The sequence below is a fragment of the uncultured Agrobacterium sp. genome, assembly GCA_913777615.1.
Classification (GTDB): Bacteria; Pseudomonadota; Alphaproteobacteria; order Rhizobiales; family Rhizobiaceae; genus Agrobacterium.
In genome coordinates this window covers 173,015-287,702 of record CAJYTK010000004.1, presented here as the reverse complement: position 1 = coordinate 287,702, position 114,688 = coordinate 173,015, and the positions used below count along the sequence as shown (strand labels likewise).

The window sequence follows — 114,688 nt, the reverse complement described above, 5'->3', positions numbered from 1 at the left end:
TTGCCGTCGGCATCTTTGCCGGGCTTCTGGTGCTTGCGGCCATCGCTGCGACCATGATCAATGCGGAGACGCGTGAGGTTAGCCTGTCGTAAAACTCGTGAGCACATCGACCAGCCTGAGCGGGTGTTCTCGCTCAGGCGTAATTCCTCAGACCAGTGATTTCTTCAGATAGGTCATGGCGTAATCCGGCCCGAAATCTCCAATCGCGCCAAAAATCTCGTACCCGCATTTCTGATAGAGCGTCAACGCGTCCGGGCTCATCGTGTCGATGTAAGCGCCGGTGCAGCCGCGTTTGCGGGCTTCATCCTCGGCCATGCCAAGAAGCTTGGGGCCGAGGCCCTGGCCGCGCAACTCTTGCGGAATGAAGAGGAGGGCGGTGTAGAGCCAACCGCGTGCGGTGTGGCCGGAGAGACCACCGATGACGGCGCCATCATTGTCTTTCAGCGCGATGACCAGTTCTTTCCATTCGGCGGGGCCGAAGCGCTGGAGGTTGTAGCCTTTCAGGGCGGCGAGGATGGCGGCCTTGGCGCTGTCGTCTGTGCCATCGGCCAGTTCGATGTCGTAGTGCATCTTATCTGCCTTCGCGCCACCAGAGAGCGGAGAAGGCGAGCAGCAGGGCGCCGAGACCAGCAAAGCCGGCAAACAGCGGCAAGCTGTTGACGCCTTTGAGCACCGTCTCGTCCGTCATGCGGATCAGCATGCGATCATTATCGGCAACGCGAACCTCACCGCGCACGGGGAGAATATCCGGCAGGACGACGCGATTGGCAACATCGACCACGCGGTGGACACTGCCACGCGTCGCATCGGCCAACGGTTTCAGCGAATCCGTTGTGGAGATCATTGCCTTGAATTCCGGTGCGTCCACAGCGCCGACATGGACAAGCGTGGTAAAGTCGCCATTGGAGACTTCGTAGAGGCCTGTCTCATTCATCCGGCGCTCGATCTTGTAGAGACCCGGATCCGTCTGGGTGAAGTCCATCGTCTCGGTCTTGCCGGATGGGAACTTCACTGTCGCTTCGCCAGGATTGTCGCCGATCGTCTGGCGGGTAATTTCCAGCATGCGGCCATTGGCGCGCGCGGTCAGCGCCTCTTCCTCAAGCTCCGGCTCCTTCATAAGCCAGTGGGCGATGCGGCGATAGAGCGCCACATGCGGACCGCCGCCTTCGAAGCCGCGCGCCCAGAGCCAGCCCTGGTCCGAAAGCAGCATGGCAACGCGGCCTTCACCCTGGCGGTTCAGCACCAGAAGCGGATCTTGGCCGCTACCCAGCATCACCGTCTGACCCTGCGGCTGTTCGACGCCGACGGTGCGGAACCAGCGGCCCCAATGGGGCGGCTCATCGCCTGAGCCTTCCAGACCGCGCGTCACTGGGTGCTTCTTTCCGGCGTCCGAGAGGCGCGGATAGAAGGCCCCTTGATTCACCTGACCGGTTGGCTGGGCAGGCAGAACCGATTCAAGCGGCGTCAGCGCAATCGAATCCTGACCGGCATGTTCGGGACCGGCAGCAATCAGCAACGCACCGCCCTTTTCAACATATTGGGCGATGTAATCATAATAGAGGATCGGCAGCACGCCGCGATGCTGGTAGCGGTCGAAGATGATCAGATCGAAATCGTTGATCTTCTCGACGAAGAGCTCACGCGTCGGAAAGGCAATCAGCGACAGCTCGTTGATCGGCGTGCCATCCTGCTTTTCCGGTGGGCGCAGAATGGTGAAGTGGACCAGATCGACGGAGGTGTCGGACTTCAACAGGTTGCGCCAGGCACGTTCACCGGCATGCGGTTCGCCGGAAACAAGAAGCACGCGCAGGTTCTGGCGGATGCCTTCGATAACGTGGACGGCACGGTTATTGGTGGTGGTGACTTCGCCCGGCAGTTCGGCGACCGAGAACTCCATCACATTGTTGCCGCCGCGTGGCACCTTGAAGCTGAAGGGGATCGGACGACCGGGTACTACCTGAAGGTTGCCGATCTCCTCGCCATTCATCTTGATGGTGACGTTTGCCGTCCCACTTTGCGTGCGGCCTTCGTCGAAGACGCGGAGCGTCAGCTGCTGCTCCTCATTGACGATGCCGAAGCGGGGAGCGCGAACGACCTCGATGCGGCGGTCGAACTCATCGGCGCGACCGGTGATCAAGCCATGGATAGGCGCCTTGAAGCCGAGCGTCTGCTCGATATCCGGGGTTGCGTTGGGGATGTCGTGGATCTGGCCGTCACTGAGGAAAATCGCGCCGCCGACGCGCGAGGGCGAGACATCCGATACGGAGGCCGAGAGGGCAGAAAAAAGATTTGTGGCGGGCGAATCGCTGTTCTCGTCATTGCGAACCTCGACAATGCGCGGCTCGATGCGGGGAAAGCGGGCAAGACGCTCCTTGAGATTGGCGAGCGCCTCGTCGGTTTGCGCGGTGCGCTGCTGAACATCCTGACTTTGCGAGCGGTCGACGATCACAGGCACGATGGTGGAGAGCGGTTCGCGCTCCTCGTTGGTGAGCAGCGGATTGGCGATGGCGAGTAGCAGTGCTGCAAGCGCCAGCCCACGCAGCCACGCGCCGCGCACGCCGCGCAACAGGCCGGCGATCGCGAGAACGAGTGCCGCGCCGGCCAGAATGGCGATAACGGTCCAGGGCAGGAAGGGGGCGAAGGTGAGCGTCATGCGTTACTGCCCCAGTCTTTGGAGAATATCGGGGACATGCACCTGATCGGCTTTATAGTTTCCGGTCAGCATATACATCATGATGTTGACGCCGGACCGGAAGGCATGTTCGCGCTGCATTTCATCCGGCGGAACGGTGGGCAGGACCGGCGCGCCATTGTCGTCTACCGCCCATGCGCCGGCAAAATCGTTGCCGGTGATGATGATCGGGGAAACTCCATCGCCTGAAGAGGAAATGCCCGATGTGGTCTTTGCCGCATCCTGGCGCGATTCAACCCAGAGCGGACTGCCGGTGTAGCGACCGGGGAAATTTTTCAGCAGATAGAAGGAACGGGTGAGGACGTGATCCTGCGGCACGGGCTCCAGTGGCGGGATATCGACATTGGCAAGGATTTCCTGAAGCCGCTGCCCGTTGGCGCTGGTGCCGCTATTCAAAGATGAAAATTGGTCGCGGGTGTCGAAAAGCACGGTGCCACCGGCGCGCATGTAGGCGTCGATGCGCGAGATCGCCGCTGTGGACGGCATTGGCGCATTGGCGGAAATCGGCCAGTAGATGATCGGGTAGAAGGACAGCTCGTCCTTGGAGATATCGAGGCCGACCGGCGTGCCCGGTTCGAGCGTGGTGCGCCATGTCAGGAACTCGCTGAGCCCCTGCAGGCCCTGTTGCGAGATGCGGTCCACCTCGTCCTCGCCGGTTTTCACATAGGCAAGATGCGTCGTGTCGAGATGGTTGAGGATTTCTTCGTCGCCTGGCTTCGCATCGTTTGCATGTACGGATTTCGGATGAAGCATGGCGAACACGCCGACTGCGGCAATCAGAATGGCGGCAGTGGCTGAGCGGGAGCGCGAAACACGAGAGAAACCGCCGCTCATGAAAAGGATGATGAGGCTATCGGCAAAGAGCATGAGGAGAGCCGCGATGAAGAGGGCAGGGCGAAGCGATGTCGCCGCTTCCCCGACAAGGCCTTCGGTCGCAACAGCCGTTCCGGCAAGCGATGTGTCGATCGGGCGAAGCGTGGCGCCGGGGGGCAAAAGGTTGAGGGCGACGAAGCCGGTCTCCGTGCCGTAAAGGCCGGGCGGGTTGTCGAAGCTGGCGCGTGGCGTCTGGCCGGGGCGCGCTTCCAGCGGGCGAGCCGAGCCGATATCGGGCGAGAGCGAGCCGGTCGCGGTCAAAACGCGATAGGGCGGAAGTGCTGCGGCCGGCGCATTTGCAGACGCCGACGAGCCGCCGACCTGCGACTGCTGAACGATCCGGCGCAGCATTTCGACGAAGTGGCCGGAGATCGGCAGGTCCGACCAGCTCGCTTCGGCACTGACATGGAAGAGCACGATGCGACCGGCATCGACCGTGCGTGTGGTGACCAGCGGCGTGCCATCGGCAAGGCTTGCCCAAGTACGCTCGGCAAGATCAGGCGTCGGTTCGGCCAGCACCTGGCGCTTGATGTGGACGCCGTCTGCGCGCGGCATCCCGGCAAAGGGACCGAAATTGGGGAAATCTGCGAGCGGCTGCGGTTCAGCCCAGGACAGAGCGCCGCCGAGAGCGCGTTCGCCCTGGCGCAAGGTCACCGGCACCAGCGGATCTTCAGCGGGTGCTGCGGCAAGGCGTGGACCGGCAAATCGGATCAGCGTGCCGCCCCGCGAAAGCCAGCGTTCCAGCGGCGCATAGGTTTCCTGCGGCAGACGACCGATATCGGCCATGACGATGACGGATGGATTGCTTTGCAGCAGCTCGGGAATAGCGACGGCGAGATCCGGCTGCTGTTGCGGCACAAGATCGACATAGGGCTGCAGGGCGCGGCTGATGTAATAGAGCGGCTGGAGAAGCGGCTGGAAATCATTGCCGGTCTCACCGGCAAGAAGCGCCACTCGGCGGCGGCGGAAACCGTCATCCAGCAGGTGGACCGAACCCGCGGTGGAGAGCCGGTCGATGGAGAGGCGGGCAAAATCGTTGCGCAGTTCGAAGGGTGCGTTGAGCTTGGCGGTGGTTTCGGCGGCGCCGGGGGCAAAGCTTGCGCCGTCGCTTGCCAGAATGCGGCCTTGGGCATCCTGGGCATTGATCGTGTAATTGGCCGGGCCGTTAGTATTGAGGCGCGACAGCGAAACACTCATGGTTTCGGCGCCATTTTCCGCACCGGTAATGGCTGCCACCTGCTGGCCATCGCCTTCGATCACACGAAATTCGGAGGCTTGCAGGCTGGCAAGGCTGCTGAGTGCTGCACGGTCTTCCGGCGTTGCGACGCCATCGGTGATGAAGGCGAGCGTTCCGGGCGTCGTGCCGTTCATCGCCTCGATCACGGCTTCAGCCGCGCGGACGCGATCCGGCACCAGCGGCTGCGGCTTGGCGGCGGCAAGTTTTTCCAGTGCGGCTGCCGTCGTGCCAGGCTCGGCATCATGTTCGCGGTCTGCGGTGAACGTCAGCGAGACCGGGCGCTCGGCCCGCTCGGCATCGCCGATCAGCGCTTCGGCGGTTCTGACCCGGCGGTCCCAATCCGGCGCCGAGGCCCAGCCATTATCGACGACCAGCACCAGCGGGCCGCTTCCGGCGAGCGTGTTGTCGCGCGGATTGATGACGGGATCGGCAAGCGCAAGAATAACGGCGGCGGCCAGCAGCATGCGCAGCAGCGTCAGCCACCACGGGCTTTTCGACGGTGTTTCCTCGCGCTTCAGCACCGTTGCAAGGATACGAAGCGGCGGAAAGACTTCCGCCTTGGGGCGGGGGGGCGTCAGCCGGAGGAGCCACCAGATGGCGGGCAGCGCCAGCAGGCCGAAGAGTATGTAGGGGCTGGTAAAGACGAAGGGCAGCGCGCTCATGTGCGGCCACCGTTGCGCCCGCCTGCGGGAGAGCCGGAGAGATACATATGCATGGCGACCAATGCTTCGGAGGCCAGATGGTCGGTGCGGTGGAAGACGAAGTTCCAGCCGAGCCTGCGCAGCGACGAGGACAGCGCTTCGCGGCGGGCAAGATAGGCCCGGGTGTAATCCTCACGAATGGTTTCGGCGCGCCCCGAGGTCAGTTTCTCGCCGGTCTCCGGATCGGAAAACTCCGTGCGTCCGCTATAGGGGAAGACCTCTTCCGCTGGATCGGCAATTTCCACCACATGACCGCCAAGCCCGCGGCGTGCGAGCGGCGAGAGCCTCTCCATGATGGTCGTCGCGTCATCGAGAAAATCGCCGATCAGCACGATGTCGCTCGCGCCACGGATCATGCTCGTGTCGGGAAGACCAGTGGTGGCCGGTGCGTGCATGATCGCATTGGCCAATCGTTCGGCGGCGTTGCGGGCAGAGACCGGTTCCATGATGCCAGGACAACCAATGCGCTCACCGGAACGGGCCAGAATCTCCGCCAGCGCCAGCAGCAGAACCAGCGCGCGGCTTTCCTTCGAGACGGTGCCGAGCGTCGACTTGTACATCATCGAGGGCGAGAGGTCCGCCCAGAGCCAGATCGTATGGGCGGCTTCCCATTCTCGGTCGCGCACATAGGTATGATCGTCGCGGGCGGAGCGCCGCCAATCGATGCGCGACAGGCTTTCGCCATCGGCATAGGGGCGGAACTGCCAGAAGTTTTCGCCGATGCCGCGCTTGCGGCGGCCGTGCCAGCCGGCGGTCACGGTGTTGGCGATACGCCTTGCTTCTACCATGCAATCCGGCACCAGAGCGGCGCGCTGGCGCGCGCGGGCCAGCACTTCGCTGCCCGATGTCTGCTCTACGATCTGGCCGATGGATGCCACATGCGCTCCTGTCTGTTTCTAAAGACCGTCGTCTTTGGTGACGGTTTAGTTCTTCGCCTGCTCGACAAGTCCCGCAATGACGTCCCGCACCGACATACCTTCGGCACGCGCTGCAAAGGTCAGCGCCATGCGGTGTTCCAGCACGGGTTCTGCCAGCGCATAGATATCATCGAGCGAGGGCGCCAGACGACCTTCGTAAAGCGCACGTGCACGCGCCGTCAGCATCAGCGACTGACCGGCACGCGGTCCTGGACCCCATGCCACATTCTTGTCGGTCAGCTTGTTTCCCTGACCGGGGCGTGCGGAGCGGACGAGGCTGAGGATCGCATCCACCACCTTGTCGCTGACCGGCATCTGACGGATCAGCGTCTGGATTTCGATCAGCCGCTCGGACTCGATCATCCGGCGCGCTTCGGCAGATGCCGTTCCGGTGGTGTCGAGAAGGATCTGGCGTTCGGCGGCAAGCTCCGGATAATCGACATCCACCTGCAGCAGGAAGCGGTCGAGCTGCGCTTCGGGCAGGGGATAGGTGCCTTCCTGTTCCAGCGGGTTCTGGGTTGCGAGCACATGGAAAGGTTTGGGCAGGTCGTAACGCTGGCCGGCCACGGTGATGTGATATTCCTGCATGGATTGCAGAAGCGCCGATTGGGTGCGGGGGCTTGCGCGGTTGATTTCATCCGCCATCAGAAGCTGGCCGAAGATCGGACCCTTGATGAAGCGGAAGGAGCGGCGGCCGCTCTCATCCTGATCCATGACTTCGGAGCCGAGAATATCGGACGGCATCAAATCCGGGGTAAACTGGATGCGGTTGGCATCGAGCCCAAGGACGGTGCCGAGCGTGGTGACGAGCTTGGTTTTGGCCAGACCCGGCACGCCGACAAGCAGCGCATGGCCGCCGGACAGGATGGCAAGGAGCGTGTTCTGCACCACCTTCTCCTGACCGAAGATGACCTTGGAGACTTCGCCGCGAATGGCAGCGATATCGGCCAATGCCTTTTCGGCAGCGGCGACGATCGTCTTCTCGTCGAGGGTTTCGGTGGTGTTCATCACGCCCATATGGCTCTCCTCAAAACCCCGCCGCAGCGGTTCTTAAACGTCAACCTTCCTATTGGAATACAGGAGGGATTTGGCGCTGCCTATAGCTTATTGCCACGCTTACCGCTGACAAGCATCCTTTAAATGACTATCTCGTTACCCATGTTCCTTTATTGCATAATTGGCAAAGCAGGGCTCGAATATGGCAGATGACAGGATTAATGCGGCACCGGATGCGGCAGGGCTTGCGGCATTGATTTCCCGCGCCAGAGAGCAGGCGGGCGACAAGCCCCGCGGACCGGCTCCGGTAGAGAAATGGAACCCGCCTTTCTGCGGCGATCTCGATATGGAAATCCGCGCTGACGGAACATGGTTCTATATGGGCACGCCGATCGGCAGAGCGCCGCTGGTGCGGCTGTTTTCCACGGTTTTGCGCAAGGACGAGGATGGCAAGACCTATCTCGTCACGCCTGTGGAGAAGGTTGGCATTCGTGTTGCCGATGCGCCCTTCATTGCCGTCGAGATGAGCGTGAGCGGAAGGGACGGTGACCCACTTTTGACCTTCCGTACAAATGTTGGTGATGTGGTAGAGGCGGGGCGCAATCATCCGCTGCGCTTCACCACGGGCGGCGATAATGACGAACTCAAACCCTACCTTCTCGTGCGCGGGCGGCTGGAGGCCTTGGTGTCTCGCGCAGTGATGTATGATCTGGTCGAGCTCGGCGAGGTGATCGAGGTCGATGGCAGAGAGATGTTCTCCGTGCGCTCGGGCGGAGAGGTGTTTCCGATCATGCCTGCCGATGAGCTGGAAGCGCTTGCCCGATGAATGCCGACCTGATGACCTATTCCGCCGCCGATTTCCGGCGGCGTGTTCTTGAAGATGGCGAAGGCGTTGCCGAGCGCGAGGGCCGTGACCTCGGTGACCATCATTTGAACCCCGGCATCCGACTTTCCGGCGATGGCATCCGGCTGAAGAACGCGGCTGTGCTGGTTCCAGTCATCGATGACCGCGACGAGGCTCGGGTGATCTTTACCCAGCGGACCAAGACGTTGCGCAATCATTCCGGCCAGATTTCCTTCCCCGGTGGCGGGATCGATGCGCAAGATCGCTCGCCGGAAGAGGCGGCGTTGCGGGAGACGGAAGAGGAGATCGGCGTCTCGCGCCAATTCATCGAGACCGTCGGACGCATGCCGGACTATATTTCCGGCACCGGGTTTCGCATCAAGCCTGTGCTGGCGGTCGTCAAACGCGGTTTTACCCTGACGCCCAACCCGGACGAGGTGGATGAGGTGTTCGAGGTGCCGCTGTCTTTCCTGATGAACCCTGCCAACCACAACCGGGGCAGCCGGATGTTTCAGGGGAGAGAGCGCTTTTTCTACGAAATGCCCTATGGCGAGCGCTACATTTGGGGCATTACGGCGGGGATCGTGCGCAGCATTTACGAGAGGTTTTATTCATGAGCGGCATTGCCGGGCAGAGCTGGTTTTCCAAACCCGGCCTTCAGCGGATTTTTTCGCTTCTGAACGCCGATGGGGGCGAAGTGCGCGTGGTGGGTGGTGCCGTTCGCAATGCGCTGATGGGGATGCCGGTCGGCGACATCGATATGGCAACGACGCTACCTCCGCAGGATGTGGTGGAGCGGGCGAAAGAGGCCGGCATCAAGGCGGTGCCGACGGGTATCGACCATGGCACGGTGACGCTGGTAGTGGATGGCGAGGGCTATGAGGTGACCACGCTTCGCCGCGATGTGACGACCGACGGACGTCATGCGGAAGTGGCTTTCGGAACAGACTGGAAAGAAGACGCCGAACGCCGCGACCTGACGATCAATGCGCTTTACGCGGATGCTTCCGGCGAGGTCATCGACCTGATCGGTGGACTTGCCGATATCGAAACCAAGACCGTTCGTTTTATTGGCGATGCGGCAACGCGCATCGCCGAAGATCACCTGCGCATCCTGCGCTTCTTCCGCTTCTTTGCCTATTACGGCTCTGGCCGTCCGGATGCGGATGGCTTGAGGGCAAGCGCACGCGCCAAGGACAAGCTCTCGACACTCTCTGCCGAGCGGGTGTGGAGCGAAATGAAGAAGTTGCTTTCCGCTGACGATCCGTCGAGAGCCCTGCTCTGGATGCGGCAAGCCGGTGTGCTTGCGCAAATTCTGCCGGAAACGGAGAAATGGGGCATCGACGCGATCCATGGTCTGGTCGCGTCCGAGCAGGCGCTTGGCTGGAAGCCCGACCCTATGCTGCGGCTCGCATCCATCATCCCGCCCGATGCGGAACGTGTTGCCGCTCTTGCCAGCCGCTTGCGCATGTCCAAGAACGAGGCGGCGCGTCTCGATCAATGGGCGAAAGCGCCAGCCGTCGATCCGTCGCTCGCCGAGACTGCGCTTGATCGTCTGCTCTATCGGCAGGGTATCGAGGGCGTCAAGGCAAGGCTGAAGCTTGCCCTCGCCTCCGCAAGGGCGGATGTGTTTGGCGCAGACGCATCGATGCAGAAGATCGCCCGCCTTTCCATGCTGCTGACGCGCGCCGAGAAGTTCAGCAAGCCCGCGTTTCCGTTAAGCGGCGCTGATGCCTTGGCCGCAGGCCTTCCCGCCGGTCCGCAAGTGGGCGAGATTTTAGGTGAGCTTGAAGCAACGTGGATTGATGGAAATTTCGCGCTGGATCGCGAGGCCTTGCTGTCTCGTCTGACCCGCAAACTGCAGGATCGTCCGTAATCCGTGTCACCCCGGATCGCGTCCGGGGTGAGCGGTAAAATAGCACTGGAATCAGGCCTCGACGTTGTTCTCGTCGCGGATGCGGGCCTTGATATTTTCGACCATGGTTTCGCGAATGATCGTTTCACCATGGGCTTGACGCATGTGCTCGACACTGCGGCGGACAACCTCGGCGTCTTCATCGGCACGGGTGTGCCACTCGCAGCCGGGCACCAATGTTCCACATTCGAAAAGTCTCATAACAGCCTCCCTATATGGATTAATGGCCAGGGCCGCAGTTGCAGCCGGCCACACCATCCAAACGGTTGCGGAGGGGTTATGTTCCTGGATTGAAGTTACGCCCCGCCGTTTGCGAGGCGTGAAGAGTGCCGTGTTGCTCAGCCCTGTTCGGGAAGCGCCCAGCAGGCGAAGACTGAGGACGTGGCAACGGCAGGGCCAGCCGGTTCGGCTACCTTGTCGTCGTTGGCGGCGTTTTCATTGGCCAGCTTGCGCTTTACCTGCTCGACATAGAAAGACAACGGCAGTTCGCGATCCCCCGTCTCGCGCATTTCCGCCGCCAGTCGCTCTATCAGTTGTGATGTAGGAATAATGCGCGGCTGTGTGCCGTTTACCGTAGAAATGGGCATGCTGTTCGAAGTCATCATCACGATATCTCCTCCAGTCCATCTAGGACTCACAGAGTAGCACTGCGCTGAATTTGCGGTAGGGCCAATTTTTCAAAAATCGGCCTTTTACGCGAAAGAGCATCAAAAACTTCGTGATCGTTCGAACGTTTCAAGGCCAGCGCACCACGGGTGGAAGAGACGACAAGATCGACTCTACATTGCCGCCGGTCTTCAGGCCAAAAATCGTGCCGCGGTCGTAGAGCAGATTGAACTCGACATAGCGGCCGCGACGGATGAGTTGCTCGTCGCGATCCTCTTCCGTCCACGGATGGTTGAAGTTGCCGCGCACGATCTTGGGGTAGGCGAGGTTGAAGGCGCGTCCGACATCCTGGACGAAAGCAAAATTGGCGTTCCAGCCGCCCTTGTCTTCCTCCGGGTGCAGCCAGTCGAAAAAGATGCCGCCGATACCGCGCGGCTCGTTGCGATGCTTGAGGAAGAAGTATTCGTCGCACCATTGCTTGTAGCGCGGATAGTCCGCGACCGCGTGGCGGTTGCAGGTGATCTCGAAGACGCGGTGAAAGAGTTGGGTATCCTGATCGTCCTGGGTGCGGCGGCGGTTCAGCACCGGTGTCAGATCGGCGCCGCCGCCGAACCAGTGGCTGGTCGTGACCACCATGCGCGTGTTCATATGCACCGCAGGCACATTCGGATTGACCGGGTGGGCAATCAGCGAAATGCCGGATGCCCAGAAGCGCGGGTCCTCGTCGGCGCCCGGTATCTGCTTGCGAAATTCCTCGGAAAATTCGCCATGGACGGTTGAGGTGTGGACGCCGACCTTTTCGAAAACCCGACCTTCCATCATCGACATGATGCCGCCGCCGCCTTCACCCTCATCGCGCAGCCATTTTTTCTGGACGAAGCGTCCCGGAGGCTGGTCGGAGAGTGGACCCTGAAGCTCATCCTCGATCGTCTCGAAGGAGGCAACGATCGTGTCTCGCAGGCTCTCGAACCAGGCTTTGGCGATCGCCTTCTTGTCCTCGATGTCGTCCGGCAGGCCCTTTGGCAAAACGGGGCGTTCCATATCCGGTCTCCTTCATGCGATTCGATTTTTGTTCTGACGGTTTAGATCATTTCCATCAGAAGTGTGTAGCGGTTTTGCGCGCACAAATGCCTTCCAACAAAAGGTGATCGCCATGTGTTGCCGATGCGATTTCGACTCGCCAAGCGGGCAGACGCACATTATCTTTCGAGCATAAGAGGTATTGGCATGACGAAATTTACCGGACCGCCACCGCTCGAAGGCCTGAAACGCAGGATCGCCGCTCACCGCCGCGACCGCGATGGAGGCGTGCTCAAAAATCAGAAAAGCGGCATGTTCGTGCGCCAGACCTTTTGCATGACGCGGGCCGAGGCCCGCGCCAAGGCGAAAGAATGGTTCGAGGAATTTCCAAAGGCCGCTTATTGGACCGAAGTGGAAAGCTGGCGGCAGCTGGAAGGCGACCAGATCGAGTTCACCATGCGGCGTTTGCCCTCGGCGGATTAAGGGGCGGGCGCTGTTTTGCCGGGACGGTCCAGACCCACTTCCATCATTTTCGGGCTCCAAAAAGATCGATCCTCGGGTCAAGCCCGACGATGACGGCGATGGGTTGAGCAGATAGCAGAGCGCGCCAACAACCTCGCTGCTAGGCTCTCACGCCCGCGTCTCCGCAGTGCGAAGGCGGCTCTCTCCCAGAATGCCGCTCTCGTCCAGAATGGGATGTGCCACGGAGACGATGTGAGCATTGATGCGCTTCAGGTCTCGCAGCATGTCGAGATGCAGCGAGCTGGTCTGGAGGCTTTCCATCAAGCCGTCGCGCAGGCGTTCGAGGTGACGGCCTGACGAGCGCTTTTCAAGGCGACGAATGTCGATCTTGATTTCCATCAGGCGCCTTGCAAGCGCGAAATCGCCGGTAACGAAGACGCTCTGCGCAGCGCGCAGGTTTTCGATGGTCATGTCGAAGAGCGTCTTCAACTCGTCATAGCCTTCATCTGAGAATTTGAAGCCGTTGAGGATTTTCTTGCGGATCTGCTCGCACAGACCTTTCTCGATGATGTCGCCCATGTGCTCGAGATTGATGGCGTAGTCGATGACGGTGATCGAGCGGCGGGCATCGTTCTCATCCAGTCCTTTGCGGCCAAGCTGCGAGAGATAGATCTTCACCTCCTGCTGCAGCTGGTCCACCTTCTTTTCAAGGGCTGCGATTTCGGTAAGCGGCGCCAGATCATTGTGCTTGAACGCGTTTTCGGCGCGGATCAGCATGCGCTCGATCGTATCGCCGATAACCAGAACTTCGCGCGTGGCATTGGCGAGCGCGACGACCGGTGTGTCGAGCGCATCCTTGTCGAGAAAGCGTGGGCCATCATCGCTTTGCACATCGCTCGGTACGACCTTAGCCATCAGGTCGGAGACGAAGCCGGAGAGCGGCCACGCGACGATGGTCAGCAAAATGTTGAAAATCAGATGCGCATCGACCGGCAGCATGCTTTCCGACAGAGGAAGTCGCTGCAACGCTATCGCACCATAGGAGGCAAGCGGCATGGCGATGGCGCAGCCGATGGCGCGGATGACCAGATTGCCGAGTGTGATCCGCCGTGCCGCAGCAGGACCGCTCATTGTCGCGATCACCGGCGGGATCGCGCCGCCGAGATTTGCGCCAAGGACGAGAACGATGATGAGGCCGGTCGAAAGAATTCCAGCCGAGGCAAGCGACAGGATCAGTACGACCATGGCGAGGCTGGAGGAGGAAAAGAAGGCCATGGCTGCCGAGAGGAGCAGCGCCACTGGCCATGCATCGTCCAGCAGACCGATAAAGGCGCCGAGTGCGGGTGATGCGCGCATCGGCTCGGTGGCATTGCTCAATAGATGCAGTGACAACAGCATCAGTCCGACACCGACCAGCGCCGTGCCGCCGCCCTGGCGTGCGTTGGAGCTACCCTTGCGCAGCACGATGCCGGAGACAATGAGAAGCGGAGATAGCCAGGCCACGCCGGTCGCGAAAATCCAGGCGGTAACGGCGGTGCCGACATTGGCGCCGAGGAGAACGATCTGCGCCATGCGCGGGCGGATCAGATCACGCTCGGCAAAAGAGGCAACGGTGAGTGCCGTGGCGGTCGAACTCTGCAGCGCGATGGTGGCGAAAAAGCCGGAAACGAATGAGCGGGGGCCATTTCTGGTGCTTGTTGCCAGGATGGTTCTGAGCTTGACGCCAAAGGCGCGTGTGACGCCATCCTTGACCTGCGTCAGACCGAAGAGGAGCAGCGCCACCGCTCCAAGCAGATTGACGATAACGATGGTGGATTCCATGAACGGCCACTCCTTTACGTCTTTCGGTCATGATCGAAGAATAGCCTTGTGCGAGGATCTCCTCGGCATGAGGGTCATGCGGGGCGAGAAGACATCGAGCGGGAAATCTTTCGTTGGCTAACCAACATAGGGGCGAAAAGTTCAGCGGTACAGAGCTTTCTGAAACAATCTTTTCAGAAACGCCGAAAAGTTATGGCCAGAATGTTTGACGAAGAACTTCCCCGGCGATCATCGAGACCGAGACGGCGACATTGATGGAGCGCTGACCTTCCACCATAGGGATCAGAACGCGCTCGTCAGCCTTGTCATGGACATGGTCGGGCACGCCGGCGCTTTCGCGACCGAAGAGCAGGATGTCGTCCGGTCGGTAGTCGATCTTCGTGTAGGGTAGCGCAGCCTTCGTTGAGGCCAGCACAAGACGCCTGCCGGTTGCGGCGCGCCACTCCTCGAACCGTTCCCAGTTGACGTGGCGGGTGAGGGCCGCTGCAGCGATGTAATCCATTCCCGCCCGCTTCAGGTTGCGGTCGGAAATATCGAAGCCTGCCGGTTCGATGATGTCGACGCCAAGGCCGAGACAGGCCGCCAGCCGCAGGATCGTGCCGGTGTTACCTGGAATATCGGGCTGGTAAAGAGCGATCCTGATGTCCGGCATGATGGTGTTCCTATGATGGATGAGGGGTCGGCGTTAGCATGGACCAATCGTTATGAACAGCCATGGGCCATTGTGCCTGTCACCCAAGCGCCACAACCCAGCTCTTGAGCGACACAATCTTTCGGTTGTGGTCGTTTCCATCTGGTCAATGTTTAGTTTTTAAGCTACAAGGCCTCATCTTCAACACCAGCCATAGGAGGTTCAGATGCATCAGTACAATCGATATCGCCTCCCGGCCTTTGTGATGCCGCTTCAGGCCTAGGTGTGTCTCTGCGGGTTTCCCGCACTTTTCCGATTTAAAATTTCGTCATGTGGCTGTTACGGCCACGTTCCATGTGTTTTCCCGTTCTGGCTTTGGCGCTTCACGTCCATTGCGCATGTTCTTTCGGGGTATTCTATTCGGAGCTTAGCCTCATGTTTGGCTGGTTTGAAAAACGACTTGATCCATTCCCTTCGTCCACGCCGTCGACACCGCCGAAGACGCTGATCGCCTTCATGTGGCATTACGTGAAGCCGGCATGGCCTTGGCTGCTTTTGCTTGGCCTGATGTCTATGGGCATCGCGATTGCCGAGGCTATGCTGTACAAGTTTCTTGGAAGCATCGTCGATTGGCTGTCCACCGCCAACCGCGAGACCTTCTTCGCGGATGAGGGCTGGCATCTCGTCGGTATGGGAGCGCTGGTTTTGATCGCGCTTCCATTGATGGGTTCGATCCACACCATGACCATGCACCAGACGCTGGCCGGTAATTTCGGCATGATCGCGCGTTGGCGGATGCATCGCTATCTGCTGCGCCATTCCATGACCTTCTTCGCCAATGAGTTCGCGGGACGCGTGTCGACCAAGGTCATGCAGACGGCGCTTGCCATCCGCGAAGTGGCGCTGAAGATCATCGACGTTTTCGTCTATGCGATCAGCTTCGTCATCTCGATGCTGTTCATGGTAGCGGCTGCCGACTGGCGGTTGGTGATCCCGCTACTGATCTGGCTCGGGCTTTATCTGTGCATCCTGACCTATTTTGTGCCGAAGCTCGGTCGATTGGCGCAGGAGCAGGCCGATGCGCGTTCAATGATGACGGGTCGCATCGTTGACAGCTACACAAACATCTCCACCATCAAGCTGTTCTCGCATGCGGGGCGCGAGGAGGTCTATGCGCGTGAGGGCATGGACGTCTTCCTCGGAACCGTTCACCGCCAGATGCGCAAGATTTCCGGCTTCAACATGCTGATCGACATCAACAATGCGATCGTGATGTTCTCGACGGCGGGGCTTGGCCTGTATTTTTGGATGCAGGGCTCAGTTACTGCGGGTTCGGTAGCAATTGCCATTAGCCTTGCCATGCGCGTTAACGGCATGTCGCAGTGGATCATGTGGGAAGTTACCGCGCTATTTGAGAACATCGGCACGGTTTATGATGGCATGTCGATGATGACCAAGCCGCATGACATTGTTGATGCTGCCAATGCGCCGACGCTGACCGCGCATAAGGGGGCGATCCTGTTCGACGATATCCGTTTCCACTACGGAAAGAACAAGGGTGTCATCGATGGGCTGACGCTGGACATCAAGGCGGGCGAAAAGGTCGGTCTCGTTGGGCGCTCGGGTGCAGGCAAGACGACACTGATGAACCTCTTGTTGCGCTTCTACGATCTGGAGGGCGGCAGGATCACCATAGACGGGCAGGATATTTCCAAGGTGTCACAGGACAGTCTTCGCAGCCTGATCGGCGTGGTGACGCAGGATACCTCGCTTCTGCACCGCACCATTCGCGACAACATCGCCTATGGTCATCCCGGTGCAAGCGATGAAGAGATCATCGCTGCCGCCAAGCGCGCCAATGCCTGGGACTTCATCGAAACGCTGGTGGATATGCATGGCCGCCAGGGTCTCGATGCCCAGGTCGGCGAACGCGGTGTCAAGCTCTCCGGTGGTCAGCGTCAGCGTATCGCGATTGCGCGTGTGTTCCTGAAGAATGCGCCAATCCTGATCCTCGATGAGGCGACCTCGGCGCTGGACTCAGAAGTCGAACAGGCGATCCAGGAAAACCTGTTCGCGCTGATGGAAGGCAAGACGGTGATTGCGATCGCCCACCGGCTCTCGACGCTGACCGAGATGGACCGGCTGATCATCCTCGACAAGGGCAAGATTGTTGAGGCGGGCACGCATTCCGAACTGGTGGCCCATGGCGGCATCTATGCCGATCTGTGGCAGCGCCAGTCAGGCGGCTTCATCGCGGACGAGGAGCCGGCGATGAAAGAGGCAGGGGAATAAGAAGCGTTTATAACCGTTTCCCGATGTAATAAGTATTACGAAGTATATGGCTCGCGCTCGAAGGATCGCGGGCCATTTTTTAAGGAATCCCTCCCTGAATTGGCATTCATCAATTACTTCTTGTTTAATAATGTTCTTTATTATTGCGTGCGTATGTTTCGCAGAGGCTGTGCGGCCTAATATCGGGGGATATCGTGCGTTTATTCAATATGAAAATCAAAGTGCTGTTGCCCGTTCTTTTCTGCGTACTGATTGTCGTGGGGGCAATACAGGGCGGGTTGGCCATCTATTCCATGCGCGTGATGGAGAGAGAGGGTTCGGGACTTGCAAACCGTATGGAGCGTACGCTTCTCATCAGCGACATGGACCGCAGTTTTGGCGACGTCCGTCGCCAATATGCCCTTCTTCTCAGTGCGCGGACGCCCGAAGAGGTCAATGCTATGTCGGCGTCCATCCAGGCTGCAATCGCGACAAGGCAAAAGGCGTTCGACGCCTATGGCTCCACGGTCGTGGTTCCGGAAATGAAGCGCATCTTCGGCGAGCTTTCGAAGGCTGTCGGCGATTACGAGCGCACCGGCGGTGACGTTGCTAATCTTCTTGCTGCTTCCAAATTGAACGAAGCGGTCGCACTGCGCACAGAGAAAATGTACCCTGCCGCGGACATGTCCACCAAGAGCATCGACGCTTTGATTGCTGCCAACAAGGTGCTGGCGAGACAGTCGTACCAGACACTGGGAGACACGTCCGATATGGCGATGAAAACCACGATTGCCGCGGTCATAGCGGTGGTCATTATCGCCATCGGTGCGGCATTCCTGTCGTTGTTCCGTATCGCCCGGCCAGTCACTGACATAACGAATGCGATGAAAGCGCTTGCCGCTGGCGATACGGCCCGTGAAATACCGCATGGTTCGCGTGCGGACGAGATCGGCGACATGTCGACTGCCGTTTCGGTGTTCAGAACAAATGCACTGGAGCGCGAGCGGCTTGAAAAGGAAGCCGATGCCAATCGCCACCTGAGCGAGCAAGAACGCCGAGCCCGTGAGGAACAGAAGGCGCAGGAAGCCGCTGCCGTAAAGTTTGCGGTTGACGGCTTGGCAGACGGACTGACGCATCTTTCCAATGGCGACATGACATTCCGGCTTGAGACACCATTCGTCGGCCAATTGGACGGCGTTCGCGTCAACTTCAATCAATCCGTCGAGAAACTGCAGGCAGCGCTTCGCTCAGTCGGTGAAAATGCCCGGATGATCGATGCAGGTGCCAAGGAGATCCGCTCCGCCACGGACGATTTTGCAAGACGAACCGAACAGCAGGCGGCGTCGGTCGAGGAAACTGCCGCAGCGCTGGAACAGGTGACGACGGCGGTGAAGGACTCGGCTGTAAAGGCGAGCGAGGCTGGCGAACTGGTTGCCAAAACCCGTGCCGGTGCCGAGCGTTCGGGTCAAATCGTGCGCAAAGCCGTCAACGCCATGACGGAAATTCAAAATTCGTCGAACGAGATCAGCAATATTATCGGCGTGATCGATGATATCGCCTTCCAGACCAATCTTCTGGCCCTGAACGCCGGTGTGGAAGCTGCACGGGCTGGTGAGGCCGGCAAGGGCTTTGCCGTTGTCGCGCAGGAGGTTCGCGAGCTTGCCCAACGCTCGGCGAGTGCTGCCAAGGAAATCAAGGCTCTGATCACCAAGTCCGGTGTGCAGGTGCGCGACGGTGTGGATCTGGTGGGCGAGACCGGCCAAGCGCTTGAGACCATCGTTGCCGAAGTACAGGAGATCAACCGAAACGTGGCGGCGGTCGTCGGATCAGCTAAAGAACAGTCTACCGGCCTTTCCGAGATCAACTCTGCCGTCAACCAGATGGATCAGGGCACGCAGCAGAATGCCTCAATGGTCGAGCAATCGAGCGCCGCCTCCTACGGTCTTGCATCGCAGGCTGCGTCGCTCATGGAGCTTCTGTCACAGTTCAAGCTCGACGATGGATCGGCAACGCGCATCGTAGCGCAGCCCGCGCAGGCGCCTCGTCAACCGGGCCAAACTTCTCCGGCACGAGCGCTCGGCCAGCGGCTTGCCTCGGCCTTTTCGGGCAGGAGTTCGGCAGCAGCAGCTGCAGCACCAGACAACTGGACCGAGTTTTGACCTGAGCGCTACCTCGCACGGGCAGCATATCGTAAAGCTTCGTGCCATTGCGAAATCGATTTCGATCTTTCATACCGATGTCTTGGGCGGGAACATCTCCCGTCCTTTTTCATTGAAGCGCCGTATGTCCCGTATCGCGCTTCTCATGCAGACGTGTTCCGAGATGATGTGGCCCGCATTACCAAAATATAATTGACGCTGTTCTTTGCCCCTCTCAAGAATCCGCCTATACAATCAATATGATCATCACAAAAGTTTTCCGCTACTTCGAGAACTGGATCGAACCCTTCGCCCGCAAGGACGATCTGAGGCCGCCGGAAGACACGTTCGGTTTCATCTGGTTCTATCTCAGGCAAGCCAAAGCGCCGTTCTTCGCCATGCTGGTGCTTGGCGGTTTGACCGCGGCAATCGAGGCAGCACTCTTCTGGTTTGTCGGGCGGCTTGTGGATATTCTGTCCACCGTCAAACCCGCTGACGGATGGTCCGGTCTGCTCTCCAGCCACGGCTACGAACTGATCGGAATGCTGTTTTTGATCGCCGTCGTGCGCTTTGTCGTCACCATGCTGACGGCGCTCGTCGATCAGCAGATCATCACGCCGGGCTTTTATAATCTGGTGCGCTGGCAATCCTACATGCATGTGGCGCGGCAATCGCTGAGCTTCTTTCAGAACGATTTCTCCGGTCGTATCGTTACCAAGGTGTGGTCCGGCGGGCAGGCGGCCGGCGATCTTGTGACGTCGCTGATGGAAAGCGTGTGGTTCGTCGGCATTTATTCCGTGTCGATGCTCTTCCTGATCGGCGGGCTGGACTGGCGACTTGGTCTTGTCGTCGTGGTGTGGGTGGGAGTATTTTCCATGCTCGCACGCTACTTCGTGCCGCGCATCCGCTATCATTCGAAGCAAACTGCGGAAGCCGCTTCGATGCTGAATGGACGCATGGTGGATGCCTATGGCAACATCCAGACGCTACGCCTGTTCGGTCGGGACGACGCCAATGACCGCTACATGCGGCAGGGCTTCGACATCTTTCAGCGCACGACCATGACCTTCACCCGCTTCATTACCGGGGTGAGGGCATCGATGGCGCTGCTCTCCGGCATCATGATCACCTCTATGGCTGCACTTTGCATCGATCTTTGGCTGTCCGGCAAGATCAGTTCTGGCGCGGTGGCCTTCACGCTCGCGCTCGTCTTGCGGCTCAACTTCCTGCTCGGACGGTTGATGACGCAGTTCAACGGAATCATGCGCAATTTTGGAACCGTGCAGAACGCCGCCGAGCTGATTTCGAAACCGATCGGTCTCGTCGATGCCACCGATGCGAAGCCGTTGAAGGTGACAGTGCCGAGCATCCATTTCGATAATGTCAGCTTCTACTATGGCCGTGGCAAAGGGGTGATCGACCACCTCAATCTCACGATTGCGCCAGGTGAGAAGGTCGGCATCGTTGGTCGATCAGGTGCCGGCAAATCGACCCTCGTCAACCTCCTCTTGCGCTTCTATGACGTGGAGCAGGGACGCATTCTGATCGATGGACAGGATATCGCCCATGTGACGCAGGAAACCCTTCGCGCCCATATCGGCATGGTCACGCAGGACACATCTCTTCTCCACCGCTCCATTCGCGACAATATCATGTTTGGTCGCATGGATGCGACGGAGGAAGAGGTGCTGCAGGCCGCCCGACGCGCCGAGGCGGACGAATTCATTGCGCGTCTGGAGGATCAGCGTGGGCGCAGCGGCTTCGACGCGCATGTCGGTGAACGCGGCGTGAAGCTCTCCGGCGGCCAGCGGCAGCGTATCGCGATTGCGCGCGTCATGCTGAAAGACGCGCCGATCCTCATTCTGGACGAGGCGACGTCCGCGCTCGATTCTGAAGTGGAAGCGGCGATCCAGACCAACCTCGACGAGTTGATGAAGGGCAAGACCGTACTGGCGATCGCGCATCGTCTCTCAACGATCGCGGCACTGGACAGGCTGGTGGTAATGGATGCCGGGCGGATCGTGGAGCAGGGGACCCATAGCGAACTGGTGGCAAGTGGCGGGCTTTATGCGGAGCTCTGGGCTCGCCAGTCCGGTGGGTTTCTGGATGCTGAAGGAGAATAAGATCTTGAGCCCTGTCCGGGCGTCCGAGACGTGTCGGTTAGATGCGGCTCCGCTGCGTCATGACTTCCATTCTCATTTCAAGCTCTGCCACTATCTTATGAGCAAAAAAAGGGCGGTCGCTCGAAGCGCCCGCCCTGCTGCTCTGTTTTGAAGATGTTAGAATTCTTCCCACTCTTTTGCTGCCGCATTGGACGCTGTGGCCCTCCCGCCGCCAAAGGCACTGGCGAGACGGCTGCCGAGTGCGCGGGCAGCGGAGGCGATGGGGCGATGTTCCGTTGCTGAGGCGGCGACCGGACGTGCTGCTTCGGAAAACTGGGTGTTCTCGATCCGAAACTGCGATATCAGCCGGTTCAGCTCATCTGCCTCGCTTGCGAGCGAATGGCTTGCGGCGGTCTGTTCTTCCACCATTGCAGCATTCTTCTGCGTTGCCTGATCGATGTTGTTCACCGCTTCGCTGACTTCTTTCAGGGCCGTCGACTGTTCGCGTGACGACAAGACGATCGCTGTGACGTTCCGATCGATTTCCTGAACTTGGTTGATGATCTGAAGCAGGGAATTTCCGGTCTCACCAACAAGTTCCACACCCAATGTCACCTGGGTTCCAGACTTGGTAATCAGCGCCTTGATCTCTTTGGCGGCATTGGCAGAGCGCTGCGCCAGTTCGCGCACTTCCTGGGCAACGACGGCAAAGCCCTTGCCTGCTTCGCCAGCACGTGCGGCTTCCACACCTGCGTTCAACGCAAGAAGGTTCGTCTGGAAGGCGATTTCATCGATGACGCCGATAATGTTGGAAATTTCTCTAGACGAGGCCTCGATGCCGGACATCGCGTCCACGGCACGTTGGACGACTGCTCCCGACTTCTCCGCACCGAGCCTTGTCTGCTCGACGAGCACGCCTGCGTCTTCGGCGCGTTTGGTGGCATCACGCAGTGTCGTGGAAATTTCCTCGAAGGCTGCCGCGGTTTCCTCGACAGAGGCCGCCTGCTGTTCCGTACGTTTGGCCAGATCGTCGGAGGCCGATCGAATTTCCGACGAACCGGCGCGGATCGCATTGGCGTTATCGCCAACCGAGCGCAGCGCGGCCTGGAGTTTCATCACTGCGGCGTTGAAATCATGGCGTAGTTGATCGAGGGAGCCTGCGAAAGCGGTATCGATCCTGTGGGTCATGTCACCTTCCGCGAGCTTGTTCAGGCCTTCGGCCAGCGCTTCGACGGCTGCACGCGTCTGACGCTCGCGCTCGGCAGCTTCTTCGGCGCGCTCGCGACGTTCTGCTTCACTTATTGCGCGGTCACGTTCGGCCTCGGCCTCCAGGCGGGTCTTGGCGAGGGTCGCATCGCGCAGCACAGCCAGCGAACGGGCCATCTCGCCGATTTCATCCTTGTGAACTGATTGAGAGAGATCGACATCCGTTTTGCCGCGAGCGATTTCGCTGGTGGCTACGATGACTTTGTCCAGGCGTTTGCGCATGCGCGTTGCCAGCAACCAACCTACGACAACCATTAGCCCGGCGGCAGTCGCGATGATGATGATGGAGGTTATAGCAAGCGATGTGACCTCGGCAAAGACGACAGCTTTCGGAACGCTGACGACGGTAAACCATGTGGCACCTTCAGCAAGTGGAACCGGGACAGCGACCGAGAGATAGGGCGTACCATCCTTGTCGGCGATCTCCAGCGGCTTTTCCGGATTGGCGATCAAAGCCTGCCACGCCTGAGCATCCAGACCGGAATCCTTCAGCGCCTTGCCCAACGTAGCCTTGTCTGGGTGGCTGACTATATTGCCCTTCTGGCTCAGCAGTGCGACATAACCCGCTCCCAAAGGTTTTAACTTAGCCATCTCGCTGGCCAGGGCGTCGAGCGCGCTATCGACGCCAACGACGCCAGCAAACTTGCCGTCAATCATCACCGGCGTCATGAAGGAGGTCATGTTGACCACCTTGTCACCGACCTTGTAGTCGTAAGGTTCGGTGAGCATGTCCTTGCCGTTCGATTTCGGCACCAGATAGTAGTCGCCATCGCCGGGCTTTTCGTAATCGACCAGCGGCATGAGCGTGACCTTACCATCGACGCGCGCGACATAGGGAATGAAGCGACCTGTCGCATCGTGGCCCGGCTTGTTTACGTAATCTACGTCCTTGCCGTCGAACGCATTGGGCTCCCACCCCGTGCTGAGGCCGAATGCAGTATTGTCCGAAAGGAGACGTTCCATGAATGCCGTCATGCCATCGCGGCTCGGCGTGCCGCTACGCTTCATTGCGTAAAGCGAGGACCGCATGTTCCAGGCAAGCGTCTTGATGCTGGCAAAATGGGTCTGCACTTTTTCGGCGCTGGAATGGGCATTGGCAACCATTTCCGAAACTGAACGCTCCTCGACCGTGCGATACGACATCCAAAGCAGAATGCTTGCCGTTGCTACGGTGGTTGCAACCCCGGTGGCGACAATAGCAAACATATTTCGGGCAATTGCAGTTTTTGGAACCAGCACAGAACTCTCCCGGGATGGGTAAACAATTTCTACGTTCGTCTAAGCTGAACACATAGGCACACGACGATATTACAGAGTATTTATTACTTATAATTTTTAAAAAAATAATTAATTGTATTGCGTATTGTTAAACGCAGGGTCGTCGTGCTTTATTTTAGTGGGACGAGATTAGGAATTCACTTTCCTTGTTTGGGACGAAAAGTAAGACGGACGTTGCCTGGATTTGTGCCTGTTTTTCGAACGTGCGGGCGGGGCAGAAAAAGTGAACTGTGCCGATTCCCGGATAAGTAAATTTCAGGAAATAATTAAATTTCGCTCGATATACTTTGAGTGTCGATGATTTTCGAATAGGGTGAGGTGTCAGTCGCCGTCGACTGTCTTGGCAGCAATCATGAAGTCGGCAATCAGCCCGTAATGGTTCGAGCCGAAATTGTCTGGCAGACGCTTGACGCTCATCAGCGTCGCTGGCTTGCGAGCGAAGATATGATCGATGGCGATGCCGAAGCGTCCGGCGCGGATCGGCCATGTTGCCGGTTCCCACGGCGCTTTCTCGAGGCGCGTTTGCGCCATGAACTCCCGCATATCGGGGACGATGCTGGCGGAGTTGAAATCACCACCGAGAATGAGTGGTCCCTCTATCTGGCCCAGTATGTCTGAAAGCTTGCTCAGTTCTTCGCTATGATATTTGTCGAAATACGGTTTTGTCAGATGAACCTGCGCAAGCGTCAGCGTTACGCCCTCAAGGTCGATATGGGCAAGGCCTGCCCGTTCCTGGCTGACGTAGCTGAGGCTGCCGATCTTGCCATCGATGAGCGGTCTCTTCGATAGCATCAGAAGATCGCAGTCGCTGACAGCGATGCCGCAACCCAGACGATAGGGATAGGTCTGGGAAAGCCGGGGGAGGACGTTCCGCAGGGCCGCTGCTTCCATGACGTAGACCACGTCCGCCTGCGAGGCGACGATGGCATCGGCAATTGATTCGGCGCTTCTGCGGTTTTCTCTCAGCACATTGAAGGACAACAGCCGGAACGGCTTGGCCGATGACGAATAAATCCCGTCTGTGGAGAAATCCTGTTGCATGATGACGCCATGCGCCGTGAGAACCAGTGACCAAGCCAGAAGGGCGACAAACAGGCGCGAGCGCAATGCCCAAAGGCAGATTGCCGAGGCAAACGACGCCAGAAGCGCTATATGAAGCTGGAAGCTGGTGACGAAAGCGAGCAGCCAGAAATCATAGATATATCTGAAGCTTATGGAAAAAAGCGCCGCAATGATCGCAGTCGAGGCGATGCAGGTGAGCCGTGCTTTCACGCGTAAATTCCCGTCTCTTCGCTCTCCCGCATGTCGATTAGCATGGGCCACTCAAACACACAATGTTGCAGGATCGACAGTCGGCCGAGAAAAACGGACGAAAAAATGTCGGGCGGGGCAAAATTGCGGCAGCTTTATGTGCTTTCCTCTTGCCAAGGTCGGGCATATTTTGCGATCACACATATCAAGCGCGATTTTGTCTTCGCGCAAGCATGGCCGAGACCCTGGGGATGGAGTTTGTCTTGGATCAAATCGGAGCGGGAGGACTCATGCGATTTTCAACGAAATTAGCGCAGAGGATGGTGTAGCGGTGAGCGAGCACGTAAATGACCATGACGCCTCGGGTGAACCCACCCGTCGCGATTTTCTATATCTTGTAACGGGTATGGCTGGTGCCGTCGGCGCCGCCGCCGTCGCATGGCCTTTCATCGACCAGATGCGCCCGGATGCCTCCACGCTCGCTCTCGCGTCCATCGAGGTCAATGTTGCCAGCGTCGAACCCGGCATGTCTCTGACCGTGAAGTGGCGCGGAAAGCCGATCTTCATTCGCAACCGCACGGAAAAGGAAATCCAGGAAGCCAACGCCGTGGAACTGGCGCAGCTGAAGGACCCGGTTGCCCGTAACGCCAACCTTGCACCCGATGCACAGGCTACCGACGTCGATCGTTCGGCCGGACAGGGCAAGGAAAACTGGATCGTCATGATCGGTTCCTGTACCCATCTCGGCTGCGTTCCGCTCGGTCAGGCGGGCGATTTCGGCGGGTGGTTCTGTCCCTGCCATGGCTCGCACTACGATACGGCGGGCCGCATTCGCAAAGGTCCGGCGCCGGAAAACCTGCATATTCCGACCTTCGCATTCACATCCGATACCGTGATCAGAATCGGATAAGGGGACAGATGAAATGAGTGGTCATTCCAGTTACCAGCCATCGACCGGCATCGAAAGATGGGTCGATTCCCGCCTCCCGCTACCGCGTATGATCTATGACAGCTTCGTGGCCTATCCGGTTCCGCGCAATCTGAACTACGCTTACACCTTCGGTGCCATGCTTGCCGTCATGCTGATCGTGCAGATCCTGACGGGCGTGGTGCTTGCCATGCATTATGCTGCCGAAACGACGGTCGCCTTTACCTCCGTCGAGAAGATCATGCGCGACGTGAACCATGGCTGGCTGCTGCGCTACATGCATGCCAATGGCGCGTCCTTCTTCTTCATCGCGGTCTATCTGCATATTGCCCGTGGTCTCTATTACGGTTCCTACAAAGCGCCGCGCGAAATCCTCTGGATCCTCGGCTGCGTCATCTTCCTTCTGATGATGGCGACCGGCTTCATGGGCTACGTTCTGCCTTGGGGTCAGATGTCCTTCTGGGGCGCGACCGTCATCACCGGCTTCTTCACCGCCTTCCCGCTGGTCGGCGAGTGGATCCAGCAGTTTCTGCTCGGTGGCTTTGCCGTTGATCAGCCGACGCTGAACCGCTTCTTCGCGCTTCACTACCTGCTGCCCTTCATGATTGCCGGTGTCGTTATCCTGCACATCTGGGCGCTGCATGTGACCGGCCAGACCAACCCGACGGGTGTCGAAGTCAAGAGCAAGACGGACACGGTTCCGTTTACGCCGTATGCAACGCTGAAAGATGCGCTTGGCGTATCGATCTTCCTGATCGCCTATGCCTGGTTCGTCTTCTACATGCCGAACTTCCTCGGCCACCCAGACAACTACATCATGGCGGACTCGTTGAAGACGCCGGCTCACATCGTGCCGGAATGGTACTTCCTGCCATTCTACGCCATGTTGCGTGCCATCACCTTCAATATCGGTCCGATCGATTCCAAGCTCGGCGGCGTTCTGGTGATGTTCGGCGCGATCGTCGTGCTGTTCTTCCTGCCATGGCTCGATACCTCCAAGGTTCGCTCTGCGGTCTATCGTCCCTGGTACAAGCTGTTCTTCTGGATCTTCGTTGCCAATTCCATCATGCTCGGCTGGCTCGGCTCGCGCCCGGCGGAAGGCCTCTACGTGACGATGTCGCAGCTGGGAACGCTCTACTACTTCGGTTTCTTCCTCATCATCATGCCACTTCTCGGCCTGTTCGAGACGCCAAGGCGCATTCCGAATTCGATCACCGAGGCTGTTCTTGAAAAGAACGCCAAGGCGGCAAACGGCACGCCTGCCGGCGTGAAGATCTGAGTGCGGGAGAAAATGATGACAATGAAGAAGCTTGTAACGGGCATCGCGCTCATTGCCGCTCTCGGTGGATTTACCGCAGCATCGGCAGCAGAGGAAGGCCACGATGATCTGGCCTCGAAGACGACCCATGCAATTGCGGGCGGGCATTTCCCGATCCTCAAACCGCATGAGGAAAAATGGTCTTTCGCCGGCCCTTTTGGTAAATATGACAAGGGCCAGCTCCAGCGTGGCCTGAAGATCTACAAGGAAGTCTGTTCCGCGTGCCACTCGATGAATCTGGTCAGCTTTCGAACGTTGACCGGCCTGGGCTATTCGGAAGATCAGGTGAAGGCCTTCGCGGCGGAATATGAAGTTCAGGACGGTCCGAATGCGGATGGTGAGATGTTCACCCGCAAGGCCGTTCCATCCGACCACTTCCCATCGCCCTATCCGAACAAGGAAGCGGCTGCTGCCTCCAATGGTGGTGCCGCACCACCGGACATGTCTCTGCTTGCCAAGGCACGCGGCGTGGAGCGTGGCTTCCCGCAGTTCATCATCGACATGATCCCGGTTATCGGCGGTTATCAGGAAGGCGGCCCGGATTATATCCACGCCTTGCTGACGGGGTATCAGGAGCCGCCAGCCGGCATCAAGAACCCGGATGGATCGGATTACAAGGTGCCGGAAGGCACGCACTTCAATCCTTACTTCGCCAGCGCGACGTCGTTGAAGATGGCCCAGCCTATCAGCAACGATCAGGTAACCTATGATGACGGCACGCCACAAACTCTGGAGCAATACTCCAGAGACATCTCCGCATTCTTGATGTGGGCTGCCGAGCCGCACCTGGAAGAGCGCAAGCGCACCGGCTTCATGGTCATCGTGTTCCTGCTCATCTTCACGGCGCTGCTCTATCTCACGAAAAAGGCGGTCTATTCGCGAAAAGAGCACTGATAGTTTTGAGTTCCTGCGTTTTACGGCCCCCACGGTCTTCCGTGGGGGCTTTTCTATGCAATAGCGGAAGGGCTTGATGACGTGAATTTTGAACGATGGCTGTCCGTGTCGTGCCGCCCACGTTGAGGCGAGGGGCCGATGAGGCGCTTCCAGCTCTCTGTCGTTCCTTGCTCTCTCAGTTACTCATTCAAAGACGTCTGCGCGGCGGTCACCGGGATTTAACGTGCGGACTAACACCAGTCCTTTTTCGTTGGTTCACGGACATCAACTTGATAAGGTGCCGCCAACTTCCAACCCGATACTTCAACTGGACATGCCATGACGACTATTGCCTCGGAGCTTGCTGCCGCCATTCGCTCCATCAACGACTATCCCAAGCCTGGGATCGTGTTCCGTGACATCACGACCCTGCTCGGCAATCCTCGGGCATTTCGCCGTGCCGTCGACGAGCTCGTGCAGCCCTATGCGGGCACCAAGGTTGACAAGATCGCTGGTATTGAAGCCCGTGGCTTCATTCTCGGCGGCGCGATGGCCCATCAGCTTTCCACCGGCTTCGTACCGATCCGTAAAAAGGGAAAGCTGCCGCACACGACGGTGCGCGTGGCCTATAGTCTCGAATATGGCGTCGACGAGATGGAGATGCATGTCGATGCAGTCCAACCGGGTGAGAAGGTCATTCTGGTGGACGATCTGATTGCAACCGGAGGAACGGCGGAAGGTGCCGTCAAGCTGCTTCGCCAGATGGGTGCAGAAATCGTTTCCGCCTGCTTTGTCATCGACCTTCCCGATCTTGGCGGGCGCAAGAAGCTGGAAGACCTTGGCGTCGAAGTCCGCACGCTCGTGGAGTTCGCAGGGCATTAATCATGTCATCGGGCGGACAGGCTCGTTGTCTGAAAAAAACCGAGAGGGTGTTCATTCTCTCAATGCGCATGTCGCGCCTGCCAACGTGCTGCGCGACATGATCTGGAGCCGAAAACTTATTCGAATTCCAGCACCTTGCTTTCGAAAGTCACCACCAGTTCTCCACGTTGATTGACGCCTTCATTGAGCGTCGTGTTCAACAACAGGCCGGGACGTGATGCCAGTGGACGGGCGGCTAGGAGTGTGGCGAAATAGGTGATGTCGTCGCCAGCATAGACCGGATGCAGCCATTTGAGCTTGGTGAGGCCGGGCGAGGGGCCAAGTTTCGGTGGCTCGATTCCTTCGCTCGTCAATCGCTTCACTTCCTTCGTCCAGTAGCTGAGGAAGCACTTCATCCATGACGCACTGGTCTGCCAACCGGACGCACACAGGCCCTCGAAGACGGAGTTTTTGGCGCCTTCTTCGCTTAGGTGAAATGGCTGAGGATCGAACTTCTCGGCATAACGGATAATCGATTCCGCTGAGAAATGGATCGTCCCCAGCTCCAGTTTCTCACCGACAGGGTATAGCTCGATGAACTTCATGGCGTTGCCTCCACCGATGTCGCCAGCATGGCGTTCAATTCGACGATGCAGACGGTGTCGCCATGTTGATTTTGCAGTTCGTGGCGAAGTTTGACAACGCCGCGCCCGGGCCTGGACTTTGACACGCGACGCTCAACCACCGTAGATGTGCCGCTCAGCGTGTCTCCCGCCAGAACAGGCTTCTTCCATTCGACGAAATCCACGCCCAATCCCGCCTGGGAGCTTGAATGGCCGATGTAGCTATCCACAGTCATGCGCATCAGCATGCCGCATGTGTGCCAACCTGACGCGGCAAGGCCGCCCAGAATGCTGGCCTTGCCAGCCTCTTCGGAGAGATGCATCGGCTGCGGATCGAATTCCAATGCGAATTCAACGATCTCTTCCGCCGTTACCTTCTTTGGTCCAAGCGGAAAACTGCGCCCGGGGGCAAAATCTTCAAAACTGTATTTCACGAGCTTACTCCTCCGTCCCGTGACGTTGAACTCAAGCTAACGCCAATATTCCCTTTACGTAAAGGTCAGATTAGCTTCGGCATGATAGAACTGACGAACGATACCCGCAGGATGCCTCGCTGAGAGTCGAGGCATGATTGTTTCGTCGGACAGGGCCCACATGGGAAGGCGAGCAGATTTGCTTTTTGAAGAGACGGTGCAGTCATGTCGGCACCGTCCAAATACTGCCGGCATGCAGCTGCCGTACTAAAAACCGATCAGGTGTTGAAGCGGAAGTGGATGACATCGCCATCCTGAACGACATATTCCTTGCCTTCATCGCGGCCCTTGCCGGCTTCCTTGGCGCCCACTTCACCCTTGTAGGCGACGTAGTCGTCGTAGCCGATCGTGAAGGCGCGAATGAAGCCACGTTCGAAATCCGTATGGATGACGCCCGCTGCCTGCGGTGCCTTGGTGCCGCGAACGATGGTCCAGGCGCGGCATTCCTTCGGGCCTACCGTGAAGTAGGTGATCAGATCAAGCAGATGGTACCCGGCGCGGATCAGGCGGTCGAGACCAGCCTCTTCCAGGCCGAGCGCCGACAGGAACTCCTTGGATTCTTCTTCTGGAAGCTGGGCAACTTCAGATTCGATCGCAGCCGAGATGATGACGCATTCGGCACCCTGCGCCTTTGCCATTTCGGCAACAGCTTTGGTGTGCTCGTTTCCATCCACGGCATCGGCTTCCGCCACGTTGCAAACGTAGAGAACCGGATGCGATGTGAGGAGGTTCAGGCCCTTGAGGACTTCGATCTCGTCTGCTGCCAGCGTCTTTAGAAGAAGACGGGCAGGCTTGCCTTCATTGAGGAGCTTGATGACGGCTTCCATGACAGGCAGCTGTGCCAGCGATTCCTTGTCCTTCGAGGTTGCCCGCTTGCGCGTTTGCTCGACGCGGCGCTCGAGGCTCTCCAGGTCGGCCAGCATCAGTTCCGTTTCGATGGTCTCGGCGTCGCCGACCGGATTGATGCGGCCTTCGACGTGGGTGATGTCGTCATCTTCGAAGCAACGCAGCACGTGAACGACAGCGTCCACCTCACGAATATTGGCAAGGAACTTGTTGCCGAGACCTTCACCCTTGGATGCGCCGCGAACCAGACCGGCGATATCGACAAACGAGATGCGTGTCGGGATGATTTCTTTCGAACCGGCGATATCGGCCAGAACGCGCATGCGCGCGTCCGGCACCGCGACTTCACCGGTATTCGGCTCGATGGTGCAGAAGGGATAGTTGGCTGCCTGTGCTGCTGCCGTTTTCGTCAGCGCGTTGAAGAGTGTGGACTTGCCGACATTCGGCAGGCCGACGATACCGCATTTGAAGCCCATGGCTTGAACCTGTCTTTAACTTTTGAAAATTCGATTGCCAGCCTTTTGCGGAAACGGCGGGACAAGGTCAAGCCTTGTTGCCGCAAAGGACGAGAATTCCGCCCTTTGCCCGTTATGCCGCGGGCTGACCAAGGCCAAACCAGCTGGAGATGAGCGCCCACCCGCCATAGACGATGGCGAGTGTTGCAAGCAGCGACACCACCGCCATCAGGAGGCCGCCAAGCAACGCCAGCTCGTCGCGTTGAGCGATTGCCAACGCGATGATCAGAACGGTAATGCCAGGCAGCATATTGCCGAACGGAATGGGCAGAGCGATGATTACGGCCATCAGGAAGATCACGATGCCGAGCAGCGTCTGCCCTGCAAATCTTGCCAGCACATGACCGCGTGGCTTCAGCAGGCGCTCCAGTTTTTCCAATCGGGGCGCTGCTTTTTCCGCCGTCAGTTCGATGATGGAGCGCGAGACAGCGAGACGGCCGAGGACACTCGGCAGCACAAGTCTTCGCGCCCGAAAGATGATCTGCAACGACAGTATGGCAAGCGCTGTCCCGAAAATCATTCCTGCCGGAATGCCCGGGGTCGGTATGATAGCGGGAATGGCAAAGACCAGGAGCACGAAGGCGATCGCCTTGTCGCCCAGGCGGTCAAGCAGATCATCGAGCGAGACGCGCTCGGGAAGCCCATGGGGCAGATGCTTGAGGGCTGCTGCCATGCTTTTATGAGGCGCTTCCTTATCCATGGATCGCCACGTCGTAGAAAAAGAGGGTGGATTGGTCGTTATGCGTCATGGGAATGAAATGGGGACGGCGCTTGTCGTTTCAAGTCACCGCGCGCCGACGTTGAGCCTCTATTGACGCGCTCGAAAGCCTCAATCCTTATTGCCGAACATCCTTTTGAGCATCTCTGCCATAGGCCCGGTTTCCGGCAGCTTTTTCGGCTGCGCATGATTGCGGGCCTGATGGATGTGCGACTGGCCCGCCGGTTTCGCCGTCTTTGCAGGCTTGTCAGCGTCTGACTTGGCGCCTGTTGCGAGCGCAAGCTTGTTCATCAACTGAGAGTCTTCACCCTTCACCAGCATGGCGGCATTATCGGCGATCGCGTCGAGCAGCGGCTCGAGCCACGCCTTGTCCGCCTTGGCAAAATCGCCAAGGACATGACCGTGAACACGGTCCTTGTCACCCGGGTGGCCGATGCCGAGGCGCAGGCGCCGATAGTCCTTGCCGCAATGGGCATCGAGTGATTTCAGGCCATTATGGCCACCATGGCCGCCGCCGATCTTCACGCGGGCGCGACCGGCGGGCAGGTCAAGCTCATCATGGATAGCAATAACGTCGGAGGGCTTCAGTTTGTAGAAGCGCATCGCTTCGCCAACGGCTTCGCCCGAGAGGTTCATGAATGTCAGCGGTTTCATCAGCAGGATTTTTTCACCCGCGATCTCACCCTCTGAGATTTCGGCCTTGAACTTTTTCGACCATGGTGTGAACGACGCCAGGCGTTGCAGGGCGTCGACGGCCATGAAGCCGATATTATGGCGGTTGCCGGCATACTGGCTGCCTGGGTTGCCGAGACCGGCTATGATGATCATGGACGCATTCCGTTTCAGTCAAGTGTTGTCTTCTCACCAACGCGAAACGCAGCCAGTGTCAACTTTTTTGTGCAGGAAACGAAAGCGGTCCGCTTACTCGCTGATGACCAGACCGTACTTCTCATAGATGCGCCGCTGGGTGCCGTCGGCAATCAGATCATCCAGCACTTTCTGCATTCTTTCGATGAGACTGTCCGGCACGCTTTTGTTGCAGGCCATGCCAAGCCTTTGTTTGCTAAAGGTGATGACCTCTGTGAGTTCATGCTGAGGAAGATTTTTAAGGGCGCTTTCAGACATGGGCATCATGTCGATCCGGCCAGCGATCAGTTTTGAAAGCGTGTTGTTGAAGTCCGCGCTGACATCGATGCGCGGAAAATTCATCGAGCGCAGCAGCGCTTCCGTATAGTCGTTTCGCTGGGTTCCGATCGTATAGGCCTTTGCATCCTGCAGTGTCGCGATCTTCAAGACGTGGTCTTTGCGTGCGACCAGAACGTTGCGATCGGTGTGGATAGGCGACACCCATTTGAAGCGGTTTTCACGCTCTGCGGTGCGGGCCGCAGCGAACACGCAATGCATCGGCGCGGTTTCGGCCAGCTTCATTGCGCGTGCCCAGGGCATGACGGTCGCTTCATATTGCGTGCCGGTTCGCTCCAGAATGATCTTCAGTTGATCCCAGTAGACACCGCTTGGCTGACCGTTTGCATCGCGCACATTGTACGGCGGATAATACTCCGTCGACAGGATCAATTTTTCCGCCTTGGCAGATGTTGCCGCCAGCAGGCAGGCTGACAATCCGGCCCACAGAAGACAAAGTCGTAACATTGCTCCCCCCCTCACGCAGCGTTTATGTCGCGGACCTCAGTCTCTTGCTCATCTCTCCGAACGTCCGGTATTTTTCTGCGAGGACATCTATAGCGCTCGGTCTGGAAAACAGATAGCCCTGACCACAGTCTACGCCAATCTCCTGCAGCATCTTCATCTGCTCTTCGGTTTCCACCCCTTCGGCAATTACCAGGCAGTTCATCTTGTGCGAAATCGCGCTGATACCTTCGACCAGCATGCGGCTCTTCTTGCTGATATCCTGCGCGTCATCGCTGATGGAGCGCGTGAAAGACTGATCGATCTTGACGATGTCGACAGGGAAGCGGTTGAGGTAGCTCAGGGACGAGTATCCGGTGCCGAAGTCATCCAGCGCAATGCGGCACCCAAGCTGACCCAGCGCGTTGAGGACTGCGCGGACCTGCGGGTCGTCGTGCATCAGAACCGCTTCGGTGATTTCCAGGACAAGCCTTGTTGGAATAACGCCGTAACGGTGCAGCAAGCCGGCAATACGAGTGGGTAGCCCGGTTTCAAATTGTTGCGCGGAGAAATTGACGGCGACATAGGCGTTTTCGAGTCCTGGAACTTCAGAGAGTTCGGCAAGGTTCCTGATCGACTGTTCAAGAATTATATTGCCGAGACGCTTGATGCTACCATTGTCCTCAGCGGCGCGAATGATCGGGCCGGGTGGAAGAAGACCCTTTTGCGGATGATGAAGCCGCATCAAGGCCTCGAAGCCACATGTCGCGCCTGTCGTCAGGTTGAGGATGGGTTGGAAGTGGGCTTCGAGCAAGTTTTCCTCGATGGCTTGCTCGATCTCCCGTTCGATCTCCGCCCGCTGGCGCGTCTCGTTCATGATCGCGGCATCGAAAACCTGCGCACCATTCTTGCCGGCCCGCTTCCTGGTATACATGGCAAGGTCGGAGCGCTGCAAAAGTTCGGAGGCGCTGCTGGCATGCTCGGGATACATGGCGACACCGATGCTGGCACTCAGACGAATGCCTTGGCCGTTGACCATGAAGGGTTCATTGAACATGGCGCCGATCTTGTCGCAAAGCTTCAAGGCGCGCTCTTCTGCGTCGCTACCGGTCAGCAGAAGAGCGAACTCGTCGCCGCCGAGCCTTGAAGCCGAATCCTGGGGATGGAGGACGCTTTTCAAACGCTCGACAAATTGTTTGAGAACACTATCTCCCGCCGCATGGCCGAAATTGTCGTTGATGTTCTTGAAACGATCCAGGTCGATGAAGAGGCAGGCAAGCTCGGTCTCGGTCGCATCGACGGTCAGAATTTTCTGATCCAACATTGCCTCGAAGCCCTGACGGTTCAGCAGTCCGGTGAGATGATCGGAAATCGCCTGCAAGCCGTTGCGCTGTTCTGACTGGCGAAGTTCGGTGACATTCGTCATGACACACAAGATATCCGCGCTGGCCTCTTCGATGCTGGTTTCCAATGTTTTCTCGGAAATCAGCACATCCATCGACCGCCCGTCGGCGCAGATGAAGCGGACAGTGAGTTCGGCGGCGCCGGAATCATCCGCTTGGCCGGAAGCGCGGTTTTGATGGCGTTGGCGAAAGCTTTCGCGATCATCGGGATGGAGAAACGCCTCGAAGCAGCAACCAGACGCTTCCTCACGGCTGTAGCCGGTCGCCTTCACCCAGTAATCGGAGACTGCTGCGATGCGGTTGTTCGGATCGAGTGAGAACAGCATGGCAGGCGTGCGGTTGTAGATTTCCGCTGTGCGCCGATGCGCCCGCTTGATTTCGTGTTCCTCGCGGTCAAGCTGAGTTTGCATCTCGTTGAAGCTTTGGGCGAGCCGCCCCATTTCATCGCTTGATTGCCAATCGACATGATGGCGGGAGCCCAGTCGGCGCGTCGCCTCGATCGCAGCCGTAAGGCGCATGAGCGGGCGCATGACCATCATCCGGTTACCGATGATTGCCGCGGCGAAAACAGCCAATATCGCCAGAACGAAGATCGACAGAAAGGAAAGCGCGATCCCGTTCAAAGACGAGAACAGACTGATATTGTGAAAGAAGACCTTTATGGTGCCGACCTTCGTTTCTCCGTCCAGGTTCTTGTAGAAAATATCCCGGCTCATGGAGGAGATTTTGCCGGTGCGGGGGGTGCTGGATGTCTGGGTGACATCCAACTGGCCGAAGCTATCCTTGACGCGGACCATATAGATTGCCGGATCTGTGATCAGATTTCCGGTGATCTGGTTGATACTGTCGTCGTCCAGGTCCCAGAGTGGACGCCCCAGCGCCTGTGCATTGGCCACGATGAGAATTTCGAGTCGGTCTGCCTGGCTGGATGTCGCCTCGCTATAGGAGAGAGACAACAGAAGCGTAAAAAGCGGTGTGACAATGGCCAGCAAGACGCCGGACACGATTGCTAGAAAGCGCCTTTCCACCGAATGGGTCATCTACCCTCTCTACGACTCCACAGAGCGCCTTTAATCCCGCTTCAAGCTCGGGCGATACATTGCGCCGAGATAGCCGCGACTGCGCGATCACATTCACCTATCTTCCAAGGTTGGTTCCAATAGCGGTTCTAAAGCCAAAGATTTTAGGTATCCTTTCACAGGATGCTTAATCGTTTGTTGAATTCAGCGCGCACGGCTAGGCCTGCAATCGATCTGGCGGTCACGCGCCGCGCGGCAAAGCGCGCATAAAAAAGCCCCGCATCTTTCGATACGGGGCTCTTTTTCGAAACGACCCGAGAGGTTTTATTCGGACTTGTCTTCGTCTTCCGCAGCGTCTGCGGCTTCTGCTTCATCAGCAGCGGCGTCGTCTTCAACAAGGTCGACAACCGGCGGAACGATCGTTGCAACGGTGAAGTCGCGATCGGTGATCGTCGGGGTAACGGCCTTCGGCAGCTTGATCTGCGAGATATGAACGCTGTCACCGATCTTCAGACCTTCGAGGTCGACGGTGATCGCATCCGGAATCTGGTTCGCAGGAACGTTGGCTTCGATCGTGTGGCGAACGATGTTCAGAACGCCGCCGGTCTTGATCTCGGACTTGTCTTCATTGATGAAGTGAACCGGGATTTCGACAGTGACGTTCGAGTTTGCCGAAACGCGCAGGAAGTCCACGTGCATCGTGAAGTCACGAACCGGGTCCAGCTGGTAGTCCTTCGGCAGAACCTTGTACTTCTTGCCGTCGACGTCGATCGTTGCGATCGTCGTCATGAAGCCGCCGCCGTGGATGCGCTTGGTGATTTCGTTGGTCGAAATCGCGATAGAAATCGGGGCCTGCTTGTCACCATAGATGACAGCGGGAATCAAACCGTTGCGGCGAAGTTCACGAGAGGACCCCTTACCAACTCGTTCGCGCGCCTCGGCCTTGAGCTCATAAGTTTCTTTGCTCATGGCATTTCCTTTTCGAGGTTATATGGAGAGTTCAAACAGGCAAAGCCTGACGAGAACTGGGGCGGCGCCTGCGCCAACCCGACCGCGTTGCCTCCAAGGGTGTCTACACGGATGCGCGCGCTATAGTATAAAGTTGCCGCAAAGGCAAGGCCGTGTTCGCGTGCGACCCCATCACGCGCATGTGGCTGCGTCGCCACCGTCCGGTGCTCCCGCATGCGACTATTTTACTGTTGAAAGACTGCTTCAACCGGCGCACCATAAGGAACGCTTTGGGAGGAGCCTATGTCGAACGACGCCGCACATGCCACTCATGTCTATGAGAGCGCCAATCATTCATCCGCTGCCGCAAGTTCTCCTATCGTCGCGTCATGGCGGCGGTGCATGACCATGCATCATCTGGCACCGGAGGAAAACCGCAAGCCGATCCTTCTCTCGGAAGCGGAGTTTCGCAAGGCTCGCGACGAGGCATTCGACCTTCTGGCCGAGAGTGCGGATGAGATCGATCGAATCTTTTCGACCGTCGGAAGGGCAGGGTGCTGCCTGCTTCTGACCGATGCCAAGGGTGTGGCGTTGGAACGACGGGGGGCCGCTGGCGATGACGAGGATTTCCGCAAGGCGGGGCTTTGGTCGGGCGCGCTGTGGAGCGAGGCCAGTGTTGGCACCAACGGTATCGGCACAGCGCTTGCCGATGAGCGGCCTGCAGTGGTCTATCGCGACCAGCACTTCTTCAGCTCCAACATCAACCTGTCCTGTACGACAGCACCGATCCGCGATCACCGTGGGCAGGTTACGGGCGCACTCGATATCTCCACCTGCCGCGACGATATCAACGAACTGACTTTTTCGATGGTGACGCAGACCGTGCGCGATGCGGCACAGCGCATCGAGGGCAATCTTTTCCGGCGCGCCTTTCCGGGTGCGCGCATCTTGATGGTGCCTTCCGCCCATTCCACCATGCTTTCGCTGCTTGCCGTCGATCAGGACGATATTATTCTGGGCGCTACCCGTGCGGCCAGGCTTGCGCTTCGGCTAGACGATGCGCGGATTGCACAAGGGATTGCGGCGTCCGACGCTCTCAAGGAAGAGCGGCATGACAAAGGAAGCGATCTCATGGAGGCCGAGCGCGCCGCACTCCGGCGCGTTCTGGCGCGTACCAACGGCAACGTCACGCAAGCCTCTGAACTGCTCGGCATCAGCCGCGCCACTCTGCACCGAAAGATGAAGAAACTCGCGGTCCACTGAAGCGGGCAAACCGCGCCGGATTGGCGCGGGCGTTGTCGCAGATGTGACACACTGTGCAGTGCGGAACGCGATCTGACCCCTTTGATTTGCCCCATTGTCGGCACAACCTCTCTTCACGCGATCGCACATCGATCGTTGTTCATCAGGGAGGATGAAAACATGAACATCCAAGTTCAGCACAAAGCGGGTGAGACACCGTTCAAACTGAAATACGGCAACTATGTCGGCGGCAAATGGGTGGAGCCGAAGTCCGGGCGCTATATGGACAACATCTCCCCCGTTACCGGCCAGAAGATTTGCGAAGTGCCGCGATCCGATGCAAGCGACATTGAAGCCGCACTCGATGCCGCGCATAAGGCGCGTGCCGCCTGGGGTCGCACCAGCGTGACGGAGCGCTCCAACATTCTCTTGAAGATTGCCCAGCGGATCGAAGACAATCTCGATCTTATCGCCCGGGCGGAAACCTGGGATAACGGCAAGCCGCTGCGCGAGACCACCAATGCCGATATTCCGCTGACCATTGATCACTTCCGTTATTTCGCAGGGTGTATCCGTGCCCAGGAAGGCTCGATCGGCCAGATCGACAACGACACGGTCGCCTATCATTTTCATGAGCCGCTTGGAGTCGTCGGCCAGATCATTCCATGGAACTTCCCAATCCTAATGGCGGCCTGGAAGCTTGCGCCAGCGCTTGCCGCCGGCAACTGCGTGGTGCTGAAGCCTGCAGAGCAGACGCCCGCCTCGATCCTGCTCGTCATGGAATTGATCGAAGACCTGCTGCCGCCGGGCGTGGTCAATATCGTCAACGGCCTTGGCACGGAAGCCGGCAAGCCGCTGGCGCAGAGCAACCGCATCGCCAAGATCGCCTTCACTGGCTCGACGTCTGTCGGCAAGGAGATCATGCGTTATGCGGCAGACAACGTCACCAACATCACGCTGGAACTTGGCGGCAAGTCGCCGAACGTATTCTTTGCCGATGTGATGAATGAGGATGACGCCTTCCTCGACAAGGCGCTCGAAGGCTTTGCCATGTTCGCGCTGAACCAGGGCGAGGTCTGCACATGCCCATCCCGCGCGCTTGTGCATGAATCGATCTATGACCGCTTCATGGAAAAGGCGCTGAAGCGCGTACAAGCAATCAGCCAGGACGATCCGCTGAACGCTTCCACCATGATCGGCGCGCAGGCGTCTCAGGAACAGTTCGACAAGATCATGGGCTACCTGGAAATCGGCAAGAAGGAAGGCGCGAAAGTGTTGACCGGCGGCGACAAGAAATCGCTCTCCGGCAATCTCAAGGACGGCTTCTACATTCAGCCGACCATTTTTGAAGGCAATAACAAGATGCGGGTCTTCCAGGAGGAAATCTTCGGTCCCGTCGTTTCCGTCACCACCTTCAAGACAGTGGAAGAAGCCATCGAAATCGCCAACGACACGGTTTATGGTCTTGGTGCCGGTGTCTGGAGCCGCGATACCAACCTTGCCTATCGCGCAGGTCGCGGTATCGAAGCTGGACGCGTTTGGACGAATTGCTACCACGCCTATCCGGCAGGGGCGGCTTTCGGTGGCTACAAGCAGTCGGGCATCGGTCGCGAAACCCACAAGATGATGCTCGATCATTATCAGCAGACCAAGAACCTGCTTGTGTCCTACAGCCCCAACAAGCTTGGCTTCTTCTGACAATATTGGACCTCGGCGCCGCAGGCAGTCTGCCGGTGGCGAGGTCCACTGAGGTTCAGGCAAAGCTTCGGGCGAGCGCAGATGCGGTTTGTATCGAAGCGGTCTGAATTGACGTAAAGGTGTCATCAAACAGGCGCATATCCTCCTCGTTATTTTTGCGTGGATCGATATGCGCCATTTATTTTTTTATCTTTTTCACGTCGCTCGCACCGCCCATGGGTGCCGCTCATGAGCGGGATTGCCGGAGAATTTCGTGGCGGTGAACGCTTCGGCAGGCTGGAGACGGAAAGTTCGCGCTGGATCGCGATTTGTCTCCTTTCAGTCCTCGGCATCACAGTGTTTCGCATTGTCTGTCTCGCCTTCAACAGGACAGATCTCTTCGTCGACGAGGCGCAGTACTGGCTGTGGAGCCGGGAAATGGCTTTTGGAGCTTACTCCAAGCCGCCCTTGATTGGCTGGGTCATTCGTCTCACCACCTGGATCTCTGGCGGGGAGGGGACGTTTGAGGTTCGTCTTGCGGCACCCATCCTGCATGCGCTGACGGCTGCTGCAATGCTCCATCTCGGACGCATGCTCTATGATGTGCGGATCGGGGCGCTGGCTGCAATCGTCTATATCACGCTGCCCGGCGTGTCGCTGTCCAGTCTCTTGATTTCCACCGACACGCCGATGTTGCTCTTCATCGTGCTATCGATGATCCTGTGGCGCAGGCTTGCCACGGAGAAAGACTATGCGGGGTCTTATGCTCTTTTGCTGGCCGTGGGACTGGGGCTGACGGTCGGGCTCGGTTTTCTCTCCAAATATGCCATGGCGTTTCTGTTCCCGTTCGTCCCGCTTGCCGCCTATCTGGACAAGGGCTGGCGGATACGGTGGTCGCATGCCTTGCTGGTAGGGCTTGTTGCCTTGGTCGTCGTTTCGCCAAATCTTTGGTGGAACTACGCGCATGACTTCGCGACCGCCCGTCACACGGTATCGATCGCGCATTGGAATGCCGCAAGCCTCAATTTCGGCTCGGCGCTTGGCTTCTTCGGTGCTCAAGCCGGTGTCGTCGGACCCTTCGTCTTCATCGCAATGCTGATGGCCTTGGGTGACATGAGACATCCGACAACGCGTTCGCTTTCTGCCTTGAGCATTCCGCTTCTCCTGTTGATGACGGCGCAAGCTTTGATCTCGCGCGCGCTCGCCAACTGGGCGGTCGGGGCTTATGCGGCAGGTATTCTGCTGGCGACACCGTGGCTTGCGGCGAGACCGCGTTGGATGCGGGCATCGCTCATTTTGAACACCACTGTTGCTGTCATCCTGCCCCTTCTCACCATCTTCGGTACCGAGTTGCGACTCCCCAATGGCGATCTTGCCTTGAAGCGCTATCTGGGGCGCTCAGCTGTGGTTTCGACAGCCATTGCCGACGCGGAAAAAATGCACGCCAATATTCTTGTCGCCGCCGACCGCTCCTTTCTGGCGGAAATGTTCTATGAGTTGAGAGACGATCGGCGCATCGCGCCACGCGCCTGGAACGAGGCGCCGCAGCTGCCTTCCAGCCATTATGCGCTGCTTTATCCGTTGCAACCTGGCGAGGAGGCGAACGCACTTCTGCTGTCACGCGCCGATTCTTTGCCGTCCTGCATCAAGGATGAGAAGCCCCAGAGCCATTGGGTGGCTTCGGCCGGCTTCATGGAAAGAGCCATCGTCGGCCTCTGGAGAATACCGTCTTCATGTTTTGAAGGGACAAATCATGGATCATGATATCGTTCATATGCGGCTTACCATCTGGCTTACTGTCTTGACGCTGCTCGCTGTCATAATCTTTGCAGTCTTCCCCTTTATCGATCTTGAGGTCTCGGCGTTCTTTTTCAATGGACAACGGGGTGATTGGATGGGCCTTGGCCCAGACTTCAGTTTCTGGAGAGATGTGCTGCGTCATGGTGGAGAAATCTTCGCCGTCGTCGCCTTTCTAATTTTTCTCGGTAATGTCCTGATCGGTTCGAAGCAGCAGACCGGGTGGCGGGTCTGGGCCTTCATCTGGGGAAACACGCTGGTGTGTGCAGGATTGCTGGTGAACGGCGTCCTGAAGACCTGGCTGGGGCGTGCTAGGCCCGATGGTGTCGCAGAGTTCGGCGGCTTCCAGGCATTTACGCCAGCCTTCCAACTCAGCAATCAGTGCTTCAAGAACTGTTCTTTTTCGTCTGGAGAGACCGCGCTGATCGCAAGCGTCCTTCTTCCGGTCTGTGTGTTGCTGTGGCCGCATCTGTCGCGAAGAGGCAAATTCGCCTGTGGCGTCGTAGCCGCGTTTTTAATGATTGTGACGGCTACAATGCGCATGGCGGCGGGACGGCATTTTTTGAGCGACACGACAATGTCGATCCTTTTTGCCGCGCTGACCACGCTTATCCTCTACCGACTTCTGGCAATTGGGCAGTGCAGATCCGTGTTCGCTGCCGGTCCGGTTTCATCGGACGTCCGGGTTATTCTCCGCCGATCGAGCGTTCGCTGTCTTCAGTTGCTGAGAGCGACCCTGCGCAAAGTGGTGGAGGTAGGGAGAGCCCTTTCGGCGCGGACCGCGAAGGAGAGGGCAGGGTTTATCTCTAGACGGACACAGATTGCCGCGGAGTAATCATAGGCGCGTTGCGAATTCCAGATGCTGATGACACGGCTGCGTCTTGGAGCATGCCGTGATCTTTCAGATTCGCTCGTGCGCTTTAGTCGAAGAGACCAGAAACGGACTGTTCCAGAGCCGTGCGGTTGATCGCTTCGCCAAGCAGTGTCGCTGTGGTGATGACACGGATATTATGCGCGGACTGGACTGCGGTGGTGGGCTGGATGCTGTCGGTGATGACGAGTTCACGCAGCTTGGATGAGGAAACACGCGCGACGGCACCGCCAGAAAGGACGCCGTGGGTGATATAGGCGGTAACGCTGGTTGCGCCGTTCTTGAGAAGCGCTTCGGCGGCGTTGCAGAGCGTTCCACCGGAATCGACAATGTCGTCGATCAGGATGCAGTCCTTACCCGAAACGTCGCCGATAACGTTCATGACCTCGGATTCGCCCGGGCGATCACGGCGTTTGTCGACGATGGCGAGCAGACAGTCGAGACGCTTGGCAAGCGCACGGGCGCGGACCACGCCGCCGACGTCCGGTGAAACCACCATGACGTTATTGGTGTCGTAATGTTCCTTGACATCGCGTGCGAGAATAGGTGCCGCGAAGAGATTGTCCGTCGGGATATCGAAGAAGCCCTGGATCTGACCGGCGTGAAGATCGAGCGTTAGAACGCGATCGGCGCCGGCTTCGGTAATCAGATTGGAAACGAGCTTGGCGGAGATTGGTGTTCTTGGGCCAGCCTTGCGGTCTTGGCGGGCGTAGCCGAAATAGGGGAGAACGGCGGTGATGCGCTTTGCCGAAGAACGACGCATGGCGTCGATCATGATCAGCAGTTCCATCAGGTGGTCATTAGCCGGAAAGGATGTGGATTGGACGACGAATACATCTTCACCACGGACATTTTCACTGATTTCTACGAAAATTTCCTGGTCCGCAAACCGTTTTACTGTGGCATTTCCCAGGGGAACATTGAGATACTTGCAGATCGCTTCGGCCAGATGCCGGTTCGAATTGCCTGCGAAAACCTTCATGGGTGCCGCCTGTTTTCCATGCCATCGCTTGAGCCCGGACGTTTTAGTCTGTTCCGCGGCCAGTGCGTCGTTCAACGGGAAGGAATACCCGGCCCAGAAGGGCGCCGGACATGCCGTTTTGCCATGGGCGCCTTAATAGCGCTGTTGCCCGTGAATGCAATAGCCGGAACTGCGTTACCCATGATTTTCGTGAAAACTTTATGACTCACGTGTTTCGCAGACCTTATTCAATCGATTGGATCGGCGGCGGGACTTTTCCCATCGTATGGATTGTATTTATCCACGCGCTGTCTGTCGCCATGCCTGGTAATCATCCAGCGTTCTGGCCGCAATCTTTTGCATGACGCTATCGGTGACTGCCGACCATGGATCGCCGCCTCGTGATGGCACCGTTTCCTGGCCCTGGAGGCGATGGAGGCGTGCGCCATTGGTATCGAGGATGTCCCAGACATAGACAATGGTGACCTTGCCGCCATCCGCAAAAGCGGAGAGGTAGCCCTTTAGGATGTTGTTTGCCGACGTGTCGGCGGAGGGAAGGATCGTCAGGCCTTTGGAACGTGCCTCCGCGCCCAGCTGCCGAGAAAGCGGCGTGACAGCCTGTACCGGTGCCCCGATGATCGGCAGGAAGCGGATGCTGCCGGAACCGGAAGGCGCGAGCGCGGCCGTCTGCTGCCGGGCCTCTGCCGGCACCGGCTGTCCTGGCTGGCGCGCAACGGCTTGGCCATACTGAACGCCGCCGCTCATTGCCTGAGCTTGCGCCTGCAAGGTGTTTTGCGGCGCGTAGGCCGGCACCTGTGGAGCGACGCCGGAGCCGGTGCGATCGGCTGCTGCTGCCATCTGGTCGAGATCGCCCTGGGTGACCGGGGTGGATGGCGTTTGACTATGTCCGACATTGACCTGCGGCGTCAACGCATCGCTGGTGTTGCATGCGCAAAGAGCGACGGCGAGACCTGGAATCGCGAGCAGCGCGCCAAGCCTTTTCATTTCCTGCATCTCTTCATCATCATTACGCCCTCCCCAGGACCCTTGTGATTTAAGTGGCGTTTGAGCCCGGAGTCAAATCAGGCGGTCAACATGTCGAGCCCGTGGCGTGACAATGACTGGGGTGCGCCTTCCGTGGTCACATAGGTCTGGCCGAGCGTCATGGCGACGCCTGCGTCGCTGTCCATGATGATCATGTGGACGAAGAGCGTCATGTTCGGCAGGATTTCCTGCGTGTTGCCGGCGTAGAACATCTGATGCTCCATCCAGGAGGGAGAGAAGCGTGCGCCAAGGGAGTAACCGCAGGCATTCAGGCGATGGCGGGTGAGGCCGCGCTCGTCCATGATTTTCGCGTGAACGTCAAAGACATCGCCAAATGTGTTGCCGGGGCGAAGCACGTCTTCGATGGCGCGAATGTTTTCCGCGCAGGCATTGTAGAGCTCCTTATGACGGAACTCCGGTTCGCCGATCACCACGGTTCGCATCATCGCGGCGTGATAGTGGGCGCTCGCGCCTGCCCATTCGAGCGTGATCTGGTCCTTGGTATCGAGCTTGCGACGTCCAGACTTGTAGCGGCACAACAGCGCGTCCGGGCCGGAGCCAATGATGAACTCGTTGGCGGGATAATCGCCGCCGCCGGAAAACACAGCACCTTGCATGGCGGCGAGAATATCGGCCTCATCCGCGCCCGGCTTGATCAGGGCGATTGCGGCATCGAGTGCGTCATCGGCAAGCTCACCGGCGCGCTTTGCATAGGCAATCTCGGCGGGGCTTTTGACGAGGCGAAGCGTGCTGACAAGATAGGAGGCATCGACGATCTGGCAGAAGCTTGCAAGCTGGTTATCCAAAAGGCGCGAAACTCGACCGGTCATCCCATGGGTGTCGAACTCGATGCCGACGCGGCAGCCGAGCAGATCCATTTCGCTCATGAGGTTCTTCAGATCGAGCGTCGGATCGGCATTCAGGCGATCCACCCAGATGTAGATGTTTTCGATATTGGACGTGTGGCGTGCCTGGCGCAAATCGGCCGAACGGGTCAGCAGCGCCACGGAGCCGTCCGCCTTGACGATCAGCGTTTGGAAGAAGCAGTAGCCGAAGGTGTCGTAGCCGGTCAGCCAGTACATGCTTTCCTGAGCAAAGAGCAGTACGGCATCCAGCTTTTCCTCGGCCATCTTCTCGATCAGCCGGGCACGACGCGCCTCGAATTCGGCGGGTTCGAAGTGTAGAGCCATCTTAAGTCTCCAAAATTGCTATTGCTGAGATCTGCCGCCCGTAATCCGGTTCGGACAGATGCGTAGTTCTGCGAAAGGAAAAGAAGCGCTTGTCGTCCGGATAGGTGCAGAGATGGAGGTTTTCGGCCTGCACTCCCGCCTTGGTCAGGCGATCCATCGTAAGCTGCTTCAGATCGAAATGGGCATGACCATTGTTTTGCGATGGCGCAAGGTATCGCTCATAGGCGGCGTCGAGCGTCTTGAGGTTCTGGACGCGCTCCGGTCCGACCTCGTAATTTTCCTGCGCAATCGAAGGGCCGAGGGCGGCGGTAATGTTTTCGCGGCGAGCGCCGAGGGCGACCATGCTGTCGATTGTGTTTTCCAGTACGCCATGGACTGCCCCCTTCCAGCCTGCATGGGCTGCGCCGACGACGCCGGCCTGGCTATCGGCAAAGAGAATCGGACCGCAATCTGCGCTCAATACGCCAAGGATAATGCCGGGCGTTGCCGTCACCATGGCATCGGCTTGCGGTCTTGCGCCGTCATAGGTTTTGTCGATGACGACCACATTGGGCGAGTGAATCTGGTGGACGGTTGCGAGTCGCTCGACAGGAAAGCCGAACCACTGCGCCACGCGACGACGGTTTTCCAAAACCGCCTCGCGATCGTCTTGCGAGCCGAGGCCGACGTTCAGTCCGCGGTAGATGCCTGTCGATACACCGCCTTCACGGGTGAAGAAACCATGGCGTATGCCGTTTCTGGATGCGGCCTGAAGCAGGTCGCTTTGAACGGGAAGCGGCAGCGTGTCGTCCTGCATGGGGTGTTCAATCCTTTGCGGTGTCGCCGATTTTTTGAGGGATGATTCTGAGCGAGTGTTTCCGATGAGCGCATCTCAAACGATGCCGTCCGGCAGATTTGTTTCTGCTTCGAATGAGGACAATGGTGGCCCAAGCCACCTGTCTCTGTCAATCCAGTGGACGAAAGGGGAGCAGATGGACAGCTGGGCTCGACACGGCCAATACCTTGAAGAGCTCTCCCATCTTGCCAGCGCCTTCGCCTGCCAGACGGTTGATGGCTTCCGCGATATCCAGCGTCTGGTCGGGCGTTGCCGCCGCCGCCAAAGCCTGGCCCCGCTCTCGTAGCCCAAGCCCGTAGAGAAAGTCGCCCTGGTGCAGACAGCCATTGATATGAACGCCGCTGGCGGTGGCCGTCTTCGTCAGGCTTTCGAAATCCACATGGCTTGTGAGGTCGGCTTCGCCAGGATTGGCCAGAACGGGATCGTATTCATGCATTCTCAGTGCCTGCATTGTGTCGCCATAGCCAGACACCATATGGCCATAGTCGATGATCAGCGCCGTGCCGCCGTGGAGTTTCAGCCTCTCGCACAGCGCCGCCATGACTGCTTCCCTGGCAGGGGAATATTCGAAGATGGTGCCAAGCGCCTGCCTTTCCGGCTTTGGCGGCAGGAGATCTGGATCGATGCTGGCGATGCCGGCGGTGAAGATGAGCTCGTCATCCTCGCTGAGGCTCACGACGCGTTCTCTGAAGCCTTGGGGCGTCTTGACGAATTGACGGATGGGAATCGCATCGAAAAGCTCGTTGGCGGCAATCAGCAGGAAGCCCGGAGGCACATCGTCAAAACTTTCGTGCCAATTGATCTTTCCCCCATGCGTGGCAAGCGTCTTCTGCTGCGTCTCGGTGAGACGCGGGCTGGTTTCGATCAGATGCACGCTCATGGCGTCGTATAAAGGCGTGGCAATGCGCTGGATGACACGCAGCATGTCCGCCATCATCGTGCCGCGACCGGGGCCGATTTCGACAAGCCTGACATTGGCAGGCAGGCCGTGGCGCTGCCAGGCATGGACCATGAAGACGCCGAGCATTTCGCCAAAAAGCTGGCTGACTTCCGGCGCGGTAACGAAATCGCCGGTGCGGCCGAAGGGTTGGCGCGTCTTGTAATAGCCATGCTCGGGATCTGCGAGGCAGAGCGAGAAATAATCGGTGACGCTCAAGGGGCCGTTGAGGCGAATGAGAGACTTGATTCGACGGGCAAGGGGCGTTGGCATGGCACTTATCCGTTCTGCCGGGCGCTGGCAGCGTAACGCGCACGAAGGATGGCCCAGACGCCAAGCGCGAACATGGGCGCGGAGAGAACCATTCCCATGGTCAACCAGTTCCCCGCGAGATACCCGATTTGCGCGTCGGGTTCTCGGAAAAACTCCACGAAGATTCGTGACAGGGCGTAGCCCGCAACGAAGGTGCCGGTCACGGTGCCGGGCGCCTTCAGCGCTCTGAACGCCCAGATCATGACCGAGAGTACAAGCAGAAGCACGATGCCTTCCAGTCCCGCTTCGTAAAGCTGGCTTGGATGACGGGCAAAGGGCCCACCTGTCGGGAACACGACGGCCCACGGAACATCCGTCAGGCGGCCCCATAATTCGCCGTTGATAAAATTTGCGATGCGCCCGAAGAACAGGCCGACGGGTGCCACGGCCGCGATGATGTCGAACATGCTCCAGACCGGAATGCCGTTTTTACGGGCAAAGAGGATCATTGCGATCGTCGTGCCCAGGAGGCCACCATGGAAGGACATGCCGCCATTCCAGATCTCTAAGGCGCGCACCGGGTTCGCCATGACGGCTGGGAGGTCGTAAAAGAGCACATAGCCGATACGTCCGCCCAGCACGATGCCGGCTGCGGCCCAGATGATGAAGTCATCCAGGTGAACCGGTGTCACTGGAGACTTGTCGCCCGGCCACAGGCGGTCCGTCATGCTCAGCTTTCGGGCATATGACCAGCCGAGCAGAATGCCCATGACATAGGCTATGCCATACCAGTGAATCGATATCGGGCCTATGGAGAAGGCGATCGGATCGATGTTGGGAAACGGCATGATCGACAGCGGCGCCAGTGGTGAAAACAAATTGCGTATTCCGTTCTCTGGTTGTCATCGAAAACGCCAGCGTTTTCAGAAGGCAGGCTGCATGATCGTCAGCTTTCCCGCCGGGCGAAAATGGCGATTGAAAGAGAAGCGGTCAAGGCGATTCTTTGACGCTTTTATGACTGTCAAAAGTAAGGTTACCGCGCCTGACGATCCCGTTTTTGCTTGCAACGGACCGAGTGAGTGCCTACCTGAAATGTCAGAACCGGATCGAGCATCAAGTCTCTCCGGATGAAGACGAGGACACCGCGCCATGAGCACAACCGGAACCAACCGCATTTTCGATGAATTCGCGAAGCTGATGACCGATGCCGCAGGTGCGGCTCAGGGCGTCCGAAAGGAAGTGGAGCAGGCCTTCCACGCGCAGGCGGATCGCTGGCTGAACAGCCTCGATGTCGTCAAGCGCGAAGAGTTCGATGCCGTTCGCGAGATGGCCATCAAGGCGCTTGATGAGAACGACGCGTTGCGCGCCAGGATAGAGGCTCTGGAAGCCAAGCTCTCGGGGAATGCCTCCTAATAGTGATGCAGCCGTTTTAAATTGGTCGATTTTGTTCAAGGCCGCGCTCTCAAAAGGAGCGCGGCCTTTCATTTTGTCCGCTTCGAAGCAGGCACCCTCGCGAGTGCGGATTCGTACCCAAAGAGCAAGCATTTTCATCAGCATTTTTTTGCCCTCTGTGGACACTTGCAAAAAACGCAATTGGCAGAGTCGGTTATGACTCCCGCCTGACATTCCGCCACAAGAGATATCCACGGTTGTCCCCGGAAAATGGACTGGCGGGGGGTGGCGACGGGACTCGCTCGTTATAGACTGATTTTAAATGATGATTCGAAACGAACTCGGTAAGCTCCAGACAGGTTCACTGCGTTAATCTGGCGGCGTCGGGCAATCGTCCTAAACTGATGTACCGGCATTTGTATGTGCGTTTTTGTGCTTTCGCGTGCGAAACAAAACATTCATTTCCGGCTGAAAAGGTGCCGTATGAGCCTAATAGAATTCGAAGTTGAACGTTTCTCCAATCCGGTCGATATGATCGAGTTTGTGGCGGCCGCCAACGATTGGTCTTTCGAGCGCTCGGGCGAGGACGAAATTGCGATGACGGTGGAAGGCCGTTGGGCCGACTATCACGTTTCGTTTTCCTGGATGGAGCAGTTCGAGGCGCTGCATCTGGCCTGCGCTTTCGACATCAGGGTCCCCGATCATCGCGTCAACGAAGTGATCCGGCTGCTGTCGCATGTCAACGGTCAGACGCTGATGGGCCATTTCGATCTATGGCGTCAGGAAGACGTGATCATCTTCCGCCAGTCGCTGCTTCTGGCGGGCGGCGCCGAGCCAACCAATCAGCAGGTCGAAGTTCTGCTGTCGAGCGCGCTCGAAGCCTGCGAACAGTATTATCAGGCGTTCCAATTCGTCGTCTGGTCCGGCATGGAAGCCAAGGCCGCCATGGATGCGGCCCTCTTCGAGACGGTAGGCGAGGCCTGATACACATGCTGTCATTCGGTTCTGGTCCGCTCGTTCTCGTTGGCGCCGGCAATATGGGCGGCGCCATGCTTTCCGGCTGGTTGAAGAAAGGTGTATCCGGTTCATCGATCATCGTCGTCGATCCGCGCCCTTCGGATGCCATGTCCTCAAAGCTCGCGGAGGCTGGCGCGCGCCATTGTGAAAGCGCTCCCGAAGGCGTGACTGCCGGCATCCTGTTTCTGGCGGTCAAACCGCAGTTGATGGATACGGTGCTGCCTTCGTTGAAACCGCTTGTCGGCCAAGAGACGATTGTCGTTTCCGTCGCTGCCGGCAAGACGTTATCCTATATCCAAAGCCATCTGGGTCAGGCTGCTTGCGTTCGCGCCATGCCCAACACACCCGCCATGGTGGGACGTGGGGTTACCGGCGCCTACGCCAATGAACGCGTTTCCGCCGACCAGCGTCAGGCCGTGGAAGAGCTTCTCAAGGTCAGCGGTCCGGTGGAATGGGTTCCGACCGAGGGCGATATCGATGCCGTCACTGCCGTATCCGGCAGCGGACCCGCTTATGTTTTCTATCTCGTGGAATGCATGGCGGAGGCAGGTCGCAAAGCCGGTCTGCAGGCGGACCTCGCCATGCGTCTCGCGCGAGAAACCGTCGCGGGGGCTGGTGAACTTCTCTACCAGTCCCCCGACGATGCGTCCAAACTGCGCCAGAATGTGACGTCTCCGGGTGGTACGACGGCGGCTGCACTCTCCGTATTGATGGCGCAGGATGGTATGCAGCCCTTGTTCGACAAGGCGATCGCGGCGGCGAAGACGCGCGCGCAGGAACTGGCAAACTGAGGACGCACGAGAATGAGCGCTGAAATCAGCTATGCGGATTTTGAAAAGGTCGACATTCGCGTCGGTACCATCATCGAGACGGAAGCCTTTCCCGAAGCGCGCAAGCCTGCTTTTAAACTGAAGATCGATTTTGGTCCGGAAATCGGCATCAAGAAATCATCGGCGCAGATCACCGTCCATTATACGCTGGAGAGCCTGATCGGCAGACAGGTGCTTGCCGTCGTCAACTTTCCGCCGCGCCAGATCGGGCCTTTCCGCTCCGAAGTCCTGACGCTCGGTTTTGCCGATGGCAATGGCGATATCGTTCTGGCGGCTGTGGAGCAGGGCGTCCCCAACGGCGAGAAGATGTGCTGACCGATTTCAGCCTTTAGTACAGCATTTACAACTCAGGCCGGGATTTTCACAATCACCCGCAAGCCCCCGAGGGGGCTGTCGTCCAGCATCACATCGCCACCATGGCTTCTGACAATGTCTCGGACAATCGATAGGCCGAGACCGGTGCCGGAGGCGTTCAGGTTACGCGCCTCGTCCAGGCGGAAGAAGGGCTTGAAGACATCCTCGCGTGATTCCAGCGGAACGCCCGGTCCATCGTCATCAAAGAAGAGGCTGATGGAGCGCGGTGCGCGTCGCAGCTCGATGGAGAGTGTCGAGGCATAGCGTTGCGCATTGGCGGCAAGATTGCCGACCACGCGGGAGAAGGCCGTAGGGCGGACGGTAATCTGCGAAACCCCATTGAGCTCAAACCGCATCGTCTTGCCGACCATCTCGAAATCGCTTTGCAATTTTCTCAGAAGCGGTTCGAGTTCCAGCGCTCCAACGTCTTCCTCCGCGTCGTCACGAGCAAAGGCGAGATAGGCTTCCAGCATCGACTGCATGTCGTCGACGTCCTTATCCAGCCCTTCAAGATCGGGATTGTCTCCAGCGAGCGCCAGTTGAAGCTTGAAGCGGGTAAGGATAGTGCGCAGGTCGTGGCTCACGCCATTCAGCATGGCCGTACGTTGTTCCATTTGTCGTTCGATCCGCTCGCGCATGAGGATGAAGGCAAGACCGGCGCGTCTTACTTCATCGGCGCCTTTGGGCGAATATGCCGTGATCTTCTGTCCGCGGCCGAAACTTTCGGCGGCTTTGGCAAGCGCCAGGATCGGCCTGATCTGGCCGCGCAGGAAAAGGATCGAGATGCCGAGCAGAACGAGAGACGCGCCGACCATCCAGACGAGGAAGATATGCGTGTTGGACGCGTAGGTCTGATTTCGCCGTGTGAAGATGCGCAGCGTCTTGTCGTTCAATTGAATCCGGATTTCGACCAGCGATCCGTTGCCATAAGTGTCGATCCAGAAGGGCCTGCCGATCTGTGCGGTGATCTGGTCTGCCAGAATGGAATCGAGAATAGAGAAGAAGGGTTGCGGGCGCGCGGGCGGCAGTTCTGTTTTCTGTTCGATATAGACGCTGAGATCGAGCTTCTCGCGTGCGATGTTGATGACGCGCTGATAATCGTCCTGCTCAGGATCTGTCTCGATCAGTTCGATGATTGCGGCGATATCGCGCGTGACGGCGGCGGACAGGCGCTCTGTCACCAGCTGCCAGTGTCGCTCCATGAAGACCGCGGCAACCACGGCCTGCAATAGGACCATCGGCAAAATGATGATCAGCAGCGAGCGGGTGTAAAGCCCGGTGGGAAGCCAGTGCCGCAGCCATCGCACGAAGAAGCGCCACCCTCGGGCAGGGGCGCTGTTGCGGGCCAAACTCATGAAATCGAGGCTTGCCATAGATTACCTGTCCATCCGGCTCTGATCCGGGCACGCCAGAAAAGCGTGCTTCAATCCACGCTCAGACGGTAGCCGATGCCGCGTACCGTCTGCAAATAGACGGGATTGGCGGGATCGTCTTCGATCTTGCGCCGCAGACGGTTGATCTGAACGTCGATGGTGCGCTCGCCGACATCGGCATCGGCATCCACGAGCTCGTGCCGTGGGATGGTGTCACCGGCGCGCAGCGCGAACAGCATCATGATATCCATTTCGCGATCCGTCAGGCGGATGATCTCTGCGCCGCGCCGAAGTTCCTTCTTGTGGAGCGAGAAATTGAAGGGCCCGAAAATGATCTGGTCGATTTTTGGCGTATCCGGCGAGGTATTGCGGCGCAGGATATTGTTGATGCGCAGCACGAGTTCGCGTGGATCGAAGGGTTTGGCAAGGTAGTCGTCAGCACCGGCTTCCAGGCCAGCGATTCTCGAATCCGCCTCGGAGCGTGCCGTGAGAAGAATGACCGGCACGGTCTTGTTTTCATTGAGAGACTTTGTCAGCGACAAGCCGTTTTCTCCGGGCATCATCACGTCGAGGATCAGGAGATCGAACTGGATGCCCTGCATCTTGCGCCGCGCTTCCGCCGCGTCTGCAGCGGCGGTGATACGGTAACCCTTGTCGCTGAGGAAGCGCTGGAGAAGATCGCGGATACGCGCGTCGTCATCCACGATGAGGATATGAGAAGCGTCGTCATCCGCTGGCGTTCTGGTGGCGGCTGTGGCCATTTTCATTCGGCTCCCATTGTTTCGACGTCGCGCATTCTGGCGAGAAACTGCAGAACGCATGCCCTGGCTTCGGAGGGCATGCCTTCGAGGGCGCGAGCGATACGGCGCGATTGAGGATCGCTCAAGGCGAGCGCCAGTTCACGACCGGTGAGCGTTGGATAAAGTCTGCGCTGACGCCGGTCTTCAGGTCCCGCCATCTGGCGGATGTAGCCATCATCGATCAGCTGCTTGAGCACTCGTGCCAGGCTCTGCTTCGTGATCTGCAACGTATCGAGAAGATCGGCGACTGTCATGCCGGGATTTCGGCAAACAAAATAGACGACGCGATGGTGAGCTCGACCATAACCCAGCTTTTCAAGAATTGCGTCAGGGTCTGAAACGAAGTCTCGATAGGCGAAGAAGAAGGCCTCAATCGTGTCAAAGTCGATCTTGGCGTCATCGACATGGGGCAGGGCCGGGCTCGGTTTGGCGGCAGCCTTTTTCAGCGATTGGGCAGGCACTGGTCTTCCTTCATAGTATCGCGCTTGGCCACCATTAGCACGAGATCTGCCCAAATAGTGTGCCGCCGGGCAATCTCCCGATCATTTTCTGTTGCGTTCGATAATATGCCGCAGGCTGAACATCAACGCCAATATCTGCGCCGGTCCTCAACGCAGCAAAAGAGCGCGGACTAAGCCGCGCTCTCAGGTACTCGGTTACGCAGATACTCTACGCAAACTTACTCGTACACATACACAACGCGGCGCGTGCTCGGCTCCACCAGAACGCGGCGATCGTTCACACGCACGTAGCTGTATTCATAGTCCGGGATCGACACCAATTCAGCGCTGGCTGGAATGGTGGCGCCAATCGCGACGTCGCCATCGATGCGAACGACCTGTGCCGGGTGCTGATCGATATAAGTGATCACCTGCTCCGGCGGATTGACTTCACCGACGCGTCCGAGGTTGGGGTCGCCAGGGTTCGGCTCTTCCTGCTGAACGCTTGCTGTCTTTTCATAGGTAACCACCGGCACTTCGATATCGGCGCGGCGTTCGCGCAGGATCACGGGGGCACCTTCGTACATGACGTTCAGGTAATCGGCATTTGCCCAACCGCGCACGCCGTTTACTTCGATACGGCACCAGGCGCTGCCTTCCATGCATCCGTCAAGAACCGCATTGCTGCCGCGTGTGGCAAGTCCGACTTCCGGGTAATCTTCACCAGGGCCGGATCGCACCGAAATATCAGATGCCGTGGTCGCAACCATGGCCGCATTGGCATAGCCGGCGATCAAAGCGAAAGCGCCGCCAGCAATCATCAGTTTCAGCTTCTTGTCCATATGTCTCTCTCCTTTGAAGACTGGGGCAAGAACGCAGCTTTCTGTTTTCCGTTCCCGAATTTGTGAACAGTTTGTTTGAGGAAACACTACTGCGTACTAGATAAGTTATTGAAATTAAATAATTTACTACATTGTCGACAATTCTTCGCAGATGATGTTTCCTGACGATCGATTGTGCAGTCGCGTCGGGCTCTTTATAGGTGGGCCAGTTTTTTGAAGTGAAGGAAGGTCATCATGGGTAAGTTGCAGGCAGGGGTCATTCCGGTGACGGCGTTTCAGCAGAACTGCACCATTCTCTTCGATGAGGACACAAGGGAAGGTGTTGTCGTCGATCCAGGCGGGGATGTCGACGTCATCGTTCAGACTGTTGCCGAAAACGGCATCACGTTAAAGGAGATATGGCTGACCCACGGTCATCTTGATCATGCCGGTGGTGCCAAAGAATTGAAGGAGTGTCTTTCGCTCTCCATTATCGGCCCGCATGAGGACGACCTTCCGCTTCTGGAGCGGATCGAGACCCAAGCGCAGAAATATGGTATTGCGGGATTACAGAACGTGCTTCCGGACCGTTGGCTGAAGGATGGTGATGTTGTTTCCTTTGGCGATCACCGCTTCGAAGTCTATCATTGCCCGGGCCATGCCCCCGGCCACGTCATCTATTACAATCGTGCCCAAGGCTTTGCCCATGTGGGCGACGTGCTCTTCAATGGCTCCGTCGGAAGAACGGATCTTCCCGGAGGCAATCACGAGCAGTTACTGGCATCTATTCGTGACAAGGTGCTTCCGCTCGGCGACGAGGTAGGGTTCATTTGCGGCCATGGCCCCGGTGGACGATTTGGCGAGGAGCGTCGCACGAACCCGTATCTCCAGGGCCTCGGACCCATTGGTGCTGCGCCTCAAGCTCCAGTTGGGATTGATCAGAAAACAGATTGAGAAAGTGGGCGAGGGCGTCCCGTTCATAGACAGCCCTCTTAAGAGCAGCCATGAAAAAACCCGGCATTCCTGCCGGGCTTCAACTAGAAGAGAAAGTCGTATGGCTCAACCAGCAATCTGAAGATTGACTGCCTTTGGCCCCTTGCCGCGACGATCCGGTTCCGTGTCGAAGCTCACTTTCTGATTTTCTGAAAGACCGGACAGGCCGGAAGCCTGTACAGCGGAGATATGAACAAAGATATCAGCGCCACCATTGTCTGGCTTGATGAAGCCGAAGCCTTTGTCGGTATTGAAGAATTTAACGGTGCCAGTCTCGGCCATGCATCAGGTCCTTTTCGCTCTGCCCGTGTTCAGCTCCAGGCAGCATTACAGTTTTGCCCGTCAGGGCGTACGGCAGGCAGCTCTTGATGATTGAGAGATTGGACCTTCGCTGTGGAAGTCTTGACGTTCTGATCAACGTTTTGTTGTTCCCACCGCTCGAAGTATTGTCTCCGATGCATCTGTTTATAGGTCGTCCCATGCTCGCAAATTGCCTGAACCGCGATAGAGTGATGTGTTTATTTAAAATTGGCAAGCAAAAGTTTTTAAGCGGCAACCACGATTAATCATGGGCGTTTGACGCGTATTACGCGTGTCGCGGAAATTTTTCTCGCAGCGGCGCTGTTGGGAAAACAAAACCATCGTTAGCGATGGGAATTTTCGGCAATTTTCGCGCATAGGGCATGAGTGGAAAGCGGCCTTTAGCCTGCTTTACCAAGTTTTTGGTGGCGTCTTTTCGTAAGCTCCGGCACCAACTCTACCAGCAAAATCGCGGCAAAAATGATGGCGCAGCCGATATAACCGGCAGCCGGTATGATCTCTCCAAGAAAGAGCGACGCGAAGAGCGCGCCGAACAGGGCTTCGGAGGAAAGAAAGATCGCCGCCTGTGGTGCTGTCGTGTAACGCTGGCCGATGACCTGGAGAACGAATGCAAGGCCCGACGAGACAAGGCCAACATAAAGGATCTCACGGAGCGACGCAGCAACTGCCTGAGCGTTAATCGGCTCGTAGGCCGCGCCGATCACCATGCTCAGAATGGCGCAGACGGAAAACTGGACACAGGAAAGGGCAAGCGGCCGGTTGCTGGCCATGACGGCACGGCCCGCAAGCGTGATCTGCACAGCCCAGAAGAACGCGCAGGTAATGCTGAGAAAATCGCCTGTCGTCAGGCTGCTGAAGGCGCCGCCGGAGAGCAGAAAGATGCCGACCAGCATCATCGTGGCACCCGGCCAGACCACCCAGTGCGGATAACGCCGATAGATCAGAACGGCGATGGCCGGGACGAAGATGACATAGAGGGCCGTCAGAAAACTGGAATTGGTGACGGAGGTGGTAAGCAGTCCCACCTGCTGGGTTGTGGCACCCATGAAGAGGGCGAGCCCGACAAGGCCGAAGGCGCGGTATTCCGCCTTGCTAGGCCTTGCTCCCATGCGGCGCGTTTCCATGAGTGCGAAGGGCAGGACCGCAAGCGCTGCAATGGCAAAGCGCAAGCCCACGAACCAGAAGGGGCCGATGGATGCCATGGCCGTGGACTGCGCAACAAAACCACCGCCCCAGATTGCGGCAGCGAGAAGCAATACGAGGTTTGCCTGAATACGCGTCATTCTTCACCATCAAGGAAGCAGCGCAGCGGCTGCTTCATCGTCTTTTCAAAAGGCGATCCGGTCCGCTTGGTGATCGACTGCCAGAGGCTATCGGAACGTCCGGCGGTGTTGCATGAAGCAGCAGATCTTGACCCTGAAGATGGCGAAGACATCCCTGTGTGTCGCAAAAGGTGCCTCGGGCCGCCATTTCATCGGTGCTCTATCAGCAAGGGCATGGTTCGGCAAGGGACGGTCAGGGGAAGTCAGTCACGGTTTCGGCGCAGGCGGCCTTCGCGAATACTGCTGAGCGTCAAGAGCACACCGCCAACCGCCATTGTGCCGAAGCCGAGCACCACAAGGCCGGTAACGAAGATGCGATCCGATGCTTTGGAAATCGGTGCGCTGGCGATGGCAGATGTCGTCATGGGGTCGACCGCTTGCGAAGCGTGGGAGGACGTTGCAAGGCCGGCTGCCATGGTGAGGATGACCATGATGGCGGCAAGCGCCATCCACAGAGAGAAAAGCATCCTCTGCACCTTCAGCCGATCTGCCGAATTCCGGTCATTCATAAGCATCATCGTCGTCCTTGTCTCGTTTGCCCGCATGCCGAAAAGAGGCTTGGAAGTGGACTGCTTGGAGACAGAATTTCGTCAGTCCGGCGTATTTATTGTGGCGATAAAAAGGCGCGAATTAACGAGAAGTTAAGGCCGCTATAATTGCCGATTTTTTCGGCGATTGCCTCGTTTTGAGATAGATGATGGGCGCTTTGCCGAGAGAGGCCGTTCGAGGACGAAGGCGGCTTCATCTTAATCGGGACAATCGGTCATTCTGCACTAAAGTAAATGCGATCCATCGCATCTTTTGATGGGTTTTGACCTTGAAAGACTGTGTGTCTTTCGACATACCACTTGCCGCAGATAGCGACATTCCGCCGCAACTTCTGTCGATGTCAACTTCAATAGGACCGATAAAAATGGCCTTCCTTGCCGACATTCTCTCCCGCGTAAAGCCATCCGCCACCATCGCCGTTTCGCAGAAAGCTCGCGAATTGCAGGCACAGGGTCGCGATGTGATTGGCCTTGGCGCCGGCGAGCCGGATTTCGATACGCCCGACAATATCAAGGAAGCAGCCATTGCCGCTATTAAAGCAGGCAAGACGAAATACACGCCCGTTTCCGGTATTCCTGAACTGCGAAAGGCGATTGCCGAGAAGTTCAAGCGCGAAAACGGTCTGGACTACAAGCCCGAGCAGACAATTGTCGGCACGGGTGGAAAGCAGATTCTTTTCAACGCATTCATGGCAACCCTTAACCCTGGCGACGAAGTCGTTATTCCGGCACCTTACTGGGTAAGCTATCCGGAGATGGTGGCGATCTGCGGCGGTACGCCTGTTTTCGTCAACACCACGCTGGAAGACAACTTCAAGCTCAAGCCGGAAGCACTTGAAAAGGCGATCACGCCGAAGACCAAGTGGTTCATCTTCAATTCGCCGTCCAACCCATCGGGCGCCGCTTACAGCCACGACGAGCTGAAGGCGCTGACTGATGTGCTGGTCAAGCACCCGCATGTCTGGGTTTTGACCGACGACATGTATGAGCACCTGACCTATGGCGACTTCAAGTTCGTGACGCCTGTGGAAGTTGAGCCCTCGCTCTACGACCGCACGCTGACCATGAACGGCGTTTCCAAGGCCTATGCGATGACCGGCTGGCGTATCGGTTATGCGGCAGGTCCGCTACAACTGATCAAGGCGATGGACATGATCCAGGGTCAGCAGACATCTGGCGCGACCTCGATTGCGCAATGGGCGGCTGTCGAAGCGCTGAACGGTAGCCAGGACTTCATTCCAGCAAACAAGAAGATCTTCGAAGGCCGCCGTGACCTCGTTGTCTCCATGCTGAACCAGGCCAAGGGCATCACTTGCCCGGTTCCGGAAGGCGCGTTCTACGTCTATCCTTCTTGCGCCGGTCTGATCGGCAAGACGGCGCCTTCGGGCAAGGTCATCGAAACGGATGAGGATTTCGTCACCGAGCTTCTGGAAACGGAAGGTGTGGCCGTCGTTCACGGCTCCGCCTTCGGCCTCGGCCCGAACTTCCGCATTTCCTACGCCACGTCGGAAAAGCTTCTGGAAGAGGCCTGCAACCGCATCCAGCGTTTTTGCGCCAATTGCCGCTAATGCTTGATACAATCGAATGAAATGGACCCGGCAGCGATGCCGGGTTTTTTTATGCCTGTTGTTCCAGCAGAGCTATGCCCCTTATCAGGAGGAGTTCTGATGCCTGTTTGAAACATACGGCGGGATCATCTGCGCTGTCTCAGCGACGACAGTTACCAGCGATGGTAAACCGTGGTTCTCCTAGTCAATCCCGCGATGCTCGCCGGTATCGATCTCAGCATTGAAGCACATACGCCGCTTGACAACGCCACGATCTTCAATGAATGTACCGATCGGTAAAGTAATTACTGATCGGTACAATAGACCCAGTTGATCGAGGAGATCACCATGTCACGTCCTCCACTTCCCCCATTCACCCGCGAGACCGCTATTGAAAAAGTTCGCCTGGCCGAAGACGGCTGGAACACCAGAGATGCGGCGAAAGTCGCTCTTGCCTATACGCTCGACACCCGCTGGCGCAACCGCGTCGAATTTGCACGCAATCGCGATGAAGCTCAGGCATTTCTGACGCGCAAGTGGAACAAGGAGCACGAGTACCGCCTCATAAAGGAGCTATGGGCTTTCACCGAAAACCGCATCGCGGTACGGTATGCGTATGAATACCGCGACGATGCTGGTCACTGGTACCGCGCCTATGGCAACGAGAACTGGGAATTCGCAGAGGACGGCCTGATGGCGCACAGACACGCGAGCATCAATGAGATGCCGATTGCTGAAAGCGATCGCCTGTTCCATTGGCCGCTTGGCCGTCGGCCGGATGATCATGCCAGCCTTAGCGATCTGGGCCTCTGATCATGGCCCGTATGGTCAGCGAAAGAGCCGATGCCATAGGTCCCTTGGCCGAGGTGTTTCGCGAGTATGGTTATGAAGGCGCAAGCCTTGCCCTCATCGGCAAGGCGACCGGTCTCGGCAAGGGCAGCCTTTACCACTTCTTTCCAAACGGGAAGGAGGAGATGGTGGGGGCTGTGCTCGACGACATCAGCCAATGGTTCGAGAATGCCATTTATGCGCCACTACGTAACGAACCCGACGCCAATGGCGCCATCCGTGCCATGCTTGCCTCGACGGACCAATATTTCAGGACCGGCAGGCGCGTTTGCCTCGTCGGTGCCTTGGCGGTGGGCAATACGAGAGACCGTTTTGCACAAGCCATCCGAGGTTACTTTACGGGCTGGGTGGACGCGTTGCAGTCGGCGCTTATCCGGCAGGGCCGTGACCGCGATCAGTCGCGCATGCTCGCGGAGGAGACCGTCCTTGCCATTCAAGGCGCGATCGTTCTTTCTCGTGGACTGGACGATCCGGCTGTTTTCCAACGGGCGATCGACCAACTTCACGACCGGCTGGCGATGGACAGCTCTGCCTCTGCCCCAGAATGAAGGTTGGGCCGAAAGGATTTCGACCAATACGGCAATGCGGTAGTCTTCAGTGGCGCTGACATACAACGCTACTCGGGACTTCAGGACAGCAACTGGTCGATCTCGTCCCAACCATAAGCGACATTGTCAGAGCGCCATATCGGTCCGGGATCGCGGAACTCTCCAATCTTTTTGGCGCGAAGCGCCTCATAGAAGCCCGCCGCCCGCTCATTGCCTTTGACGACGCTGAGTGCGACCGATCGATATCCGGCCGCTTCCGCATGTGCGGCCAGGTCTTTCAGAATGCGCGTGCCAATACCTTGCCCCTGGTCGTCCGGCATGACGTAGAGGTTCTTAATCTCCGCCCGTGATCCGAAGATTGGATCGGACGGTCGGCCTACCGCGCCGATGCCAACGACTTGGCTGCCGATCTCAGCGATCGCTACATGCTGGTGCGGATCATCATCGGCGAGTTTAGCCGTCCAGTAACGCAGCCGGTGGTTCGCATCGAGAGCCTCAAACGCTGAAGGAGGGGCAAGAGCCCGCATGGTTTCTCTCCATACGTGGGTATGAACGCGGGCGATTTGCGCTACGTCACTTGATTGCGCAGGCCTGATCTGAAGCAACCCACGCCCTCACAAACCGAGAAACAGCAGCATGATGAAGGTAGCGAAGAGGATGAGGTGCGTCATACCCTCGATGGCATTGGTCTCCCCATCGTTGAGATTGATGGCGGCAACGATGAGTGTGATGAAGACCATCACCGTCTGCACCGGCGTCATCGCCATGATGAAGGGTTGACCGGAATAGAGCGCAATCGCCTCCATGACCGGAACGGTCAGAATGACCGTCGAGAGTGACGCGCCCATGGCGATGTTGACGACGGGTTGCATGCGGTTGCGCAAGGCAGCGCGCATGGCGGTGAGGATTTCCGGTGCCGCTGAAATGGTTGCGACGACGACGGCCATCAGGCCTTCTGGAGCGCCGCTTCCTTCCAGCCCGTGCGTGAGGAATGCGGCCATGAATTCCGCCAATAGACCGATCAGCACGACGCCGACGAGAATGGCACCGATCGAATAGCCTGCCGAGCCGTCCTCTTCCTCATGCCCGTGCGCTTCGCCTTCCGGGGCCGCCTTCTTGCGGTCTGCACGCGGATAGCTGTAGCTGAAGAAGTAGCTGTGCGGGCCAACCTGCATTTTCAGGAAGAGACCGTAGAGCGCAATCATCGCGCAGATGGTGAAGGCGGAGTAGAGGTGCCACTTCGCTTCCGGTACGAATTCCGGGACGATCATCGAGATGCCCATCGCCGTCAGGATCATCACCCCGTAGGTGCGCCCGGAATCGTCGTTATAGGGCTGCTCTCCATGGCGCAGACCGCCCAGCAATGCAGCAAGCCCGAGGATGCCGTTGATATCGATCATCACGGCGGAATAGATCGTGTCGCGCACCAGGGTAGGGGAACTTGACTCGCTCATGATGATGGCGAGGATCAGCACCTCGACCGCGACCGCAGACAGGGTCAGGATCATCGTTCCGTAAGGGTCCCCGACCTTGGCAGCAAGGATTTCGGCGTGGTGGGCAACGCGCATGGAAACCCCGACGATGACGGCAATCAGCGCTGCAGCCACGACGAAGGACATCACCTTGCCTCCCTCAAGCACGCTGTGCTCTGCGAGATAAGCGATAATGGCTACTGGAACTGCAAGAAGCAGCATGCGCTCCTGCTTGACAGCGGTGGCGATGGACATGTTCCCCTCCAGATCCTGGACCGAGCGATATGCATTTGAGAGGTCAAGAAACGCGATTTGCACTCTTGGCCGTTTGGTAGGATAGTGGATCGCGAGGACATGGTACCGAAACCGCGATCTCGGCCCAGAAATGCCCACTTGCGGTGTTGGTTGTCAATCTTCCCTAAAGAATAACAGGAGGATATCAGCGTGACCAAGGTGTGTTATGAAATCGTGGAGCATGATGGCGGTTGGGCGTATCGAATGAATGGTGCCTATTCCGAAGCCTTCCCCACCCATTCAGATGCGGTGCAAGCCGCCAAGATCGCTGCCGCCGAACAGCAGGTCGGGGGCGAAGATGAGGAAATCAGCTATCAGGATGAGCGCGGTCGATGGCATGAAGAATTCAGCCAGGGCGGTGACAGGCCGGAAGCGGAGGTTGTCGACACCTATGTTGAGCGACAGGCCCGCAATCCAAGCTGATTTTTGTCGCAGGCGTTAGCGCTTGGATGATGGCGCTTCGGGGTCGGTCGTTCTCAGGTGCGCTTTCAGGCCCTCCACCAGAGCGCTGAATACCGCTCGGCAGCGTGGTGAGGTCCTAAGATTTTCGTGCATGGCGACCCAGGCGTGGAGTGCGACTTCGAGTTCCGGCAGGACGTGTTTGAGCGTTTGATCGCGTTTGGCCAACCCAATCTGGCACATGCCGATACCGGCGCCAGCGCGAACCAGGGCGAGCTGCGCAAGATTGCTATCGGCGCGAATGGCGAAAGGAATTTGATCGGCATCGGGGATTGCCGGATTTTCCTTCTTCATGTTTTGGAGGATCGCCCTGATGAAGGGCGTCTTGCGATCAAACCCGATCAGCCGGTGCGCATCCAGATCTTCTTTCTTTGTCGGCGTTCCCATCGTCTGCAGGTAGCCGTTCGTTGCGTGAAAGCCGATCCGAAAATTTCCGACATAGCGCATCACGATAGCGTCTTGCACCGGCTCCGTCATGCGAATAGCGATATCCGCCTCGCGCCGCAGCAAATCTTCGATCGTGTCGGATAGCGAAAGCTCGATTTCGAGTTTCGGATATGTATCTTGCAGCGCGGCGATGATGGGCGGCAGCACCTCGACCCCGATCACATCCGAGGCGCTGATGCGCACGGCACCTTCGATCTTTCCGACTTCCCCTGAGGCGGCGCGCACCAGTGCCGCGGCAGTGGCCGACAGATTTTCCGCATACGGCTTCAAGGCCATCGCCGCATCGGTCGGAACGAGGCCGTGCGGCGAGCGAATGAAAAGCTGGTAGCCGATGGCTTCTTCAAGAGCACCGATATGGCGACCGACAGTTGGCTGCGTGATGCCGAGCTCTCTCGCCGCCGCAGACAGAGACCCGTCTCGCAACACGCTTAAAAATGTGCGGTAGTAGTCCCAACTGATTTCGCGATCAATGATCATAATTTCTGTATGGCCGATAAACGTGTTTAGCGAATTCTGTATAGCGAGTTTTTGCTCAATGCTCCAGTTCAAGCACGATTGCTTGAAGCGAACTGGAGTTTATTATGATCGATGTCAAAGAAACTGCGCAGCGAACAGCATTGGTTCTGGGTGCCCGTGGCGGCATAGGAGGGCATGTCACTGAGGCGTTGCTCGGACGCGGGTGGAACGTACGCGGGCTCGTCAGGGACCGAACGTCAACGTCTCAGCACCCTTTAATGGAGTGGCGTGTCGGTGACGCGATGGTGGCTCAGGACGTGTTGCAGGCTGCGCAAGGCGTTTCGCTGATCGTTCACGCGGTCAACCCGCCCGGCTATCGAAACTGGGAGACGCTCGTTCTGCCCATGCTCGACAATAGCATCAACGCAGCGGTAAGTGTCGGTGCGCGCATATTGCTGCCGGGCACCGTTTATAATTTCGGCCCTGATGCCTTCCCCTTGCTGACGGAGAAAAGCCCGCAACGGCCGATGACGCGCAAGGGGAAGATCCGTGTGGAGATGGAAAATCGGTTGCGCGCCGCTTCAACAAGGGGCGTGCCGGTCTTGATTGTCCGCGCAGGAGATTTCTTTGGGCCGCGGGCGCGCAACAACTGGTTTGGCCAAGGGCTTGTTCAGCCTGGAAAGCCTGTGCGCAGCATTTCCAATCCTGGAAGTCCCGGCGCCGGCCACCAATGGGCGTATCTTCCAGATGTGGCGGAAACCATGATGCGCCTGCTTGAGCGTACCAATGCTTTGCCGACCTTTGCCGCCTTTCACAAGGAGGGCTTCTGGGATCCGGATGGGCGCCACTTGCCCGCGGCAATCGAACGGGTGGTTGGACGCGACGTTAAAACGACGCGCGTTCCATGGTGGTTGTTCCGGCTATGCTCACCATTCGTCCCGCTGTTTAAAGAACTCTTGGAGATGCGTTATCTCTGGCAACGGGAGGTCAGAATGGGCAACGAGACGCTGGCGGATTTTCTAGGAGAGGAGCCTCGCACGCCACTCGACGAAGCGGTCTTTGCCACGCTTATGGACCTGGGCTGCCTTGGCTTGCCACACAACCCGCATGGGGAGATCGTCTCGGTCAACGAACGCCGCGCAGCCGTCTAAGATGCGCGGCGTCCAATTCTTGATCAGGCCAGGGCCGGATAGTCGGTGTAACCTTCAGCGCCGCCGCCATAGAAGGTCTGCTGGTTCGGTTCGTTCAGAGGCGCATCGTCCTTCAAGCGCTGAACCAGATCCGGATTGGCAATGAAGGCTTTGCCGAATGCAATAGCGTCTGCCTTGCCGCTCTCGACTGCTTCAATGGCAGACGCACGATCGTAACCGTTATTGGCGATCCAGAGACCCTTGCCGCCGGCTTCGGTATAGGAAGCCTTGAGCGCAGCGTAATCGAAAGGCTTGTCGCCCTGCTTGAAATCACGCGGGCCACCGGTTGCACCCTCGATGACGTGAATGAAGGCGAGGCCGCGGCTGCCGAGTTCTTTTGCCACGTAGTTGAAGAGGGGCTGCGGATCTGCCTCGGAAATATCGTTTGCGGGCGTGACCGGCGATAGGCGAATGCCAGTACGGCCCGCGCCGATTTCCTTTGAGACAACATCAACTACTTCAAGGAGGAAGCGTGCGCGGTTCTCGACCGATCCACCGTAATTATCGGTGCGGTGGTTGCTGCCAGACTTCAGGAACTGATCGATCAGATAGCCATTGGCCGCATGAATTTCGACGCCGTCAAAACCTGCCTCGATTGCAGCACGCGCACCTTTGCGAAAATCCTCGAGAATGACCGGAATTTCAGCCGTTCCCAGCTCTCTCGGTTCGGATGTTTCGGCAAAGCCGCCTGTACCGTCATCATTGATGATGTAGGTCTTGGATTTTGCGCGGATGGCGGAGGGGGCGACAGGTTGACCACCATGCGGCTGAAGCGATGTGTGCGACACGCGGCCGACATGCCAAATCTGTGCGACGATCTTACCGCCTGCCTTGTGAACGCCGTCCGTTACCTTCTGCCAGCCTTCAATGGCCTCCTGCTTATAGAGACCGGGGACATCCGCGTAGCCCTGACCTTGCTGCGAGACCGGCGTGCCTTCCGTAACGATCAGGCCTGCGGTCGCCCGCTGCTCGTAATAAGTGGCGTTGAGATTGTTCGGAATAGCGCCAGGCGAACGATTGCGTGTGAGCGGTGCCATCACGACGCGGTTTGCCAATGCGATGTCACCTGCCTGGGCGGGTTCGAACAGTTTGGTCATGGTGTGCTTTCTCTTCCTGTTGTTAGACGCGCAGCGTCTGCGCCTTGGTTTAAAGATTTTCGTTCAGATAACGCAGGAACTTCGCGATGTTTTCCTCGTCGCGTTCATAAAAATTCCACTGACCGACTTTGCGCGAGCGGATGAGGCCAGCGGCTTGCAAGGCGGAAAGATGTGATGAAACCGTAGACTGCGACAGACCGCTGATTTCAAACTGATGAGCGCATACGCCCATGCTGAACGGATGTGCCTGACTGAAATGTTTCTCAGGCTCTTGCAACCATTTAAGAAACTTCAGCCTCACCGGGTGAGCTATCGCTTTGAGCGCGTCTTCGGGGATCATCTCATTCCTGCATATCTGTCTAAGGCGATATTTAAATCGACCTTTCTCGATATCAAGGATGTGAGGGAAATTTTCTCAAAAAAAAGGCCGCCGGATTTCTCCGCGGCCTGACAGTTTTGAAGGTCAAAACCTCCAGAGGGGAACTGCAACGGACAACCCTAAGATGTCTGTTGCAGACTTAGATATGGCGCTGGAAGGTCGGCGAAACAAGGGCGATTTTGCCCAATTTCGCAGGCCATCGAGGAAAAATGTTGCGGGTAAAAAAAGAGGGCCGCCGGATTGCTCCAGGGCCCTTGTAATTGTGAAGGTCAAAAACCTCCAGAGGGGAACAGCTGATGCGGCGGAACTGGGAGGAAAAGCCGCCGTGTGCATCAGCTGTGTGCGATATGATGCTTTTATGGGCAGGCTTCAACTCTTTTTTGTGCAGGACAGGCATGCGTTTTGTGCATCACTCGGACGCGCGGTCATATTTCTGGCGCAAGACTGTCTTCGGACGCAAGTCACACGCAGGTATGACAAGGTCGCTCATAACCTTGTATTGGTTGATCTTTTAAGACCGCAGCGGAGCGTCAGAAATTCCAGTTTCGGGCCTTTGCCACGATAAAATCGCGGAAGGCCTTAAGTTTTGCAGCGTTTTTCATCTCATCCGGATAGCAGAAATAGGTATCGAAGGATGGAATATCGGCCGGAAGCGACAGCTGGATGAGGCCTGGATCGCGTCCCACTATGTAGTCGGGAAGGCAGGCAATACCGATGCCAAGCAGGCATGCGCGCTTGATCGATGTCTGGCTGTTGATCTGCAGGTGGGCAAGTCGCGTGTTGTCGGACGAGCGCCCGGCATTTTCCAGCCAGTTAACATCCAGCAAATAATTGGGCGCAGGTTCACCGAAGGAGATGATCTTGTGATTGTCCAGATCTTCGATCGACTGCGGCTCTCCATAGCGGTTGATGTACGAGGGCGCTGCATAGACGTGCATATGCACGGTGAAGAGCTTGCGCTGGATCAGATCGGACTGTTGCGGCTGGCGCAGACGAATGGCGCAGTCCGCATGGCGCATGTTGACGTCCAGTTCCTCGTTGTCGAGGATGAGCTGGATCGACATTTCCGGATAGAGCTGGAGGAATTCCTGCACCTTGTCCGTCAGCCAGCCTTGGCCGAGACCGACAGTCGTGGTGACACGCAGTTTGCCGCTCGGCTTCTCCGTCGTTTCCGTCAGTTGCATCTTGACGGTTTCGAGCTTCAGCAGCACGTCATGCGCGGTTCGATAAAGCAACTCGCCCTGCTCGGTGAGGATCAGGCCGCGCGCATGACGGTGGAAAAGCTTGACGCCGACGTCCTGCTCCAGCGCGCTGACCTGCCGGCTGATGGCAGACTGGGACAGATGCAGCTTATCCGCCGCATGGGTGAAGGATCCAGCTTCGGCAGCCGCATGAAATATGCGCAGTTTGTCCCAGTCCAATGGCATAGGCATGCGGTTTGGTGCCCTTCTTTATTCGGCTGCAACAGCCAGCGGTGTTTGCGCCGCGAGATAACGTTCGGCTTCAAGAGCCGCCATGCAGCCCATGCCGGCCGCAGTGATGGCCTGGCGATAGGTATCGTCGGTCACGTCGCCTGCGGCGAAAATACCTTCGACGTCGGTAGCGGTCGAATCCGGTGCCGTCCACATGTAGCCATTCGGCTTTAGCTTCAGCTTGTGCTTGAAGAGTTCCACCGCAGGTGCGTGACCGATTGCGACGAAGACGCCGTGGATCGGCATTTCGGTAATCTCGCCGGTTTTGGTGTTGCGCAGGCGCGCGCCGGTAACCGAAGGTGGCATCGGCGGCTTGGCTGGCGTGCCCGTGATTTCGGCGACCTCGGTGTTCCACAGGATGTTCACGTTCTCCTTTGCAAAGAGACGTTCCTGCAGAATTTTTTCCGAACGGAAGCTGTCACGGCGATGCACGACGGTAACCGACTTCGCAATGTTGGCGAGATAAAGCGCTTCCTCGACGGCGGAGTTGCCGCCGCCGACCACGATGACGTCCCTGTTGCGATAGAAGAAGCCATCGCAGGTGGCGCAAGCAGAAACGCCGAAGCCCTGAAAATGCTGTTCGCTCTCAATCCCAAGCCACTTTGCCTTGGCGCCGGTGGCGATGATGAGCGTATCGGCGGTCCAGACCGCGCCGGAGTCGGTCTTCACTGTGAACGGGCGGCTGGTCGTCTCAACCTCGGTCACCAGATCGTTGACGATCTCCGCACCGACATGCTGCGCCTGCTTCAGCATCTGATCCATAAGGAAAGGCCCCTGGATGGGATCGGCGTAACCTGGATAGTTTTCCACATCCGTGGTGATCATCAACTGCCCGCCCTGTTCCATGCCGGCAATCAACACCGGCTCAAGCATAGCGCGAGCGGCATAAATGGCCGCCGTGTAACCGGCGGGGCCAGAGCCGATGATCAAAACCTTTGTATGGCGGGCGGACATGAGACGTTCCTTTCAACAGGGTGCAGGCAGCCGGACTCATCATGGCGCCAAGATTGATACCCTTCTTGCGCAGCATTTAAGGGTGTCCAGTGCCGATATTCAAGGGCAGCCGTGCATTACCAACAGGGCAGTTGCGGGAGAACACGTAATTTTGTGTCGTGGGCACGACGGATTATTGCGAATCCCGTCGCGTGGAGTAGAAGGAAGCACGTAACCGCTGACGAAGGAATGCATGCGTGGCCAGCGTCGAACTCGATGCCATCGATCTTAAAATCCTGCGGGAACTGCAGCGCGACGGGCGCATGACCAATGTCGAACTCGCCGATCGCGTTGGTATTTCCGCACCCCCATGTCTTCGGCGCGTGCGTAAACTGGAAGAGGCCGGCATAATCGAGGGCTACCACGCCATGTTGAATGCCCCCAAGCTCGGCTTCGATCTGGTGGCCTTCTGCATGGTGGGCCTGAAGCGTCAGTCAGAAACCAACCTAAAAGCCTTCGCCGCCGCCACTGATCGCTGGCCCTTAGTACGCCAAGCCTGGATGGTGTCAGGCGACAGCGATTTCCTGCTTCATTGCGTGGCTGAAAACCTCACGCAGTTTCAGGACTTCGTCATCGAGGTGCTGACGGCGGATGAGCATGTGGAGACGGTGCGGACGATGTTGACAATCCGGCAAGTGAAGAGGTTGGGGTTGGTTGAGGTTTGAGGGGAGTGAACCCCTTCATCGTCAACTTTCAGTTGTTTCCCAGGACGACGTGCTGTTGACGAGCGTCTTTTTTATCTTCCGCTCGTCACGCCAGTCGCGTCCGGTATCCGTGATGACGTAAGGCTTGCGTTCGCCATAAATGAAGTTCTTATAAGGTTTGATAAACTTCTTGAGCGGGCGGTTGACGTCGTTATGAAACTGCTTCTCTGGGTCAAAGCGTTCATCCATCAATGCGCCTGCCTTACGCGCGAAATCTCCTCTGAGAAAGGATGGAGACGTGGTGAAGCACGGAAATGAAAAGCCCAACTTGAACTTGATTCCTAGCACTTTCCACCGCGGCCACTGGCGATGGTAAGGGCCGTGCTTATAATTCCAGTTTTTGTAGAAGTGATTTAGGGACACCTGTGCGACATCTTTATTGCTAAAGATTTCGAGTATCTCGGCTGAGGAAATTTCCTCGTTTACCACCCAATCATCTTCAAGGTGAAACACAAACGGAGATTGCGTTGAAAGCCAGTTCCGCTTCACAGCAGTACAGAAGTTGGGATTCTCTGGTGTTCTGATGTGGGCGTCAGGAAAAAATGAGCGGACAACGTCCTGAGTCCGCTTTTCGTCATCTGTACCACCGAAGATCGGGTCGATGTTTGCGTAAAAGTTCGCGACGTCAAAATTTTTGAACACGGACGCGCTGAAGCTCTGTAGTGTTGTTTTCAGCAGGTCAGGTCGACGGCCGGCAACGAGGCAAATATCGATTGTTGGCATAGCGAAATGTTTTCCTCAATTAGACTTGCTGACTTCCATACCGTTTTAAGTCCGCTTTTGCTGCCCGTGCAACCCAATAGTCGGCCTCGCGAATGGGCTTTGGGGTCGTTTCATAGCAAACGGGATAAATTCACAAGTTTTAGGAATACCAATTTTGTCGCTGACGTCTTTGTGCTAGTGGGCGGAATACTCGTTTCGGATTCCCGCATGGAAAAGCTTGATATCGTCGTTGTGAATTTAACTCGTTCCCACGAGCGTCGTACCGCGATGAGGGCACTATTGGATCCATTAGGATTGCCCTACCGTTTTTTCGATGCCATCGACGGAAGGGCCAAGCCTCACCCGCTCTTCAGCCGTTTCGACCCCCTAAAGTCGGAGATGCGTCACGGATACATTCTGACCCTCGGTGAGTTGGGATGTTACGCAAGCCATTACTTACTTTGGGAACAATGTGTTGCTGAAGATAAACCACTGCTCATTTTCGAAGATGACGTGACACTGAACGACAATTTCCTGAGCGCCTATGAGGTTGCATGTGACAAGATAGAAAAGTACGGTGTCATCCGCCTTTCTCGTCACAAAAGACGCCGCTGGGTCAGGATAGAGAGCCTCTCCAAAGGGCTAGATATCATCCGCCTCAAGATCGGGCCTCATGGGACATCATGCTATGCTGTATCTCCAGGCGCTGCGAAACAACTGATTGAGACAGCGAAAGTCTGGTTCGAACCAGTTGATTGTCATCTCGATCGTTTTTGGCGTCATGGCATATATTGCTACAATATCGCGCCACCTCCGGTTATACATGCCGCTCAAGCAGTAGAAAAGTCCGAGATTTGGGGCGGAACCGCGCGAGATGAGCCGTCGAGTAGATTTCGTTTCCGTCGCAAAGTTTACCGAATTTACGATAAGACGCTCCGTTTCATGTGCAATATTCGCTACTTTGGCCGCTGGCGCAGAATGCCGAAATAGTTCTTCTGCAAGCTTGGTTATATCACCAGAAAGATCGAGAAAAGAGAGTGATCATTACCCGTATCGTTGGTGGTCTCGGCAACCAGATGTTTCAATATGCTGTTGGGCGGGCGCTTTCTATCGAAACCGATCAGACCCTGAAGCTGGATCTGACCGAAATGGAGCGTTACGCGGTACACGCTTTTCAACTCAAGCAATTCGACATCATATATGAAGTCGCGGAACGTGGGGAAATTCCTTATCCGCCGAGAAAGAGTCTGTTCGGAAGACTTGTCACCAAAATAAAAAATAGGGGGCGAATTCCCCAGTTGTTTGAGAAGACCCAATCTTTTGATCCAAACGTTATGAATTGGCGGGGACCTGCTCACCTTTCCGGCTACTGGCAGAGCGAGAAATATTTCGTGCGGCATGCCGACGTTATCCGTCAGGACTTCTCACTGAATCAAAGCTATAGTCACAAGAGACAGAACGTTTTTTCTATGATCCGCAGTGTTGAGGCGCCAATATCCGTCCATGTAAGGAGAGGCGACTATGTCACAAATCAGAGGGCGAACGCTATCCACGGTACCTGCGAGCCGAGTTGGTATGAGAAAGCAATGGCGATGATGGCCGCCAAGACTCCGAGTCCAACCTTTTTCATATTTTCCGACGACCCAGAATGGGCAAGAGCGAATCTTCCGAGATTTGATGGGGCTGTCTTCGTGGAGCCTCAGGCAGACGGCAGAGATGCAGAAGACATGCATCTTATGGCCGCGTGCCACTCCCACATTATCGCCAACAGCACCTTCAGTTGGTGGGGAGCTTGGCTGAACCCGCGTCAGGAAAAGCACGTGATAGCGCCCGCCCAATGGTTTCGTTCATCAGAGCGGGATAGCACGGATATTGTGCCTTCGAAGTGGGAAAGATTGTAGGCAAACTTCGCGCGCTGCACAAACGAACTCGATATTCTATGTCCGTTTAAGTCATGATATCTTCAGTCCAGTCTTTAACAGTGAAAACATTCCATTTGCGGTGTACTTTTGGTGCGCGTCGCTTAGAAGGTATTGCCGCGCAGCCTCTATGAATGCTCTCCACTGTGATTCATTGACGCTTCTCAAGAATTCCAAGAGCTCTCCGTCGGAGGAGAACCTCCGGCGATCAATGAATGTATCGATTGGAATCATGTCCTCGATGTCTGGAGCACCCAAATAGATCGGGACGCAGCCAGCGTGGAAAGCATCAAATATTTTCTCCGTCAAATAGCCGCGCAGATTTTGTGCATTTTCGTAGCATAGATTAAAACGATAATTTGACATTGTCGCCAGTTTGTTCTCAACTTTGCCGCGCCAAGACTTGTATTCCCCGGTCCATCTCGCGCCTTAGTGATCAAAGTCATCTATACAATGCTGTTCTAAGAATTTTATCGTCTCTATTCTAGCGGTGTAGAGTTCGTCAGGATGTGTGGATGCCTTATTAGCAAATAAGCTTTCTATCTTGGAAGTGCGGACTTGGTTGTAGCGGCAAAGTATCGAGCTGTGGAAAGACAAACTCTTTATATCTGCTTCCTAATTCCAGGAGATCTTTGCTCCATGTAAATATAACAGTGAAATCAAAGTGATTTTTTCTGTCGTAAGCAGATTCTTCTACGATAGGAGGTTCATATTGAGCAATCGCGATCCTATCTGCTAAGCCTGCTTTTATGCAGCATTGGTAGAATGTTCCCTTGCCCAGCATTTGATTGAAGGCTCGTTTGACCCGTTTGGTAAGGCGCATAGGTTTGAAGTCTCTGAGCATGTTTTGAAAGATGACCCAGGCAACATCCTCTAATGCACCGTGATAATTCTCGGGAGTATACAACTCATAGCCGTGCTGTCGAAAACGGGTTTGAATTAGGTGCCATATATTTTGCTCATCGCCTCTGGTGCCAGGCTGGCAAAATATATTCGCCATGTTCTCTTGCTCGGGAGCATAAATAACTGGCCGCAACGTCATGTCCTTGCTCTCATTTCCACGCTACCGAACGCGATCGTATCGCGTAGCCTGCAGTGCCATTCTCATAAAAAACTAGTTTCTCACCGTGCCACGCCACTTGAGAGGCGAACAGGCAGCTTGGCAGATTTTATCTGCTGACAAAGTGAGTAGTGCTCGGGCATATAATTTCACCCGAGAACGACGAGATTTCGCTCTCGTGCGGTCTGCAGCGGAAAATTTTATCTCCGCCATCTCTTCTCGACTAAAGAGGGCATGCTTACGATTTTGCCAAAGTGTCTCGATGTCGCTTGGCGTTGCGTTCCATTTAAACTCATCGAAACGATAGAACTTGTACCGTGGATCTTCCAACGGGAGCAGATCTATGTCTGGACGCTGAACTGGGTTCAGCATGCCGGCGACAGGTAAATGGATAATTGTTGCGTGCGACAACCAAGCGGCGAGCCACGCGAACGAACTGATCGATACTGCAATCTCGCGAGACCGTCGTAGTGTCTCAAAGTCCTCCACCGCTGTCTGTGGTTTAGAAAAGATAGCGTTTGGATAGCGCTCGTGGAGTTTCTTTGCGTAGTAGCTGTTTTCTAACTGCCCAATGAAGACGGGTGCTGCATTGGAGTTTTCCAAAACACCGTCTATGTAGGAGAACGGAATAGGATAGTAATCTTGGTGGGCCGGGGTGAGAATGTCGCCACCACGAATGTGAAACACGACGTGTTCGGAGCCATATCCTTTTACATTGTCGCATCGTGAGCCAATGAGCGGCCGATAAAATTCTGGCGGGGCGTAATTCGACATTCTGAACGAGTGCCCCTTTAACAAAATATTCGACGCGAGCCCTCTGCGAATGATGTCAACGACGTCTTCGTGGTAGATGTAGTTGCCGGTCAGAGCCAGTTCTATCATTTTGTGAGGGTGATTATCTGCCGTTGCATGCAAACCCCATTCTGGAATATGGTAGCCGCTAACATTCACGTCGCCGACGACGCGCTCAATGTTTTTAGCGAGCATGAACTGCAACAATTGATTGGCAGTCCCACCTCTTGGCTGAATTCTCAGGCGACACGCCATAACGTTGGTCCGATCACAGAAGTTAGCCTAGGAATTTAGTTTTTTTGCATTGAAGCCCCAAGGGCATCATTAAGCGTCGAGAATTCACTGTCCAGCGGGTAGTGATGGTTACCGATGAAGAAGCCTGCCTCGTCGATCCGCTCGGCATTTGTAAGGTCGCCTGCAATCGTATAGTCGAACCATTTCAGCACTTCGTTCTTGGCAAAATTGCCTGCGACGATGGGTCGGGTGTCCACCTTTGCAGCCGTCAGAGCTGAGATCAGATGTTCGCGGCTTACGTTGGCGTCTGGTTCGACAATCATGCTAAAGCCGAACCAGCTACTTTCGCCGATTTCCTTCTGGGTTCTGAGATAGGGAAATTGCTTCATGATCTGGAGGAAACGTTCCGCGTTGTTTCGTCTCTCGCGAACGATCATCGGTAGTTTGCGCAGTTGAGCCAGTCCCAATGCGCCGCTCATTTCGAGAGGGCGCAGATTGTAGCCGGGAAGAACGAAGCGGAAGGCCTCGGTGAAGGGGTCGTCGCTCTTGTCGGTCGTGATTCGGTTCTGCTTCGGCAGATTTCGAGTCCAGCCATGCGCGCGCAGAGCCAGCAGGATGTGATAGATTTCCTCGTCGTCGGTAACGACTATTCCACCTTCCATGGTGGAGATATGGTGGCTGAAGAAGGAGCTATAGGTTCCCATGAGGCCGAAGGTGCCCGTCTGCTTTCCTTCAAATGTTGCGCCCATGGACTCGCAGTTGTCTTCCAACAGAACGATGTCGCGATCATTGATGATGGTCTTGATCTTGTTGAAGTCGTTGGGATTGCCGAGAAGGTTGACGGCCAAGATCGCCCGCGTGTTCGGCGTAATCGCCTGTTCGAGCTTTTCCAGGTCGAAGTTCAAAGTATCCTTGTCGATATCGACGAAGCGCAGCTTCAGGCCATATTGATAGAGCGGATAGTAGGTGGTGCTCCATGATACGGCCGGAACGATCACCTCCGCTCCCGGCAAGAGCGGTGATTCCGATTTGTATCGGAGCGCGCCGATCATCACGAGATTTGCGGAGGACCCGGAGTTGACCATGACGCAGTAGCGGCTGCCGACATAGTCCGCAAAGGCCTTTTCAAATTCGGCAACCTTCTGTCCCATCGTGAACATCCCGGACTGGATGACCGATTGGATTGCCTCATATTCCTCATGGTCCCAGGCAGAATTAGCGAGCGGATAGGACATTCTGTACTTCCTTGGAAAGATAATAGTCGTAAGTCTTGCGAATGCCGTCATGCAACTTGGTGCGAGGCACCCATCCGAGTTCTGTCTGGCGGGTCACGTCCAGGAGCTTTCTCGCCATCCCGACGGGCTTGGAAAGATCATGGACGAAGCTGCCCTTGAAGCCGATGACCTCTGCGGCTGCGGCGTAGTATTCATTGATCGTATAATCGTATCCGAGGCCAATATTGGTCAGCGCGGGCAGCGCCTCGAAATAGTCGAGGGCGAAAAAGATGGCCTCTGCCAAGTCCTCGGCAAACATGAATTCTCTGCGCGCGTTACCATCTCCCCAAATATCAACTGCCTCTGCACCGCTTTCTTTGGCGGAATGCAGCTTGTGTATGACGGCGGGGATCATATGGGAGACGGCGGGATCGAATTTGTCGAAACGACCGTAAAGGTTGCAGGGAATGAGCGTCTTGTACTGATACTCGCCGTCCTCCCGCGTGACATAGTCGCAAAGTCGAGCGACTGCGCATTTGGCGATGGCGTAACCCTCGTTGGTGGGCTCGAGGGGTCCACCCAGCACCATATCTTCTTTCAGCGGGTCCATGTGGCCGCGCGGATACATGCACGAGCTTCCAAGATTGATAAGTCGCTTGACGCCTGCCGCTCTCGCTGCCCGGACGATATTCTCACCCATGCTCCAGTTTTCCGTCAGAAAACGAACAGGTTCACGAATATTGGCCTGAATTCCGCCGACCCGTCCCGCGGCGTGGACGATGATCGATGGCTGAAGCGATTGGACGAATTCCGCCGTTTTGGCAGCGTTGGTGAGGTCAAGGACCTCACTTGTGGGCGCATGGACCTCAGCGCCTCTTTTTTCCGCCTGCTCCAGGATGTTGCGCCCAACCATCCCACGTCCGCCGGTCAGCAAGATCTTCATGTGCTTTCCTTAACAGCCCGGAGTTCTTGCTTCACGGTGCCGCCGCCATTACGACGAGGTCGCTCTCCACCATTTCACGCACAAGCTCCCGCACGCTCGTCTCATGCTTCCAACCCAGCTTCTCATGGGCCTTCGTCGGGTCGCCGATCAGGAGATCGACTTCCGTTGGGCGGAAGTAGCGGGGGTCGACTTCGACCAAAGCCTTGCCGGTTGCGGTATCGATGCCCTTTTCGTTGACGCCTTCGCCTTCCCATTTCAGGGTGAAGCCGGCGTCGGCGAAGGCCCAGTCCACGAAGGTGCGGACGGGGGTGGTTTCGCCGGTGGCGAGGACATAATCATCTGGCTCGTCCTGCTGCATCATCAGCCACATGCCGCGGACGTACTCCTTCGCATGGCCCCAGTCGCGCTTGGCGTCGAGATTGCCAAGGTAGAGCTTGTCCTGCCGGCCGAGCTTGATGGCGGCGGCGGCGCGGGTGATTTTGCGGGTGACGAAGGTCTCGCCGCGCAGCGGGCTTTCATGGTTGAAGAGGATGCCGTTTGAGGCATGCAGGCCATAGGCCTCACGATAGTTCACCACGATCCAGTAGGCGTAGAGCTTGGCTGCAGCGTATGGGCTGCGGGGATAGAAGGGCGTGGTTTCTCGCTGAGGCACTTCCTGCACGAGCCCGTAAAGCTCGGAGGTGGAGGCCTGGTAGAAGCGGGTCTTCTTTTCGAGACCCAGAATTCGGATCGCCTCGAGCAGGCGAAGCGTGCCTATGCCGTCGGCATTGGCGGTGTATTCCGGCGTTTCGAAGGAAACCTGCACGTGGCTCTGGGCAGCGAGATTGTAGATCTCGTCTGGCTGGGTTTCCTGCACGATGCGGATGAGGTTTGTTGCGTCCGTCATGTCGCCATAATGCAGGATGAAGCGTGGGTTTTCCTCGTGCGGATCCTGATAGATGTTTTCGATGCGACCGGTGTTGAAGGACGAGGAACGGCGCTTGATGCCATGGACGATGTACCCCTTGTCGAGCAGCAGTTGAGCCAAGTAAGCACCATCCTGGCCGGTGACGCCGGTAATGAGGGCTACTTTTGCTTTTTCGGACATCGGCTTGCTTTCATCTTTTCTTGGCGCAGGCGCCTCGAGCAGAAGCAGACGCGCGTTCACGCTGCGATACCGCAAGTCGCCGGCAAAATAAACCGGGAAGTTGACGCCGATGTCTTGAGAGTATCAGGACCGGGCCTTGCCGGTGACACATCTTGTGCTGTGATCGTCGAAAAGCCTATAGAGTCGCTGAGCTGCGAAGGCCTTGTAGGGCTTCAAGAGTTGGAAGAGTGCGACATGAACCAGGCCATTCCCGTTTTCGTCATAAACCTTGCGCGTCGCGAGGACAGGCTGGAGCGCGTGTCGCATCATCTGGAAGAGCGTGGCGTGGCGTTTACCCGCGTCGATGCCTGCGATGCCACGAAGGTGGATGAGGCGTTGCTGGATGGCGTCATTACACCTGCTGGTCCGCTGGGTGCGCTCGGCCTCGGCGATCGGTCCTGCACGGTGAGCCATACCTATGCCTGGGAAGCCTTTTTGCAGACAGGCGCGCGGTTCGGTTTGATGCTTGAGGACGATGTGTTTCTCTCCGGTGATGTGGCGAATGCCTTGCGGTCGGATGACTGGATCCCCTCCCATGTGGACGTGATCAAGCTGGAGAAGTTCGGGTCCGGCAGTTCCAAGGTCCTTTTGGGGGATGCCGAGATCAAGGTTCCGGGCACGGAGCGCGCTCTGCACCGCATGTATTCAAGGCATGTGGGGGGCGGGGCCTATATTCTGTCGCGCCGGGCCGCGCAGTTAGCGCTGTCCTATCGAGGACTGATGAGAGTTCCTATCGATCATTTTCTCTTCAACGACACGGTGTCGCCGGTCTTCCGGCAGTTGAAGCCTTTCATCGTCCAGCCGGCAATGGCGACGCAGCGACAGTATGAGTACAACTCCGATATTGCCAAGTTCGGGAAGGCCGCTCGCCCCACGGGCTGGCGGCTGAAACTGAGAAAGCTGCGTCGGGGTTGGAACGAGATCAGCCAGATCCACCGGCAGCTCGTGGTTTTCCTGACCAAGCGCGGCGCCATCAGAGAGATTTTCTGGAAAGATTCCGCGCCCTGACGGTCATTGTGTCTGCGTAAGCTTCATTTTCAGGCTACCTTTATTGTGCGCAAGGCCGCCAAGTACGCTTTTGCCCTATAAGTCACGTGGACTATTATTGGACGCGGTTATATAGCGCTTAAGCGTTGGCCGGGTGCGGAGCGATATTGGATGAGTGCCGAAAGAATTCTTCACATGCATTTCGGCAAGGAGGGCGGTGCCGAGCGCTTCTTCGTCAATCTGGCGACGGCTTTTGGCGATCGTGGCATCGAGCAGCGTTTCATCGTCCGGCCGGGTCGCATCTGGCGCGACGAGATCGCAGCGCTTGGCCTCACCATTGAAAGCGAATATCGCCGCATCTCTCCAAAGGCACTTTGGCTTCGCTGGCAGGTGAACAAGATCGTGCGCGAATGGAAGCCGGATGTGGTCATGGCCTGGATGTCGCGCTCCTCTCGCCTCGTTCCGGCACATGGCAACAGCGTGCGCCTGACGCGGCTTGGCGATTATCCCCGTCATCTCAAGAATTTCCGTAACAACGATCTCATTGTCGCCAATGCGCCCGGCATTGCCGAGGCCTGCGTGCAATTGGGATGGACGAAGCCGGTCAAGGTCGTCTCCAATTTCGTTCGTGAAACCACCATCAAGCCGGTATCGCGTGCCAGCATGGGTACACCAGAAGATGCCTTCCTCGTTGTGGGCACCGGACGGTTCATCCGGCGCAAGGGGTTCGATGTCCTGATCAAGGCCGTGGCGCAGATTCCCGATGCCTGGCTGTGGCTGATCGGCGACGGCGACAAGCGGGCCGAAATGGAGCAACTGGTGCAGGAACTGGGCATGGCAGACCGCACGCGCTTCACTGGCTGGGTCGAGGAGCCGATGAATTATGTTGCCGCGGGCTCGATCTTCGTTATGCCATCGCGCCATGAGCCGCTTGGCAATGTGGTGCTCGAAGCCTGGCAGGCGGATGTGCCGGTGGTCTCCACCCGTTCCGAAGGGCCGTCCTGGTTTATCCGGGACGGGGAAGATGCGCTCATGTGTGACATCGACGATGTGGATGGCACCCTTGCGGCGATCAATCGTATCCGCACAGACGATCAACTGGCGGCGAAACTGCGAGAGCAGGGCAGGGCGAGGCTTGACGCCGATTTCCGCAAGGATGCGGTGGTGGATGCCTATCTCGATCTGTTCAAGCAGATGAAACGATAGGGCGTTTTTGATGGTCTCCAACTTAAATGACATCCCGGCAAATGCCGATTTCTGCTGCTACGTCATCAATCTGGATGGCAGCACGGAGCGTTTCTCACAGGTGTCGGTGGCGCTTGAGAAAGCCGGTGTCGCATTCGAGCGTCTCTCGGCTTTCGATGGGCGCAAGCTGCCCCTCGATACGGTCGCCGATTATGATGCCGCGGCTGCCAGACGCTATATGGGGCGCGAGTTGGTCGGTGGCGAAATCGGATGCTATTACAGTCACTTGAATGCGGCGAAGGCGTTTCTTCGGACGGACAGATCCTACTGCCTCGTGATCGAAGATGACGCTGCACCGCATGAAGCTCTGCATGCGATCGTGACGGAAACGATCGGTTTTCTCAATGCGCATGATCCCGATTGGCGGATCGTGAACATGGGCAATGAGAAGCTGAAGATCTTCCGTCCACTGAAGACCATGAGCTTCGGGAAAAATATATTTACTCTTTGCTCCGCCCACTATTTTCCGATGACGACAGGCGCCATTCTGTGGTCGAGGAAAGGTGCGCAGGAGTTCGTCGATGGACACCGTGTGATCTTCGCGCCGGTCGATAACTTCTTCCGCTACTGGATCACCCGGGTTGGCGGCGGCTATTCTTTCTTTCCAAGGCCGGTGTCCACCACCGATGCGGTCAGCGACATTGCGCATCCCGGAAAGATATCGAGAAGCCGTAATGCCCGCAGCTTCCTTTATGGTCTGCGCAAACAGCGGCGGCTTATGGTGGACAAGCTGATTGCGACCAAACGGAAGTATTTTTCGTGATTTCGCGCCGTTACAATCACCTTACAGTCCAAGCCCGAGAAAGTGCGTTACGATGAGCGTGAAGCGGATATTTCACCTGCAATTCGGCACGGATGGCGGCACCGAGCAGTTTTTCCTGCGCCTCACCCGCGCTTTTCACGAGCGTGGCATAGAGCAGCAATTTGCAATCCGGCCGGGCGTGACATGGCGTCACGAGCTTGACGATCGGGGCACGGTGCATGAGGGCTACTATCTTCGCCGCTGGCCCAACTGGTGGCTGCGCACACAGTTGCTGAAGCGCTCGATGAAGCAGTGGCCGGCCGATGTGGTGATGGGGTGGCGTGCGCCGACGGCGCGGCTGATGCCGGACACCGGTCATGCCATACGCGTTGTGCGTCTAGGCGATTATCCGCATCACGTCCGCTATTTCGGCAACACCGATGCTATCGTCGGCAATGCGCCCAACGTCATCGAACACTGCCGTACACTCGGCTGGCAGGGTAAGACGACGATTATATCCAATTTTCCGGGCGAGGTCGGTACCTCCGTCGTCAAAAGGTCGGATTTTTCGACGCCGGACGATGTCCCTCTGGTTTGCGGTCTTGGCCGCTTCGTGCCGACCAAGGGTTTCGATACCTTGCTGCGGGCGGTCGCGGCGACGCCTCACCTCTGGCTCTGGCTGGTTGGAGATGGCCCCGATAGAGCCGATCTGGAGCGGTTGGTGCAAGAGCTTGGGATTGCCGATCGCGTCCGCTTCATCGGCTGGGTTTCGGAGCCGGCGGCCTATATCAAGGCGGCGGATATGTTCTGCGTGCCGAGCCGACAGGAGCCGCTTGGCAACGTGCTACTCGAAGGCTGGAAGGCGGAAGTGGCTGTGGTGTCCACCAAAACCGAAGGGCCGTCCTGGGCTGCGACGCATGATGAAAGCGCTCTCTTCACCGAGATCGACGATGTCGAGGGTATGGCGCAGGCGCTCTTGCGTCTGCAAGGGGCGCCCGAGCTTCGAGCGAAGCTGGTTCAAGGTGGGCGAGAGCAATTGGCCGCACGCTTTTCCGCAGAGCGGATCGTCGATCAATATCTGGAATTCTTCGAGGAATTGCGTAGCGGCAGGCGATGAAGGCGGTCGCGCTGTTTCAGCTCAGGCTGGGACGGCGCTGTCCAGTGTTGCGATCGGAAAAGCGATATTCGGCTGTCTAAACGCGCGCATAGATATTACCGAGAGACCGGGCTTCGCCTTCAAGCGCGAAATTTTCCACTGTCGTCTGGCGCGCAGCCGCACTTCCTCGCTGCATCATCTCTGTATCGCTCAGGAAGCCAGAGGTCGCTTCAACCATCGCATCAAGATTATCGCGGCCAATGACGGTGCCGGTTTCGCCTTCGCGCACCAATTCCGGAAAGGCGCCGACATCCGTTGCGATTACGGGCACACCCGTCGACATGGCTTCCAGAGGGGTGAGGCCAAATCCTTCCCAGCGTTGGGGGGCGATGAAGAGGTCAAGCGCGCGGTACCATTCGTTGATGTTGGTATGCTCTCCGACGAAGAGGATGCGGTCGGCAAGACCTGCGGCTCGCACTCTTTCCTTTAAGCTATTCTCGAAATCCACATGCGGACCTGTTGCGCGTCCGGCAACGATGGCCGACCACTCTGGATGGTCTGGCAAAACGCGGATCATCGTGTCAACGAAAAGATCGGTGCCTTTCTGGTGCCGTATGCGGCCGAAGCAGCCGACATATTTGCGCTGAGGATCGAGGCCGCGTGCGACCTTTGCTTCAGCCTTATCGGCGGGCGGGGAAAAGCGATCGGTGTCGATGCCGTGCATGATGACCGTGCTCGGTACCTCCAGATAGGAGGCCGTCTGGCTATTGGTGGCAATTACGCCATCCATTCTGGAAATCAGAAATTTGGTCCAGCCGGTGTGCTTGCGCTGCGAGGCGGAGGTGAAGACGATCTTCAGCTTCATGCGCAGGATGTCGCGCATGATGATGGCCGGCAGCATTTCTATATTGCGCCGCGCATGCCAGACGCGGGGCTTGCCCTCTGGACCATTCTGCCACAGCCGCCAGAGATCGCGAAAGCGAACAAAGGGCAGGCTGTCCGGCAGGCCGGGCCCGATCACGGCGATCTTCTGCCCGAGCCGGTTCTGCACCGGCACGAGCTGAATGATCGTCGATGTCACGCCCGAGAGCCTGCGCTTGAAGTTTGGCGCAAGGACGCGGACATCTCTCAGATCGACATGGGGCAAGTCTTGAAGTCTCGCAACAGGAGCGGGGGATTTCAGTTCCAGTTGACGGACAGGATCTCGTAGCCGCGCGAGCCGCCAGGCGCATTCACTTCGATGCTGTCACCCACTTCCTTGCCGATCAGGGCACGAGCAATGGGGGAGGAAATCGAAATGCGACCTTCCTTTACGTCAGCTTCCTGATCGCCAACGATCTGGTAGGTCTTTTCTTCATCGGTGTCTTCATCGATGAGCTTGACGGTGGCGCCAAACTTGATCTTGGAACCGGACATCTTGGAGAGATCGATGATCTCGGCGCGGGCAGTCAGATCTTCGAGCTCGGAGATGCGGCCTTCATTGTGGCTCTGCGCTTCCTTGGCGGCGTGATACTCGGCATTTTCCGACAGGTCGCCATGCGCGCGGGCTTCGGCGATCGCCTCGATGATGCGCGGGCGCTCTTCCTGCTGACGCCAGCGAAGTTCTTCCTGCAACTTGACGTAACCGCCCTGGGTCATCGGTACTTTTTCTACCATCTTTTTATTCCTTCACATTCGCACCGCGGTAGTCGCAGACACAAAAAGAAACAGGTTCCGGAGCAAAACTTCGGAACCATGTCAAAATCACAATTTGTCGGACTATATCAGAAGAGCATCCTGAAATGCCAGCAAATTAAAAGGCCCGTGAAAAACAAGCATTTTCAACGAGCTCCGCTTGTGATTTGACTTTCGTCATTGGAACATATAGAGAACATTCTATGAAGAAGTCAATCAAAGAGCGGCTTGCAGTTCTCTCCGATGCAGCGAAGTATGACGCCTCCTGCGCGTCCAGCGGGACCTCCAAACGCAACTCGGCGCTAAGCGGCGGGCTGGGGTCGACGGAAGGCTCTGGCATCTGTCATGCCTATGCGCCGGATGGTCGTTGTATCTCGCTTTTAAAGATTCTTCTGACCAATTTCTGCATCTATGATTGCGCCTATTGCATCAACCGTTCGTCGAGCAATGTCGAACGCGCACGCTTTACCGTGGAAGAGGTCGTGTGGCTGACGCTGGAATTTTACCGGCGAAATTATATCGAAGGTCTGTTCCTTTCTTCCGGCATCATTCGCTCTTCCGACCACACGATGGAGGAACTGGTGCGCGTAGCAAAGGAGTTGCGCGTCACCCATGGCTTCCGGGGTTATATTCACCTGAAGTCCATCCCTGAAGCGTCGCCGCATCTGATCGAAGAAGCGGGGCTTTATGCCGATCGTCTCTCGATCAATATCGAACTTCCGACCGATAGCGGGATAGGCAAGTTTGCGCCGGAAAAGCAGCCCGGCAATATTCGTCGCTCCATGGCGGATATCCGTTTGAAGATCGAGGAGGCGGGCGAGCCGACGCTGAAGACGAAGCGGGTCAAGACCTTTGCGCCGGCGGGGCAGAGCACGCAGATGATTGTCGGTGCCGACGGCGCCGATGACGGCACGATTCTCTCGACCAGTGCGCGGCTTTACGGAAGCTATGGCCTGCGGCGTGTCTATTACTCCGCCTTCAGCCCCATTCCCGATTCGTCTAAGAACCTGCCGCTCATCAAGCCGCCGTTGATGCGCGAGCACAGGCTCTATCAAGCCGATTGGCTTTACCGGTTCTACGGCTTCGACATCGGCGAGATTACCTCGACGCAGCAGAACGGTATGCTCGACCTCGATATCGATCCCAAGCTCGCCTGGGCACTCGGCAACCGCCAGAAGTTTCCTGTCGATGTCAATTCGGGTGAGAGAGAGATGCTGCTGCGCGTGCCTGGTTTCGGCGTGAAGACGGTAAACTCCATCTTGTCTTCGCGCCGCTTTCGGAGGCTGCGCTTGGAAGATCTGGCGCGCTTCGGCGTATCGCTGAAAAAGGTGAAGGCGTTTGTCGTCGCTGATGGCTGGACGCCGGGCAAGTTGACCGAGCGGCCCGACCTGCGTGCCATGTTCACACCGCCGCCGGAACAGTTGTCGTTGCTGTGATGTATGCGGTCGAACTGGAGGGCAGGGGCAACTTTGGCGAATGGCGCGATGCCGCGCGTTCGCTTCTTGCGGCGAGTGTGGCACCGAGCGATGTGGATTGGCGGCTGAAGAGCGACCGCGGCACGCGTCTTGATTTCGAGCAGCAGGCGTCACTACCGGTGGCGAAGACGCCAGCGCAGATCACGGTTCCATCGGCCTTCCTGCCATTGGCGGAAGCCATCATTTGCCACAGCGATCCGGCGCGCTTTTCTTTGCTGTATCGTCTCCTGTGGCGGCTGCAGCAGGACCGGGCGCTGTTGCAGATCAAGGCCGATCCGGATGTTCAAGCGGCCCGTCAAATGGAGAAATCGGTCCGTCGCGACAGCCACAAGATGACTGCCTTCGTCCGTTTCAAGGAAGTGCCGGGCGAGGGCGCGCAAGCACGGCGCTGCTTCATTGCGTGGTTCGAGCCGGATCATTTCATTGTCGAGCGAAAGGCGCCGTTCTTCCAGCGGCGCTTCAACGACATGGATTGGCTGATTGCAACCCCGAAAGGGTCTGCGCGGTGGAATGGTCAGTTGCTTGAGACGTCGCGAGAGCCCGCGGAGCGCCCGGATATTTCCGACGAGACGGACGAGTTGTGGCGCACCTACTATGCCAATATCTTCAATCCGGCGCGGTTGAAGATCAAAGCCATGACGGCGGAAATGCCGAAGAAGTATTGGAAGAACCTGCCAGAGGCTGATCTCATACCGGAACTTGTCATCGGCGCGGAGGCGCGCGTGCTTGGCATGGCAGCCAAGGCTGCGACGGAGCCGCAGATGTTTCACCATCGCATCCAGGCGGCGGCCGCAGCCAAGCCACAGGAAGTGCTGCCGGATGCAAACACGCTCGCTGGCGTGAAGCGTGAAGCTCAAAGCTGTCAGATGTGCCCGCTGCATTGTGCCGCGACGCAAACCGTCTTCGGCGAAGGGCCCGAGAAGGCGCAGGTGATGATCGTCGGTGAGCAGCCGGGGGATCATGAGGATTTGGCCGGGCGACCCTTTATCGGTCCGGCGGGCAGGGTGTTCGATCAGGTCCTGGGGGAGACGGGGATCGAGCGTCAATCGATCTATGTGACCAACGCGGTCAAGCATTTCAAATATGAGGCGCGGGGCAAGAAACGCATTCACCAAAGACCCAATGCCGGTGAGGTTGAGCGTTGCCGTTGGTGGTTGACGCGGGAGATCGATCTCGTCCAGCCTAAGCTGATCGTCGCCATGGGGGCGACGGCGGTTTACGCTTTGACGGGGACGAAAGAGACGCTTTCAAGCGTTCGCAGCCGGCCGATTCCCATGGAGAATTCACGCATCCTCTTTGCCACGGTGCATCCATCCTACCTGCTTAGAATTCCCGACCCGGCACGTCAGTCGCAGGAGAGGGCGCTCTTCGTCGAAGACCTGCGCGCCGTGCGGCGATTGTCCGAAGCGTGAGGTGAAGCGTCCCCGCGTTGGGTTCTTGCTGCCGCAGTAGAACAGTTCGCCCTTTTCGAAAATGCGCTGTTTCTAAACATTAAAAGCCGTTCATGAAGTAATTGTAATGCGACTATCGCCGTTTTTGGGAGTTTAATCAGCATCAACATCCAACGGTGGTTAGGATGTTGTATGTGGAAGTTATAAAAGGATTTGTATCATGTCTATTCGTAATAATCTTGCTGTTATTCTTGTTGCCGGTACTATGCTCGGCGGAATTGCTTACACTGCCGAAGCTGCATCGACAACTGCAGCGCAGACGGAAACCAAGGGCGCTGTTGTTCCGAATAAGGCCATCGACAAGGATGTTGGACGTCTCTCCCAGGACGGCGCACAGGCCTTGGCCGACATTCAGGCAACACGCCTGGCAATCTTCAATGCGAAGCCGGATGAGGCCAAGACCTTCATCAACAAGGCGAAGGACGAGCTGCAGAAGGCCTCCAAGGACGAAGCAGTCTTCATGAAGGCTGAAGCGGATCTGACGAAACCGACCAAGGCACCCGTCGCTGGTGATGCGAAGGCGGATGCGAAGCCCGCATCTGCAACGCCCATCCAATGGCTGCCGGTCGACTCGCAGTTGACGCTCGGTGAAGACTTCAAGGCAACGCCTGAAAAGGTCGCGGCCATCACCGAAGCCAATAAGAGCCTGAAGACCTCCGATCGTCAGGGTGCGCTTGAAAAGCTTGCTGTCGCGGATGTTGATGTCGAGTTCATCACCGCCGCCCTACCGCTCAATCAGACGGTCACTGATGTTGGCAAGGCTGCCGACCTCATCAACCAGGGCAAGTTCTACGAAGCCAATGCGGTGCTGAAGGATGTGACGGATAACGCGATGCTCAACATCGTCGATATCTACGGTCAGCCTTACAAGGCAAAGGCAGAAAAGCCTGCCAATGCCGCAGCGCTCACGCCTTCGACAGACAAGACCGCTGCTCCAAAGGGCTAATTGCCCTTCCACATACTGCAATGAAAATGGCCTCCCCGGTTGGAGAGGCCTTTGTTTTGAACACTTTACCTTTCGAACGGAAACTATGCCTTAGAAGTAGCTCTGCAGCGGCTTCACTTCGAGGTTGCCGGCCTTCAGCGCCTTGATGGCAAGGGCTGCGGCTTCGGCACCGGCCATGGTGGTGTAGTAGGGCACCTTCTGCATCAGCGTTGCGCGGCGTAGCGACTTGGAGTCGGAGATCGCCTTGTTGCTGTCGGTGGTGTTGATGACCAGCTGGACCTGACGGTTGCGAATGCCATCCTCAATGTGCGGGCGACCTTCCTGCACCTTGTTGATCTTCTCGGCTGCGATGCCCTGTTCGGCCAGGAAGCGCTGCGTACCGCCGGTTGCCAGGACCTTGAAGCCTGCTTCCACCAGAATGCGAATGGCGGGCAGAACGCCTTCCTTGTCCTGATCGCGAACCGAGACGAAGACCGTGCCAGAGCGGGGGAGATCGACGCCAGCGCCCAGCTGTGACTTGGCGAATGCCAGCGCGAAATCGGTATCGAGACCGATGACTTCGCCGGTGGAGCGCATTTCCGGTCCGAGCAGGATATCGACGCCAGGGAAGCGGGCGAAGGGGAAGACGGCTTCCTTTACGGCGATGTGCTTCAGGTTGCGCGGATCTGGCTTTTCGCCGTAGGCAGCAATTGCCTGATCGAGCTTCTCACCCGCCATGACGCGGGCTGCGATCTTGGCAATCGGCGCGCCGATGGTCTTGGCAACGAAGGGCACGGTACGCGACGCGCGCGGGTTGACTTCCAGAACGTAGATGGTGCCGTCCTTGATGGCGTATTGCACGTTCATCAGGCCGCCGACCTTCAGCGCCTTGGCAAGTGCTGCCGTCTGGCGTTCCAGTTCATCCAGCGTTTCGGGCGAGAGCGAGCGGGCAGGCAGCGAGCAGGCTGAGTCGCCCGAGTGAATGCCAGCTTCTTCGATATGCTCCATGATGCCGGAGACGAAGACGCTTTCGCCGTCGCACAGCGCATCCACGTCCACTTCGACAGCATTGGTCAGGTAGCTATCGAAGAGCAGTGGGTTCTTGCCGAGCAGCGTGTTGATCTGGCCGGTCTTGTCGTTCGGGTAGCGCTGCTTGATGTCTTCCGGCACGAGGCCTGGAACGGTGTCGAGCAGGTATGTCTGCAACTGGCCTTCCGAATGGATGATCTGCATGGCGCGGCCACCCAGAACGTAGGACGGGCGAACGACGAGCGGGAAGCCGATTTCGGAGGCGACGAGACGTGCCTGTTCGACCGAGTAGGCGATACCGTTGTTCGGCTGCGCCAGATCGAGCTTCATCAGCAGCTTCTGGAAGCGGTCGCGGTCTTCAGCAAGGTCGATCATGTCCGGCGCGGTGCCGAGGATAGGGATACCGTTCTTTTCCAGCGCTTCGGCAAGCTTCAGCGGGGTCTGGCCACCGAACTGCACGATGACGCCGACGAGTTCGCCCTTTTCCTGCTCCGCGCGCATGATCTCGATCACGTCTTCGGCGGTCAACGGCTCGAAATAGAGGCGGTCGGAGGTGTCGTAGTCGGTCGATACCGTTTCCGGGTTGCAGTTGATCATGATGGCTTCAAAGCCAGCATCCTTCAGCGCGAAGGCGGCATGGCAGCAGCAATAATCGAACTCGATGCCCTGGCCGATACGGTTCGGGCCACCGCCGAGGATGACGACCTTCTTGCGGTCGGACACCTGCGCTTCGGAGCGCAGTGCGCCGACGAAAGGCATCTCATAGGTGGAGTACATGTAGGCGGTCGGAGAGGCGAACTCGGCAGCGCAGGTATCGATGCGCTTGAAGACCGGACGCACATTCAGGCCGTTGCGCAGCTCGGCCACTTCTTTCGGGCGCTTGCCGGTCAGCGACGCGAGGCGGGCATCGGAGAAGCCCATGGCCTTCAGCATGCGCAGGTTTTCGGCATCGGTCGGCAGGCCGTGTTCGCGCACACGCGCTTCCATATCGACGATCGCCTTGAACTGGGCGATGAACCACGGGTCGATCTTGGAGTTCTCGTGCACTTCGGCTTCGGACATGCCCATGCGCAGCGCCTGGGCCACCATGCGCAGGCGATCCGGCGTCGGCGTGCCGATGGCAGCGCGGATGGCGTTCTTGGAGCCTTCGCCCTCTTCGTAGCCGGGGATTTCGATTTCATCGAGGCCGGTCAGGCCGGTTTCCATGCCCCGAAGCGCCTTCTGCAGCGATTCGGCGAAGGTGCGGCCAATCGCCATGACTTCACCGACGGACTTCATTGCGGTGGTAAGGATCGGCGAAGCGCCCGGGAATTTTTCGAAGGCGAAGCGCGGGATTTTCGTCACGACATAGTCGATGGACGGTTCGAAGGACGCAGGCGTTGCGCCTCCCGTGATGTCGTTGTCGAGTTCGTCCAGCGTGTAGCCGATGGCAAGCTTGGCCGCGACCTTGGCAATCGGGAAGCCGGTTGCCTTGGAGGCGAGCGCGGACGAGCGCGACACGCGCGGGTTCATTTCGATGACGACGAGGCGGCCATCCTTCGGATTGACGGCGAACTGCACGTTCGAGCCGCCGGTTTCGACGCCGATCTCGCGCAGAACCGCAATCGAGGCGTTGCGCATGATCTGGTATTCTTTGTCCGTCAGCGTCAGCGCCGGTGCAACGGTGATGGAGTCACCGGTGTGGACGCCCATCGGGTCGATGTTTTCGATGGAGCAGATAATGATGCAGTTGTCCGCCTTGTCGCGGACGACTTCCATTTCATATTCCTTCCAGCCGAGAACAGACTCTTCGACCAGAACTTCGGTGGTTGGGGAGGCGTCGAGACCGCCGGAGACGATATCGAAGAACTCAGAACGATTATAGGCAATGCCGCCGCCAGTACCGCCGAGCGTAAAGGACGGGCGAATGATGGCCGGGAGACCGACATGGTCGATCGCTTGGGCGGCGATTGCCATGGCATGCGCCATGTAGCGCTGCTTGCGGTCGGTCTCTCCGAGGTTCCACTGGTTTTCCAGCTCGTCGAGGGCCTTATCGAGTTCGGCGCCGGACAGCTTGCCCTTCAGTTCTGCGCGGGCTGCTTCGTGCTTCTTGCGGTCGGCATCCTTGATCTCGGTGGCGTTGGCCAACATCGAGCGCGGGGTTTCGAGACCGATTTTCGCCATAGCTTCACGGAAGAGGGCGCGGTCTTCGGCCTTGTCGATCGCTTCTGGCTTGGCGCCGATCATCTCGACATTGTAGCGGTCGAGCACGCCCATGCGCTTCAAGGAGAGCGCGGTGTTGAGTGCCGTCTGGCCGCCCATTGTGGGCAGCAGCGCATCGGGGCGCTCCTTGGCGATAATCTTTGCAACCACTTCCGGCGTGATCGGTTCGACGTAAGTCGCGTCCGCAAGGCCGGGGTCCGTCATGATGGTGGCGGGGTTGGAGTTGACCAGGATGACCCGGTAACCTTCTTCCTTCAGCGCCTTACAGGCCTGGGTGCCGGAATAGTCGAATTCGCATGCCTGACCGATGACGATCGGTCCCGCGCCAATGATGAGGATGGATTTGATATCTTGGCGCTTTGGCATGGCTCTCGTTCCGCTTTCGTGTTGCGCAAAAAACGGCCATGGTGAAGGTTCACCGGCCGGGGCGCGCAATTCCAAATCTTTTCAGGCTAGAAGCGGCTTATAGGCAAATGTTTTGGCGAACGGAACCCCGAATCTTCGCTTTCCGACAGGAAAGTTCGCCTGTCGTAAAAGGAGCAGGCCGGGTGATCCTTCGCGCCCCATCATCCGTAAGCCTTATCAATCGCTTCAATCATCGCTTCCAACCGGATGCAGGATAAACATGATCATCGTTCATTACCTGGAAAACTCGCGCGCACACCGCATTCTCTGGCTGCTGGAAGAACTTGAGTTGCCTTATGAGGTGAGGACCTATAAGCGCGGATCGGACATGCGCGCGCCGAAGAGCCTGAAGCAGGTGCATCCGCTGGGCAAGTCACCCGTGATCGAAGATGGTGGCAAGGTCTATGCCGAAAGCGGCGCGATCATCGAGTATCTCCTCGACACCTATGGCGAGGGCAGGTTCCGGCCAGAGAGGGGCACGGATGATTACCGTCGCTATCTTTACTGGCTGCATTATGCCGAAGGCTCGGCAATGCCGCTGCTCCTGCTCAAGCTTCTCTTCTCACGCCTGCCAAGCCAGATGCCGTTTTTTCTACGCCCTGTGGCGGGGCTTATCTCCAAGGGAGTCTCCGGAAAGCTCATCGATCCGCAACTCATCGACCATGTGGCCTACTGGGAGGCGGAGCTTTCAAGGCAAGGTTATTTTGCCGCAGACATGTTGACCGGCGCCGATATTGCCATGAGCTTTCCGGTCGAGGCGGCCATGAGCCGTGCGGACGGCGTGGGTGAAACGAAGGCGATCAGACGCTTCCTTGACGCCATCCGCGCACGCCCTGCCTATCAACGCGCCCTCGCTAAGGGTGGGGCCTACAGCTACTCCCGTAGCTGACACCGGCACTCCTCTTGCGGGAACGCTTTGCGGCAATTAGCGTTTAGCGCAAGCATATTGAAGGGGAGATTGCCATGCAGTGGAGAGGGCGCCGCCAGTCGGACAACATCGAAGATAGACGCGGCATGTCCACCGGCGGCATGGGCGGCGGCGGTGGTTTCCGCTTGCCGACCGGAGGTCGGGGCGGTGGTATCGGGATTGGCGGTCTCGTCGTCATCCTGTTGATCAGCTGGGCACTCGGTATCAATCCGCTGACGTTGTTGTCGGGCGGCGACATGTATTCGGATAGCGGTAGTCAGCAACAGCAGCAGACGGGTACGCGCCCGCAAGGCCAGTCCAGCGACGAAACCACAGCCTTTGTCCGAACCATTCTGGCAGAGACCGAAGATACCTGGGGCAAGATCTTCCAGGCTTCCGGCGAGACTTATCAAAAGCCGACGCTCGTGCTGTTCTCAGGCCAGGTGCGCTCCGCGTGCGGTAACGCAACATCCGCATCCGGTCCGTTCTATTGCCCGGTGGATCGCAAGGTCTATCTTGACACAGACTTCTTCCGCGAGCTTTCGCAGCGCTTCGGTGCTTCGGGCGACTTTGCCCAAGCCTATGTAATAGCGCATGAGGTGGGGCACCACGTCCAGAACCTCACCGGCGTGCTTCCGGAATTCAACCAGCGTCGCCAGTCCATGAGCGAGAGCCAGGCCAACGCGCTTTCAGTGAAGGTGGAACTGCAGGCCGATTGCTATGCCGGCATCTGGGGCAAGTCCACCCAGCAGAAGGGTATTCTCGAGGCTGGCGATCTGGAAGAGGCGCTGAATGCCGCCCACCAGATCGGTGACGACACGCTGCAGAAGAAAACGCAGGGCTATGTGGTTCCCGATAGCTTCAACCATGGCACGTCGGCGCAGCGCGTGGAATGGTTCCGCCGTGGCTTTGACAGCGGACGGGTCGAGGACTGCGATACGTTTTCGGCTGATATTTGAGGGCCTTGATGCTCTTCTAGTCATCCTCGCCTCAAGGGCGAGGATGATAGCGGCGCGGGCGGAGTCCTCTCGTCAGCTTGCCAGCTTCTGAGATGAAGCTTCACTCTCCCTATTACCCACACTCTCCCAGCTTCCACCGGTTTTGTAGCGCCAGGTAAGCTGTCCCTTATCGTCCATCAAGACGAGTGAGAGCCAACCGTTGTCGAAAAGCGCCTGGACCTGTGGATGCCTGTGAAGGATGTCGGTAATGGCGTGCTTTGGAGCTTCGACGGCAACAGCCAGGCGCAGCGGCTCATGGACGAGGTTTTCGCCATCATGGACAGACTGCCAAGGAAGGCCGGCGCGCAAGTTGCCGCCGTTGCCTTCGACAACGCCGATGCCGCCGACGACGTTGTGCAGCAGCTTGTTGCCTGCTCCGAACAAGGATGGTGCGACCGCAGAGCCGAAATATTGCAGGCTGATCCAGCTTGCGACGACCACGGGGGCGGTCAGGATAAGTTCGAGGATCTTGAAGTCCTCGTCCTTCTGCCAGACATAATCGTGCAGGAAGGCCTGGCCCTCCAGAGACCGGCCGGCTGTGCGTGACCGGGGAGCTGCGATGAAGGCGCGGCACCCGGCAAGGCCGAGTTCAGGCCGGGTTTCGGACCAGTCGCGCGCGCGGGCAGTCAGGTTCTTGCCCGTTGCCCGTGGAAGACGCTCTGCCCGCTCCGCTCTGGTCAGACGGCCTGCATCGGTCAGCCACTTGCGGATTTGCGCGAGATCCTTGTGCGCGATGTCGCTGTCCAGATCGGCTTCGAACAGCGTCACGCCGTCGGTGGTTGTATCGTGCAGACCGGCGATGAAGACGGAATCGGCCGGAATGTGGATACCCTTTTCTGACAGCGCGTCGCGCACGGCTCTGTCGTTGATCAGGTCTGCCAGCAGCCGCGCATTGACATCACCTGCGTGACCGCCGCAGGCGCCGCAATGGAGTGCGCTGGCATAGGGGTTGTTGACGACATTGGCGCCGTGGCCGCAGATCAGCACGAAGCGAGCGAAGCCTTCTGTCAGTGACATGGCTTTCAGCACCTTTTCGGCTATGGCAGCTCTCGTTTCCAGATCGATATCCTGGGAGAAGCGAGGCTTGACCTTGTCCGGCGCGTTGCCCTTGGTGAAACGCAGGCCGTCGCGCAATAGCTTGCCGGCATAGACCGGACCCATCGCCTCGACAAAGGCGAAGGAGGAAACGGCGGCAAGCTTGAACCTGCCCCAGGCGCGAATGCCACGGGCACCGAAGCGGGCTTTCTGATCTGCACCCTTGTCGTCATCGACGGCGCTGCAACTGAACACCGAGGGTTTCAGCAGGACCGGAAGCCTGTGTTCGGCGGTATCTGACGCGAAAGCGTGGTGACTTGTGCCGAGACCGAAGAAACCGGCAAAGCCGAGCGTGCGAATTCTGGCGTCCATCGTTTCGAGCGAGCGCCGGAAGACTTCGGAACGTACATCGATACAGAAAGCTGCCTGGAGAATGGGGCGCTGGTCTACGTCCTTCATCTCGCAAGGGGTAGCAAGCACAGCGGCGAGCTTGCGCTCTGCCGCCCGTTCGGCAGCAGCTTGGAGGATGCTGTCGATCAGCGTGTCGCGACCGGGCGTGACCGGTTCGACATGAGCCTTGCGAACATTGCGCCATTCGCTTTCGATGTTTGTCTTATGCCGCAGGTAAAGCGCTTCTTCGAAAATCAGCCGGATTGCAAGGAGTTCGAGCGCAGTCGTGTCCTCACCACCGTCGATCTCCGCCTTGAACTGTATGTGGCGGGCAAATTGCGCCCAGCCGCCAAGAGTGAGCAGCAGTTGATGGAAATAGGTTCCCGGCTCTGCGCCAAGGCCGAGCGAAACCGCTGCCCGCTCGATTGCCGCATGGGGCGTTTCCGGCGTATCGGCCACATGGGTGCCGAAGCCCTTCAGGCCCAGAATTTCCGGCGTCAGATCGTGCGTGGCAAAGGCCCGCCAGGCGGCGTAAAGCCCGTTGCGACGCGACGCTGCCCACAGCGCCTGGCCTTGATCGAAAAAGCCAGCTGCAAAAGTGCCGATCCGATCCGAAACGATGCCCGACCAGTCCTTGCCGCTTGTCCGTCCAGCCAGATCGGCCACTGTTGGAAGCGCGGCAGCTAAAGGTGCATCACTGAGCAACGCGGCCTTGATATCATCCAGGTCGATGTCCTTCGAGATAGAGCTTGTCTTGAGCACTGCGAGGAGGTCCTCGTCAGTCATGTCGCCTCTGGCGAGTTTATCGGCAAAGTGCTTGCGAGGGAGCGAAAGGCGCACACCGCCGATGCGGGCCAGCAGCGCCGCGGTCTGGTCGAAGCTATCGTCCACCTGGCCGAGGAAGGGGTTGACGGCAACGGTCGCCGTCAGAGGCCAGGCCGGTGGTATGGCTTTAACGGCATCGGCTGCGGCCTTTGCGAGAGTGTCGCCGTGCAGTGTGTCGATAGTGATGGTGCCGGTCATGAGTTCACTCCTTCACCGAAGCCGAGGTTGCAGAGGCAGATGCGGGAAGTCTCCAGCCGCCAAGCAGGTGATCGAAGAGGGCGTTGACGTAAAGCCCATTTGCGAGATGTACGCGCAGACCTGCCGCCGCCGGATGATAGGCCCAGAGGGGAAAGAGCGACTGGGCGACCGCCACAAGGCCGAAGGTAACGACGGCCAGCAGCATCAGCGTCCATTCCAATGGACCAGGCTGGGGCGGAGGCGGGAGCGTGCCGTGCATCAGCCCTTCCGCAATTTTCTGCAGGGCGAAGTAGGCGGTGGCGGCCAGGACGGCGTAGAGGGACGTCCGCCAGGTCAGCGCCCAAGGTGCGGCATCGGCAAGACCCTGGGCGATGAGGTAGGCGACGCCGAAGATGAGGATCGCACCGAGAGCAAGTGACTGTGGCGGTTTGTCGCCGAAACTGAAGAGGAGGCCAATCACAGCATAGATCGCGAGAGCTAGAAGGAAGGCGCGGGTGACCGCCTTGGCGTTGGGGATGGTGATCGGGCCAGGGCGACGGATGGAAGCTACGGTTTCTATGGCCGAACCTGAGGAGAGGAAAGAATGCGCCTTGTAGAGCGAATGCGCCACGATGTGCAGAAGCGCGATGGGGAAGAGCGCCAGGCCGCATTGCAGGATCATGAATCCCATTTGCGCGACCGTCGACCAGGCGAGCGACGTCTTGACCGCGGACTGAGTGAGCATGACCACGCTGCCGAAAATTGCGGTGAAGCCGCCGACCATCACCAGAACCGCAAGCACGATTGGCGCCTGGAGCATGATATCGGCGAAGCGAATGAGGAGAAAGCCGCCGGCATTCACGACGCCCGCATGCAAGAGCGCAGAAACCGGCGTTGGCGTTTCCATGACTTCCGTCAGCCAACCATGGGTTGGAAATTGCGCAGATTTCAAAAGGGCAGCAACAGCCAGGAGTGCTGCAGCGGCAATCGTCAGCGGCATACCCTGTCCCTGCTGGGCTTTGATCAGAATGGTGGCGATGTCACCGGTCCTGAATGCGATGGCCAGCAGAATGACAGCGAACATCAGGGCGACATCGCCCAGCCGTGATACGAAGAACTTCTTGCGGGCTGCGCGTGTGGCCGCAACTCGCTCGGGGTAGAAGACCAGCAACTGATGAAGCAGAAGACTTGACGCGCACCAGCCGATGACGAGCTGCAGTAATGTACCAGCTTGAACAAGCAGCAGAACCGCGCCAAGTGTTGCTGTCATCCAGCCAGTGAACGGTCCTTGCCGGACTTCGCCGTCAAGAAACGTCCCCGCGTAGCGCAGCACGATCCATCCGATGAAGGAAACGAGGAGGAGCATGGTGAGGCTGACAAGGTCAAGTCTCGAGGCGAGCGCGATGTAGCCGTAGCCGATCGTCGGGCCGGTGCCCGGTCCCTGGAACGTGAGGACAAGTCCTGAAAGGAGCGCAATGACAATGGACGCCAGTGCGGCAAGTTCAGCGACGCGGATCGCTGCACGGGGCCGAAGACCAGGTGCCGTGAAAGCACGATACGAGGCGTAGGCGAGAAAAAGCGGAGCGAGGAGCGGTAGAGCGTAGATCACGAAAGTTCTCCGTTCTGTGGGCTGCTTGGGAGGAGCAGGGATGTGGGGGCAACGGAGTAGCAGGAACCACAAGCGCATAAAAATTCATTGTTTCTGCAGTAACGTTCTATAAAATAGAACGATGTCCGATCTCAATTATCATCATCTTCGCTATTTTCGCGCTGTCGCCCATGACGGCAATCTAACGCGTACCGCCGAACGATTGAACCTGTCGCAGTCTGCATTGTCCATTCAGATCAAGCAGTTGGAGGAGCGGTTGGGCCACGCGCTGTTCGAGCGGCGCGGGCGGCAGCTTTACTTGACCGAAGCGGGCCGTATCGCGCTCGACCGTGCCGATACGATCTTTGCCGCTGGTGAAGAACTGATTGAAACGCTGAAGGAAACGGGGCGAAGCCGCCGTGCCATTCGTATTGGCGCACTGGCCACGCTGTCGCGCAACTTCCAGATCGAGTTCCTGCGCCCGATTATGGGCCGCTCGGATGTCGACATGATTCTCCGTTCGGGCAGTACGAGCGAGCTTCTGCGCGCGCTGGAAACGCTGAACCTCGATATCGTTCTTTTGAATCAGCCGCCGATGGCCGATTCCGTTACGCCCTTCATCGCGCAACACATCTATCAGCAACGGGTCAGTCTCGTCGGCAGGCCGTCTTTGGGCAAGGCGGGAGCAACCCTTGCTGATCTGCTGGCCGAACATCCGGTGATCCTGCCGACGCTCGAGAGCGGCGTTCGCTCCCAATTCGAGGCCTTGATTTCGCGTCTGGGTCTCATCCCGCAGATTGCCGCCGAGGTGGATGACATGGCCATGATGCGTCTTTTGGCGCGTGAAGGAGCAGGGCTTGCCGTTCTGCCTCCCATCGTGGTCAAGGGGGAACTGGAAGCCGGAACGCTCATCGAGTTCGATGCGCTGCCGGGCATGGTCGAATCCTTTTACGCCGTCACCATCAAGCGTCGGTTTCCCAATCCGCTGTTAAAGCCCCTTCTTCAAGGCGTTGAAGATGACCGGACCGAGGCTCTCAATCCTGGCACGTCTGGTCTCGCAAGATCTCGTCATGAATGAAACGGCCAGAGGTCGGGTCGTCACAGACATCGATATGTCTGTTGATGGAGCTGAATAGCTCGAGGGTCAGCACCAAGGCAGCCAGCACAGATAGCCCGATGACTGCGAACACAGACTTCGTCTTACGTGACAAGCGAGGTCCTCGTGATCGAGACAGGAGCGCTCCTATTGCGCATCATGATTGCCACAGCATCTGGCGTCGATGCAAAAACCGGAGAGTCCGGTGTGTGCCGATAGATCGACGGCGCTTTACGCTATCGCCAGTGCGGTGACGAACATGCCGAGGGCGAAGATGGTGTGGGCGACAAGGTTCAGTGCACGCACCTTGTTGGGGTTGGGGGTCTTCGAAGCGGCCCAGCCGATGCCGAGGCCGGGTTGAAGCAAGAACCAGCCTGCGGCAACGGTGACGATCCCGACGATGAAGGGCAGTAGGAAGGTCGGCGCTGCAAACCAGCCCGGCGGCACAATGAGCGCAAGCAGAACGCCGTAGAGGATGCCGACCGCATAATGAGCGATCCAGCCGATTGCCACCTCATTGGCGTGCGGCTCAGCGGTCGCAATGCTGTCGTGGAAGACTGTGCCTTTCGGAAGGTGCCAGAACCAGCGACCGACGGGTCCCCAGTTCGCGGCGGGTTGGCCGAAGGCACGATGGAGGACGATTGCCCAGATGTCCATGAAAACCGTGCCGCCAATCCCCATCGCTACGCCGCGCCAGAGAATTTCCCCCATTCGTCTTCCCTCCCGAATCTCGATTGCGAAAACATGTCTTGCGCCTGGGTGTGAGGCAAGGGCAGGTGCAGGCAGAAAGGCTTCATTTTTAGACAGGGCGCCTTTTTCTTGCGCAGGTCAGCCAAGTCTTTTATGCATTGGAGCGACCGCTTCCAGCATCCTCTGGAAGCGGTTTCAGTTTGAGGGTGAGATCATGTCTTCGTCGGAAGTTGTCGGGAACGTGTCGCAGGGCGGCAGTTCATGGGCGGCGCATTTCCGTGCCACGCTTGCATTGGGCATTCCGCTGATCGGGGCGCAACTTGCGCAACTTGGCATTCATACCACCGATATGATCATCGTTGGTCAGCTTGGTGCGGAGAAGCTTGCCGCCATGGTGCTGGCTGGCCAGTTCTTCTTTGTGGTCTTCATCTTCGGTACGGGCTTCTCGGTTGCCGTCGTTCCCATGGTCGCCAATGCTTACGGGCAGGGGGATGCGACATCGGCGCGGCGAGCGCTGCGCATGGGCATGTGGGTGGCGATAGCCTACTGGTTCCTGGCGCTTGGCATCTTCTACAATGCGGAGCGCATTCTGCTGGCACTCGGGCAAAACCCGAATGTGGCAAAGCTGACGGGCGACTATCTCGCCATTTCCAAGTTTGGCCTGCTTCCGGCGTTGTTGTTTTACGTGATGCGCGGACTCGTCAGCGCGATCGGTCGTGCCAGCGTTATTCTCTACGCCACCATTGCCATGCTGTTGCTCAACGGCGTGCTTGCCTATGCTCTGGTCCTCGGCCACTTCGGATTTCCCGCCATGGGTATGAATGGGGCTGCTATCGTGGCCGTCATCGTCAATACGTTCAGCCTCATCTTCATTGTCTTCTACGTCCAGACGCGGGACGAAACCAGGCAATACGAGCTGTTTGTCCGCTTCTGGAAACCGGACTGGAATGCGCTTGGCGAGGTCCTGCGTCTCGGTCTGCCGATCAGCATCACCATATTGGCCGAAACCATGCTGTTTTCCGCGGCGTCCATTCTCATGGGTCAGATCGGGACCATCGAGCTCGCGGCGCATGGTATCGCTCTGCAATTGGCATCGATTGCGTTCATGATCCCGCTTGGACTGTCGCAGGCGGCGACGGTACGTATTGGTGTCGCGCATGGTCGCGGCGATTATCCGAACCTCATTCGCGCTGCGATTACGATCTATGTGGTTGCCTGCGTCATTGCGCTGAGTGGTGGCATTCTCTTCGCAGCCATTCCCGGCAAGCTGGGCGGTCTGTTCCTTGATGCACATCTGCCGGAGGCGCCTCAGGTTCTCGCTTACGCGAGCTCGCTCATCATCATGGCAGGGTTGTTCCAGCTGGTAGATGGCATCCAGGCAGTGGCGGCAGGCCTGCTGCGCGGCCTGAAGGATGCGCGTATTCCGGCGATACTGGCGTTGATTTCCTACTGGCCGATCGGTTTTGCGCTCGCCTGGACCATGGCGTTCCCGCTCGGCTTCGGTGGCGTGGGGGTCTGGTCCGGATTTGTCGTCGGCCTGACGGCAGCAGCGATCATGCTGACCACACGTTTCTACCGGTTGGTGAAGCGTGAAATGCAAACGGCCCGCGGTTAAGCGGGCCGGTTATAAGTTCAACTGATCTTTGAATCTTATCAGCGCTCTGCGAGGGCCGGTTCGCCCTTCTTCTCACGCAGCAAATTGACGAAACGGCGGAAGAGGTAGTGGCTGTCCTGCGGGCCAGGAGACGCTTCCGGGTGATGCTGCACCGAGAAGACCGGCTTGCCGGTGATGCGCAGGCCGCAATTGGTGCCGTCGAAAAGCGAAGTGTGAGTCTCTTCAACGCCTTCCGGAAGAGACTTCGCGTCCACTGCAAAGCCGTGGTTCATCGAAACGATTTCCACCTTGCCGGTGGTGAAGTCCTTGACCGGGTGGTTTGCGCCGTGGTGGCCCTGGTGCATCTTCTCGGTCTTGGCGCCAACGGCAAGACCGAGCATCTGGTGGCCGAGGCAGATGCCGAAGATCGGCAGCTCGGTCTTGATCAGGTTCTGGATGACCGGAACGGCGTAAGCGCCGGTTGCCGCAGGATCTCCCGGGCCGTTGGAGAGGAAGACGCCATCCGGCTTCAGTGCCATGATGTCTTCAGCAGAGGTCTGAGCCGGAACGACGGTGACCTTGCAATCCAGACCGGCGAAGAGGCGCAGGATATTGCGCTTCACGCCGAAGTCGACGCAGACGACATGGTACTTGGCGTCTTGCTCACCGAGCGTGCCGTAACCTTCGCCCCAGACCCATGGCGTCTCGTTCCAGACGGAGGACTGGCCTGACGTCGCTTCGATAGCGAGGTCGAGACCGACGAGACCGCTCCAGGCCTTGGCTTCATCCTTCAGCGCTTCGATGTCGAAGACACCGTTCGGGTCGTGGGCGATGACAGCGTTCGGTGCGCCGTTCTCACGGATCCATGCGGTCAGCGCACGGGTGTCGATGCCGCAGAGACCGATGATGCCGCGGCTCTTCAGCCAGGCGTCGAGATGCTTGGCGGCGCGGTAGTTCGACGGATCGGTGATGTCGGCCTTGAAGATGACGCCGACCGCGCCGTGGCGTGCTGCCGGCGTCAGGTCTTCGATGTCTTCGTCGTTGGTGCCGATATTGCCAATATGCGGGAAGGTGAAGGTGACGATCTGGCCGAGATAGGACGGGTCGGTGAGGATTTCCTCATAGCCCGTCAGCGCTGTGTTGAAGCAGACTTCCGCCTGAACCTTGCCTGTTGCGCCGATACCGGTTCCCTCGATCACGGTGCCATCTGCAAGAACGAGCATGGCGGTCGGTTTGCGTGTTGTCCAGGGAGCTGTCTCGGTCATCTCGTTTTCCGTTTCTGCCGGTCCGGCCCGCCTCTTGAAAGGCAGGACGAAAGCGGTCATGTTTTCTCGCGGAGTAAGGACGCGCGAAAGCCTTCGCGTCGTAACCTTCGTTAAATTCTCGTGCAGGTGCCGGAAAATAACGGAAGCGGTCCGTGCGGTCAACCGCGAGGCCGGTGAATCCGCAGGAATTAAAAGCGAGCCTGCTCAAACACTTAAGCAAACAGTTTGCCGATTGGCGCCTGCTCGTTTATGTCACCGGCACAATTGTTAAGGAAAGGTCTGCGCTGGAAATATCTTCCGGCCCGGCTCTTCCAAGGAGAAACAGAGATGATCCGCGATACATTCGCAAGCGCCCTGAAAGAAGCCATGAAGGCCAAGGATGCCCTTCGCCTTTCGACGATCCGTCTGGTGCAGACGGCCATCAAGGATCGCGATATCGCCAATCGCGGCGTCGGCAAGGAGCCGGTGTCGGACGAGGAAATCCTGCAGATTCTCGCTAAGATGATCAAGCAGCGCGAGGAGTCCTCTGCCATCTACGAAAAGGCCGGGCGTGAGGAACTTGCCAATCAAGAGCGCGACGAGATCGCCATCATCAAGTCCTTCATGCCGGAAGAAATTCCCGAGGCCGAGGTTCGCGGCATCATCGAAGGCGTGATTGCCGAGACGGAGGCATCCGGCCTGCGCGACATGGGCAAGGTCATGGCGGTTCTGAAGGAGCGCTATCCCGGTCGTATCGATTTCGCCAAGGCATCCGCGCAGATCAAGGAACTGCTGAAGTAATCCTTCGAGCTTTGCCGGAGTGTGAAAATAAGAAAGGCAGGGCATATGTGGGTGCCCTGCCTTTCTTTTACCGGAAGGTACGCCTGCGGACGGGCGTTCTCTTATAGGGCAAGCGGTGGGGGGATGTTGCCCTGGCCTTCCGAATTTACTCTCAACACTCGACCTCATGTCGATGATCAGAGAGTGCCACGCGGCTTCTGGTTCTTCAAATTACAAATAGGTAATTTGGAGCCGATGGTTTCTGCCGCAATTTTGCCCGAAGTTTCGATAGAGGCGGTGATCTGCGTCGGAGAGCGCTATGCGTCCCATCGAACGCAAAAAGGACGCTTTGCCTTGTTGAAACTACGCATCGTGCTTTCTGAAAACAGCATCCGATTTTCGGGCCGATTCTGTTGCCGTAGACTGTGAATAACGGGCATGAGGGTGCGGCAGGCTTGGTATTTCACTGCTTACGGGCTTATATAGAAGATCGGCGGATGGCCGACAGAGATTTCAGGTAAAATGCGCTTTTCAAACTCCTTCCTCGACGAGATACGCGACCGGGTGAACATCTCCGATGTCATCGGCAAACGTGTGACGTGGGACCGGAAGAAGAGCAACGCGTCGAAAGGCGACTTTTGGGCCTGCTGCCCCTTTCATGGCGAGAAGAGCCCGAGCTTTCACTGCGAAGATCGCAAAGGACGCTACCATTGCTTCGGCTGCGGGGTGTCGGGAGATCACTTTCGCTTTCTGACCGACCTCGACGGTATGGCTTTTCCCGAGGCTGTGCAGCAAATCGCCGACATGGCGGGTGTCGCCATGCCGCAGCCGGACGTGCAGGCCGAACGACGCGAGCGCGAGCGCGCCTCGCTTCAGGACGTCATGGAGATGGCGACCCTGTTCTTTCAGGACCGGTTGCAAACGGCAGTTGGCGCGAGAGCGCGCGCTTATCTGCGCGATCGCGGGCTGACGGGGCGCACCATCGAGACCTTCCGGCTGGGTTATGCGCCCGATAGTCGCAATGCGCTGAAAGAGCATCTTGCGGCCAAAGGCATTACCAAGGAGCAGATGGAGGCCTGCGGCCTTGTCGTGTATGAGAATGTGCCGCTTTCCTACGACCGTTTCCGCGACCGCATCATGTTTCCGATCCTGTCTGCGCGTGAAAAGGTCATCGCTTTCGGTGGCCGCGCCATGGCCTCCGATGCGCTGGCGAAATATCTCAACTCCAACGAGACCGAACTCTTCCATAAGGGCAGCGTCCTCTACAATTTCGCCCGCGCGCGCCGAGCGACGCAGTCTGCCGGTACCGTCATTGCAGTCGAAGGCTATATGGATGTGATTGCGCTCTACCAGGCGGGTGTCGAGAACGCGGTTGCGCCGCTCGGAACGGCGTTGACGGAAAACCAGCTCGAACTTCTCTGGAAAATGTCGTCGCAGCCGATTCTGTGCTTCGATGGCGACGGGGCGGGTATTCGCGCTGCAAACCGTGCCGCCGATCTTGCGCTGCCGCATATCAAACCCGGTCGTTCAGTAAGTTTCGCGCTGCTGCCCGACGGCAAGGATCCGGACGATCTGGTGCGCCATGAGGGCAGGGCGCCTTTCGACCGCGTGCTTTCAGAAGCAAAGCCACTGGCCTCGATGATCTGGAGCCGTGAAACCGCGTCCACCGCTTTCGATACGCCGGAAAAACGCGCCGAACTGGAAAACCGTCTTCGCCAGATCGTTTCGGTCATCGGCGACGAAAGTGTGCGCCGTTTCTATCAGCAGGATATGCGTGACCGGCTGAATGCATTCTTCCAGCCGCAGTTTCAACGCGGCGGCAACACGATGCCGAACCGCAATTTCGGGCGCGGGGCTCCCGCTCAGGTGAGAAATGGACAACGCGGTCAGGGGAACGCCTCATCCGGTAATAGTGGGGGGATTTCCGATCGGCTCAGTCAGTCCGGTCTCGTCAAGGGCTATCTCGCAACGCCCGCCCTTCGTGAAAGTGTGCTGGCGCTGACCATCGTCAATCATCCGCAGCTGTTGCTTGAGGAGTATGACGAGATTGCCGCCATCGATTATGAAAACCGTGATCTTCAGCGGCTGTGGTCTCAGGTCTTGACCTATGCGGCAGAAAACGCCGCCGACCTGTCTCGCGACGGGCTGATGGAGCGGATGGAGGCTCAAGGGTTCGGGGCGCTGGTGAAGGCGATGAACCAGCAGGTGCGCAATGCACGGCTCTGGACAGCGACCGAGCAGGCGGCGCCCGAGGATGCGCGAGAAGGCTATATTCAGGCGCTATCGCTGCACAAACGTACCAAGGCATTGCGTTGGCAGAAGATCGATCTGGAGCGAGAGATCGCCGAGGCAACGGAGGTGGGGGATGGAGAGCGCGTCGGTCTTTTGATGCGCGCGCTTTCCGAAGTGCAGCTCGAGATCGGGCGCATGGAGAATCAGGAAGCGATCATCGATGGGTTCGGCGTGATGTCGGGCAGGGTTAAGGGGCCTGCCTATGGTCATGGATGACGCCGCTCCTCACCTGGAAATTCTGCAACGTTTTGCGCGGCACGGTTTTTCTGTTTCGACGCGCTCAGGCTTGCCTTTTGAGATTATTGCCCTAAATAGGGGATACGTTGGTGAAGGCCCGCAAAATGTTGCCGCTATGACGGCTTTTTCGGTTTTTAACCCTAGGTCTGGCCGGAAAGGCTTGACGTAACGGGAAATAGCGGGAATCACCATTTCAGGAAAAGTAAGGTGGAATGGACCTTGGCGGATCGAAACTGCATGAGCATGTATTTCCGGATGCAATGTCTTGAGGTTCCACCGGCATGTGCCGCGTTTAATCGGCAATTAAAGATCATTCCGTTAGGTGTTTGACGTGATTCGGGGCTGCTGCCGGAAACCTTTATGAGGTGGAGGGCGTTGGCCCGAGGCGGATAGTAGCGTCAGGGAAAGCGACGAGATAGATGGCAACCAAAGTCAAAGAAAACGAAGAAGCTGAAAACGAACGCGATGGCGCGACGGATGGGCCGCTTCTCGATCTTTCGGATGACGCGGTCAAGAAAATGATCAAGGCCGCCAAGAAGCGCGGCTACGTCACCATGGATGAGCTGAACGAAGTTCTGCCGTCCGATCAGGTCGATCCCGATCGCATCGAAGACATCATGGCGATGCTCAGCGAGATGGGCATCAACGTTGTAGAAGACGAGGACGCCGAGGAAGCTTCCCCCGAGGCCGACGGCGACGATTCCGACAGTGACGAGTCCGAAGGTGGCGAACTTGCGCCTTCCAGCGGCACGGCCGTTGCAACCGCCAAGAAGAAAGAACCGACAGACCGAACCGACGACCCGGTGCGCATGTATCTGCGCGAAATGGGCTCAGTAGAGCTTCTGTCGCGCGAAGGCGAAATTGCCATTGCCAAGCGCATCGAGGCCGGCCGCGAGACGATGATCTCGGGCCTGTGCGAGAGCCCTTTGACGTTCCAGGCGCTGATCATCTGGCGCGACGAACTCAACGAAGGCACGACGCTGCTGCGCGAGATCATCGATCTTGAAACTACCTATTCCGGTCCTGAGGCCAAGGCCGCGCCGCAGTTCCAGAGCCCGGAAAAGATCGAGGCTGACCGCAAGGCTGCCGAAGAAAAGGAAAAGACCCGCCGCGCGCGTAACCCGGGCGGTGACGACGACGTGACCAATGTCGGCGGCGAAGGCTTGCCGCCGGAAGAGGAAGAAGAGGACGACGACGAGTCGAACCTGTCTCTTGCCGCTATGGAAGCGGAACTGCGTCCGCAGGTCATGGAAACGCTCGACACGATTGCCGATACCTACAAGAAGCTGCGCAAGCTTCAGGATCAGCAGGTCGAGGCGCGTCTTGCGTGCACGGGTACGTTGTCCACCGGTCAGGAGCGTCGCTACAAGGAGCTGAAGGATCAGCTGATCACGGCGGTGAAGTCGCTGTCGCTGAACCAGAACCGCATCGACAGCCTTGTCGAGCAGCTCTACGACATTTCCAAGCGTCTGATGCAGAACGAAGGCCGTCTGTTGCGTCTTGCCGAATCCTACGGCGTGAAGCGCGATAGCTTCCTGGAGCAGTATCACGGCGCGGAACTCGATCCGAACTGGATGAAGTCCATTGCCAACCTTGCAGCCAAGGGCTGGAAGGAATTTGCGCGCGAAGAGAACAATACGATCCGCGATATCCGCCAGGAAATTCAGAATCTGGCACAGGAAACCGGTATTTCGATCGCCGAATTCCGCCGCATCGTTTCGATGGTGCAGAAGGGTGAGCGCGAAGCACGTATCGCCAAGAAGGAAATGGTGGAAGCCAATCTTCGTCTGGTGATCTCGATTGCCAAGAAGTACACCAACCGCGGTTTGCAGTTCCTCGATCTCATTCAGGAAGGCAATATCGGCCTGATGAAGGCGGTCGACAAGTTCGAATATCGTCGCGGCTACAAGTTCTCGACCTACGCCACATGGTGGATTCGTCAGGCGATCACCCGCTCGATTGCCGACCAGGCGCGCACGATCCGTATTCCAGTGCATATGATCGAAACGATCAACAAGATCGTTCGTACATCGCGCCAGATGCTGCATGAAATCGGTCGCGAACCGACGCCGGAAGAGCTGGCTGAAAAGCTGGCCATGCCGCTCGAAAAGGTCCGCAAGGTCCTGAAGATTGCCAAGGAGCCGATTTCTCTCGAAACGCCGGTCGGTGATGAAGAGGATTCGCATCTCGGTGACTTCATCGAGGACAAGAACGCGCTTCTACCGATCGACGCTGCCATTCAGGCAAACCTGCGCGAAACGACGACCCGCGTTCTGGCATCGCTGACGCCACGCGAAGAGCGCGTGCTCCGCATGCGCTTCGGTATCGGCATGAACACCGACCACACGCTGGAAGAAGTTGGACAGCAGTTCTCGGTAACGCGCGAACGTATCCGTCAGATCGAAGCCAAGGCGCTGCGCAAGCTGAAGCACCCGAGCCGTTCGCGCAAGCTGCGCTCGTTCCTCGACAGTTGATCGGCCTGCCGCCAAAATTTCAAAACCCGGTCAGACGATGGCCGGGTTTTTTGCTTTCTTGAGGTTTTCGGTTTTCATGCCGGAACTGCCAATAAAATCCTTGGGGTCAATATCGCCCCAACCCTTCGCGCGAACCCTGCTTTGGCCGCTTGAGAACTGATGCCTATGGAAAGACGCTCGAAACAGAACATGCAGCAAGTGATGTGGGTCGTCCTGGCCTCCGTGCTGATGCATGGTTTGCTCCTCGTGACGCTCTACCGTTATGGCAACTATCAGATTTCGACCTCTTCTGAACCTGAGAGCGTGAGCGTGGAACTGGTAGAGCCTCCTAAAGAGAAGCCGCCTCCAGAAGAGAAGAAAGCGGAAGAAACGAAGAAGGCGGAAGAGGCGAAGAAACCCGAGCCGCCGACTCCGCCGCAGGAAAGTCCAAGGGCTTCGAGCCTTCCAAGCGTTGCGATTCGTCCGGACAAAACGCAGCTCGATGCGCGCGATGAGCCAGGCGAGCAGACGGATGAGGGTGGGCAGGAAAAGCCTCAGCCGACAGAAGCGGTCGACGCAGGCGCTGAAAACGCGCAGTCCAACATCGAAAACAGTCAGGAGAATTCTCAATCCTCTCAGATGCCGGAGAAGCTGGATTTCACAGGGATGCCAGCCAATGCTGCCGTCGGTGAGATACTAGCCTCTGATAAGCCGAGCGCTCAGGATCAAGTGGCCACCGCTATACCGCTGCCGAGACCAGAGACAGAAGGTCGAAAGTCTGGACAAGCGCAAGCGCCGACCTCCGGTGAGGGGAACCCGCAACTGAAACCTGTGAAGAAAATACTGGCGAGCGGTAAACGTCCGCGTCCCATGCTTCGCCAGATCATGGGCAAGTTACCTCCGCAGAAGCGTGTCGAGCAATTGTGTGTAGCGGAGACGATGGCTCAGATCGGACGCAGCCGCGGACCTTATGTTGGACTACAACCTCACACACTGAAGAATTACCCGATTTCGGGCAATGTCATGGACGCGAAGGGCGCCTTTTACACTGGCGCTCAGTGGATATCGGTCTACTACCGGTGCGTCGTCGATATCGACAAATATATCGTGACCGATTTTCGTTTTCTCATCGGCGATCCGCTCACCTCCGATGACGTCAAGCGGTTGAAGCTTCCAGGCGGCTGACCGTCGTATCGTGAAGCAGACATGCCAAACCGCGTTGTGATGCGCTTCAGGCGCTCACCTTCTTACCCACGAGTTTCCCGATTGACGCCAGAAGAGACGCCTCGTCATAGGGCTTGCGGATGATCGGCACATGCGCCAGTTCTCCTGGCACCATGATGCCATCGCCATAGCCTGTGGCGAACATGAATGGAATTTCGCGTCTCAGCAACTCATATGCCACCGGGATCGAGGTGTCGTTGCCGAGGTTGATGTCGAGGATGGCGACATCCGGTTTGGCCGTCTTCAGCTTTTCGAGCGCCATAGCGGAGGACGAGGACGTTTCGATATCTGTAATACCGTGCTGTTCGAGCATGTACTCCACGTCCATAGCGATGAGCATCTGGTCTTCGACAAGAAATACGTTCAACTTTTCCTCCGGCGAGTAGGCTGCGGGATCGGCTCTTCCGCCAAACTGAGTGTCGATATTTGCCTCCGCGACGCTAATTGAGGCGTGACGTGCGGGTATAACGATCTGGGCTTCCAGCCCATGGGGCAGGTAATCGATGCGGCTCTTGCCACCGAGATCATAGGGCACGCTACGGCTGATGAGCGCCGTACCGAAGCCGGTTTTGGCCGGGGGCGTTATGTGTGTGCGTGCTTTTTCCTGCCAGTCGAGAACGCAATCGCGCCGCTCGTTTAGCTGCCAGCTGACGTAAAGCTCTCCGCCAGAATGGGCGAGAGCGCCATATTTGGCGGCGTTGGTTGCAAGTTCATGCAAGACCAGCGCCATAACGGAAAAGGCGCGCGAATCGACCATCACAGCAGGTCCATCGAGCGTGATCGTCGTTTCGGGTGACCGGTGGGGCGAAAGTTCGGCCTCCAGAAGGTCTTTCAACATGCCGCCGCCTTCGCCGCGCACCACTTGGTCGTGGGCAAAGGAGAGCGCCTGGATGCGACCCTTCAAGGCCGTGACATAGTCTTCCAGAGTGCGGCCTTCCTGCGTGGGATTGCCAACCAGCGACTTGATAATGGCCAACACGTTCTTGACGCGGTGGTTCAACTCTTCATTGAGCATTCGCTGGCGCACTTCGGCGCGGGCTCTTTCATCCGCCATCAATTCGCTATGGCGAAACGCTACTTCCACCAGAGCCACACGCGTTGCCTCGGCGATCTGGCGGTCTTCCTCGGTCCAGGGCTGGGCCTGTTGATGGACAGTTTCCTTCCAGATGGCAAAGCTCTTGCGTGGAGTCAGACGATCCCCCAGAGGGCCGGTCTGGTAAGATTTCTCCGGATTGCCGCCCCAATTGAGCGTCTGGATCAATTCCTTGCGGAAGAACAGCAGGTAGTCGCTCTTCACCTGCGAGAGCGAGACAGCCATCAGACCTGCCGTCTGGCTGCTGTACAACTCTGCTTCGGGCAGGTGGTGAAAGAGGGCATGGGTGGCCCAAACCTTGCCATCGGCCACGGAATGCAACAGCCTGCCAATCTGGGGAATGGAAGCTTCCGGCGGCGTGCTTCCGACGCCATACCAGTTGTCATTCATCCAAAGTCCGACACCGTCGCAAGGCATCAGTGTTTTGAAATCGTGCAGGTTGTCCGCGAGAAGCTCTTCTATATCCGATTGATGAGTCGCAAGGCGCAGGAACCTGTCGAGTGCGGCATGGGCATCCTGCGTCGTCATCAGCTTTTTATGCTGCTTAAGCGCCTGGAGGTGCAGGGAAAAGAACTCACCGAACATTTCCGCCGCAATCCGCACCGACATTGGCAGAATACGCGGAGAATAGTGATGACAGGCGATCAATCCCCACAACTCGCCTTCGACGATAATGGAAATCGACATGGAGGCCGAGACGCCCATATTGCGCAGATATTCGCAATGGATGGGAGAAACGCTACGCAAATGGGCATAGGAGAGGTCGAGGTGTTCTCCCGATGCATCGACGCGCGGGATCACCGGAACAGCGTCGCCCGTCGTATTGGAAATGATCCGGAGCGTGTTTTTGAGATAAAGCGTACGCGCCTGCTGTGGAATATCGCTGGCAGGAAAATACTGGCCAAGGAAACTCTCCAGCGAAGGCTGTTTTGCCTCGGCGATGACCTTGCCGGCACCATCCTGCTCAAACCGGTAGATCATCACCCGGTCATAGCCGAGCATCGCTTTGACGAGCCTTGAAGTTCGGGAAATGAGGCTGTCGACATTGTCGGCCTCGCGAATCCGATCAATCATCAACTGCGCGGTATGCAGAGGCTGGGCCTCTTCATTGGCAATCTCGAGCTCGATGATCGTGACGGATTTATAGCGATGGATGGCAATATCGAAGGCCTTGCCATTTGCTAGGCGGACACCCGGTAGAAGGGCTGCGCGGTTGCTGCTTGCCGTTACCGTCAAGGCGTTGCGCAGATCGTGGACGACCTCGTGACCGAAAATCTCTTCTGCCTGTCTTCCCGACAAATCGCCGGAAACGCCGAGAAACGCCTCGCAGTTTTCAGAATAGCGCAGAATGGTGCGCATCGCATTATCGCAGACGATAAGACATCCATGCGGCTGAATGCTGCCAGGAATATGGATCGGTTCTTTGTCACAGTTCGTGAGATCGACCTTTTGGTCTAAAGGCATCATGAGTCAGTGTTCCGAGCGCAGTGTTGTAGTGAACTGCTGGTAGACCGCACTTCGGTTCGAAGATTGAGTCAGGCCGAAGTAACGGGTTGTCTCTCTTTTTTCAAAAGAGGGTGCAAAAATGCCGGAGCAGCTGTCTTGCATTTCGTAGGATTTGCATATTCCAAGTTCTTCTGCGCTTGCAAGGCATTTCATAGATCGTCTCGTTCGTGGTGGAGTGCGCACATCACGCGCAGACTTTGCCCCATAGTTCATAATAACGCCGCGCCTTTACTTTGGTTCCGACAGGATAAACGATAATGCCACAGAAAATGATCGAGCTTTCAACACGGGGACAGGGTCTCTACGAGTTTACCGATGAAGCCGCGCAATTCGTTTGGGGCGCCGGGCTCGATGAAGGGCTCTTGACCGTCTTCGTTCGGCACACGTCATGTTCGCTGATCATCCAGGAGAATGCCGATCCAGATGTGCGGCGCGATCTGAAGATGTTCTTCTCCCACCTCGTGCCACCCTCCAGCGATCCGGCGATGAGCTGGGTCGCTCATACGATGGAAGGGCCAGACGATATGCCTGCGCATATCAAAGCGGCGCTGACGCAAGTTTCCATCGGCATTCCCGTGGCATCCGGGCGGTTGGTGCTTGGCACATGGCAGGGTCTTTATCTTTTCGAACACAGGGATCGCCCGCACCGGCGCGAGGTGGTCTTGCATATTTCTACATGAGGATTTGCTGAACCATGGGTGAATAGCCGGTTCTGATAACGTTCAGCCGCCATTGATTAGTTTCTCCTCATCGGTCGGGCGAGCGTGCCGGACCTCAGGGTTTAGAAATGGAGCAAGTCCCATGATTGGCAACTTTGTAAAAGCAGGTTTGGCAGCGCTGATTGCGCTTGGCGGTCTAGCGGCCACAGCCTCCAGCGCCTCTGCGGATGGTGTCCGCTATGGTATCTACGTTCAAGATGGCTATCGTCACGGTGGGCATGGAGCCCCAGGCTGGGGTCGTCCGGATCGCGGTCGCGATCGCTGCTCGCCATGGCTTGCGGAAGAGAAGGCAAGCCGCATGGGCATTCGTCGCGCTCGCGTTGTCGATGTTTCGCCGCGCCGCGTCGTTGTCGCCGGCTTCGATCGCTACGGCCGCGACCGCGTCGTGTTTGCCAATGTTCGTGGATGCCCGGTCATCCGCCGCTAATTCCTGATCGCTGATTCGATCAGAACAATGCCCCCGTCATGAGAATGGCGGGGGCACTTTTGTTTTGACCGATATTTCAGCATCGAGATTGGGGAAGGGCGCGCTCGGAAGACGCGCCCTTTCTGTTTTACTGCTCGATAGCGAATGTCACATTGACGTTGATGACATAGGTATTTTCGCCTGCGGCAATCGGCACGCTGTCTTCCTTCTGCATGGTAGCGCGCATCATCGGCGCAGGGACAGCCAGCGGGCGAGGGCTGTTCTCGCTGATCTCGAGAACGCGTCCGACCTTCACACCGGCTGCTTCGGCCAGCGTCTTTGCTTTGGCGACGGCGTTCTCCACCGCCTTCTTGCGTGCGTCGGTGAAGACCGCTTCCGGGTTGTCGTTGGTGAAGGTGATATCACCGCCCTGGTTGATGCCGAGCTTCACGGAGCTGTCGAGGATATCGCCAAGCTTCGTCAGGTCGCGCACACGAACCGTCAGCCCATTCGTTACCTGGTATCCGGTGATTTCCGGCGGGATATAGACCCCGTCTTTCGGCTCGAACTGCTTGTAGACCGGCTGAACCGAGAAGTTGGTGGTCTGCAGATCGCGGTCGGCAATGCCAGCCTTTTTCAGCGCCGCTTGTACCTCGGTCATCGCTTTGTTGTTTTCGCTCATCGCCTCGGCAGCCGTTTGCGCCTGTTTCAAGACGCTGAAGGAGAGGACAGCCATGTCCGGAGCGGTGGAGGCGTTTCCTTCGCCGGAAACCGTAATCGTCGCTTCGCGTGGCTTTGTTTCTTGCGCGAGGGCTGCAAGAGGTGCAGCGGCAGCAAGAGTGAAGGTGCCGATGGCAATCGAGCGAGCCAGTCTGGATACCATGAAAATTTCCTCTGTTGATGTCCCACTACATCCTATGGCTTTAGATTATGAGACTATTACGGCATAGATTGTGTGAGCCTATTTTCAACGGCTTGTCGCACCGGAAAAATTACGTTAGAGCGAAACCCACGCACAGGCTGAACCATTGCAGCCCTGCGCATCGACGCGTTTTGCATCGAAGGGCCTGTAGCTCAATGGTTAGAGCCGGCGGCTCATAACCGCTTGGTTGGGGGTTCGAGTCCCTCCGGGCCCACCACTCACTTTTCATCCGTTTGATTTCAAAGGGTTTTTCGTCATATTTCCCTCACCGGAAACTAGGTGCGGGGAAAGTTTCGTCCTGATCTGTTCTTCGACAAGTCGCGAAGACGCCTTCCCGAGGAGCGCCCTATCGGCTCCCTTGGTGTATACTTCGGCTTGCTTAACATTGACCCAGCCGAACTGCGCCATGAGCTGGTGGCTAGTAGCACCTGCTTCTGCCGCGAGTGTGGCGCTAAATTTTCGCAGTCCATGGGCACTTTTTTCGACTCCAGCGGCTCGGCAGGTGTCACGGAACCAGTTCCCAAAGGACTCCTTTGTCAGGGGAAGGCCTTTCTTACCCACAATGAACGCAAAATCCCCAGTTTGGGTCTGCTCAATTAGGTCCAGAACTCGTGGTGAGAACTCGACCGTCACCTGAGTGTTCGTTTTCTGGGTTTTGATCTTCAAGACGTCGTCAGTCAGATGCTGACGACCGGCGCGGACGGCGTCTGATCGCCGTAGACCCGACGCCACGATAAGCTCGAAAGCCAAACGCTCGCGGGTTCCCAACGGCCAGCGCTTCGTAAAATTATTGATGTCTTCGAGTGTCCAGATGGGAAAGCCGTCGGTGTTTAGCGTTTTCAACCGCTTCACACCCGCCGTGGGGTCAACGCTAACGTGGCTATGATCCAAGCCCCATTTGAACAAAGCCGACAGCGACTTCTTGAAATTGTTTGCGAGTGCTGGCGTCGACTTCCTTCGTTCCATGGCATTCTGAACGTCGGCCTTTGTGACCGCCCTGCAATCCACTTTTCCACTGGCGTCAATAACTTGCCTGTAGAAGAGACCGCGCTGCTTTCGAGTAGCAACACTCAGCCCACTCCACTCGGCGCTCTCCATGTACTGCTGGACGAGCCATTGTAGAGACCGGGCGATGGTCGTCGTCTCGACGTGTGCGATCCTCTGGCCTAGCAGAGCTGCCTGATATGCCTTCTTA

The 114,688-nt window shown here is 57.7% G+C and carries 103 protein-coding genes, 1 tRNA gene and 1 pseudogene (2 of these 105 cut by a window edge); 48 read left to right on the top strand and 57 right to left on the bottom strand.

The annotated features are described in order from the left end of the window. Positions 1-92: the 3' portion of an MFS transporter gene (locus QZ862_RS03360; protein WP_296078680.1), read on the top strand. 1,222 nt of this gene lie to the left of the window's left edge; 92 of the gene's 1,314 nt are visible here — the last part of the coding sequence; the start codon falls outside the window, past its left edge; its stop codon occupies positions 90-92. Between the two features lie 55 nt (positions 93-147). On the opposite strand, the gene QZ862_RS03355 is transcribed toward QZ862_RS03360, so the two are convergent. Genes QZ862_RS03355 through QZ862_RS03335 form a run of 5 tightly spaced genes read right to left on the bottom strand, consistent with a single transcriptional unit; the run spans position 148 to position 7,437 of the window. Next, positions 148-570, bottom strand: a complete 423-nt coding sequence (locus QZ862_RS03355; RefSeq protein WP_296097487.1) for a GNAT family N-acetyltransferase — start codon at positions 568-570, stop codon at positions 148-150. Between the two features lies 1 nt (position 571). Beyond that, positions 572-2,653 (bottom strand): hypothetical protein, encoded by a 2,082-nt coding sequence (locus QZ862_RS03350; RefSeq protein ID WP_296097485.1) that lies wholly within the window; start codon positions 2,651-2,653, stop codon positions 572-574. A 3-nt stretch (positions 2,654-2,656) separates the two neighbouring features. Next, entirely contained in the window at positions 2,657-5,464 is a 2,808-nt protein-coding gene (locus tag QZ862_RS03345) for a DUF4159 domain-containing protein (RefSeq protein ID WP_296097483.1), read from the bottom strand. Further along, complete coding sequence (locus QZ862_RS03340; protein ID WP_296097481.1) at positions 5,461-6,381, bottom strand: DUF58 domain-containing protein; 921 nt, start codon at positions 6,379-6,381, stop codon at positions 5,461-5,463. Before QZ862_RS03340 ends, QZ862_RS03345 begins: the two co-directional genes overlap by 4 nt. Positions 6,382-6,426: 45 nt before the next feature. Continuing rightward, the gene (locus tag QZ862_RS03335; RefSeq protein WP_296014523.1) at positions 6,427-7,437 is read right to left on the bottom strand and encodes a MoxR family ATPase; all 1,011 of its coding nucleotides are present in this window, start codon (positions 7,435-7,437) and stop codon (positions 6,427-6,429) included. Positions 7,438-7,618: 181 nt separating this feature from the next. Between QZ862_RS03335 and QZ862_RS03330 the strand changes: the two genes are divergently transcribed. Genes QZ862_RS03330 through QZ862_RS03320 form a run of 3 tightly spaced genes read left to right on the top strand, consistent with a single transcriptional unit; the run spans position 7,619 to position 10,136 of the window. Continuing rightward, positions 7,619-8,242, top strand: coding sequence for a DUF1285 domain-containing protein (locus QZ862_RS03330; protein ID WP_296097479.1), 624 nt, complete (start codon positions 7,619-7,621; stop codon positions 8,240-8,242). Continuing rightward, positions 8,239-8,877, top strand: coding sequence for a CoA pyrophosphatase (locus QZ862_RS03325; protein ID WP_296097477.1), 639 nt, complete (start codon positions 8,239-8,241; stop codon positions 8,875-8,877). The genes QZ862_RS03330 and QZ862_RS03325 overlap by 4 nt, the downstream gene beginning before the upstream one ends. After that, positions 8,874-10,136, top strand: coding sequence for a CCA tRNA nucleotidyltransferase (locus tag QZ862_RS03320; RefSeq protein ID WP_296097476.1), 1,263 nt, complete (start codon positions 8,874-8,876; stop codon positions 10,134-10,136). The genes QZ862_RS03325 and QZ862_RS03320 overlap by 4 nt, the downstream gene beginning before the upstream one ends. A 51-nt stretch (positions 10,137-10,187) precedes the next feature. On the opposite strand, the gene QZ862_RS03315 is transcribed toward QZ862_RS03320, so the two are convergent. From QZ862_RS03315 to hemF, 3 genes are all read right to left on the bottom strand, one after another. Next, positions 10,188-10,376 (bottom strand): DUF1059 domain-containing protein, encoded by a 189-nt coding sequence (locus tag QZ862_RS03315; protein WP_296097474.1) that lies wholly within the window; start codon positions 10,374-10,376, stop codon positions 10,188-10,190. Between the two features lie 137 nt (positions 10,377-10,513). Further along, positions 10,514-10,780: a hypothetical protein gene (locus tag QZ862_RS03310; RefSeq protein ID WP_296014531.1), complete on the bottom strand. Its 267-nt coding sequence runs from the start codon at positions 10,778-10,780 to the stop codon at positions 10,514-10,516. A 130-nt stretch (positions 10,781-10,910) separates the two neighbouring features. Next, complete coding sequence (gene hemF, locus QZ862_RS03305) at positions 10,911-11,822, bottom strand: oxygen-dependent coproporphyrinogen oxidase (RefSeq protein WP_296097472.1); 912 nt, start codon at positions 11,820-11,822, stop codon at positions 10,911-10,913. 186 nt (positions 11,823-12,008) lie between these two features. Here hemF and QZ862_RS03300 point away from each other — a divergent pair, with 186 nt between their 5' ends. Further along, a complete protein-coding gene (locus QZ862_RS03300) occupies positions 12,009-12,284 on the top strand; it encodes a hypothetical protein (protein WP_296014533.1) in 276 nt (91 codons plus the stop codon). Between the two features lie 147 nt (positions 12,285-12,431). Here the strand turns inward: QZ862_RS03300 and QZ862_RS03295 are convergent, their stop codons facing one another. Both QZ862_RS03295 and QZ862_RS03290 read right to left on the bottom strand, forming a co-directional pair. Further along, complete coding sequence (locus QZ862_RS03295) at positions 12,432-14,084, bottom strand: Na/Pi cotransporter family protein (RefSeq protein WP_296097470.1); 1,653 nt, start codon at positions 14,082-14,084, stop codon at positions 12,432-12,434. A gap of 190 nt (positions 14,085-14,274) precedes the next feature. After that, positions 14,275-14,736, bottom strand: coding sequence for a tRNA (cytidine(34)-2'-O)-methyltransferase (locus tag QZ862_RS03290; protein ID WP_296040408.1), 462 nt, complete (start codon positions 14,734-14,736; stop codon positions 14,275-14,277). A gap of 414 nt (positions 14,737-15,150) precedes the next feature. Between QZ862_RS03290 and QZ862_RS03285 the strand changes: the two genes are divergently transcribed. The 3 genes from QZ862_RS03285 to QZ862_RS03275 all read left to right on the top strand — a co-directional run bounded on the left by QZ862_RS03285 (position 15,151) and on the right by QZ862_RS03275 (position 21,247). Next, complete coding sequence (locus tag QZ862_RS03285) at positions 15,151-17,007, top strand: ABC transporter ATP-binding protein (protein WP_296014540.1); 1,857 nt, start codon at positions 15,151-15,153, stop codon at positions 17,005-17,007. 194 nt (positions 17,008-17,201) lie between these two features. Next, on the top strand, positions 17,202-19,145 hold the full coding sequence (locus QZ862_RS03280; RefSeq protein ID WP_363315896.1) for a methyl-accepting chemotaxis protein: 1,944 nt from the start codon (positions 17,202-17,204) through the stop codon (positions 19,143-19,145). Between the two features lie 239 nt (positions 19,146-19,384). After that, complete coding sequence (locus tag QZ862_RS03275) at positions 19,385-21,247, top strand: ABC transporter ATP-binding protein (RefSeq protein ID WP_296097468.1); 1,863 nt, start codon at positions 19,385-19,387, stop codon at positions 21,245-21,247. Between the two features lie 156 nt (positions 21,248-21,403). On the opposite strand, the gene QZ862_RS03270 is transcribed toward QZ862_RS03275, so the two are convergent. Then, positions 21,404-23,728 carry a methyl-accepting chemotaxis protein gene (locus tag QZ862_RS03270; RefSeq protein ID WP_296097615.1) on the bottom strand — a complete coding sequence of 775 codons (2,325 nt, stop codon included), beginning with the start codon at positions 23,726-23,728 and terminating at the stop codon, positions 21,404-21,406. 363 nt (positions 23,729-24,091) lie between these two features. After that, on the bottom strand, positions 24,092-25,042 hold the full coding sequence (locus QZ862_RS03265; protein WP_296097466.1) for an endonuclease/exonuclease/phosphatase family protein: 951 nt from the start codon (positions 25,040-25,042) through the stop codon (positions 24,092-24,094). 310 nt (positions 25,043-25,352) lie between these two features. On the opposite strand from QZ862_RS03265, the gene petA reads away from it, so the two are divergent. The 4 genes from petA (at position 25,353) to QZ862_RS03245 (ending at position 29,022) form a co-directional block, all read left to right on the top strand. Next, positions 25,353-25,931: a ubiquinol-cytochrome c reductase iron-sulfur subunit gene (gene petA / locus QZ862_RS03260; RefSeq protein WP_296014554.1), complete on the top strand. Its 579-nt coding sequence runs from the start codon at positions 25,353-25,355 to the stop codon at positions 25,929-25,931. A gap of 13 nt (positions 25,932-25,944) precedes the next feature. Beyond that, the gene (locus QZ862_RS03255; RefSeq protein ID WP_296014556.1) at positions 25,945-27,228 is read left to right on the top strand and encodes a cytochrome b N-terminal domain-containing protein; all 1,284 of its coding nucleotides are present in this window, start codon (positions 25,945-25,947) and stop codon (positions 27,226-27,228) included. Between the two features lie 21 nt (positions 27,229-27,249). Further along, positions 27,250-28,161, top strand: a complete 912-nt coding sequence (locus QZ862_RS03250; protein WP_296014736.1) for a cytochrome c1 — start codon at positions 27,250-27,252, stop codon at positions 28,159-28,161. 318 nt (positions 28,162-28,479) lie between these two features. Then, positions 28,480-29,022: an adenine phosphoribosyltransferase gene (locus QZ862_RS03245; RefSeq protein WP_296014557.1), complete on the top strand. Its 543-nt coding sequence runs from the start codon at positions 28,480-28,482 to the stop codon at positions 29,020-29,022. Positions 29,023-29,138: 116 nt separating this feature from the next. Here QZ862_RS03245 and QZ862_RS03240 read toward each other — a convergent pair whose 3' ends face one another. From QZ862_RS03240 to QZ862_RS03205, 8 genes are all read right to left on the bottom strand, one after another. Next, positions 29,139-29,606: a MaoC family dehydratase gene (locus QZ862_RS03240; RefSeq protein WP_296014561.1), complete on the bottom strand. Its 468-nt coding sequence runs from the start codon at positions 29,604-29,606 to the stop codon at positions 29,139-29,141. After that, the gene (locus tag QZ862_RS03235) at positions 29,603-30,058 is read right to left on the bottom strand and encodes a MaoC family dehydratase (protein WP_296097465.1); all 456 of its coding nucleotides are present in this window, start codon (positions 30,056-30,058) and stop codon (positions 29,603-29,605) included. The genes QZ862_RS03240 and QZ862_RS03235 overlap by 4 nt, the downstream gene beginning before the upstream one ends. A 257-nt stretch (positions 30,059-30,315) precedes the next feature. Further along, the gene (gene ychF, locus QZ862_RS03230; RefSeq protein ID WP_296097464.1) at positions 30,316-31,419 is read right to left on the bottom strand and encodes a redox-regulated ATPase YchF; all 1,104 of its coding nucleotides are present in this window, start codon (positions 31,417-31,419) and stop codon (positions 30,316-30,318) included. Between the two features lie 112 nt (positions 31,420-31,531). Beyond that, positions 31,532-32,131 (bottom strand): exopolysaccharide biosynthesis protein, encoded by a 600-nt coding sequence (locus QZ862_RS03225; protein WP_296097462.1) that lies wholly within the window; start codon positions 32,129-32,131, stop codon positions 31,532-31,534. A 156-nt stretch (positions 32,132-32,287) separates the two neighbouring features. Further along, the gene (gene pth, locus QZ862_RS03220; RefSeq protein ID WP_296097460.1) at positions 32,288-33,004 is read right to left on the bottom strand and encodes an aminoacyl-tRNA hydrolase; all 717 of its coding nucleotides are present in this window, start codon (positions 33,002-33,004) and stop codon (positions 32,288-32,290) included. A gap of 93 nt (positions 33,005-33,097) precedes the next feature. Next, positions 33,098-33,826, bottom strand: coding sequence for a transporter substrate-binding domain-containing protein (locus tag QZ862_RS03215; RefSeq protein WP_296040383.1), 729 nt, complete (start codon positions 33,824-33,826; stop codon positions 33,098-33,100). Positions 33,827-33,848: 22 nt separating this feature from the next. Next, positions 33,849-36,245 (bottom strand): bifunctional diguanylate cyclase/phosphodiesterase, encoded by a 2,397-nt coding sequence (locus QZ862_RS03210; RefSeq protein ID WP_296097457.1) that lies wholly within the window; start codon positions 36,243-36,245, stop codon positions 33,849-33,851. A 303-nt stretch (positions 36,246-36,548) separates the two neighbouring features. Next, on the bottom strand, positions 36,549-37,193 hold the full coding sequence (locus QZ862_RS03205; protein ID WP_296097455.1) for a 50S ribosomal protein L25/general stress protein Ctc: 645 nt from the start codon (positions 37,191-37,193) through the stop codon (positions 36,549-36,551). Between the two features lie 282 nt (positions 37,194-37,475). On the opposite strand from QZ862_RS03205, the gene QZ862_RS03200 reads away from it, so the two are divergent. From QZ862_RS03200 to QZ862_RS03185, 4 genes are all read left to right on the top strand, one after another. Beyond that, positions 37,476-38,435, top strand: coding sequence for a helix-turn-helix domain-containing protein (locus QZ862_RS03200; protein ID WP_296085754.1), 960 nt, complete (start codon positions 37,476-37,478; stop codon positions 38,433-38,435). Between the two features lie 159 nt (positions 38,436-38,594). Then, a complete protein-coding gene (locus QZ862_RS03195; protein WP_296097452.1) occupies positions 38,595-40,112 on the top strand; it encodes an aldehyde dehydrogenase family protein in 1,518 nt (505 codons plus the stop codon). A gap of 228 nt (positions 40,113-40,340) precedes the next feature. Then, entirely contained in the window at positions 40,341-41,855 is a 1,515-nt protein-coding gene (locus QZ862_RS03190) for a glycosyltransferase family 39 protein (protein WP_296097450.1), read from the top strand. Further along, positions 41,845-42,723, top strand: coding sequence for a phosphatase PAP2 family protein (locus tag QZ862_RS03185; RefSeq protein WP_296097448.1), 879 nt, complete (start codon positions 41,845-41,847; stop codon positions 42,721-42,723). The genes QZ862_RS03190 and QZ862_RS03185 overlap by 11 nt, the downstream gene beginning before the upstream one ends. Before the next feature lie 85 nt (positions 42,724-42,808). Here the strand turns inward: QZ862_RS03185 and QZ862_RS03180 are convergent, their stop codons facing one another. The 6 genes from QZ862_RS03180 to lgt form a co-directional block, all read right to left on the bottom strand. Then, a complete protein-coding gene (locus QZ862_RS03180; protein WP_296014596.1) occupies positions 42,809-43,741 on the bottom strand; it encodes a ribose-phosphate pyrophosphokinase in 933 nt (310 codons plus the stop codon). Positions 43,742-44,017: 276 nt separating this feature from the next. Next, positions 44,018-44,725 (bottom strand): hypothetical protein, encoded by a 708-nt coding sequence (locus tag QZ862_RS03175; RefSeq protein WP_296097446.1) that lies wholly within the window; start codon positions 44,723-44,725, stop codon positions 44,018-44,020. Between the two features lie 77 nt (positions 44,726-44,802). Beyond that, a complete protein-coding gene (locus QZ862_RS03170; RefSeq protein WP_296097443.1) occupies positions 44,803-45,954 on the bottom strand; it encodes a Xaa-Pro peptidase family protein in 1,152 nt (383 codons plus the stop codon). Position 45,955: 1 nt separating this feature from the next. Further along, a complete protein-coding gene (pgeF, locus tag QZ862_RS03165; RefSeq protein WP_296097440.1) occupies positions 45,956-46,750 on the bottom strand; it encodes a peptidoglycan editing factor PgeF in 795 nt (264 codons plus the stop codon). A gap of 148 nt (positions 46,751-46,898) precedes the next feature. Next, positions 46,899-47,999: a class I SAM-dependent methyltransferase gene (locus QZ862_RS03160; RefSeq protein WP_296040366.1), complete on the bottom strand. Its 1,101-nt coding sequence runs from the start codon at positions 47,997-47,999 to the stop codon at positions 46,899-46,901. Between the two features lie 5 nt (positions 48,000-48,004). Further along, positions 48,005-48,826: a prolipoprotein diacylglyceryl transferase gene (gene lgt / locus QZ862_RS03155; protein ID WP_296040703.1), complete on the bottom strand. Its 822-nt coding sequence runs from the start codon at positions 48,824-48,826 to the stop codon at positions 48,005-48,007. A gap of 301 nt (positions 48,827-49,127) precedes the next feature. Here lgt and QZ862_RS03150 point away from each other — a divergent pair, with 301 nt between their 5' ends. The 4 genes from QZ862_RS03150 (at position 49,128) to QZ862_RS03135 (ending at position 51,532) form a co-directional block, all read left to right on the top strand. Then, on the top strand, positions 49,128-49,391 hold the full coding sequence (locus QZ862_RS03150) for an accessory factor UbiK family protein (protein WP_296097438.1): 264 nt from the start codon (positions 49,128-49,130) through the stop codon (positions 49,389-49,391). 462 nt (positions 49,392-49,853) lie between these two features. Next, positions 49,854-50,354: a YbjN domain-containing protein gene (locus tag QZ862_RS03145; RefSeq protein WP_296014603.1), complete on the top strand. Its 501-nt coding sequence runs from the start codon at positions 49,854-49,856 to the stop codon at positions 50,352-50,354. Between the two features lie 5 nt (positions 50,355-50,359). Then, the gene (proC, locus tag QZ862_RS03140) at positions 50,360-51,178 is read left to right on the top strand and encodes a pyrroline-5-carboxylate reductase (protein ID WP_296014604.1); all 819 of its coding nucleotides are present in this window, start codon (positions 50,360-50,362) and stop codon (positions 51,176-51,178) included. Between the two features lie 12 nt (positions 51,179-51,190). Beyond that, on the top strand, positions 51,191-51,532 hold the full coding sequence (locus tag QZ862_RS03135; RefSeq protein WP_296014606.1) for a tRNA-binding protein: 342 nt from the start codon (positions 51,191-51,193) through the stop codon (positions 51,530-51,532). Positions 51,533-51,564: 32 nt separating this feature from the next. Here QZ862_RS03135 and QZ862_RS03130 read toward each other — a convergent pair whose 3' ends face one another. From QZ862_RS03130 to QZ862_RS03115, 4 genes are all read right to left on the bottom strand, one after another. Beyond that, on the bottom strand, positions 51,565-52,944 hold the full coding sequence (locus QZ862_RS03130; RefSeq protein ID WP_296097436.1) for an ATP-binding protein: 1,380 nt from the start codon (positions 52,942-52,944) through the stop codon (positions 51,565-51,567). A gap of 50 nt (positions 52,945-52,994) precedes the next feature. Continuing rightward, entirely contained in the window at positions 52,995-53,705 is a 711-nt protein-coding gene (locus tag QZ862_RS03125) for a response regulator (protein WP_296014745.1), read from the bottom strand. A gap of 2 nt (positions 53,706-53,707) precedes the next feature. Then, positions 53,708-54,205: a MarR family transcriptional regulator gene (locus QZ862_RS03120; protein ID WP_296097434.1), complete on the bottom strand. Its 498-nt coding sequence runs from the start codon at positions 54,203-54,205 to the stop codon at positions 53,708-53,710. A gap of 218 nt (positions 54,206-54,423) precedes the next feature. After that, on the bottom strand, positions 54,424-55,026 hold the full coding sequence (locus QZ862_RS03115; RefSeq protein ID WP_296014610.1) for a DUF1236 domain-containing protein: 603 nt from the start codon (positions 55,024-55,026) through the stop codon (positions 54,424-54,426). A 234-nt stretch (positions 55,027-55,260) separates the two neighbouring features. Here QZ862_RS03115 and QZ862_RS03110 point away from each other — a divergent pair, with 234 nt between their 5' ends. Beyond that, positions 55,261-55,959, top strand: a complete 699-nt coding sequence (locus tag QZ862_RS03110) for an MBL fold metallo-hydrolase (RefSeq protein WP_296097432.1) — start codon at positions 55,261-55,263, stop codon at positions 55,957-55,959. 105 nt (positions 55,960-56,064) lie between these two features. Here QZ862_RS03110 and QZ862_RS03105 read toward each other — a convergent pair whose 3' ends face one another. The 3 genes from QZ862_RS03105 to QZ862_RS03095 all read right to left on the bottom strand — a co-directional run bounded on the left by QZ862_RS03105 (position 56,065) and on the right by QZ862_RS03095 (position 58,156). Next, a complete protein-coding gene (locus QZ862_RS03105; RefSeq protein WP_003494703.1) occupies positions 56,065-56,280 on the bottom strand; it encodes a cold-shock protein in 216 nt (71 codons plus the stop codon). A 419-nt stretch (positions 56,281-56,699) separates the two neighbouring features. Further along, entirely contained in the window at positions 56,700-57,602 is a 903-nt protein-coding gene (locus QZ862_RS03100; protein WP_296097430.1) for a DMT family transporter, read from the bottom strand. Between the two features lie 242 nt (positions 57,603-57,844). Further along, on the bottom strand, positions 57,845-58,156 hold the full coding sequence (locus tag QZ862_RS03095) for a hypothetical protein (protein WP_296040356.1): 312 nt from the start codon (positions 58,154-58,156) through the stop codon (positions 57,845-57,847). Positions 58,157-58,554: 398 nt separating this feature from the next. On the opposite strand from QZ862_RS03095, the gene QZ862_RS03090 reads away from it, so the two are divergent. The 3 genes from QZ862_RS03090 to QZ862_RS03080 all read left to right on the top strand — a co-directional run bounded on the left by QZ862_RS03090 (position 58,555) and on the right by QZ862_RS03080 (position 61,133). Next, on the top strand, positions 58,555-59,757 hold the full coding sequence (locus tag QZ862_RS03090) for a pyridoxal phosphate-dependent aminotransferase (protein ID WP_296097429.1): 1,203 nt from the start codon (positions 58,555-58,557) through the stop codon (positions 59,755-59,757). 327 nt (positions 59,758-60,084) lie between these two features. Further along, positions 60,085-60,549, top strand: coding sequence for a DUF1348 family protein (locus QZ862_RS03085; protein ID WP_296078642.1), 465 nt, complete (start codon positions 60,085-60,087; stop codon positions 60,547-60,549). A gap of 2 nt (positions 60,550-60,551) precedes the next feature. Further along, a complete protein-coding gene (locus QZ862_RS03080; protein WP_296097426.1) occupies positions 60,552-61,133 on the top strand; it encodes a TetR/AcrR family transcriptional regulator in 582 nt (193 codons plus the stop codon). Between the two features lie 80 nt (positions 61,134-61,213). On the opposite strand, the gene QZ862_RS03075 is transcribed toward QZ862_RS03080, so the two are convergent. Together QZ862_RS03075 and QZ862_RS03070 are read right to left on the bottom strand one after the other, a co-directional pair. Continuing rightward, the gene (locus QZ862_RS03075; RefSeq protein WP_363315895.1) at positions 61,214-61,738 is read right to left on the bottom strand and encodes a GNAT family N-acetyltransferase; all 525 of its coding nucleotides are present in this window, start codon (positions 61,736-61,738) and stop codon (positions 61,214-61,216) included. Between the two features lie 9 nt (positions 61,739-61,747). Then, positions 61,748-62,860 carry a calcium:proton antiporter gene (locus QZ862_RS03070; protein WP_296097423.1) on the bottom strand — a complete coding sequence of 371 codons (1,113 nt, stop codon included), beginning with the start codon at positions 62,858-62,860 and terminating at the stop codon, positions 61,748-61,750. 189 nt (positions 62,861-63,049) lie between these two features. Between QZ862_RS03070 and QZ862_RS03065 the strand changes: the two genes are divergently transcribed. Then, a complete protein-coding gene (locus QZ862_RS03065) occupies positions 63,050-63,322 on the top strand; it encodes a DUF2188 domain-containing protein (protein ID WP_296014643.1) in 273 nt (90 codons plus the stop codon). Positions 63,323-63,337: 15 nt separating this feature from the next. On the opposite strand, the gene QZ862_RS03060 is transcribed toward QZ862_RS03065, so the two are convergent. Beyond that, positions 63,338-64,282 carry a LysR family transcriptional regulator gene (locus QZ862_RS03060; RefSeq protein WP_296097421.1) on the bottom strand — a complete coding sequence of 315 codons (945 nt, stop codon included), beginning with the start codon at positions 64,280-64,282 and terminating at the stop codon, positions 63,338-63,340. Between the two features lie 104 nt (positions 64,283-64,386). Here QZ862_RS03060 and QZ862_RS03055 point away from each other — a divergent pair, with 104 nt between their 5' ends. After that, positions 64,387-65,412, top strand: a complete 1,026-nt coding sequence (locus QZ862_RS03055; protein ID WP_296097419.1) for an NAD-dependent epimerase/dehydratase family protein — start codon at positions 64,387-64,389, stop codon at positions 65,410-65,412. A 23-nt stretch (positions 65,413-65,435) separates the two neighbouring features. Here QZ862_RS03055 and QZ862_RS03050 read toward each other — a convergent pair whose 3' ends face one another. The 4 genes from QZ862_RS03050 to trxB all read right to left on the bottom strand — a co-directional run bounded on the left by QZ862_RS03050 (position 65,436) and on the right by trxB (position 69,353). Beyond that, positions 65,436-66,548, bottom strand: a complete 1,113-nt coding sequence (locus QZ862_RS03050; RefSeq protein ID WP_296097418.1) for an alkene reductase — start codon at positions 66,546-66,548, stop codon at positions 65,436-65,438. Between the two features lie 49 nt (positions 66,549-66,597). After that, positions 66,598-66,888: a metalloregulator ArsR/SmtB family transcription factor gene (locus QZ862_RS03045; protein ID WP_296014659.1), complete on the bottom strand. Its 291-nt coding sequence runs from the start codon at positions 66,886-66,888 to the stop codon at positions 66,598-66,600. Positions 66,889-67,457: 569 nt separating this feature from the next. Further along, positions 67,458-68,354 (bottom strand): LysR family transcriptional regulator VtlR, encoded by an 897-nt coding sequence (locus tag QZ862_RS03040; RefSeq protein WP_296014747.1) that lies wholly within the window; start codon positions 68,352-68,354, stop codon positions 67,458-67,460. A gap of 24 nt (positions 68,355-68,378) precedes the next feature. Next, complete coding sequence (gene trxB / locus QZ862_RS03035) at positions 68,379-69,353, bottom strand: thioredoxin-disulfide reductase (RefSeq protein WP_296097416.1); 975 nt, start codon at positions 69,351-69,353, stop codon at positions 68,379-68,381. A 236-nt stretch (positions 69,354-69,589) separates the two neighbouring features. Between trxB and QZ862_RS03030 the strand changes: the two genes are divergently transcribed. Beyond that, positions 69,590-70,057, top strand: coding sequence for an Lrp/AsnC family transcriptional regulator (locus tag QZ862_RS03030; RefSeq protein WP_296097414.1), 468 nt, complete (start codon positions 69,590-69,592; stop codon positions 70,055-70,057). A 21-nt stretch (positions 70,058-70,078) separates the two neighbouring features. Here the strand turns inward: QZ862_RS03030 and QZ862_RS03025 are convergent, their stop codons facing one another. Next, a complete protein-coding gene (locus QZ862_RS03025; protein WP_296097412.1) occupies positions 70,079-70,819 on the bottom strand; it encodes a hypothetical protein in 741 nt (246 codons plus the stop codon). Between the two features lie 207 nt (positions 70,820-71,026). On the opposite strand from QZ862_RS03025, the gene QZ862_RS03020 reads away from it, so the two are divergent. Together QZ862_RS03020 and QZ862_RS03015 are read left to right on the top strand one after the other, a co-directional pair. After that, positions 71,027-71,788, top strand: a complete 762-nt coding sequence (locus QZ862_RS03020) for a glycosyltransferase family 25 protein (protein ID WP_296097410.1) — start codon at positions 71,027-71,029, stop codon at positions 71,786-71,788. Next, complete coding sequence (locus QZ862_RS03015; RefSeq protein WP_296097408.1) at positions 71,743-72,699, top strand: alpha-1,2-fucosyltransferase; 957 nt, start codon at positions 71,743-71,745, stop codon at positions 72,697-72,699. Before QZ862_RS03020 ends, QZ862_RS03015 begins: the two co-directional genes overlap by 46 nt. A gap of 51 nt (positions 72,700-72,750) precedes the next feature. On the opposite strand, the pseudogene QZ862_RS21295 reads toward QZ862_RS03015, so the two are convergent. From QZ862_RS21295 to gmd, 6 genes and pseudogenes are all read right to left on the bottom strand, one after another. Further along, positions 72,751-73,110: pseudogene (locus QZ862_RS21295) on the bottom strand (glycosyltransferase family 10); the annotation flags it as partial. 130 nt (positions 73,111-73,240) lie between these two features. After that, positions 73,241-73,759 (bottom strand): hypothetical protein, encoded by a 519-nt coding sequence (locus QZ862_RS03010; protein WP_296097406.1) that lies wholly within the window; start codon positions 73,757-73,759, stop codon positions 73,241-73,243. A 72-nt stretch (positions 73,760-73,831) separates the two neighbouring features. Beyond that, positions 73,832-74,824, bottom strand: coding sequence for a hypothetical protein (locus QZ862_RS03005; RefSeq protein WP_296097404.1), 993 nt, complete (start codon positions 74,822-74,824; stop codon positions 73,832-73,834). A gap of 35 nt (positions 74,825-74,859) precedes the next feature. Further along, positions 74,860-76,038 carry a DegT/DnrJ/EryC1/StrS family aminotransferase gene (locus QZ862_RS03000; RefSeq protein WP_296097403.1) on the bottom strand — a complete coding sequence of 393 codons (1,179 nt, stop codon included), beginning with the start codon at positions 76,036-76,038 and terminating at the stop codon, positions 74,860-74,862. After that, positions 76,019-76,960: a GDP-L-fucose synthase gene (locus QZ862_RS02995; protein ID WP_296097401.1), complete on the bottom strand. Its 942-nt coding sequence runs from the start codon at positions 76,958-76,960 to the stop codon at positions 76,019-76,021. The genes QZ862_RS03000 and QZ862_RS02995 overlap by 20 nt, the downstream gene beginning before the upstream one ends. 31 nt (positions 76,961-76,991) lie before the next feature. Continuing rightward, positions 76,992-78,047: a GDP-mannose 4,6-dehydratase gene (gmd, locus tag QZ862_RS02990; protein ID WP_296097399.1), complete on the bottom strand. Its 1,056-nt coding sequence runs from the start codon at positions 78,045-78,047 to the stop codon at positions 76,992-76,994. 234 nt (positions 78,048-78,281) lie between these two features. On the opposite strand from gmd, the gene QZ862_RS02985 reads away from it, so the two are divergent. From QZ862_RS02985 to QZ862_RS02970, 4 genes are all read left to right on the top strand, one after another. Beyond that, on the top strand, positions 78,282-79,094 hold the full coding sequence (locus tag QZ862_RS02985; RefSeq protein ID WP_113266859.1) for a glycosyltransferase family 25 protein: 813 nt from the start codon (positions 78,282-78,284) through the stop codon (positions 79,092-79,094). Between the two features lie 150 nt (positions 79,095-79,244). Continuing rightward, on the top strand, positions 79,245-80,279 hold the full coding sequence (locus QZ862_RS02980) for a glycosyltransferase (protein ID WP_296097397.1): 1,035 nt from the start codon (positions 79,245-79,247) through the stop codon (positions 80,277-80,279). 10 nt (positions 80,280-80,289) lie between these two features. Then, the gene (locus QZ862_RS02975; RefSeq protein ID WP_296097395.1) at positions 80,290-81,081 is read left to right on the top strand and encodes a glycosyltransferase family 25 protein; all 792 of its coding nucleotides are present in this window, start codon (positions 80,290-80,292) and stop codon (positions 81,079-81,081) included. Positions 81,082-81,133: 52 nt separating this feature from the next. Then, entirely contained in the window at positions 81,134-82,177 is a 1,044-nt protein-coding gene (locus tag QZ862_RS02970; RefSeq protein ID WP_296097393.1) for a glycosyltransferase, read from the top strand. Between the two features lie 76 nt (positions 82,178-82,253). Here the strand turns inward: QZ862_RS02970 and QZ862_RS02965 are convergent, their stop codons facing one another. Further along, positions 82,254-83,303: a glycosyltransferase family 4 protein gene (locus tag QZ862_RS02965; protein ID WP_296073679.1), complete on the bottom strand. Its 1,050-nt coding sequence runs from the start codon at positions 83,301-83,303 to the stop codon at positions 82,254-82,256. 32 nt (positions 83,304-83,335) lie between these two features. Next, a complete protein-coding gene (greA, locus tag QZ862_RS02960; RefSeq protein ID WP_062426441.1) occupies positions 83,336-83,812 on the bottom strand; it encodes a transcription elongation factor GreA in 477 nt (158 codons plus the stop codon). A gap of 221 nt (positions 83,813-84,033) precedes the next feature. On the opposite strand from greA, the gene QZ862_RS02955 reads away from it, so the two are divergent. The 3 genes from QZ862_RS02955 (at position 84,034) to QZ862_RS02945 (ending at position 87,702) form a co-directional block, all read left to right on the top strand. Next, complete coding sequence (locus QZ862_RS02955; protein WP_296097391.1) at positions 84,034-85,266, top strand: putative DNA modification/repair radical SAM protein; 1,233 nt, start codon at positions 84,034-84,036, stop codon at positions 85,264-85,266. Then, positions 85,266-86,717, top strand: coding sequence for a UdgX family uracil-DNA binding protein (locus QZ862_RS02950; protein WP_296097388.1), 1,452 nt, complete (start codon positions 85,266-85,268; stop codon positions 86,715-86,717). Before QZ862_RS02955 ends, QZ862_RS02950 begins: the two co-directional genes overlap by 1 nt. A gap of 199 nt (positions 86,718-86,916) precedes the next feature. Then, positions 86,917-87,702, top strand: a complete 786-nt coding sequence (locus QZ862_RS02945) for a YfdX family protein (protein WP_113266853.1) — start codon at positions 86,917-86,919, stop codon at positions 87,700-87,702. Positions 87,703-87,792: 90 nt separating this feature from the next. On the opposite strand, the gene carB is transcribed toward QZ862_RS02945, so the two are convergent. Next, the gene (gene carB, locus QZ862_RS02940) at positions 87,793-91,278 is read right to left on the bottom strand and encodes a carbamoyl-phosphate synthase large subunit (RefSeq protein ID WP_296097386.1); all 3,486 of its coding nucleotides are present in this window, start codon (positions 91,276-91,278) and stop codon (positions 87,793-87,795) included. 259 nt (positions 91,279-91,537) lie between these two features. Between carB and QZ862_RS02935 the strand changes: the two genes are divergently transcribed. Further along, positions 91,538-92,206, top strand: coding sequence for a glutathione S-transferase (locus QZ862_RS02935; RefSeq protein ID WP_296097383.1), 669 nt, complete (start codon positions 91,538-91,540; stop codon positions 92,204-92,206). Positions 92,207-92,280: 74 nt separating this feature from the next. After that, the gene (locus QZ862_RS02930; RefSeq protein WP_296041596.1) at positions 92,281-93,183 is read left to right on the top strand and encodes a neutral zinc metallopeptidase; all 903 of its coding nucleotides are present in this window, start codon (positions 92,281-92,283) and stop codon (positions 93,181-93,183) included. Positions 93,184-93,255: 72 nt separating this feature from the next. Here QZ862_RS02930 and QZ862_RS02925 read toward each other — a convergent pair whose 3' ends face one another. Both QZ862_RS02925 and QZ862_RS02920 read right to left on the bottom strand, forming a co-directional pair. Next, positions 93,256-95,670, bottom strand: a complete 2,415-nt coding sequence (locus QZ862_RS02925; RefSeq protein ID WP_296097381.1) for a DUF2309 domain-containing protein — start codon at positions 95,668-95,670, stop codon at positions 93,256-93,258. Positions 95,671-95,674: 4 nt separating this feature from the next. Continuing rightward, entirely contained in the window at positions 95,675-97,258 is a 1,584-nt protein-coding gene (locus tag QZ862_RS02920) for a proton-conducting transporter membrane subunit (protein ID WP_296097379.1), read from the bottom strand. Between the two features lie 121 nt (positions 97,259-97,379). Between QZ862_RS02920 and QZ862_RS02915 the strand changes: the two genes are divergently transcribed. Continuing rightward, a complete protein-coding gene (locus QZ862_RS02915; protein ID WP_296016265.1) occupies positions 97,380-98,315 on the top strand; it encodes a LysR family transcriptional regulator in 936 nt (311 codons plus the stop codon). Positions 98,316-98,564: 249 nt separating this feature from the next. On the opposite strand, the gene QZ862_RS02910 is transcribed toward QZ862_RS02915, so the two are convergent. Next, a complete protein-coding gene (locus QZ862_RS02910) occupies positions 98,565-99,044 on the bottom strand; it encodes a DUF2938 domain-containing protein (RefSeq protein ID WP_296016266.1) in 480 nt (159 codons plus the stop codon). Positions 99,045-99,237: 193 nt separating this feature from the next. Between QZ862_RS02910 and QZ862_RS02905 the strand changes: the two genes are divergently transcribed. Continuing rightward, entirely contained in the window at positions 99,238-100,638 is a 1,401-nt protein-coding gene (locus tag QZ862_RS02905) for an MATE family efflux transporter (RefSeq protein WP_296097377.1), read from the top strand. Positions 100,639-100,676: 38 nt separating this feature from the next. Here QZ862_RS02905 and carA read toward each other — a convergent pair whose 3' ends face one another. After that, entirely contained in the window at positions 100,677-101,882 is a 1,206-nt protein-coding gene (carA, locus tag QZ862_RS02900) for a glutamine-hydrolyzing carbamoyl-phosphate synthase small subunit (RefSeq protein WP_296041585.1), read from the bottom strand. 327 nt (positions 101,883-102,209) lie between these two features. On the opposite strand from carA, the gene QZ862_RS02895 reads away from it, so the two are divergent. The 5 genes from QZ862_RS02895 to QZ862_RS02875 all read left to right on the top strand — a co-directional run bounded on the left by QZ862_RS02895 (position 102,210) and on the right by QZ862_RS02875 (position 108,808). Next, complete coding sequence (locus QZ862_RS02895; RefSeq protein ID WP_296097375.1) at positions 102,210-102,662, top strand: GatB/YqeY domain-containing protein; 453 nt, start codon at positions 102,210-102,212, stop codon at positions 102,660-102,662. A 501-nt stretch (positions 102,663-103,163) separates the two neighbouring features. Then, a complete protein-coding gene (gene dnaG / locus QZ862_RS02890) occupies positions 103,164-105,149 on the top strand; it encodes a DNA primase (RefSeq protein ID WP_296097373.1) in 1,986 nt (661 codons plus the stop codon). Continuing rightward, positions 105,136-105,339, top strand: coding sequence for a hypothetical protein (locus tag QZ862_RS02885; RefSeq protein ID WP_296097370.1), 204 nt, complete (start codon positions 105,136-105,138; stop codon positions 105,337-105,339). Before dnaG ends, QZ862_RS02885 begins: the two co-directional genes overlap by 14 nt. A gap of 250 nt (positions 105,340-105,589) precedes the next feature. After that, positions 105,590-107,644, top strand: a complete 2,055-nt coding sequence (rpoD, locus tag QZ862_RS02880) for an RNA polymerase sigma factor RpoD (protein WP_296016278.1) — start codon at positions 105,590-105,592, stop codon at positions 107,642-107,644. A 159-nt stretch (positions 107,645-107,803) separates the two neighbouring features. Continuing rightward, positions 107,804-108,808: a DUF930 domain-containing protein gene (locus QZ862_RS02875; protein ID WP_296097368.1), complete on the top strand. Its 1,005-nt coding sequence runs from the start codon at positions 107,804-107,806 to the stop codon at positions 108,806-108,808. A 46-nt stretch (positions 108,809-108,854) separates the two neighbouring features. Here the strand turns inward: QZ862_RS02875 and QZ862_RS02870 are convergent, their stop codons facing one another. Then, a complete protein-coding gene (locus QZ862_RS02870) occupies positions 108,855-111,407 on the bottom strand; it encodes an HWE histidine kinase domain-containing protein (protein WP_296078558.1) in 2,553 nt (850 codons plus the stop codon). Positions 111,408-111,703: 296 nt separating this feature from the next. Here QZ862_RS02870 and QZ862_RS02865 point away from each other — a divergent pair, with 296 nt between their 5' ends. Together QZ862_RS02865 and QZ862_RS02860 are read left to right on the top strand one after the other, a co-directional pair. Next, positions 111,704-112,126 (top strand): secondary thiamine-phosphate synthase enzyme YjbQ, encoded by a 423-nt coding sequence (locus QZ862_RS02865; RefSeq protein WP_296097366.1) that lies wholly within the window; start codon positions 111,704-111,706, stop codon positions 112,124-112,126. 121 nt (positions 112,127-112,247) lie between these two features. Further along, a complete protein-coding gene (locus QZ862_RS02860; protein WP_296078560.1) occupies positions 112,248-112,592 on the top strand; it encodes a hypothetical protein in 345 nt (114 codons plus the stop codon). A gap of 127 nt (positions 112,593-112,719) precedes the next feature. On the opposite strand, the gene QZ862_RS02855 is transcribed toward QZ862_RS02860, so the two are convergent. Continuing rightward, the gene (locus QZ862_RS02855; RefSeq protein ID WP_296097364.1) at positions 112,720-113,454 is read right to left on the bottom strand and encodes an SIMPL domain-containing protein; all 735 of its coding nucleotides are present in this window, start codon (positions 113,452-113,454) and stop codon (positions 112,720-112,722) included. 180 nt (positions 113,455-113,634) lie between these two features. Between QZ862_RS02855 and QZ862_RS02850 the strand changes: the two genes are divergently transcribed. Then, positions 113,635-113,710: transfer RNA gene (locus tag QZ862_RS02850), tRNA-Ile, on the top strand. Positions 113,711-113,718: 8 nt separating this feature from the next. Here QZ862_RS02850 and QZ862_RS02845 read toward each other — a convergent pair. Further along, on the bottom strand, positions 113,719-114,688 hold the 3' portion of the coding sequence (locus QZ862_RS02845) for a tyrosine-type recombinase/integrase (protein ID WP_296097362.1). Its footprint extends 137 nt past the window's final position; only the last 970 of its 1,107 coding nucleotides appear in the window; its start codon lies off the right edge, out of view; it ends in the stop codon at positions 113,719-113,721.

Excerpts from the sequence above, each read along its gene's own strand:
- QZ862_RS02930 (WP_296041596.1), top strand. The coding sequence starts at position 92,281 with ATGCAGTGGAGAGGGCGCCGCCAGTCGGACAACATCGAAGATAGACGC.
- QZ862_RS03195 (WP_296097452.1), top strand. The coding sequence starts at position 38,595 with ATGAACATCCAAGTTCAGCACAAAGCGGGTGAGACACCGTTCAAACTG.
- QZ862_RS03210 (WP_296097457.1), bottom strand. The coding sequence starts at position 36,245 with ATGACCCATTCGGTGGAAAGGCGCTTTCTAGCAATCGTGTCCGGCGTC.
- QZ862_RS03090 (WP_296097429.1), top strand. The coding sequence starts at position 58,555 with ATGGCCTTCCTTGCCGACATTCTCTCCCGCGTAAAGCCATCCGCCACC.
- QZ862_RS03240 (WP_296014561.1), bottom strand. The coding sequence starts at position 29,606 with ATGAAGTTCATCGAGCTATACCCTGTCGGTGAGAAACTGGAGCTGGGG.
- QZ862_RS03250 (WP_296014736.1), top strand. The coding sequence starts at position 27,250 with ATGAAGAAGCTTGTAACGGGCATCGCGCTCATTGCCGCTCTCGGTGGA.
- QZ862_RS03040 (WP_296014747.1), bottom strand. The coding sequence starts at position 68,354 with ATGCCATTGGACTGGGACAAACTGCGCATATTTCATGCGGCTGCCGAA.
- QZ862_RS02885 (WP_296097370.1), top strand. The coding sequence starts at position 105,136 with ATGGTCATGGATGACGCCGCTCCTCACCTGGAAATTCTGCAACGTTTT.
- QZ862_RS02925 (WP_296097381.1), bottom strand. The coding sequence starts at position 95,670 with ATGACCGGCACCATCACTATCGACACACTGCACGGCGACACTCTCGCA.
- QZ862_RS03205 (WP_296097455.1), bottom strand. The coding sequence starts at position 37,193 with ATGAGCAAAGAAACTTATGAGCTCAAGGCCGAGGCGCGCGAACGAGTT.
- QZ862_RS02875 (WP_296097368.1), top strand. The coding sequence starts at position 107,804 with ATGCCTATGGAAAGACGCTCGAAACAGAACATGCAGCAAGTGATGTGG.
- QZ862_RS02975 (WP_296097395.1), top strand. The coding sequence starts at position 80,290 with ATGGTCTCCAACTTAAATGACATCCCGGCAAATGCCGATTTCTGCTGC.
- QZ862_RS03330 (WP_296097479.1), top strand. The coding sequence starts at position 7,619 with ATGGCAGATGACAGGATTAATGCGGCACCGGATGCGGCAGGGCTTGCG.
- QZ862_RS03095 (WP_296040356.1), bottom strand. The coding sequence starts at position 58,156 with ATGCTTATGAATGACCGGAATTCGGCAGATCGGCTGAAGGTGCAGAGG.
- pth (WP_296097460.1), bottom strand. The coding sequence starts at position 33,004 with ATGATCATCATAGCCGGTCTCGGCAACCCAGGCAGCCAGTATGCCGGC.
- QZ862_RS02865 (WP_296097366.1), top strand. The coding sequence starts at position 111,704 with ATGCCACAGAAAATGATCGAGCTTTCAACACGGGGACAGGGTCTCTAC.
- QZ862_RS02910 (WP_296016266.1), bottom strand. The coding sequence starts at position 99,044 with ATGGGGGAAATTCTCTGGCGCGGCGTAGCGATGGGGATTGGCGGCACG.
- QZ862_RS03060 (WP_296097421.1), bottom strand. The coding sequence starts at position 64,282 with ATGATCATTGATCGCGAAATCAGTTGGGACTACTACCGCACATTTTTA.
- QZ862_RS03010 (WP_296097406.1), bottom strand. The coding sequence starts at position 73,759 with ATGACGTTGCGGCCAGTTATTTATGCTCCCGAGCAAGAGAACATGGCG.
- QZ862_RS03105 (WP_003494703.1), bottom strand. The coding sequence starts at position 56,280 with ATGGCCGAGACTGGCACCGTTAAATTCTTCAATACCGACAAAGGCTTC.
- QZ862_RS03175 (WP_296097446.1), bottom strand. The coding sequence starts at position 44,725 with ATGAAAAGGCTTGGCGCGCTGCTCGCGATTCCAGGTCTCGCCGTCGCT.
- QZ862_RS02895 (WP_296097375.1), top strand. The coding sequence starts at position 102,210 with ATGATCCGCGATACATTCGCAAGCGCCCTGAAAGAAGCCATGAAGGCC.
- QZ862_RS03080 (WP_296097426.1), top strand. The coding sequence starts at position 60,552 with ATGGCCCGTATGGTCAGCGAAAGAGCCGATGCCATAGGTCCCTTGGCC.
- QZ862_RS03300 (WP_296014533.1), top strand. The coding sequence starts at position 12,009 with ATGACGAAATTTACCGGACCGCCACCGCTCGAAGGCCTGAAACGCAGG.
- QZ862_RS02980 (WP_296097397.1), top strand. The coding sequence starts at position 79,245 with ATGAGTGCCGAAAGAATTCTTCACATGCATTTCGGCAAGGAGGGCGGT.
- QZ862_RS03185 (WP_296097448.1), top strand. The coding sequence starts at position 41,845 with ATGGATCATGATATCGTTCATATGCGGCTTACCATCTGGCTTACTGTC.
- QZ862_RS03225 (WP_296097462.1), bottom strand. The coding sequence starts at position 32,131 with ATGGCAGCAGCCCTCAAGCATCTGCCCCATGGGCTTCCCGAGCGCGTC.
- QZ862_RS03285 (WP_296014540.1), top strand. The coding sequence starts at position 15,151 with ATGTTTGGCTGGTTTGAAAAACGACTTGATCCATTCCCTTCGTCCACG.
- QZ862_RS03345 (WP_296097483.1), bottom strand. The coding sequence starts at position 5,464 with ATGAGCGCGCTGCCCTTCGTCTTTACCAGCCCCTACATACTCTTCGGC.
- QZ862_RS03310 (WP_296014531.1), bottom strand. The coding sequence starts at position 10,780 with ATGATGACTTCGAACAGCATGCCCATTTCTACGGTAAACGGCACACAG.
- QZ862_RS02945 (WP_113266853.1), top strand. The coding sequence starts at position 86,917 with ATGTCTATTCGTAATAATCTTGCTGTTATTCTTGTTGCCGGTACTATG.
- QZ862_RS03020 (WP_296097410.1), top strand. The coding sequence starts at position 71,027 with ATGGAAAAGCTTGATATCGTCGTTGTGAATTTAACTCGTTCCCACGAG.
- QZ862_RS02905 (WP_296097377.1), top strand. The coding sequence starts at position 99,238 with ATGTCTTCGTCGGAAGTTGTCGGGAACGTGTCGCAGGGCGGCAGTTCA.
- QZ862_RS03070 (WP_296097423.1), bottom strand. The coding sequence starts at position 62,860 with ATGTCCATCGCCACCGCTGTCAAGCAGGAGCGCATGCTGCTTCTTGCA.
- QZ862_RS03025 (WP_296097412.1), bottom strand. The coding sequence starts at position 70,819 with ATGCCAACAATCGATATTTGCCTCGTTGCCGGCCGTCGACCTGACCTG.
- carB (WP_296097386.1), bottom strand. The coding sequence starts at position 91,278 with ATGCCAAAGCGCCAAGATATCAAATCCATCCTCATCATTGGCGCGGGA.
- QZ862_RS02870 (WP_296078558.1), bottom strand. The coding sequence starts at position 111,407 with ATGATGCCTTTAGACCAAAAGGTCGATCTCACGAACTGTGACAAAGAA.
- greA (WP_062426441.1), bottom strand. The coding sequence starts at position 83,812 with ATGGTAGAAAAAGTACCGATGACCCAGGGCGGTTACGTCAAGTTGCAG.
- QZ862_RS03350 (WP_296097485.1), bottom strand. The coding sequence starts at position 2,653 with ATGACGCTCACCTTCGCCCCCTTCCTGCCCTGGACCGTTATCGCCATT.
- QZ862_RS03355 (WP_296097487.1), bottom strand. The coding sequence starts at position 570 with ATGCACTACGACATCGAACTGGCCGATGGCACAGACGACAGCGCCAAG.
- QZ862_RS03100 (WP_296097430.1), bottom strand. The coding sequence starts at position 57,602 with ATGACGCGTATTCAGGCAAACCTCGTATTGCTTCTCGCTGCCGCAATC.
- QZ862_RS03050 (WP_296097418.1), bottom strand. The coding sequence starts at position 66,548 with ATGACCAAACTGTTCGAACCCGCCCAGGCAGGTGACATCGCATTGGCA.
- QZ862_RS03000 (WP_296097403.1), bottom strand. The coding sequence starts at position 76,038 with ATGTCCTATCCGCTCGCTAATTCTGCCTGGGACCATGAGGAATATGAG.
- QZ862_RS03215 (WP_296040383.1), bottom strand. The coding sequence starts at position 33,826 with ATGTTACGACTTTGTCTTCTGTGGGCCGGATTGTCAGCCTGCCTGCTG.
- QZ862_RS02950 (WP_296097388.1), top strand. The coding sequence starts at position 85,266 with ATGTATGCGGTCGAACTGGAGGGCAGGGGCAACTTTGGCGAATGGCGC.
- QZ862_RS03315 (WP_296097474.1), bottom strand. The coding sequence starts at position 10,376 with ATGAGACTTTTCGAATGTGGAACATTGGTGCCCGGCTGCGAGTGGCAC.
- QZ862_RS03170 (WP_296097443.1), bottom strand. The coding sequence starts at position 45,954 with ATGGCTCTACACTTCGAACCCGCCGAATTCGAGGCGCGTCGTGCCCGG.
- QZ862_RS03115 (WP_296014610.1), bottom strand. The coding sequence starts at position 55,026 with ATGGACAAGAAGCTGAAACTGATGATTGCTGGCGGCGCTTTCGCTTTG.
- carA (WP_296041585.1), bottom strand. The coding sequence starts at position 101,882 with ATGACCGAGACAGCTCCCTGGACAACACGCAAACCGACCGCCATGCTC.
- ychF (WP_296097464.1), bottom strand. The coding sequence starts at position 31,419 with ATGGGCTTCAAATGCGGTATCGTCGGCCTGCCGAATGTCGGCAAGTCC.
- QZ862_RS03325 (WP_296097477.1), top strand. The coding sequence starts at position 8,239 with ATGAATGCCGACCTGATGACCTATTCCGCCGCCGATTTCCGGCGGCGT.
- QZ862_RS03295 (WP_296097470.1), bottom strand. The coding sequence starts at position 14,084 with ATGGAATCCACCATCGTTATCGTCAATCTGCTTGGAGCGGTGGCGCTG.
- QZ862_RS03180 (WP_296014596.1), bottom strand. The coding sequence starts at position 43,741 with ATGAAGGTTTTCGCAGGCAATTCGAACCGGCATCTGGCCGAAGCGATC.
- QZ862_RS02970 (WP_296097393.1), top strand. The coding sequence starts at position 81,134 with ATGAGCGTGAAGCGGATATTTCACCTGCAATTCGGCACGGATGGCGGC.
- hemF (WP_296097472.1), bottom strand. The coding sequence starts at position 11,822 with ATGGAACGCCCCGTTTTGCCAAAGGGCCTGCCGGACGACATCGAGGAC.
- QZ862_RS03005 (WP_296097404.1), bottom strand. The coding sequence starts at position 74,824 with ATGGCGTGTCGCCTGAGAATTCAGCCAAGAGGTGGGACTGCCAATCAA.
- gmd (WP_296097399.1), bottom strand. The coding sequence starts at position 78,047 with ATGTCCGAAAAAGCAAAAGTAGCCCTCATTACCGGCGTCACCGGCCAG.
- QZ862_RS02985 (WP_113266859.1), top strand. The coding sequence starts at position 78,282 with ATGAACCAGGCCATTCCCGTTTTCGTCATAAACCTTGCGCGTCGCGAG.
- proC (WP_296014604.1), top strand. The coding sequence starts at position 50,360 with ATGCTGTCATTCGGTTCTGGTCCGCTCGTTCTCGTTGGCGCCGGCAAT.
- QZ862_RS03320 (WP_296097476.1), top strand. The coding sequence starts at position 8,874 with ATGAGCGGCATTGCCGGGCAGAGCTGGTTTTCCAAACCCGGCCTTCAG.
- QZ862_RS02915 (WP_296016265.1), top strand. The coding sequence starts at position 97,380 with ATGTCCGATCTCAATTATCATCATCTTCGCTATTTTCGCGCTGTCGCC.
- QZ862_RS03200 (WP_296085754.1), top strand. The coding sequence starts at position 37,476 with ATGTCGAACGACGCCGCACATGCCACTCATGTCTATGAGAGCGCCAAT.
- rpoD (WP_296016278.1), top strand. The coding sequence starts at position 105,590 with ATGGCAACCAAAGTCAAAGAAAACGAAGAAGCTGAAAACGAACGCGAT.
- QZ862_RS03125 (WP_296014745.1), bottom strand. The coding sequence starts at position 53,705 with ATGGCCACAGCCGCCACCAGAACGCCAGCGGATGACGACGCTTCTCAT.
- QZ862_RS03160 (WP_296040366.1), bottom strand. The coding sequence starts at position 47,999 with ATGCCAACGCCCCTTGCCCGTCGAATCAAGTCTCTCATTCGCCTCAAC.
- dnaG (WP_296097373.1), top strand. The coding sequence starts at position 103,164 with ATGCGCTTTTCAAACTCCTTCCTCGACGAGATACGCGACCGGGTGAAC.
- QZ862_RS03150 (WP_296097438.1), top strand. The coding sequence starts at position 49,128 with ATGAGCACAACCGGAACCAACCGCATTTTCGATGAATTCGCGAAGCTG.
- pgeF (WP_296097440.1), bottom strand. The coding sequence starts at position 46,750 with ATGCAGGACGACACGCTGCCGCTTCCCGTTCAAAGCGACCTGCTTCAG.
- QZ862_RS03190 (WP_296097450.1), top strand. The coding sequence starts at position 40,341 with ATGAGCGGGATTGCCGGAGAATTTCGTGGCGGTGAACGCTTCGGCAGG.
- QZ862_RS03085 (WP_296078642.1), top strand. The coding sequence starts at position 60,085 with ATGTCACGTCCTCCACTTCCCCCATTCACCCGCGAGACCGCTATTGAA.
- QZ862_RS03130 (WP_296097436.1), bottom strand. The coding sequence starts at position 52,944 with ATGGCAAGCCTCGATTTCATGAGTTTGGCCCGCAACAGCGCCCCTGCC.
- QZ862_RS03335 (WP_296014523.1), bottom strand. The coding sequence starts at position 7,437 with ATGGGCGTGATGAACACCACCGAAACCCTCGACGAGAAGACGATCGTC.
- QZ862_RS02995 (WP_296097401.1), bottom strand. The coding sequence starts at position 76,960 with ATGAAGATCTTGCTGACCGGCGGACGTGGGATGGTTGGGCGCAACATC.
- QZ862_RS03275 (WP_296097468.1), top strand. The coding sequence starts at position 19,385 with ATGATCATCACAAAAGTTTTCCGCTACTTCGAGAACTGGATCGAACCC.
- QZ862_RS02860 (WP_296078560.1), top strand. The coding sequence starts at position 112,248 with ATGATTGGCAACTTTGTAAAAGCAGGTTTGGCAGCGCTGATTGCGCTT.
- QZ862_RS03110 (WP_296097432.1), top strand. The coding sequence starts at position 55,261 with ATGGGTAAGTTGCAGGCAGGGGTCATTCCGGTGACGGCGTTTCAGCAG.
- QZ862_RS03045 (WP_296014659.1), bottom strand. The coding sequence starts at position 66,888 with ATGATCCCCGAAGACGCGCTCAAAGCGATAGCTCACCCGGTGAGGCTG.
- QZ862_RS03135 (WP_296014606.1), top strand. The coding sequence starts at position 51,191 with ATGAGCGCTGAAATCAGCTATGCGGATTTTGAAAAGGTCGACATTCGC.
- QZ862_RS03255 (WP_296014556.1), top strand. The coding sequence starts at position 25,945 with ATGAGTGGTCATTCCAGTTACCAGCCATCGACCGGCATCGAAAGATGG.
- QZ862_RS03290 (WP_296040408.1), bottom strand. The coding sequence starts at position 14,736 with ATGCCGGACATCAGGATCGCTCTTTACCAGCCCGATATTCCAGGTAAC.
- trxB (WP_296097416.1), bottom strand. The coding sequence starts at position 69,353 with ATGTCCGCCCGCCATACAAAGGTTTTGATCATCGGCTCTGGCCCCGCC.
- lgt (WP_296040703.1), bottom strand. The coding sequence starts at position 48,826 with ATGCCGTTTCCCAACATCGATCCGATCGCCTTCTCCATAGGCCCGATA.
- QZ862_RS02855 (WP_296097364.1), bottom strand. The coding sequence starts at position 113,454 with ATGGTATCCAGACTGGCTCGCTCGATTGCCATCGGCACCTTCACTCTT.
- QZ862_RS03245 (WP_296014557.1), top strand. The coding sequence starts at position 28,480 with ATGACGACTATTGCCTCGGAGCTTGCTGCCGCCATTCGCTCCATCAAC.
- QZ862_RS02935 (WP_296097383.1), top strand. The coding sequence starts at position 91,538 with ATGATCATCGTTCATTACCTGGAAAACTCGCGCGCACACCGCATTCTC.
- QZ862_RS03055 (WP_296097419.1), top strand. The coding sequence starts at position 64,387 with ATGATCGATGTCAAAGAAACTGCGCAGCGAACAGCATTGGTTCTGGGT.
- QZ862_RS02955 (WP_296097391.1), top strand. The coding sequence starts at position 84,034 with ATGAAGAAGTCAATCAAAGAGCGGCTTGCAGTTCTCTCCGATGCAGCG.
- QZ862_RS03145 (WP_296014603.1), top strand. The coding sequence starts at position 49,854 with ATGAGCCTAATAGAATTCGAAGTTGAACGTTTCTCCAATCCGGTCGAT.